The sequence below is a fragment of the Plantibacter sp. MCCC 1A11337 genome (assembly GCF_013349365.1).
GTDB lineage: Bacteria > Actinomycetota > Actinomycetes > Actinomycetales > Microbacteriaceae > Plantibacter > Plantibacter flavus_A.
This window is the reverse complement of sequence record NZ_JABJWX010000002.1, coordinates 840,940-924,360: the sequence shown is the minus strand read 5'-3', so window position 1 is coordinate 924,360 and position 83,421 is coordinate 840,940. Positions and strand designations below refer to the sequence as shown.

Sequence of the window (83,421 nt, the reverse complement as noted above, 5' to 3'; positions counted from 1 at the left end):
AAGCACCTGCGATGACGTTCGTGTGGAGCCCACGGACACCCCAGGCGGCGGGTTCGGTGGTGACGGTCGGTGCGGCGGGGGCAAAGCTGGCGACGTCGCGGATCGTGACGGGCTGCGCGGCTGGTGCTGCCCCCAGGTCGGTGCCGAGGTCCCCGGGCGTGAAGGTGTAGCACTCGTCCGGCCGCATGAGGCTGCAGACCGTCCGCTCACCGTTGGGGCCGTCGGTCACCCCGGGTGGCAACTCGGCCGACCCGCCGCCGCCCCCTCCGCCCGTCCCGCCGCCGGAACCACCGCCGGTGCCAGGGCGTTCGACGCTGCCACCGATGTCGACCGAACCGTTGCCGATGCAAGCGCCCGAAATGGCCCCGCCAGCATCGCAGCTGGCGGCGACGGCGGCGGATGCTAACCCGACGCCGCCCACAAGCATGAGCCCGACGGCCAGCGCAGTACCTACTCTCCGCATGAGGACCCCTCCTTGATGACTTCGTGCTTCGCCAGCACGTAGGGCGCTTGATCAGCAGCACCCGGAGCAATATGAACTGCCCAGGTGCGCTTCGCTGGGCGTTCAGGCTTGATGACCGACTCTCCTGCCCCATCCATTGCGTGCAGGCCAGTCATGTCCACGCAGGCGGATCCAACGATGATGACGCCCGCTGCGTCAGGTTTCGAGTACCAGTCGCTGATCGTGAACACCTCCAGCGAAGCCGCGCCGGAGAACGTCCATCCGAGCTCCTTGAGCTTGGACAGGCTCTCGTTCTCGAATGTTCGGAGCTCTCCGGTCGTCACCTCATCGATGCGAGCAGCATCGACTCCGCCATCTGCGACGACCCGGTTCCACACACCCAAGTAGCTCTCGTAAGCCTCGGTGCCGGCCGCCAGCGCCTGCTCCTCGTTCTCGAAGACCGGCGGCGAGCTCTTCGGGGGCGGCGCAGGTTCAGGTCCGGTGCACCCGGTGAGGGCGAGCAGTCCCGCGGTGAGGACGATCGGGGATAGAGATAGCGAGCGAGAGCGCGAGGTCCGTGGCATCCCTCGACGCTAAGCGCGCCCAGACTCCAGCCCAGGGTTATCCACAGAGCAGATATGCCTACACGGACATATGTTGCACAAACTGGTCCGCGTGCGAGCGCGGTGCGCTGATGTGAGCGCACCCCGGGGGACGTGACCGCGGGTCTCCGGAGGGGCGCGCTCGCGTCAGTGGCCCGCGCTCACGTCAGCGCACCGCGCTGGCCCAAGCACAAGCGTTACCGGGACGTGACTTGGGAAGCTTAGGCTTACCTCAAACCCCACGTCTTCAACGGAAAGCAGAACATGCGCCGCATGCCCCGCACCCTCACCGCCGTCGCCGCCCTCGCGGTCGCCGGCCTCGCCCTCGCCGGCTGCACCGCCGGGTCCTCCACCGACGACGCCTCCACCGGCACGCTCGGCACCGTCGACACCATGTTCGGTGAGGTGACCGTCCCGGAGCCCGCCGGCGACCTCACCGTCGTCGCCCTCGGCTGGTCCGACGCGGAGATGGCGCTCTCCCTCGGCGTGGTGCCCGTCGGTGTGTACGACTGGCAGTCCTTCGGCGCCGACAACAAGGCCGTCGGCCCGTGGGCCACCGACCTGTTCGGCGACGTCACCCCCGAGATCATCGAGGACAGCGGTGACACCGTCAACTACGAGCAGATCCAGGCGCTCGAACCCGACCTCATCCTCAACACCCGATCCGCCGGCGACGAGAAGCAGTACGAGCGGCTCTCGGAGATCGCACCGACCGTCTTCGCACCCAAGGGGACCGCCGCGTTCGCGACCCCGTGGGACGTCCAGCTCGAGCAGGTCGCCGCCGCGCTCGGGAAGACCCAGGAGGGCGACGCCCTCGTCTCGGCCACGAAGCAGTCGATCAACGAGGCCGCCGACCTCCACCAGGAGTTCGCCGGGCTCACCACCGTCGCCGCGACGAAGTTCGGCGACGCCTACGGCGCCTACCTCGAGGGTGACGGTCGCTTCGACATCCTCGCCGACCTCGGCTTCCAGCAGAACCCGGCCGTCCTCGACCTCGAGGCCTCCGGCTTCTACGCGGCGGTCTCCGCCGAGCAGGTGTCCGCGTTCGACGCCGACGTCGCCGTCCTCCTCCCGATCGGGTTCAGCGCAGCGGACACCACCGCCGACCCGCTCCTCGCGAGCCTCCCCGTGGTGCAGGACGGTCGCGCGATCGTCCTCGACCCCGCCGACGAGCTCACGCAGGCCTACAGCGCGGCGTCCGTGCTGAGCATCCCCGTCGTCCTCGAGCAGCTCGTCCCGAAGCTCGCCGAGGCCGCCGCCAAGGTCGCGAAGTAGGGTCCAGCCCACCGGCACCACAGCAGGAGATCCGCGCGAGAGCCGGACGGAATCGCGTCTTCCGTCCGGCTCTCGCGCTGTTCTCCGGCTCTCACGCTGAGCGCATCAGCTCAGGCCGGCCGGGACAACTTCAGCAACCGCGCGAACCCCAGCGCCCCGACGATGACGAGCACTCCCACCAGTAGGACGACCGCCGCACCCGGCGCCACCGGTGCCAGTGCCGTCAACCCACCGCCGACGAGGAGCGCCAGCAGGATGGCGTCCGACTGCCAGAGCAGGACGTTCAGCGACGACGCATCGCCGAACGGTGTCGGGACGGGCATGAGCAGCAGGATCGGCAGTGGTCCCTTCGCGGCGTCGAACGTGCGGAGCACGACGATCCAGACCGCGAGCAGCAGCCACCACCCGAGCGGCTGGAGGAGGGTCATCCCGCCCGGTGCCGCAGAGGCGAGCACCCCGAGCAGGGCACCGACCCCACCGATCACGACCGCGGCCAGCAGCGGGGCGACGGCTCCGGCGAAGACGAGCGACCGCGGGCTCCGGCCGTAGAGCGTCGGCGTCCCGGCGCTCTCCACCCCGTGCCGCACGGCGTCGCACCAGACGCCCACGGCGAGGTAGGCGAGGAACGCCGCGGGGACGGCGAGCATCCACCGCACACCGTCCGGGAGCCCGAAGGACAGACCGACCGCCGCACCGGACACCGCCAGGATGAGGGAACCGAGGGCGACCCGCCCGGGTGTCCGCCGAGCTCCGACGATCGACCGCCGGAGGACGACGAGCCAGAACGGCCCGGTCATCCGCAGCGGGACACGGCGACCGCTCGTCGGGGAGACCCGCAGCCCGCCGACGGCACCCGAGGCGTCACCGCTCTGCAGCATCATCCCGACCCGCTGCCAGCGCAGCGCCTGGTCGAGGAGGGGTCCGCTCCGCAGTCCGTCCAGTGCCCTCGGGACGAGCAGGAGGGAGACCGCCCCGAGCACGACGAGCGCGACCGCCGGCCACCACGACACCGGCACCCCCACCGACGCGAACCAGCCACCGCCGCCACCCCAGGTGAAGAGCCCCGCCCAGTCCCCCGTCGCGAGTGCGCCACCGAGCACCATGCTCTCGACACCGCCCGCGACCGGCGACCAGAGGAGCCCCAGCCAACCCCACGGGGAGACGAGCAGCATGCCGGGGACGAGGAGACCGAGCACTCCGCCCACACCGGCGACGATGACCACGGCGGAGACCGTCCGTCGCGAACCGTGCTGACCGAGCAGCCACGCCACCGCGAGGAGCAGGGAGAACCCCACGGCACCGATCACGAACGCCACCACGGCGGCGGGCACGGTCGGTCCGGTCAAGCCGATCACCGAGGCCGTGTCGGCGGCCGCTCCGATCGAGACGGCGGCTCGCTCCCCCGGCACCAGGAGTCGCGATAAGCCGACCACCCCGGCCACCAGGACCGAGAGCCCTGCGAGTGCGAGCGCGGAGACGACGAAGGGACGACGCAGCGTGAGCCGACGCGGCAGTGGCGAATCGGCGAGGAACTGCACCGCCGCAGGCCTCGGCACGACCGGTCCCCTCGTCCGGCCTGCGAGCACGACCACGATCGTCGCGATCGCCGAGAGCAGCGCGACCACCCCGGGCCGGACGGCAGCCACGACGCCCGCGGCATCCGGCTCGATCAGTCCGAGGACCGCGAACCGCACGAGCGGAGCGCCCACGATGAGTGCGACGAGCAGCCCGGCGTAGACGACGAACGCGACATCGGTGACCCGCGGACGCCCGTCGCGCGCGGCGAGCACCGCCCGGCCGGCGCGGAGGATCCGACGGTCGTCGCGCGTGATGTGCCCGGAGTCGGTGCTCACGGGGCTTCGACCGTGATCGCCTCGTCCGCGACCCGTTCGACGAGCCCGGCGTCGTGGCTCGCGAAGACGATCGCCGCCCCGCGCTCCTTCGCGAGCAGGATGCGGTCGGCGACGAGGCCACGCCGCTCGGCGTCGAGGCGCTGCTCAGGTTCGTCGAGCACGAGGACGTCGAAGGGCCGGACGAGCGCCGTCGCCAGGGCGAACAGCTGCGACTGACCCGAAGACAGCTCGGTGGCGAAGCGGCGCGCGAGCGTGTCGATGCGCAGGGCCGCGAGCAGCTCGTCGGCCGCGTCGTCCGCCGCCTGCCCGGTCACACCCCACGTCGTCGAGATGTAGCGCAGGTGTTCACGCAGCGTCAGGTCCGGCGCGTAGGCCGGGGTGCCGATGAGGGCTGAGACGGAGCGACGCACCGTGCGGTCGCGGTCGTCGATGGTCCGGCCGCCGATCGTCGCCGTCCCGCTCGACGGACGCAGCCGTCCGCTGAGGATCCGCAACAGGGTCGTCTTGCCCGATCCGTTCCGCCCCCGGACGGCGAGCGCCATCCCCGGCTCGACCCGGATGTCGGTGGGCGCCAGCAGGGTCTCCCCGTCGATCACCGCTCCGACGCCGTCCGCCTCGATCAGCGGCTGCAGCGCGGCAACCGACTCCCCCTCGTGTCCCGACATCGTCCCATCCTCGCAGGCGCCCGCCGAGGTGTCCTCCGCCGCGCGACTGATCGTGCGGTCGGCTGTCGGGGCTCAGCATGCCGGCCGAGGGTGCAGAATGCAGAGCATGGGAATCGTCACCGGGCGCCGGAACGCGCGTCCGCCGAAGCAGCGCCGCGCAGGCGGACCACCCGAGGGCGACGCCTACGACGAGGTCGTGCGGGAGATCCGCGCCGGACGCCTCGACGCCGACGCAGGCGCCGAACGACTGATCGAGCGGCTGACCGACGCGGAACTCCTGGGGCTGCTCGACGGCGACTCCCCGCGCCGACTCCTCCCGCTGATCCCCGTGCTGCTCCACCGGCGTCCGTTCGTGGCCGGAGCCGTCCCGCGGCTCGGAATCCCGGGGATCCGGTTCAGTGACGGCGCCCGCGGTGTCGTCATCGGCGAGTCGACCGCGTTCCCAGTGACGATGGCGCGGGCGGCCACCTGGGACCCGGTGCTCGAGGAGCAGGTGGGTGAGGCGATCGGTGCGGAGACGCGGATCCGCGGGGCGAACTACTCGGCGTCCGTCTGCGTCAACCTCCTCCGCCATCCCGCGTGGGGCCGCGCCCAGGAGTGCTACGGCGAGGATCCGGTGCTGACCGGCCGGATGGGGTCGGCCATGACCCGCGGCGTCCGCGTCCACACGATGGCGTGCGTGAAGCACTTCGCGCTCAACTCCATGGAGGACGAGCGGTTCGAGGTCGACGTCTCCGTGGACGACCACGCACTGCACGAGGTCTACCTGCCGCACTTCAAGGCCGTGATCGACGCCGGCGCGGACTCGGTCATGAGCGCCTACAACCGGGTGCGGGGCGAGTACATGGACGTCAACCGTCCGCTGCTCACGGACGTGCTGCGGGAGGAGTGGGGCTTCACCGGCTTCGTCACGAGCGACTGGGTCTTCGGCACGCACGACGCCGTCGGCAGCCTGGAGGCCGGGATGGACGTGGAGATGCCGCTCCGCCTGCGACGGGCGCACGAGTTGCCCGCCGCCCTGCGGGACGGCACCCTCGAGCACGCGACCGTCCTGCGCTCGGCTCGGCGCATCCTGCGGACGACCCTCCTGCACGCCGCGACCCGCGCCGAACCGCAGCCCTCGGCGGACGTCGTCGCCGGCTCGGCCCACCGCGCGCTCGCCCGGCACGTCGCCGAGGAGTCGATCGTGCTCCTCGCCAACCGCCCGGTCGACGACGGCGCACCGCTCCTCCCCCTGTCGGCGACGACCCGTCGGATCGCGGTGGTCGGCCGTCTCGCGGACCGGGCGAACCTCGGCGACCACGGCTCGTCGCGCGTCCGTCCGCCGACCACCGTCTCGCCGCTGCAGGGGCTCCGTGAGGCACTCCCCGACACGCAGATCACGAGCACCCCGGCCGGGAACATGCGGGCCGCGGTCACTGCGGCGGCGGCCGCCGACACGGCCGTCGTCGTCGTCGGCTTCGACCAGCACGACGAGGGCGAGTCGGTCGTCACCGGCGGCGTCGACGTCGGTGTCCTCGGAGCGGCCCTGGACTCGGGTCGACTCCGCAGCGCCATCACGGGCGTCGCGCACCTGGCGTCGCGGTTCGTGCGCGGCGGCGACCGCACCTCGCTCTGCCTCCGACCCTCGGACGAACGCCTCATCCTGGCCGTCGCCGCAGCCAACCCGCGCACGGTCGTCGTACTCGTCGGCGGGAGCGCCATCCTGACCGAGGCCTGGCGCGACCGCGTCCCGGCCCTCGTCCTCGCCTGGTACGGCGGGATGGAGGGCGGTCGAGCGCTCGCCGACGTCCTGACCGGTGTGGTCGAGCCCGGCGGGCGACTGCCCTTCGTGATCCCGACCGATCCCGCACACCTGCCGCCGTTCGACCGCGAGGCGAAGGCCGTCGTGTACGACGACCGCTGGGGTCAGCGGCGGTTGGACGATGAGGGTCACACGCCGGCCTTCCCGTTCGGCTTCGGCCTCGGGTATACGACGATCGACCACCGCCTGCTCGGGCACCGGTTCGAGGACACCGGCGGGACCGCCGAGGTCCTCGTGACGAACACCGGTCCGCGCGAGGGGTCGACCGTCGTCCAGCTCTACGCCGCCGACACCGCGCTCGATCGACCGGTCGCCCAGCTCCTCGGGTTCCGGAAGGTGACCCTGCAGGCGGGCGAGGAACGCGTCGTCCGGGTCGTCCTCGATCCGACACCGACGCTCGAACGCGACCCGGTCACCCGCCGCTGGTCGGCCCGCGCCGGCGACTGGGCCCTGCAGGCCGCCCAGCACAGCCCCTCGACCTGGGCGACCGCCGTCCCGCTGCGGGCCGGCGACAGCGACCTCGACGACGACCCAGCCAGACTGCCGGACACCGTCGGCTGATCCGATCCGATCAGCTCGGGCCGGCCGGTTCGAGGTCGGCGAGGCCCTCGACTCGCACGGCGAGCTCGTCGTCCCGTCCGAGGACGGCGCGGAGCAGACGCTGCGTGTCGCGCCGGACGGAGAGCACGGCGTCGTCGCGTCGCAGTACGAGGGTGCCGTCCGGCCCGGTGTAGCGCTGCTGCAGGTCGTCCAGCTCACCGGCCCGGAGCAACGCCACCGTGCTGGACGCCGCCGGGTCGACGAGGCGCACGAGGGCCGACTCACCCACGAGCTCGCTCGCGACCACCCGCCGCGCGCTCGCGTCGAAGATCGTCTTCTGCGCTGCCCGGGTCACGACGAACGGTCGCGCCGGACCATCGAGCAGCCGGTCGACGACGTCGCGAGCCGCGTCGGGGCGACCGACCCGTCGGGCTGCGGCCTGCATCCGCTCCAGTCGCCCCGGCTCGCCGAGGATCCCGTCGATCTTCCACCCGATCGTCGTCGCGGTGTTGCACCGAACGGCAGCGCCCTGCTCCATGAGGTAGTCGCCGTTGCGGACCTCCTGCCCGGGGATGGGGTTCACGAGCACCATCGGCAGACCGGCGGCCATGCACTCCGACGCCGACAGTCCTCCGGGCTTGCCGATGAACAGGTCGGCTCGGCGCAGGAGCTGCGGCATCTCGTCGGTGAAGCCGAGCACGGTGTAGCGGTCGTCGCCGGGCGCGATGAGGTCCTCGACGCTCCGCCGCAGCGCCTCGTTCCGCCCGCACACGATCGTCGCGGTGAACGGCGACCGGAGGTGCAGTGTCTGTCGGACGACCGCGAGCGCGTAGTCACCGCCGGACGCACCGGCCGAGATGAGCAACATGGGGGGTGCCGCCGGGTCGCGCTCGGCCGGGCGGCTCGGCTGGGCGGCGATGGGGATCCCCGAAGCCACGACCCGGTCGGGCGGGAGCCCCAGGGCCGTCAGCTGGACCCGTCCCTCCTCCCGCGCGAGGAAGAGCGCGTGGAAGGCGCTCGTCAGCCACAGCCCCTGGAAGTCGTAGTCCGTGGTGACGACCGCGGTCCTGGCGTCGACGGCGCCTCGCAGGATGAGGGAGGCCAGCAACTGGGCCGGGAGGAAGTGGGTGCAGATGATCGCCGTGGGCCTGAAGCGTTTGATCGCGCTCACCACCGGCATCGCGTTCGCCCGCGTCCAGGGGTCGAGCGGACCGCGACGACGGAACGGTGCGTCGCTGAGGTCGTAGCCCCACTCCACGAGCCAGGGCGTCTCCTCGACGAGCACGAAGTACCCCTTGCCGAGGACGTCGCGGTACAGGGAGGTACTCGCCTGCAGGACGTCCAGGACCTCGACCTCGGTGACGTCGGGACGCCCGGCGCACGCCTGTTCCACGGCGGCGGCGGCGCTGTTGTGTCCGGACCCGACCCCGGCGGAGAGGATCAGGACGCGTTCCACGCCGTCCGGCCCGGGCTGCTGCTTCGATGTCCTGCGCATGAGCCGATGCTAGCGCGCGGCCTCCGGCGCCAGGGCTGCCTCGTACAGGGCGATGAGGCGGGTGGTCTGCGTCGACTGGCGCAGGGTGCGGGCGAGGCCCGGTGCGACGACGGGCGCGGTACCCGCCTCGACGTCGGCGACGGCGCGGCGGATCGCTTCGGCGAGCGCCTCGACCCCACCGTCCGTCGGCTGCCACATCGAGTCGGCGGGGAGCTCCGCCGCGATGTTCGGGTCGCTGATGATCGACGGAGTGCCGAGTGCGGCCGCCTCGAACACGGTCATGCCCTGCGTCTCGAACCCGATCGACGTCTGCACCAGCGCATCGGCGTCGGCGATGGCGCGCAGCGAGTCGGGGTAGGAGACACGTCCGGCGAAGACGACGTGGTCGGCGAGGTCGTGTTCGGCGACGAACGCCTGGGCCTTCGCGAGCAGGAGTCCGGCCCCGTAGAGGCGGAACACCGCGTCGACGTCCGCGAGCCGGACCGCCGCGAGGAACTCCATGAGCCGCTTCTCCTGGCTGAAGCGGCCGATCCACACGAACGACGGCAGCCGGTGCGGCACGTGGAGCGTGGTCGCGCGTTCGTCGAGTATCTCGTCGAGCACCGCGTCGTCGACGCCCGTCGACAGGACCTCGGCGTGGGCGGTCACGCCCTGCTCGCGGAGGACGCGTGCGAAGTGGTGCGACGGCGCGATGACGACGGCAGCACGTTTGGCGAACTCCTGCAGGTAGGACCAGACGCCCGTGGGCAGGGTCGAGAGCCGCGGCCGGAGGACTCTGCGCTGCCACCAGGACAGGGCTCCGACGACGAGGCCCGGCGCCGGCATGGTCTGCTCGATGCCGACGTCCATGCGGTTGTGCATGGTGTGGAGCGCCGGGATCCCGTGCCGTTCGGCGTAGCGGTAGGCCGTGAGCGCCTGCCAGAAGTCGGCCTGCACGTGCACGACGTCGACCGGGGGCAGCTCGGCCAGGCGTGCGTCGAGCCAGCGGTCGGTGAGCCGGCCGGGCACGGTCATCGAGTACTCGCGGTCGAGCGTGATGGGGATCGAGGGGGTGTCGAGGTAGTGCGGGTCGTCGTCGTGCGCCTGGTGCATCCGCGGTGAGCACACCGTGACGGTGTGCCCCGCGGCCTCCAGGAAGCGCCGCTGCAGTCGGATCGAGACCTGGGCCCCGCCGGACGACTCGGGGTGCTGGTCGCTGAAGACGAGGATGTGCATGGTCACCAAGGCTACCCGTGGCACCAGGGTCCGAGGTGTCCGGCGCCGCGACTCAGGCTTCGTCGAGGACGGCGACGATCGACTCCTGCAGGTACCCGAGCCAGGCGTAGATCGCCATCATGAGCTGCGGATCCTGCTCGTCGTCCGACGTCGTCGGGGACGGGTCGAACGGCTCCGCGTCGTCCTCCTCGATGCCGAGTCGAGCCGCGATGGTGAGCCGGGTGTCGTTGAGGAACCGCAGCCAGGTCCAGGCCGTCTCACCCTCGAGGGTCACGGCTGCACCGTCCTCGTGCCCCGCCGGGACCTCGGTCGGCTGAGCCGCATCGGACGCGTCGGTGGTGAGCGCCGCCAGGACGGTCCGCGCCGCGGTCACCTTGCCGCCGACGAGGTCGTCGGCGGTGAAGCGTCGGAACTCCGCGGCGGCCTCGGGATCGTCGCGGTACCCCTCCGGCACCAGTCGCGCCATGGCGGGGTCGAGCTCCACGGCGGTAGCCAGCCCGGCGCGCGTCGCGTCCTCGAGCATGTCGACGAGCTGGCTCGCCAGTTGCTCGAGGATCGAGGTCTCCTGCTCGTCGAGGCGGAGCACGACGGGTCCGACGGGCGGACGGACGAAGGCGCTCATGCGTCGGCCTTCGCGAGCGAGGCCCAGAGCCCGTACCCGTGCATGGCCTCGACGTGGCGCTCCATCTCCTCGCGGTTGCCGGTCGCGACGACCGCGCGGCCCTCGTGGTGCACGGCGAGCATGAGTCGCTCCGCCTCCTCGTGGGTGTAACCGAAGTAGCTGCGGAACACGAGCGAGACATAGGACATGAGGTTCACCGGGTCGTTCCACACGATGGTGACCCACGGCTGCATGGTGAGGGTCGCCTCGTCGACGATCGGCTGGTCGAGGATCTGCGCCATCCTCCAAGCCTCCCACGATGTGTGCCGAAGCGCCTCCCTGCCTGGGTCCGACTCAGGAAGCGGACGGTGCGCCGGCGCGCGGCTGGCGGAGCGGCAGGGTCACGGTGAAGGTGGAGCCGCGGCCCGGGCGGCTGGACACGGTGATCCAGCCATGATGCGCCTCGGTGATGGACTTCACGATCGACAGCCCGAGGCCGACGCCTGGCCGCGCGTCGTCGCGGACCTCCCTGGCCCGGAAGAAGCGATCGAAGAGCTGCCGCTGGTCGTCCGGCGAGATGCCGATGCCGGTGTCCGCGACGTTGACGGTGCAGGTCTCGCCGTCCACCGCGACGGTCACCGCGACCCGTCCACCCCGCGGGGTGTACTTCACCGCGTTCGACAGCAGGTTGTCGAGGACCTGGCGGAGCCGGCCGCCGTCGCCCTCCAGTTCCACGTGGGGAGGGATCTCGGCCCGAACGGCGACACCGGCCTCCGACGCCTGCGGCAGGATCGCGGCCGCGCTCGCCCGGGCGATGTCGGCGACGTCGGTGAGGGCGATGCGCACCCGCATCTCGGCGTCCCCCGCCGCGAGCAGGTCGCCGATGATCGCGTACAGCTGCTCCGCGTTGCGCTGGATCGTCGAGACCTCGCGCTCCAGTCCGAGCTGCCGGAGGTCATGTCCCTCGGTGAGGAGGTCGAGGTAGCCGATGATCGACGTCAACGGGGTGCGGAGCTCGTGCGAGACGTCGATGAGGAACGCTTCGCGCAGCGCCACCGCATTGGCGAGGTCGGTGACGTCGTGCCCGACCGTGATGGTGCCCACGAACGCGCCGTCGTCGGTGTGCACCTGTCGCGCGTTGCCGATGATGGCGCGCTGGTCTCCCGGCTCGCCGATCCAATACAGTTCGCCGCGGAAGCTCTCCCCGCGCAGCGCCCGGTTGATGACCTGCTTCTCGGGCGACACCCGAGTCTTCCGGTCCGGTCCGTACACGTGGACACCGGCGCGGGTCTTCCGGTCGAACCCGGCCAATTCGGCTTGCTCGTACGTCGCCGCGTTGCGGAGCGCCGCCGTGCCGTCGGGCCGGAAGAAGGCGACGGCGGCGTCGACGGATTCCGAGACCGTCGTCGCGATGGCCGCCGCCTCCGTCGCCGCGGCGAGGGCGATTCGCGCCCGTCCCTCATGGGCGCGGAGCTGACGCGCGGCCAGATGCACGGTGACGGTCATGATGAGGACGAGGGCCGGCAGGATGCAGATCGCACCCCACCCGCCAGGCGTCGTCGGCCATGCACCGGCGCGCGCCACCGGGATGAGGGAGACGAAGATCGCTCCGAAGACCGGGACGGGCAGGGCCGAGACCCCGAACCCACCCGCGAGCCAGAGGACCGGGATCACGATGAGGAGACCCGACGTCGGCAGGTTCGGCAGGGTGTCGCGGAAGAAGCCGACGGCGAGGATGTCGATGGTCGGCACCAGCACGAGCAGGCCACGGAGCGCGCCGGACGGTGGCACGGCGAAGAGCAGGGACGTGGCCGCGGCCGTCAGGGAGAGCCCGATGAGGAAGTCGGGCTCCAGCAGGGTCCAGGTCGAGGTCAGGCCGATGTACAGCCCGAGCATCAGGATCGAGGCGATGAACGCGAACTGCGCTCCGGCGAAGAGGTGGTTCGTCCGCGGGAGGGGTGCGGCGGCCGCCGCCGGGACGGAGATGCCGACGGCTGGCGACGCGGGTCGTGGAGCGGCGGCAGGTCGAGCCGGGGCGGGCCGGGCCGGGCCGGCTTGAACGTGACCCGCCTGCATGGGGGCTGGCCGGGCGCCGCCACGATCACGGAATCGTGGATCCTGGGGCTGACGCTGGGCCATGGCTGCTCTCCGGAAGGGGACGAGCGATCACCGGGCTCGGGCCGCTCACTCCCGAACCCTACCCGGTGTGCGGACCGCGCTCCGAAACCGTTGACAGCAGGCGGCTCAGGTCGGCACGTGATCGGGCCGCCTGGGCGGGTACACCCAGGTGACCATCACCACCGAGATCATCATGAGGAGGAACCACGAAACCAGCTTGGTGAGCGGGACGAGCTGCCAGCCGTCCTCCTGATTCGGGTACAGCCAGGCGCCCGTGATCGTCCCGATGTTCTCCGCGATCCAGATGAAGCAGGCCACGAGCAGGAACGCCAGCAGCACGGGCATGCGGTGCGTCCGACGGAACACGCGGAAGTGCATCATCGTCCGTGCGAACACGAGGAGGACGGCAGCGAGCAGCACCCATCGCAGATCGACGACGTAGTGCTGGCTGAAGAAGTTGACGTAGATGCCGGCGGCGATGATCGTCGTGAGCCACACCCGTGGATAGCGGTCGAACCGCAAGTCGAAGAGCCGGTACACGCGGACCATGTACGACCCGACGGCCGCGTACATGAACCCGGTGTACAACGGCACGGAGCCGAGGTGCAGGACCCCGCCGCCGTCGTACTCCCACGACCCGATCCCGGTCTTGAACAGCTCCATACCCGTCCCGACGATGTGGAACAGGACGATCACCCAGAGTTCGCGACCGGTCTCCAGCCTCGTGGCGATCATGACCACCTGGATCACGATCGCAGCGATGACGAGCGCGTCGTTCCGGGCGAGCCAGACGTCGTCGGGGTACCAGAGGCGGGCGGCGACGATCACGGTGAGCATCGCTGCGCCGAAGATGCACGCCCACGCCTGTTTCGCCCCGAAGACGAGGAACTCGACGGCTTTCGCCCGCGCACCACCGTCGGGGGCGTCGCGCAGGAGCCGGTTGGCCCGGTCGTCGATGCAGCGCTCGACCGCGGTCAGTTCGTGCTGGTCCGCCCGGCGTGCGTCGCGACCCGCTCCGTCTGCGGGGGTGGGCGGCTCGGACATCGGGCCAGCATACGGGCACATTCGGCGCCGCACCTGGGACGTCGGGACCACCCCGACGCGGGCTGCGACGTCGCGCATCGAGCGCCTCTGGAACGCCGCCTGACGCACATGACTCCTGCAACGCCCGTCCGGACTGTCGACGATGCCGGCGCTCGAGCGGCCGGTGCTCGTCGAGCGGTCCAAGCAGCAGGAGTTACGGACGCGGCTCGCCGGCGGCCCGGGGGCGCGAGATCGTCACCGTGAACTTCTGGTTGCGCGCGAGCTGCGTCGTCGGGCCGACGAGCCGCTCGAGCGCCGCCCGGTAGCCGAGGTGCGAGTTCCACACGACGGCGAGGGTGCCACCCGGCTGCAGGACACGCGCGGCCTCGGCGAACAGGTCGTGCGCGACGCCCGTGTGCACGGTGGTCCCGCTGTGGAAGGGCGGGTTCAGGACGATGAGGTCGGCTGACGCGTCCGGCTGCATCGACAGGCCGTCGTCGCGGAGCACCGTGATGCGCTCGGCCAGTCGGCGGTCGGTGTCGTCGTTGGCGGCGATGGTCGCGGTGGTCGAGGCGACCGCTGCGGCGGACTGGTCGGTCGCGATGACCGCGAGCTCGGGTCGGGCGATGGCGAGCGACACCGCGAGGACGCCGGTGCCGCAGCCGAGGTCGATGGCCGTCCGGGCGTCGGACGCGATCTCCGGCAGCGCCTCGAGCAGGAAGCGGGTGCCGATGTCGAGCTTCGTCCCCGCGAACGCCGCGCCGGTGGCGGCGATGGTCAGGCCGATGTCGGCGTGGTGTTCGGCCCGCAGCGTGGTCGAGACCGTGGTGTCGGCCTCGTCACGCTCTCCCTCGACGGCGGGGGTCACCGGGTCGCTGGCGCGGAGCACCCGGGACTTCTGCCGGGCGAGGCTCGCGGTGACGGTCGAGAAGCTCCGACCGAGGACCTTGTTCATCGCGGGCGTCAGGTGCTTCACCCGGCCACCGGCCAGGAGACGGACGTCCGCAGCGCTCCAGCGGGCCACGGCGGCGGCGATCTCGTGCAGTGCCTCGAGGTGCTTGGGCAACTGGAGGAGGACGAGCGATGCGCCGGAGAACAGCCCCTCGCCGAGCGGCAGGTTGCGGAAGCCGCCGTCGACGCCGAGCCGTTCGGCGTTGGCCGCGAGGGCACGTTCTCCGACGGCGGCGTCCTGGTGGACCCGGACGTCCGTCGCCCCGAGGAGCGCGATGGCACCGAGGGTGAGCGCCCCGTAGGCGTCGCCGACGACGACGATCTCGCCGGGCGTCGGCACCCGCCCGGCCAGGGCCTCGGCCGCTTCGTCGAGCAGGAGCCGATCGGTCGCGTCGACGGCGAAGAGGTTGGGTGCCTCGTGATCGGGGAACCGGCGCAGCGCGTCGAAGGAGAACTCGGGCATCCCCTCAGCGTAACCGGCCACGCGATACGAGGAACGGCGTCACCGTCGGCGGACGCGTCGAGCCGGCTTCTCCGCCTTCACGGCCCGGAGGACGGCCGGGAAGACGAGGACACCGAGCCCGGCGGAGACGAGGAGGTTGACGACCGTGGCGATGGCGACGCCTTGTCCGAAGGCTCGCACGGTCTCGAGGCCACTGGCGTCCTCGGCGCGGACGGACGCGATCGCACCGAACACGATCACGAGGCTGATCACCGCGAAGATGAGCTGCAGCGGGACGGTGGCCCACATGCCCCAGTGCGTGACGGCTCCTGCGCGACGCACGCCGTGACGCCGCAGGATCCGCAGGCTGAGCGCGATGCCACCGAGGAAGGCGACGACCCCGAGCGCGACGTACCCCCACACCCAGGCACCGAACGGCGGTGTGAGGAAGAGCAGGATGAACCCGAACACGCGCGAGAAGCCGTCGACCCATTCGGCTTCGCCCGCACCGAGCAGGACGCCGACGAGGATCGGGGCGCCGATCACGACGAGCGTCAGCAGCGGAAGCACGCCGGCGACGACACCGAAGTACATGAGCGGGTAGGCGGTCAGTCCGGTCAGCCGGGCGCCGCGCCGCCTCCGGGCCGTCGCGGGTGCGGTCTGCGCCGGGTCCGGCTTCGTCACCACGGGCTGCGCGCTCATGCCCCAACCCTACGCTCACACGAAAGCGCACTCGTGGTCGTCATCCATGTGGGATGACGACCACGAGTGCGCTTTCGTCGGTCACTCGGAGAGCGACGGCCGCCAGACGACGACCTCGGTCCGGCGGCGGGTGCGGGTACCGCTCCGCATCGGGACGACGCTCCCCTCCATACCTGCGGCGAACACCCGGTTGCCGGGGGTCCGCAACAGGGCGTTGGCGAGCGCGTGCTCGAGCTCCCGCACCCGACCCTGGAGCGAGCTGACCTCGTTCTCCAGGGTCAGGATGCGGGAGATGCCCTCGAGGCTGACGCCCTCCGCACTGAGCCTGGACACCTCACGCAGCTGGGCGATGTCGCGCATCGAGTACCTGCGCGACTTCCCGGCGGTCCGCGTCGGCGACACGAGACCGAGCCGGTCGTACTGCCGGAGGGTCTGCGGGTGCATGCCGGCGAGCTCGGCAGCCATCGCGATCGCGAAGACCGGCGAATGCTCGTCCATGCTCTCTGCCCTTCCGTGTGCTGCTGGTTACTAGCCCCGAGCCCGAGCGATGAGTTCGTCGCGGGGGTTGTCCTTCGGCTCCAGCTCGTGGAACCGTTCGAGTGCTTCCTTGGCCTCGCCGCCGAGGTGCGCCGGGACGACGATCTGCACGACGGCCAGGAGGTCGCCGGTGCCCTTCGTCGTCGCGACACCGCGGCCCTTGACGCGGAGGACGCGACCGCTCGGCGTACCGGGGGCGACCCGCAGCTTGACGGGGTCGCCGCCGAGCGTCGGGACCTCGATCGTGGCGCCGAGCGCGGCCTCCACGAAGGTGACCGGTACGGTGACGCGGAGGTTCAGGCCGTCGCGTTCGAACACGGGATGCTTGCGGACACTCACGGTGACCACGATATCGCCGGGTTCGCCGCCGTCCGGACTCGGCTGCCCCTTGCCGCGCAGGCGGATCTTCTGTCCGTCCGACACGCCCGCCGGGATCTTCACCTTGATGGTGCGTCCCTCGGAGGTCTGCAGGGAGATGGTGTCGCCCTGCGTGGCCGTGATGAAGTCGATCGTCGTGTGCGCGGTGATGTCGCGGCCGGGCGTGGGTCCGCCGTAGCCCCGGAAGCCACCGGTGGTCTGGCCGAAGCCACCCTGGCCGAACATGCCGCCGAGGATGTCCTCGTACCCCTGCGGGGCCTGCTGGTAGCTGTAGCTCTGGCGACCACCGCCACCACCACCGAACATCGACCCGAAGACGTCCTCGAAGCCGCCCTGGCCGCCGCCGGCACCCGGAGCGGTGAAGCGTGCTCCACCGCCCATGGCGCGGACGGCGTCGTACTCCTTGCGCTGCTCGGGGTCGCCGAGGACCGAGTGGGCCTCGCTGATCTCCTTGAACTTCGCCTCGGCCTTCGCATCACCCGGATTGGAGTCCGGGTGGTACTGCCGGGCGAGCTTCCGGTAGACCTTCTTCAGTTCCGCCGGCGTCACGTCCTTCTTGACGCCGAGGACCTTGTAGAAGTCCTTGTCGAACCAGTCCTGACTCGCCATGGCTAGCTCGCCGGGACCGCGACGACCACCTTCGCGGCGCGCAGCAGGGTGGAGCCCAGGTGGTACCCGGTCTCCACGACGTCGAGGACGGTCTCGCCCTCGGCGCCCGGCGTGGGCTGCTGGAAGATGGCCTCGTGCACGTTGGGGTCGAAGGTCTCGCCGACCACTCCGAACGGCTTCAGCCCGAGCTTCTCGGCAGCACCGCGGAGCTTGGCCGCGATCTGCGTGAAGGGGGCGTCGCCCTCGAGGTCGCCGTGCTTCTCAGCGCGGTCGAGGTCGTCGAGCACCGGGAGCAGGACCTTGGCGACCTCGCCGGTGGTGCGCTCGCGCTCCACCTCACGGCCGGCCTCGGTGCGCTTCCGGTAGTTCGCGTACTCGGCCGTGACGCGCTGCAGGTCGCCGAGGCGTTCTGCAGCGAGCTGCTCGGCCGGGGAGAGGTCGCCGCCCTGAACGGGCTCCTCGGGAGCCGCGTTGAGGATGTCCTCGACGGTCAGCTCGTCGTCGGCGGCCGGTGCGTCGGCGTCGGCGGATTCGGCAGGTGCGCCCGAGGGGGCCGACGCGTCGGCGTCAACCCCCTCGGTGCCAGGCTGACGAACCTCGCCGGTCTCCGGGTCGATCCGTCGCTTGTCACGAATGATGGGATCGTCCTGGTTCTGGTTCTGGTTCTCGTCAGTCATGGTTACTTCTTGTCCTTGTCGTCTTCGTCCTCGACGACCTCGGCGTCGACGACGTCCTCGTCCGAGGTCGCCTCCTCAGCCGGGGCCTCGGTTCCTGCGGCGGACTCGGAGGCCTGCGCCTGGGCGTAGATCGCCTCGCCGAGCTTGACCTGGCTCTCGTTGAGCTTGTCGAACGCGGTCTTCACCGCGTCCTCGTCCTCACCGGCGAGCGCGCTCTTCAGGGCGTCGACATCAGCCTGGACGTCGGTCTTGACGTCCTCGGGCAGCTTGTCGTCGTTCTCCTTGATGAGCTTGTCGATCGAGTAGGCGAGCTGCTCGGCGCTGTTGCGGACCTCGGCCTGCTCGCGGCGGGCCTTGTCGTCCGCAGCGTGCTCCTCGGCCTCGCGGACCATGCGCTCGATGTCCTCCTTGCCGAGGGACGAACCACCGGTGATGGTCATCGACTGCTCCTTGCCGGTGCCCTTGTCCTTGGCGGACACGTGCACGATGCCGTTGGCGTCGATGTCGAAGGTGACCTCGACCTGCGGCACACCGCGCGGAGCCGGCGCGATGCCGGTCAACTCGAAGGTGCCGAGGTTCTTGTTGTCGCGGGTGAACTCGCGCTCGCCCTGGAAGACCTGGATCGCGACGGACGGCTGGTTGTCGTCGGCCGTGGTGAAGGTCTCGCTCCGCTTCGTGGGGATCGCGGTGTTGCGCTCGATGAGCTTCGTCATGATGCCACCCTTGGTCTCGATACCGAGCGACAGGGGGGTGACGTCGATGAGCAGCACGTCCTTGCGCTCACCCTTCAGCACGCCGGCCTGGAGGGCTGCGCCGACGGCGACGACCTCGTCAGGGTTGACGCCCTTGTTGGGCTCCTGACCACCGGTGAGCTTCTTGACGAGCTCCGCGACGGCGGGCATGCGGGTCGATCCACCGACGAGCACGACGTGTGCGATGTCGGAGACCTTCACGCCGGCCTCGGCGATGACGTCGTTGAACGGCTTGCGGGTGCGCTCGAGCAGGTCCTGCGTGAGCTCCTCGAACTTGGCGCGGGAGAGCGTCTCGTCGAGGTTGGCCGGGCCGTTCTCCGTGAGGGAGAGGTACGGGAGCTGGATCGAGGTCGACATCGAGGAGCTGAGCTCCTTCTTCGCCTGCTCGGCGGCTTCCTTGAGGCGCTGCTTCGCGATCTTGTCGCCCGAGACGTCGACACCGGTCGAGTCCTTGAAGCGCTTGATCAGGTAGTCGACGACGCGCTGGTCCCAGTCGTCTCCACCGAGGCGGTTGTCACCGGAGGTGGAGCGGACCTGGATGGTGGAGAAGTCGTCGTCCTTGCCCACTTCGAGCAGCGAGACGTCGAAGGTACCGCCACCGAGGTCGAAGACGAGGATGAGCTCGTCCTCCTTGCCGCGGTCGAGACCGTAGGCGAGGGCTGCGGCGGTCGGCTCGTTGATGATGCGGAGCACGTTGAGGCCTGCGACCTCACCGGCCTCCTTCGTGGCCTGACGCTCGGCGTCGTTGAAGTAGGCGGGGACGGTGATGACCGCGTCGGTCACGGTGTCGCCCAGGTACTGCTCGGCGTCGCGCTTCAGCTTCGCGAGGATGCGGGCGGAGAGCTCCTGCGGCGTGTACTTCTTGCCGTCGACGTCGAACTTCCAGTCGGTGCCCATGTGGCGCTTGACGCTCGCGATGGTGCGGTCGACGTTGGTGACGGCCTGGCGCTTCGCGGTCTCGCCGACGAGCACCTCGCCGTCCTTGGTGAATGCGACGACGGAGGGGGTGGTGCGGAAGCCCTCGGCGTTGGCGATGACGGTGGGTTCTCCACCTTCGAGGACGGCGACCACCGAGTTGGTGGTACCGAGGTCGATGCCTACTGCACGTGCCATGTGTTGGTTCTCCTTGTGTTGACTGCCGGTTCAGAACTCGTCGACTCGGGCGGCATGCGGATGGCGTCCGGCCGACTCGACGAGCTCGGCACCGAGCTGATTGATGGGGTGATGCTGGTGTGACGTCGAGACTTGAGCCTCGATGACTCAATGCTACCGAGGCCTGGTTTCAACGTCAAGAAAGTTGAGTCCGCCTGGCTCAACTCCCAGCGGATGGCCAGGGTGACCAGCACCGAGGTGCCCTTCGACGAGCTCAGGGACCGAGATGGGGAACGGTCCGGGAGTGACGACAGGCCCAGGGTCCGGAGGTCCGGTCCCTGAGCCTGTCGATCCATCTCCCGCTCAGGCGGCTTCCGCCACCACCACGGAGCGCTCGGTGACGACGATCTTCCCGCCGACCGCGTCGACGTGCACGGTCGAGCCGTCGCCGACCCCGCCGCCCACGACGAGCTCGGCGATGCGGTCGTCGACCTCACGCTGGATGAGGCGACGCAGGGGGCGCGCACCGTACTCCGGCTCGTAGCCGAGCTCCGCGAGGAGCGCGAGCGCCTCAGGCGTCGTCTCGAGTGACGCACCGCGCGCGGCCAACCGTTCGGTCGTGCGGCCGAGCATCAGCCCGACGATCTCCTGCAGCTGCTGCTGGTCGAGCTTGCGGAACAGGACGATCTCATCGATGCGGTTGAGGAACTCCGGACGCATGGCCTCGCGCAGCTTGCCCATGACCCGGGCCCGCAGCGCCTCCTCGGAGCCGAAGCCCGTCGGGTCGTCGGCGCCACCGGCCACGAAGCCCATCGCACCGGACCGCGAGGCCAGGAACTCGGAGCCGAGGTTCGAGGTCATGACGACGACCGTGTTGCGGAAGTCGATCGTCCGCCCCTGACCGTCGGTCAGGCGACCGTCGTCGAGCACCTGCAGGAGCAGGTTGAAGACGTCCGGGTGCGCCTTCTCGATCTCGTCGAACAGCACGATCGAGTAGGGGTTCCGGCGCACGCGTTCGGTGAGCTGGCCCGCCTCGTCGAACCCGACGTACCCGGGAGGGGCACCGACGAGTCGTGACACCGTGTGGCGTTCGCCGAACTCGCTCATGTCGAAGCGGATCACGGAGTGCTCGTCCGCGAAGAGGGATCCGGCGAGCGCCTTCGCGAGTTCCGTCTTGCCGACGCCGGTGGGGCCGAGGAACAGGAAGCTGCCGACAGGGCGGTTCGCGTCCCCCATGCCCGTGCGGTTGCGACGGACGGCCTTCGACACCGCGGTCACGGCGTCGTGCTGGCCGATGACGCGAGCGTGCAGTTCGTCCTCGAGGCCGGCGAGACGTTCCTGCTCACCCTCCGTGAGCCGACTGACCGGGATGCCGGTGGCACGGGACACGACGCCGGCGATCTGGGCCTCGTCGACGATCGCGTCACGGTCGGTGCGGGCACCGGGTCCGTTGGAGGCGGCGTCGAGCTTCGCCTGGACGGCGGTGATCTCGTCGCGGATGCGCGAGGCCTCCTCGTAGTGCTCGGCCGACACGGCGGCGTTCTTCGACGCCTCGAGTGTCGCGAGCTCCTCGACGAGGGCGCTCACGTCGACCGCCTTCCCGAGCCGCAACCGCAGCCGGGCTCCGGCCTGGTCGACGAGGTCGATGGCCTTGTCGGGCAGGACGCGGTCGGGCAGGTAGCGGGCCGAGAGCTCGACGGCTGCGCGGAGGGCGTCGTCGGTGAAGCGGACGTCGTGGTGCTCCTCGTACGCCGGACGGAGACCTCCGAGAATGAGGACGGCGTCCTCGATCGACGGCTCGCCGACGCGCACGGGCTGGAAGCGGCGTTCGAGCGCCGGGTCCTTCTCGATCCCGCGGTACTCACGGAGCGTGGTCGCACCGATGAGGTGCAGCTCACCGCGAGCGAGACGCGGCTTGAGCATGTTCCCGGCGTCCATGCCACCCTCGCCGGAACCTCCGGCGCCGACGACGGTGTGGACCTCGTCGATGAAGACGATCAACTCGGAGCGGTTGGCTGCGATCTCGTCAAGCAGGCCGGTGAGGCGCTCTTCGAAGTCACCGCGGTAGCGGGTTCCGGCGACCATGGCCGGCAGGTCGAGTGAGACGACGCGCTTGCCGCGCAACTGCTCCGGGACGCCGCCGTCGACGATCGCCTGGGCGAGCCCCTCGACGACCGCGGTCTTGCCGACGCCGGCCTCGCCGACGAGCACGGGGTTGTTCTTCGTGCGGCGGGAGAGGATCTCGATGGTCTGCTCGATCTCCTCGGAACGTCCGATGACGGGATCGAGCGACCCGCCGGCGGCGAGCGCCGTGAGGTCGGTGCCGAAGCGGTCGAGCATCGGGGTGTCCGAGTCGAGGTCGTCCGCATCGCGGTCGTCCTGGTCGTCGGTGGCGACGCCGGGGTCGCCGACGGTCTGGCGCATGCCCTGGGTCAGCGCCTCCGCCGTGACGCCGGCGCGGGCGAGGACCTCACCGGCGGGCGAGTCCTGGTTGATGACGAGCGCGAAGAAGAGGTGTTCGGGGTCGACGTACGTCGATCCGGCGGCGCGGGCCACCTGGTAGGCGTGGAACAGCGCGCGCTGGGCCGACGGCGTGATGGCCGGGTCCTTGACGCTCGGCGAGGACGCCTGCGGCAGGCGCTGCTCGGCGGCCTTGGCGATGGCCTTCGGGTCGACGCCGAGGCGCGCGACGGCGTCCTTCGCGGGCTCCTCGCTCACGATGACGCGCAGGATGTGCAGCGCGTCGAGCTCGTTCTGGCCGCGCTCGAGCGCGAATCGGCCGGCGCGCTGCAGGATCTCCTGCGTCCGCGCGGTGAGGAAGCGGCTGAGGTCGATGGTCCGCGCCGAACGCGCCCGCTCGCCCTCGAGGTATCGGGCGAGGAAGTCGTCGAACGACGACGATCCGCCGTCTGCTGCTGCGCCGCCCTGGGTGAAGTCTTCGGGCACGTGAACCTCCTGGATTCAAACTTGAGTGTCGTACGCTCAAGTCCAACGCGGGGTGGCCAAAGCTATTCCCGGTAACGTTCCGCGTCCCAGCGAACCCCCAGCCATCGCGCTGCGGGACGCGCGCTACCGCCCGTTCACCACGCGGCACTAGCCTCAGTGCATGAGCACGACTCCCCCAGGTGGCACCGACGACACCGGCCGGACAGGCGGGCCCGGCGACGAGGCCCCGCGTCTCGGATCCCGGCCCCGCAACTTCCCTCCACCACCGCTCGTCACCCCCGACGCCGCAGCAGCCACCGTCGACCTCGACACCTCGCAGGTCGCCGCTGTGAAAGCACAGGCGGGTCGCAAGGGTCGCATCTTCGCGTGGAGCCTGTGGGACTGGGGTTCGGCGTCGTTCAACGCGGTCGTCACCACCTTCGTGTTCACCGTCTACCTGACGAGCGACTCCTTCGGCGAGGAGGCTGCGGTGTCGGCGTCCCTCGGCTGGGCGCTCGCGGCCGCCGGACTGCTGATCGCGATCCTCGCGCCGGTCGTCGGCCAACGGTCGGACTCGGCCGGGCGACGGAAGTTCTGGCTCGGCTTCAACACCTACGTCGTCGTCGCGGTCACCGCGCTCCTCTTCTTCGTCGCGCCCGATCCGAACTTCCTCTGGCTGGGCCTCGTCCTCCTCGCCGTCGGCAACATCGTGTTCGAGTTCGCCGGCGTCAACTACAACGCGATGCTCGCCCAGGTGTCGACACCCACCTCCATCGGCAAGGTCTCCGGTCTCGGCTGGGGCATGGGGTACATCGGCGGCATCGTGCTGCTGCTCATCGTGTACTTCGGCTTCATCTCCCCCGAGGTCGGACTCTTCGGCGTCACCGGCGAGGACGGCATGGACGTCCGCGTCGCGATGCTCGTGTCCGCGGCGTGGTTCGGGATCTTCGCCCTGCCCGTATTGCTCGCCGTGCCCGAGTACCACGCACCCCAGGCCGTCGCCCGGCCGCACGTCGGGTTCTTCGCCTCCTACGGGGTGCTCGCCAAGAGCATCGCGGAACTCTGGCGCGACAGCCGACAGACGCTGTACTTCCTGCTCGCGAGCGCCGTGTTCCGCGACGGGCTCGCCGGTGTCTTCACCTTCGGTGGCGTCCTGGCCGCCGGGACCTTCGGCTTCTCACCCGGCGAGGTGATCATCTTCGCGATCGCCGCCAACGTCGTCGCCGGGATCGCGACGATCACGATCGGCCTGCTCGACGACAAGGTGGGCCCGAAACCCGTCATCGTCGCGTCGCTCATCGGCCTCGTCATCGCGGGAAGCGCCGTGTTCCTCCTCCACGAGGGCGGCGCGACGATCTTCTGGATCTTCGGCCTCATGCTGTGCCTGTTCGTCGGTCCCGCCCAGTCGGCGAGCCGCTCGTTCCTGGCGCGCATCATCCCGGAGGGCCGCGAGGGTGAGGTCTTCGGCCTCTACGCCACGACCGGCCGCGCCGTGTCCTTCCTCGCACCGACGGCCTTCGCACTGTTCGTCACGCTCGGTGGGGCGCAGTTCTGGGGGATCCTCGGGATCGTGCTCGTGCTGCTCATCGGCCTCGGACTCCTGATCCCGGTGCATGCGAAGCAGGGGCGGCTCAACTCGCGGGCCTGATGCGCGGCTCCGGTGAGCCGACCGAAGGGTCCATCAGCTTGATTTCGTAATTACGATATTTGTACACTTGGGTCATGACGACCATCGACCCCGGCGATCTCGAGGCACGTCTCGCGCGCCTCGAAGCCGCCGTGTTCGCCCGACCGGCCGACGACGACACGACCACCGAGCGACCGGATGACGTTCCGTCCGCAGCCGCGACAGGCGATGCCGATGACACCTTCTGGGCGCTCCGCGGGCTCGAACAGCGCACGGCCGAGCTCGAGCACGGGGCGGTCCTCTTCACCGGCTCGGTCGTCGCCAGCGGCGGACCCGTGCAGTGGCAGTACGCCAGAGCGACCGACGACCTCCTCGCGCTCGGCGACGACCCCGACGCCGTGGAATCAGCAGGTTCCGGTCCACTCGCAATCGCGGCATCGCGGCTCGCAGCCATCGGCTCCCCGGTCCGGCTGCAGCTGCTCCTGGCCGTCGCCAACGGCACCTCCGCACTCGCGGACCTCGGCGAACTCGACGGCATCGGGACGACCGGCCAGGTCTACCACCACGTCCGCGTCCTGACGGCCGCCGGCTGGCTGCAACCCGCCGGCCGCGGACGGGTCGCGGTCCCACCCATGCGACTCGTCCCGCTGCTCGTCGCCGTCGCCGCCATGGAATGACCACCGACCCCAGGAAGGACCCCGCATGACCGCCACACCACGCAGCACGTCCCGACCCAGACGGGTCTGGGTCATCGCCGCCATCAGCACCGCTGTCGCCCTCGCGGCCGGACTCGTATTCCGACCAGGACCCTCGATGCTTCCCGCCGAGGCCGCCGGCGACGCCGAACTCGCGGCGACCGTCCGCGAACTCGCCGGCCCCGACCGCAAGGCCGTGCTGGCCGTCGTCGTCACCCCGGACGGGACCCGCACCGCGACGATCGGCGCCCAGCCGGACACCCGGTTCGAGATCGGGTCGGTGAGCAAGGCCTTCACGGGACTGTTGCTCGCCGACGCGATCGAGCGTGGCGAGGTCACCCCGGACACCAGGCTCGGTGACCTCCTCGAACTGGGCGACGCACCCGCGGCGGACGTCACCCTCGAGCAGCTCGCCACCCACACCTCCGGTCTGCCACGCCTGCCGATGGATCTCTCGACGATCCTCTCCTCAGCGTGGTTCGCACTCACGACGGCGAACCCGTACGGAGAGGACCTCGAGAAGCTGCTCGAACAGGCGCGGTCCGCGTCCCTCGACACCCCGAAGGGCACCTACTCCAACCTCGCCTTTGAACTCCTCGGCGCCGCCCTCGGCTCGGCCGCCGGCACCAGCTACGCCGACCTGCTCGAGGAGCGGATCACCGGTCCGATGGGACTCGACTCGACCGGCCCCGTGAGCGATGCCGCAGAGCTCGGCGACCGCGACCTCCTCGGTGAGACCGCCGGCGGACGGACCGCCGCCGCATGGACCGGCACGGCGATCGGGCCCGCCGGTGGCATTCGCTCGGACACGGCGGATCTCGCCCGCTTCGCGGAACGACTGGCCGACGGCAGCGCGCCGGGTATCGAGGCGCTCGCCCCACAGACGGCGTTCGGCGATCGCGAGATCGGCTGGGCCTGGATCACCGATCGGGAGGCGATCGACGGTGAGGACCTCGTCTGGCACAACGGTGCCACGGGCGGCTTCGCCTCCTTCGTCGGCGTCGTCCCGGCGACCGGCACCACGGTGGTCCTCGTCTCGGCGACCCAGGAGTCGGTCGATGCGGCCGGTGTCGCCCTCCTCGAGCAGATCGGAGCAGCACGATGATCGAGATCCTCATCCCCGCCGTCGTCGCCCTCGTCATCGCCTGGTTCCTCGCCCTCCAGGTCGCGCATGCGTGGAGTACGGGACGCTGGGCGGCGACCGAGCGCTACCGGCTGGTCGCCGACGCGGTCGACAGCATCGTGATCCTCGCCCTCGTGCGCGCCCTCGCCGCGCCGGTCGGCGTCTGGTCCTGGGCGTGGGTCATCGCCGTCGCGATCGTCGGCTTCGGACTCGCCGGAGCCGCCCTGCGCTGGCGGTCACTCCCGTGGCACGCACCCAAACCGAAGCGCTCACTCGACGAGCACGGGGCGACGGTCGAGACCGCGGTCGCGCCGAAGGACCGCCGGCGGCAGGTCCAGGCCGGTGTCTACGGTGTGGTCGGCGTCGCGATCGTCGCGCTCTGCTGGTGACCGTTTCCCGTCAGCCGACCGTGCGGGCCGCCCGCATCCGCACCGCGATGTACTGCTTGGCGGGAAGCTCGATGCGGAACCGGCCGGAGTAGGTGCCTGGGAGGCGTTGGATCGTCATCTCCCAGGTATCGATGATGTCGATCTCCCAGGTGACCGCAGGGTCGAGCAGGAATCGGCGATAGCCCGGCTGATCGAATCCGAAGTAGTACAGGAGGTACTCCCCCTCGACGCCGGCGCGTGGGACATCCCAGTCGAGCGGGATCGGTTCGAGCCCTCTGGCCGGGCCAGCGGCTAGGATCTCGTCGAGGAACCGGATGCGCGAAGGGCTCGTCCCGCGCAGCACCCCGCCTTTCGACCACCACAACACGTCGTCGGGGTGCCGGTAGGTCTCGCCGTGCCCGACGTACCCCCCTCGCATCGCACCCTCCCAGAACCGCCGCACCATCTCCTCGCCGGTGATGTTTCCCCAACCCTGATCGATATCGCCCTCATACGCGCACTCGTCGATCACGACCGGCTTGCCCCAGCGCTCGCGCCATTCCGAGGTCATCTCCGCGGTCTTGTAGATGTCCTGCCGCTGGATGCTCGCGTGCGTGATCCACGGACGGGAGTGGTCGTAGAAGGCGCGGCAGTTGTGGATGGACAGGAGGTGGCTGCTCGGGTCGTTCTCCCGGACGATCCCGGCGAGCCGTTCCCAGTCGGTCTCCGTCTTCGAGAACAGCAGGTCGTATTCGTTCGCGAGCGACCACCAGACGTTTGCGAACGAGGCGAGACGCGCCACGGCATACCGGACGTAGCGATCGTCGGCGACCGGATCCATGGTCGCGAAGCCCCACCGGTCGTAACCGTGGAACAGGATGAGGTCGGCTTGGACGCCGAGTTCCGCGAGCTGGTCGATCCGCCGTTCGAGGTGCGCCCAGTACGCGGGGTCGGGCCGCTGCAGGTCGAAGCCGTGCACGGGATCGCCGACGAACGGGTAGCGCTCCGGTTCGTTCTCGTTGAACAGATACGACTTGGGGAAGACGCACATGCGCATCTTCGTGAACGGGCCATCGGCGAGCGAAGCGAGCGTCTGCTCCTCGAGCAGATCGCCCTGGTGCGTCCAGACGTAAGCGGTGGTCCCGAGCGGGCGGTGCCTCGTGCCGTCGGCGTGGGCGAAGTGGAAGGTGTCGGCGACCCGCACCGGCCCGTGCGCATGCGGGCGCGCGGGGGCGACCGTGAACCCCCCGGCGATACCGTCGAGCGACCGGGCGTTGCTCGAGGTGCGATAGGAGTACTCGCCGACGCGCTCGGGGAGGTACCGGAGGCGGTAGACGCCGGAGCCGTCGTAGAAGCCTGGGACCGTGACGCTGCCATCCGGGCCGTCGACCCGGGCCTCGAGACGGACGTCGATGAACGGGTTGCCCTGCGAAGGGCCGTGCAGTTCGACTTCGAAGCGACCGAATCGTGTCACCGTTGCCGACTGCCGGACCGTCGCGGAGCCGGGTGGGACGTCCACGTCCTCATATGCCTTCGATGGTTCCACGAATCGTTCGGGGGCCGGCCGCTCCGGCTCCGCGGAGCGGTCGATCTCGGCGATCTCGGCGAGGAGCGCCGCACCCGCGGCCGGATCACCGGCGAGCGCCGGCTCGGTGTCGACCACCAGGCCGATCGGATACCCGTGCAGCGTGTGCAGGATCGACGAGGAGACCAGGTCTGGCAGCACTCGACCGACGGCGGCACGACCGCGCGGATCCGCAAGGACGTGCATGAGTGGTGTTGCGGCGGTGAACGCCTCCGGCTCGGTGGTGATCGACACGGATCAGCCTTTCACAGCGCCGGCGAAGGCGCCCTCGACAAAATAGCGCTGGAACATCAGGTAGACGATCAGCACCGGGAACACGGACATGATGGTGAAGGCGTTGAGGGGCCCGTACGAACTCGTGAACTGCGACTGGAACCCCTGCAGCGCGAGCGGGATCGTCCAGGACTCCTGACTCTGCAGCAGGGCGAGCGCGATGGAGTACTCGTTCCAGGTGGAGACGAAATCGAGGATGAACAGCGCAGCGAGTGCCGGTTTCGACAGCGGCAGGATGATCTGGAAGAACAGTCGCCAGTTTCCGGCACCGTCCATCCTGGCGCTCTCATCGATCTCCTCGGGGATCTGCCGGAAGAACCCGTAGAGGATGAACGTCTGATAGGGCAGGCCGAACGCAATGTACGGCAGGATGATGCCGAGATGGGTGCTCAACAGGTTCAACCCCATGATGACCTGGAAGAGCGGCGCGATCGCGACCTGGATCGGCACCATCGCGCCGAGGGCGATGATTCCCATGAGCAGGCGCTGCCGCTTGAACCGCAGTCGGGAGAGCGCGAACGCCGCAGCGGCGGAGATGAACAGGCCGATGGGCACCTTGAACATGGCGATGATCAGGCTGTTTGCACCCGCGCCGAGGAGGTTCCCACGATCGATCGCCTCGACGTAGTTGCCCCATTTAGGCGACCACGGCGGGACGAAGGCGGGCGTGCCGAAGATGTCCGCCTCGCTCTTGAGCGAGGTGAAAATCATGAACACGAGCGGCACCGACCAGATGAGGACGGCGAGGAGGAGTGCGATCCAGAGGCCGATTCGCACGTAGTCCTTGGATCCTCCGCGGCTGCGGCGAAGGCCCGGGCGCCCGGGCTCCAGAGCGACGGCTGCCGCCGGCGGAACGGTCGAGAGGCTCACGAGTTCTTCTCCTGTCTGGCGGTCCAGACCATGTAGGGCACGACGATGAGCAGGGTGATGACGAGCAGGACGGTCGCGATCGCGTTGCCCATGCCGTATTCGTGGTTGGTGAACGATTGCTGGAACGACCAGAGCGCGAGCACCTGGGTGCCCTGGGCGGGTCCGCCGCCCGTCATGCCGACGATGAGGTCGAACACCTTGATCGAATTGATGATGGTGAGCACCAGCACGACCACCGTGGTCGGCCGTAGTGCCGGGAACGTCACGTTCCAGAACACCTGCCAGGCGTTGGCACCGTCCAGTCGCGCGGCCTCGACGTGCTCCGGAGACACGGACTGCAAGCCGGCCAGGAAGAGCACCATGTTCGTGCCGGCGATCTGCCAAACGAATGCCGCGAAGATGGAGTACAGCGCGAGGTTCTTGTCGCCCAACCATTGGATCTCGGCAAGCCAGGGCAGATTGAACAGCTCGGCGAGTGTCACGCCGACCCCGTAGTTCGGGTTGTACATCCATCGCCACATGTTGGCGATCGCGATCGGCGCCAGGACGCCCGGGATGTAGAACATCGAGCGGAACACGTTCCGCCCGAACAGCGGTCGGTTGAGCGCGAGTGCGAGGCCGAGGCCGAGGCCGAGCGGTATGAACAGCGACAGCACGACCCAGACGAGTGTGTTCGAGAACGCCGTCCAGAACACGGGATCCTGCGTGAAGATGCGGACGTAGTTCTTGACGCCGACGAATTCCTGGGGCGCCCCTTGGAACCCGGACCACTCGAAGAAGCTCAGGCGGATGGACTCGACGGTGGGGCCGACGACGAAGACGAGGTAGGCGGCGAGCGCCGGCGCGAGGAATGGGAGGGCGGCGATGAAGCCGGTACGGGCGAGCCGACGGGTGCGCCGGCCGGCAACCGCTGGGCGAGATGCACGCCGCGGGGGCGCTGTGGTGGAGGTCATGGGGTTCCTTCGACGGCGGGGTCAGGGATCGGATGATCGGGGTCGATGCGAGCACACCGACCCCGATCGGCCCGCCTACTCCTGGTCGATGAACTTCTGGAACTCGGACCCAGCGTCGGCGGGGTCGAGTTCCCCGGTCGCGACGAGGTTCTGGATCCGCCAGTACTCGGTGGTCTCGGCGAGCGAAAGGTTCTGGTCGTTGTTCATGTAGACGCCCTTCGCCGCTTCGACGATGGGGTTCCACTGCGCGTCGAAATCGCTCTGCCCCTCGGGCAGGACATCGACGTTGACCGATCGGCTGCCGAAGGTCGCGATGAACTTCTGCTGGGCCTCGTCGGAGGTGAGGTAGTCGAGGAACTTCGCAGCCGCGTCAGGGTGCTTCGAGTTCGCAGAGATGTAGTTGTTCTCGTTGAAGCCGTAGATGCGGTCGGTCCCGGTGGGGAAGGCGAAGATGCCGACGGTACTCTCGTCCATCCCGTTGTCGCGGACGACCTGGTTGAACCAGTCGCCCTCGATGGCCATGGCCGCCTTGCCCGAGTAGAACAGCGAGCTCGACTCGTCGTTGTTGATCGAGATGAACCCGGGGTTCAGGTATTCGGAGGTCCAGGTCGCGAACTCCGTGTAGGTGTCCGTGACACAGGACTCATCGGCCCAGCTGGCCTCCTTGGTCACGAGGTCCTGATAGGTGTCCGCACCGCACTCGGTCTCGAGCAGGCTGTCGAGGAGCCGCATGACGTGCCAGTTGACCGTGCCACCGAACTCGATCGGGGTGATGCCGGCGGCCTTCAGAGCCTTGGCGTCGGCGACGAGCTCATCGTATGAGGTGGGCGCAGCAGTGATGCCGGCCTGCGCGAACAGGTCCTTGTTGTAGAAGACGGCCTCGGTGCGCTGGGTGTAAGGCACCCCGTCGTAGCCGCCGTACTGGGTGACGGTCGACATAGTGGTCTCGGAGAACCGCTTGGACCAGTCGTACTGCTCGTAGTACTTCTCGAGGTCGAGGCTCGCTCCCGCGTCGATGAACTCGCCGCCGAGGCCGGGTCCCGCCCAGGAGAAGAAGACGTCCGGCGCGCCGCTCGTCCCGAGCGTCGTCCGCAGCGCGTCCTTGTGGGCGTCGACAGCGCGCTCCTCGACCTTCACGCTGATGTCGGGGTTCGCCTGCTCGAAGTCAGCGACGATCTCGTCGATCGTGGCGTTCGCCGAGTCGGCCGTCTCGGTCAGCTTGAACCAGGTGACCGTCGTCTTGCCGTCGGCGTCTCCTGACGAGGCGCACCCGCCGAGCGTGGCGACGAGGAGGCCGGCCGTCGAGAGAGCGACGACCTTGGGCAGTGCACGCATCATTGCGTCCTTTCGGTGGTCGGCGCGCGAGGATCGACGCCGATGTCCTGTGCTCCGGAGGCGGGGGCGACCGGAAATCCCGAGTCCGCGACCTGAGATGACGATACGTTATCGATAACACATTCGAGGGTCAAGCGGTCAACCGGTTCGCCAAAGTAACGATTCGGCATCGGCCCTCCGTCACCCGGATAGGCTCGGGGGTAACACATGGAGGTACGCAGTGACGGATCGAGGGGCGGGTCCGAGAGCGCGCCCGAGCATGGCCGACGTCGGGAAGTCGGCCCAGGTCTCCGCGCAGACGGTCTCGCGCTACTTCACCGGCGGGTACGTCGGCGTCGAGACGAGGCAGCGCATCCAGCGCGCCATCGACGACCTCGGCTACCGCCACAACCGCATCGCCCGCAACCTCCGCGCGAGTCGCACTGACACCGTCGGCGTCCTCTCGATGGGCCCCGTGAACTACGGCAACTCGTCCATCCTCACCGGGTTCAGCTCCGCGGCGAGAAACGCCGGCATCTCGCTCATCACGACCCACCTCGACATCGATACGAGTCAACCGAGTTCGATCGACGAGATCCGTCACGCGCTCGACGCCTTCCTTTCGTTCCAGGTGGACGGCGTCATCGTCGGCACCCCGTACCTCGGTACCGAAAAACTGCTCGACTACATCGGCGAAGCGGTACCGGTCGTCACCCTGTCCGACCTGCCGAACCGCACCGCCGACTCGGCCAGTGCCGACTCCTACGGCGCGGGATTCGGCGCGACCGAACATCTCATCGGCCTCGGCCACCGGGCGATCCTGCACGTGGCGGGACCGGCTAACCGGAACGAGTCAGCCGGTCGTCTCCGGGGGTACCAGGACGCCCTCGCGGCCGCCGGTCTGGCTGCGCTCCCCCCGCTCGTCAGCGAAGAGTGGACCGCCGCCGCCGGAGCCGCGCAGGGTCGACTCGCCGATCCGACGACCTTCACGGCGGTGTTCGCCGCGGACGACCTCCTCGCGCTCGGGTTCCTGCGCGCCATGGAGGAGCGGGGCTTGAGCGCCCCCCGCGATTTCTCGATCATCGGGGTCGACGACATGCCCGAGGTCGCCTTCTACTCGCCACCGCTCACCACGATGCGTCTCGACTTCGTGGAGCTCGGCAGGACCGCCCTGGAGATGATCGTCGCCCGCGTGCACAGCGGCGAACGGCAGCAGCGGCGCGTCATCACCGCCGAGCTGCAGGTGCGTGCGTCGACCGGGCCGGTCACATCGGACAGCTGATCACCCCAGCGGCGTCACGCTCCCGGGAGGACGAGGCCTTTGCGGAGGGTGACATTGCCGTACTTGCGAGTCTCGCCCGTGCGGATGATCAGGAAGGCTGTGGCGGCCTCGTCGTAGTAGGCGAACCGGTCGACGAAACGCACGGCGTCCTCGGTCGTGCCGGCGGCGGCGATGAGTTCCCGCTGGACGTCGAGCACCGTGCCGTCGGCACTCGTCATGAGGTCGAGCACGGGTTCGTCGTCGAGCGGGATCACCGTGCGCACCGCCCGGAGGACCTCTGGCGTCGACAGCGTCGGGAGCACGACGACGCGTTCGCCGAGTCGAGCGGCCGGGAAGTGCGCATCGGCGATCACCACCGTGTCCGAATGCCCCATCGCGTCCAGGTGCAGCAGCAGTTCGCCGCTCAGCACCGGGTCGATCCCTGTCAGCATGGTGACCTCCTCGTCATGATTCCGTGTCCATCCGTCTGCCCGATCATGTCAGTCCGTCGTCGCCGACGGCCCGCGGGGGTCGAGCCGGTAGACGCGCGTCGCCGTCCCGCCACGGAGTGCATCGCGTTCCGACGGCGACAACTCGTCGACGAGACCGGACAGCTCATGCCAGACCGCACCGTACCCGCCGCTCGTGACGGTCATCGGCCAGTCACCGCCGAGCATCAACCGCTCGGGCCCGAAGCAGGCGAGCGCGGTGTCCCAGGCCCGACGCACGTCGGCCGCCACGAACGGCCGACCGGCACGGTTGAGGCCGGACACCTTCGCGACCACGTTCGGTGACTCCGCCGCCGCGGCCAGCTCGGTCGCCCAGCGTTCGAAGGCCTCGTCGTCGCGCGGCGGCTTCGCGAGGTGGTCGACGACGAGCGTCAGCCCCTCCTCCAGCCGCGCGAGTCCGGTGGCGTCGCTGAGCAGGCGCGGGAAGGCGTTCGGGAGGTCGAGCGGAAGCCCAAGGTCCGCGAGGACCGCCGCCAACCGGCGGGCGGGGGCGGCCAGGAGCAGGCCGTCCCGGGGATCGTCGTGCAGCAGCTGACGAACGCCGCGGAACCGTGGATGCGCGCCCCAACGGTCGAGCAGGGACTCGGCCCGCTTCGTGTCGTCGATCGGCACCCAGCCGACGACGCCGGCCACCCAGCTGCAGGTGTCCGATGCGCTGAGCATGGACATCGTGTCGAGCTCCGTGTCGTCGGCCTGGACGAGGATCGCCGCATCGACGCCGGCCGCCTGCAGCTCTGCGGCCGCACGCTCCGGCGTGAAGTCCTCGCGAAGCGACTCGTCGGCCGAAGCGAGCCAGTGATACCCGTCGGCGCGATTCCACAGATGGAGGTGCGCGTCGATCGTCCGCATCAGCCGAGCAGCCCTCTGGTGCGCAGCTCCGTCCAGAAGGTCTCGGGGATCGGCGCCTCGAAGCGCTCCACGTTCTGCATGATCTGCTCCGGCCGCGAGGCGCCCACCGCGACCGTCCGCACGGCAGGGTGGCGGAGCGGGAACTGGAGTGCGGCTGCAGGCAGTTCGACGCCGAACCGACGGCAGATCTCGGCGATGTCGACGGCGCGGTCGAAGACCTCCGGCGGGACGGCACCGTACTCGTAGCGGCCATCCGCGTCCGGCACGGCGCGGGCCAGCAGGCCCGAGTTGAACACCGAGGCGGCTACCACCCCGACGCCGTGTTCCAGACAGGCGGGCAGCAGCTCGTCGGCCGCCGGTTGCTCGGCGAGCGTGTACCGTCCGGCGATCATGATGAGGTCGGTCAGGCCCGTGCGCACCGCGGCGAGCAGAGCGGCGACGTCCATCGATCCGATCCCGACCGCCCCGACGAGTCCTTCGTCGCGGAGTGCGGCGAGCGCCGGTATCCCCTCGGAGATCCCGGACTCCGGATCGTTGCGTTCGGGGTCGTGGAGGTAGAGCACGTCGACGTGGTCGAGTCCGAGTCGCTCGAGGGACTCGTCGAGCGAGCGCCGCACGCCGGCCTCGCTCGCATCCCACTCGCGCCGCACGGTCGCCGGGACGACGAAGTCGTTGTCCGTGTCGAGCGCCCCCTCCCCCGCGGGGTTCGGCACGAGGAGACGGCCGACCTTGGTGGACAGGACGTACTCGTCGCGGGGCTTCGTCCGCAGGAAGGCGCCGAGCCGACGCTCGGAGAGACCGAGGCCGTAGTGCGGAGCCGTGTCGTAGAAGCGGACGCCGTGTTCCCAGGCCGCATCGAGGATCGCCCAGGCCTCCTCATCGCTGAGCTCGCGGTAGAGGTTGCCGAGATTGGCGGCGCCGTACGCGAGCCGCGGGACGAGCAGGTCAGGCACCGGCGCCCCGGAAGGTGAACTCGGCGATCGACGTCGCGAGCATCTCCGAACCGCCGCCGGGGGCGAGCGGCGCGCGGTACCGCCCGGCGACGATCTCGACGGGCTCGACGAAGTGCTCGTGCAGGTGGTCGACGAATTCGATCATGCGTCCATCCTCGCTCCCCGACACGGCGATGAAGTCGAACATCGAGAGGTGCTGCACCGCTTCGCACAGCCCGACGCCACCGGCGTGCGGGCAGACCGGGACACCGAACTTCGCGGCCAGGAGCAGGATCGTGATGTTCTCGTTCACGCCGGCGACCCGCGTGGAGTCGATCTGGAGCACCTGGAGGGCGTCGGCCTGCAGGAACTGCTTGAACATGATGCGGTTGGCCATGTGCTCGCCGGTCGCGACCGGGATCGGGGCGACGCCGCGCGCGATCGCCGCGTGGCCGAGGATGTCGTCGGGGCTCGTCGGCTCCTCGATCCAGGCGATGTCGTAGGGGGCAAGTCGGGACATCCAGTCGATCGCCTCCGCGACGTCCCACCGCTGGTTGGCGTCGACGGCGATCCGGATGTCGGGTCCCACCGCGTTCCGGGCGATGGCGAGGCGACGGACGTCGTCTTCCACGTGCCCGCCGACCTTGAGTTTGACCTGCGCGAACCCGTCCGCGACCGCCTCGCGACACAGACGGTCGAGCTTCTCGTCGGAGTAGCCGAGCCACCCGGGCGTGGTCGTGTAGGCGGGGTACCCGGCTGCGAGCAGGGCCTCGATCCTGGCCTCCCGTCCCGGTTCGGCGCGACGGAGGATCGCGAGGGCGTCGTCCGGGGTGAGGACGTCGCTCAGGTAGCGGAAGTCGACGAGCTCGACGAGCTCCTCCGGCGTCATCGTGGCGAGCAGCCGCCAGAGCGGCAGGCCGGCACGTTTGGCCTTGAGGTCCCAGAGCGCGTTGACGACGGCGCCGATCGCCATGTGCATGACGCCCTTCTCGGGACCGAGCCACCGGAGCTGGGAGTCGTAGACGAGTTCACGCCAGAAGGCTCCGAGGGCGTCGAGCACGGGCTCGACCTCGCGACCGAGGAGGTGCTCTCGGAGGGCGTGGATGGCTGCGACCTCGACGTCGTTGCCGCGTCCGATGGTGAAGACGAAGCCGTGGCCCTCGTGGCCGTCGTCCGCGTCCGTCACCAGCCGCAGGTAGGCGGCGGAGTAGTCGGGGTCGGGGTTCATGGCGTCCGAGCCGTCGAGGGTGGTGGAGGTCGGGAACCGGACGTCGTGCGTCTCGAATCCGATGATGGTACTCACGTCGGCATGCTCCTTCGGGCTGGTGCCACTGAGCTTAGACATCCGATGTCTGTGCTGTCAATGCGCTCAGCGTGGACGAAATCACCTGTTGCGACGGCCTGATCGGGCGGTAGAGTTCAGACGTTATCGGCTACGGAGCCGGGTCCGCACGCGGGCACCGGCGGAACCGGAAGGACCAGCATGCGCTTCGCCAGACTCGGCCCCGTGGACGGGGAGACCCCCGTCGTGTTCATGGGCGACACCGCCTACGACCTCCGATCGATCACCCCCGACATCGACGGAGCGTTCCTCACCGGCGGCGGCATCGATCAGGTTCGCGCCGCCCTCGAGTCGGGTGCGCTCCCCGTCCTCGACGGCGCCGACGAGCTCCGGATCGGCGCGCCGATCGCCCGGCCGAGCGCGGTCGTCTGCATCGGGATGAACTACGCGGCGCATGCGGCGGAGTCCGGATCCGCTCCGCCCGAGATCCCGATCATGTTCCTGAAGACGCCCAACACGGTCGTCGGCCCGAACGACGACGTCCGCATCCCGCGAGGCAGCACGAAGACCGACTGGGAGGTCGAGCTGGGCGTCGTCATCGGCGAGCGCACCTCCTACCTCGACAGCCCCGAGGACGCTCTCGGCCGCATCGCCGGCTTCGTCACCGCGAACGACGTGTCGGAGCGCGACTTCCAGATGGCGGCGAGCGGCGGGCAGTGGTCGAAGGGCAAGTGCGCTCCGGGCTTCAACCCGACCGGCCCGTGGCTCGTGACGCCGGACGAGGTCGACGCCGGTGCCCTGCGACTCCGCAGCTGGGTCAACGGCGAACCGCGTCAGGACTCGAGCACGGCCGACCTCATCTTCGACGTCGCCACGGTCATCTGGCACCTGAGCCAATACCTGCAGCTCGAAGCCGGCGACCTCGTCCTGACCGGCACACCCGAGGGCGTCGCGCTCTCCGGCCGGTTCCCCTACCTCGCACCGGGCGATGTCTGCGAGGTCGAGATCGAGGGCCTCGGCCGCCAGCGACAGCGGTTCGTCGACCCGGTCCCTGGAATCGCGCCGTCGGCCAAGCCGGCCGAGGCACTCGGAGCCCGCGCATGAGCGCCGGGGAGACCGGCGAGTTCGACGGACTCGTCGCGATCGTCACCGGCGGCGCTTCGGGGATCGGCGCCGCCATCGTCGAACGCCTCGCCGCCGACGGTGCGAGCGTCGCGATCCTCGACCTGAACCCGTCGACCGAGGAAGACTCCGCCACCCGCCTGTCGGTGCGCGCGAACGTCGCCGACGACGCCTCCGTCCGTGCCGCGATCGACGCCGTCGTCGCACGGTTCGGCCGCCTCGACATCGTCGTGAACAACGCCGGCATCGGTGCGCAGGGCACCGTCGAGTCGAACGACGACGACGAGTGGCACCGCGTCTTCGACATCAACGTCGTCGGCATGGCTCGCGTGACGCGCGCGGCCCTCCCACACCTGCGCGAGTCGCCGTCGGCGGCGATCGTGAACACCGCGTCGATCGCCGCGACGGCGGGACTCCCCCAGCGCGCGCTCTACACGGCGACGAAGGGGGCCGTGCTGTCCTTGACGCGCGCGATGGCCGCCGACCACCTGCGCGAAGGCGTCCGGGTCAACTGTGTGAACCCGGGCACGGCCGACACCCCGTGGGTGGGCCGACTGCTCGACAGCGCGCCAGACCCGGCCGCCGAGCGTGCCGCGCTCGAGGCACGCCAGCCGCATGGCCGACTCGTCGCCGCGACCGAGGTCGCCGGCGCCGTCGCCTACCTGGCGAGCCCGCGATCAGGCTCGACGACCGGCACCTCGATCGCCGTCGACGGCGGGATGCAGGAGCTCCGTCTCCGCCCCGAGTAGCGAGGGCGGGGTCCCGATGCCGCCTCCCGGTTCACAACTCAGGAGCGCCCCGGCGGTTCTGCCCCGAGACCGCCGTCCCCAAGGTCGACACGCCTGACTCCTCCTGAATTGCGAACCGCGTGGACCGGACGGGTCCGATTGTGCAGAACTCAGGCGCACGCCGGCGCGTCCGGCCACCGAGGGGATGATCCAGCTCGACTCACCGGGACGCTCCTGAATTGCGAACCCGGAGTCGAGGATCAGGCGGACGAGCTACCGGTCGGTGTCGGGGCGCGGCCACGCGGCGACGAAGCGCTCGAGGAAGGCGGCGAACTGCGCCGCCTCCTCGGGCGTGAACCCAGAGAGCGCGGTCGTGACCGCGTCGCGTCGACCCCGGCGCGCCTCCTGCAGGACCGAGCGGCCGGCGGCGCTCAGCTGCACCACACTGCGTCGACCGTCGTTCGGGTCGACCGCGCGAGCGACCTCGCCGCACTTCGTCGCTTCGGCCACGAGCCGACTCGCCCGCGGCTGGTCGACGCCGATCGACTCCGCGAGCGCACTGATCCCCATGCCACCGGCCGCGTCGTCACGAGCGAGCGCGTCCAGCATCCGGAACCGAGCCGCCTGGGCGATCGCCTGCTCGCGCGGGTGACGGGCACCACCGCCAGGACCCCAGGGCCCGCCGAAGCCGGGCCCGAAGCCCGGACCGCGCCCACGTCCGCGTTCGTCCTCAGCGCCGCCGTCGGCGGCGTGCCGATGACCGTCCCCGTGCTCATCGTGGTGGTGATGACCGGGCCCTCCGCGCCCACCGCGTCCGCCGAAGCGACGGCCTGACTGGTCCCGTCGGATCTGGACGAGGGCCCGCTCGATCATCTCCACCGGGTCGGTTGCTGTGGGTTCGCTGGGCTGCGCTTGACGATCATCGGACATACATGTCATTATACATTTACATGTAACAGAGCATGCAAATAAGGAGACCACCCATGAACACCCACACGACTTCCCCAGAGCAGTCCACCAGCCCGTCCGCCGAGCGCCCGCTCGGCTTCTGGCTCCGCACCGTCGACCACGCGGTCAAGCACTCGATGCACGAGGTGCTCGCTGAGGACGGCCTCGGCCGCCGCAGCTGGCGCACCCTCGAGCTCATCGCCTCCGGCGCCTCGAGCGTCGAGGAGATCGACGCCGCGCTCCCGCCACACCGCCGCGGACCGCGCGGTCCCGAACGGTTCGGCCGCCGCAGCGGGTTCGGCCCCGGTCACGGCTTCGGTCACCCCGAGCGCACCGCCGAGACGACCGCGGACACCGTGTCCGCCGAGCGTCCGGGCGGCCACGAGCACGGCCACCCCGCTCGCGATCGGGCCTTCGGGCGCGGCCACGAGTCCGGCCACGGCTTCGGTCGTGATCACCGACCCGGCGGCGCACCGTTCGGTCCTGGCCACGGCCACCACCGCGGTCCTCGTCGCTCGACCGCGGACTTCGTCATGGACTTCGCCGCTCGCGGCTGGGTCATCGTCGACGCCGACGGCATCACCCTGACCGACACCGGTCGCGAGGCGCACGACGCGCTCCGCACCAAGGTCGACGCGGTCCGCCAGACCGTCGCCGACGCCGTCTCACCCGAGGACCTCACGACGACGCTCGCCAGCCTCGAGAGCATCGCCCGAGCCTTCGGCCGGGACGAGCACACGGCGCACGAGCACGGCCCGCGTGGTCGCTTCGGTCGCGGCCCTCGCAGCGAGCGCTGACCGGCCGCCGGCATCTTCCGCCCATGCGGACCCCAGCCGACCACCATGCACAGAGCCCCGGGCAGCAATCGCCACCCGGGGCTCTCTCCGTTCGACCAACCGTCCCGTTCTCAGGACTCCGTCGCGTGTCGCCACCCACACGAGCCCGACACACCGGACATCTCCTGAGTCGGGGACGAACGGACCACACCCGACCCCTGCGCCCCTCTCTCAGGACTCCGTCGCGTGTCGCCCTCCCGCGACACCCGACACGCCGGACATCTCCTGAGTTGGGGACGGCACCGGGGGCTTCAACTACTCCGTGAGGCCGTTCGCCTTCGCGACATTCCCGAGCCACGCGAGGCTCGGCTTCGGCGTGCGTACGAAGGTCTCGCGGTCGACGGCGATGAGGCCGAAGGTCGGCCGGAAGCCGCTCGCCCACTCGTAGTTGTCGAGCGCGCTCCAGTGGAGGTACCCCTCGAGCTGGATCCCGTCCTGGATGCAGGCGTGCAGCTCGCGCAGGGCGCCGTCCGTGTAGTCGATCCGACGCGTGTCGTCCGAGGTCGCGATGCCGTTCTCGGTGATCATGATCGGCACCCCGCCCGACAGCTCCCAGGCGCTCCGCACACCCTCGGCTGCAGCCGGCGGGTAGAACTCCCAACCGGTGAGCGTCGTCTCGACGCCGTCCTCGACGGGCAGCGGACCCTTCGGCCCGATGAACGTGCGTGTGTACGCCTGGACACCGAGGAAGTCATCGCCGGCGGACTGCTCGAGGTACCAGTCGTCACGCGGGTAGCCGTACTCGCGCAGCATGTCGTCGGAGCCGGGCTCACCGTTCGACCGGAACGCCTGCGTCGCGATGGTCCAGCCCGATTTCAGGCCGGACACCTGCGAGAGCACCTCGCGCGAACGCTTGTGGGACTCGAGGAGCGCGTCGGCCACGAAGAGGTCCGGGTTCGGCAGGCCGTACGCGACGAGGTTGGCCGCGTCCTCACCACCGGCGAGCATCGCGGCGATGTTCGGCTCGTTGATGGTGCAGACGTGTTCGACGCCCTCGCCGACGATCGGCAGGGTGAGCTCGGTGTACCGCGCGAAGAGGTCGGCGGCGTCCTTCGCCCGCCAGAACCCGTCGCGCTCGAACCAGCGCGGCACCGTGAAGTGCATGAGCGTGACGACCGGGTTGAGTCCCAGCTCGTGCGCGGTGTCGACCATGCGACGGTAGTGGTCGACCTCGGCACGCGAGACGATGCCGCGCTCGGGCTCGATCCGCGCCCACTCGATGCTGAACCGGTAGGTGTTGAGCCCGGCGTCGGCGAGCAGCTGCATGTCCTCGCGGTAGCGGTGGTAGCTGTCCATCGCGTCACCCGAGGGCTCGACGATATTCGTCTCGGCTTCGTGCTCGTGCACCCACCAGTTGCTGTTGATGTTGTTGCCCTCGATCTGGTGGGCAGCGGTGGCGGCACCCCAGAGGAAGCCGTCGGGGAAGGTCAGCACGGGTGTTGCTCCTGTTTCATGTTGGGGTGTGGCCCTTCGACAAGCTCAGGGACCGGGCGGGTTGGGCTCAGGGACCGGGAGGGTTGGGCTCAGGGACCGGGGAGAACGCGGAAGGGTCCGCGTCAGCGCTTGGCGCGGGCCGGGTTGGGGACGGCGTCGAGCAGCTGGATCGTGTACGGATCCTGCGGGTGCTGCAGGACATGCGCGGTCTCGCCACGTTCGACGACACGACCCTGGTTGAGGACCATGATGTTGTCGGTCACGAGTCGCGCCGACAGCAGGTCGTGCGTGATGTACAGCATCGAGACGCCCCACTGCTCACGCAGGTCCTCGAGCAGCGCGAGCACACCGGCACGCAGCGACACGTCGAGCATCGACACGGGCTCGTCGGCGATGAGCACCTGCGGGTCGCTCGCGAGCGCCCGGGCGATCACGACGCGCTGCCGCTGTCCACCGGAGAGCTGGTGGGGCAGCTTCGCCGCGAACTGCTCGACGGGCGAGAGGCCCACCGTTTCGAGGAGTTCGAGCACGCGCTTGCGCACCGCGTCACCCTTCAGCCCGGTGAAGTTCACCACCGGACGGGTGAGGGTGTACTCGACCGTGTGCAGCGGGTTGAGCGCCGCATACGGGTCCTGGAAGATCATCTGCACGTTCTTGTGCAGGTTCCGGATGCCCTTGCGGTTCAGCTGGGCGACGTCGAGCTCGCCGAAGCGGACCGCACCGGACGTCGGCTTCTCGATGCCCGTGATGAGCTTCGCGATGGTCGACTTGCCGGAGCCCGACGCCCCGACGAGCGCGAGCGACTGACCGGGTTCGAGCGTGAACGACACGTCGTCGACGGCCGTCACCGCGGACTCACCGCGACGCGGCGGCGGGTAGACCTTCGAGACGGCGTCGACGATGACCGCCGACTCCGCCGAGCGACCGGCACGCGACGACGCCTTCCCCGACTCGGAGCTCGCGCTCGTCGCAGTCGGGACGCTCGTGGTCGTGCCGGAGACGGGAGCCGTCCCGCGGTTCGCCCGCGACGGGAAACCGGGCAGCTCGACGACCGCGGCGCGCGGGTCGGCGTAGTGGCTGAGCAGCATCCGCGTGTACGGGTCCTGTGGACGCTCGAGGATGTCGCGGCTCGGTGCGTCCTCGACGATGCGGCCCTCGTGCATGACGAGCACGCGCTGCGTCGCCTCGAGCACGACGCCGAGGTCGTGGCTGATGAGGATGGCGGTGAACCCCTCGGCCTGCTGCAGCTCGGTGATCGTGTCCATGATCGCGTGCTGCACGAGGACGTCGAGCGCGGTGGTTGGCTCGTCGAACACCATGAGGCGGGGCTCGAGCGACAGGGCCAGCGCGATGGACACGCGCTGGCGCATACCGCCGGACAGCTCACCGGGGAAGCGGGCGAGCACCTGCGGCGTCAGCCCGACCTTGCCGACCAGCTCGGCCATCCGGGCGTCCCAGCGGTCGCGGGAGACGTGCCCGTGCGCCTTGAAGATGTCGACGAAGTGGTTGCGGATCGTGCGGACCGGGTTGAGCGCGTTCATGCCCGACTGCAGCACCATGGCGAACCCGCCCTGCCGCTGCTCACGGAGCGCCTCGTCGCCGAGCTCGCGGATGTCCTTGCCGCCGAAGAGGATCTGCCCGCCGTTGATGCGGGCCGGCGGCTTCTGCAAGCGGGTGGCCGCGAAGCCGAGCGTCGACTTCCCGGAGCCGGACTCGCCGACGAGCCCGATGAACTCACCGGCACCGACGGAGAACGACACGTGGTCGACCGCCTGTACCGGCGCGGCGCCGACGGACTCGTAGACGACGGACAGGTCGCGGACCTCGAGGAGCGCTCCGGTCCCGGCTGCCGGCGCGGATGCGCTCTCGGCCTGGAGGTTGACGGCGTTCATCGTGACTTCCCTTCACGGAGGCGCGGGTTGCTGATCGCGTCGACACCGAAGTTGATGAGGGTGAGGCTCATCGCGAGGAGCGCGATGCAGAGACCGGGGGCGAAGAGGAGGATCCACTGACCGGTGAGCAGGGCGTTGGAGTTCTGCGCCCAGTAGAGGATGGTGCCCCAGCTGACGATCGACGAGTCGCCCAGGCCGAGGAACTCGAGGCCGGCCTCCGCGAGGATCGCGCTCGTCGCGGCACCGAAGAAGCCGCCGGCGATGAGGGACGTCATGTTCGGGAGGATCTCGTTGAACACGATGCGGAACGGTCGGTCGCCGGAGAATCGGGCCGCGGTCACGAAGTCACGCGAACGCAGCGACTGCGTCTGGCTGCGGAGCACGCGGGCACCCCACGCCCACCCGGTGATCACGATGACCGCGACGATCATCACGAGCCCTCCGTTCTGGAGGTACGCGGCGATGACGATCATGAGCGGCAGGCCGGGCACCACGAGGAACAGGTTGACGATGAAGTTCACGACCTCGGCGCCGAAGCCCTTGATGTAGCCCCAACTGAGGCCGATCAGCACGGCGACGATCGTCGACAGGATGCCGGCGATGAAACCGACCGTGACGCTGATCTGCGAACCGTAGATGAGCTGGCTGAGGACGTCCTCGCCCGCCGCCGTCGTCCCGAACCAGTGCTCGGGGCTCGAGTCGGCGTTCCGGGGGAACCCGTCCTGGCTCGCGCCGTAGGGTGCGAGCACCGGGGCGAAGATCGCGACGAGGATGAAGAACGCGAGGATGATGAGTCCGAGGCGGGACTTCCAGTTGGCCCAGAGCGTCGCCGCCGATCGACCGATGAAGGCGAACTTCCGCGGCGGACGCACGGCCTTGTCGGACTGCAGTGTCTTGACGTGCTGTGTGGTGGTCATCGGCGGGTCCTTGGGTCGAGTACGCCGTACAGGATGTCGACGAGGAAGTTGGCGACGAGCACGCTCACCGTGATGAGCAGGAAGAGCGCCTGCATGAGCGGGTAGTCCTGTCCGATCACCGCGTTGAACAGGAGGAAGCCGATGCCCGGGTAGCCGAAGACCTGCTCCACGAGGATCGAGCCGCCGACCACACCGCCGAGCGCGAGCCCGAAGCCGGTGAGGTTCGGGAGGATCGCGTTGCGGGCCGCGTACTTGATGGCGACCGTGCGACCACGGAGGCCGTTGGCCTCGGCGAAGGTCACGTAGTCGTCACCGAGGGTGTTGATCATCGCGTTGCGCATGCCGATGATCCAGCCTCCGAGGCTCGTCACGAGGATCGTCAGCGCCGGCAGCACCGCGTGGTACGCGACGTCGACGATGAAGTCCCAGGTGAAGGCGGGCGTCGCCGTCGGCCCGAAGGCACCCGAGGTCGGGAACCAGTGGAGGACGTAGCCGGCGAAGAACAGCAGGAGCAGCGCGGTCCAGAAGTACGGGAACGTGCTGGCGAAGGTGCCGCTCAGCGTCGGCAGCGCGTCGAGCCAGGTGTTCCGCCGCCAGGCCGCGAGTACGCCGATGAGCGTGCCGAGGATGAAGGCGACGATCGTCACGATCCCGAGCAGGATGATCGTGTACGGGAACGCCTGCCAGATGAGCTCGCCGACCGACTGCGGGAAGAAGGTGTACGACACCCCGAAGTCGAGCGTGACGACCTGGTGGAGGTACGTGACGTACTGCTCCCAGAGGTTACCGCCGGGGACACCGAGTTGGGCCTCGATCGCCGCACGCGTGGCCGCGGAGACCGGACCGTTCTGGGCGAGCTTCGCGATCGCGGCGTCCGTCGGTGAGCCGGGCATGAGCCGCGGCAGGAGGAAGTTCAGCGTGACCGCCGCCCACAGGGTGAGGACGAAGAGGCCGAGTTTGCGCACCATGTACACGGTCACTCACCGTCCTTCCGGAGCTTGAGGTGCGTGAACACGAGGAGCGGGGTCTGGTCGTAGGTCTGGAGCGGTGCGTACGGATTGTCCGCATCGGGCCAGCCGGTGAACTTCTTGTCGTTGTAGAGACCCCAGAGTCCGCCGTAGTACATGCCGATGACCGGGAAGTCGCTGTAGACGATCTGCTGCATCTGGTGACTCAGCCCGAGACGGGTCGCCTCGTCGGTGGTCTCCTTGTACTGGGCGAGCAGCTGGTCCATCTGCGGGTTGCGGTAGCGACCGAAGTTGCTGGACGTCGTCTCGCCGATGGGCTTCGCGAACTCGCTGTTGAAGCTGTTGTTGAACCCCTGGAACATGATGCCGTTGCCCATTCCGCCCATCGCGACCTGGAAGTCACCGCTCTGGATGGCCTGCTGGTACCCCGGCGGCTGCGGCTGCTTGATCTGCACGTCGATGCCGAGGGCGCCGAGCTCCTTGCGCACCTCCTGGACCGCGCGGAGCCAGTCCGCGTAGCCGTTGGCGGTCGTGATCGAGAAGCTGAACTGCTTGCCCGCCGCGTCGACGAGCTTGCCACCCTGCTGGGTGTACCCGGCGGCCGCGAAGGCCTCGAGGGCGCCGGCGGTGTCCTGCGTGATCATGCCCTGGTTCGGCAGGGTCGGGTCGAGTTCGTCCTCCTGGTTGGGGAGCATGAGGCTCGACTGGCCGGCGGCACCGAGGTAGCCCTCGGTCGCCGCATCGGCGATCTTGTCGCGGTCGAGCGCCAGGGCGATGCCGCGACGGACGTCGACGTTGTCGAAGGGGGCGACGTCCATGTTGGGCACGAGCCCGATCACGCCTCCCGGCGGGAACCAGAACTTGTTGTGGTCGTTGGCCGCACCCCAGGTGCCTTCGACGTTCGACAGGAACGAGTACGCCCAGTCGAAGCCCTTCGTGACGATGTCGAGTTCACCGGTGGCCGCGGGGATCACGAGGTGGTTGACCTCGATCTTGTCGGCCTGCCAGTACGTCTCGTTCTTGTCCATCGTGTACTGCTGCGAGGTGTAGTTGCCGAGGACGTACGGACCGGTACCGACCGGGTTCGGGTTCCGCCAGGTGTCGGGGCTCTTGACGTCCTTCCAGATGTGCTCCGGGACGATGAGCGTCTGCGAGACGATGTCGGCCGCGGGAGCGTCGTCGTCGAGCAGGTGCATGATGACGTGCTGGCCCTTCACCTCGATCGTGTCGATGTGCTGCCAGGCGCCCTTCTGATCGAGCGTCGGGTACTGCTTGATGAGGTCGAAGGTGAACTTGACGTCCTCAGGGGTGAAGGCCTCACCGTCGGACCAGGTGGCGCCGTCGCGGATCGTGTAGTCGATCGTGCGGGCGTCCGGGAGGTCGACCTTCTCGGCGAGCCACGGCGTCTCCTTGCCGTCGAGCACGTTGATGATCACGAGCGGCTCGTAGATGTAGCTCGAGGCCGAGCGCTTGTTCACGAGGTAGGGGTTGAAGTTCCGCTCGAGCATCGGGGTGCCCTTGTCGGAGGCCAGCAGCATCGTGTCGGCGGGGATCGAGGGATCCGGCTCGCTCTTGATCTGGATGCTGCAGCCGGAGACGAGCAGGGCCGCCGCGGCGATCATCGCCGCCGCTCCGAGTCGTCTGCGCCTGCGGACCTTGGTCCGCTCGTGCGTCGTGTGCGTCATCGCCACCGTCCTTGCTGAAGTCTGTACCGGTTGAGTGTAAGCGCATACATTGCCCGACGCAACCCGTGTCGGACATCCGCTCCTGTTCGCAATCCAGGAGAGCCTCGGCGTGGCGGCCTCGCGACGGACGGACGCGTCCGCGGCACGCCGCGGGCTTCCTGAATGGTGAATGCGAGGGGAGGCGATGATCAGGACGTGATCGACTCGGAGCTCTCGCGGAGGACGACCTCGACGGGGAGTCGGACGGACATCGCGGGCAGCTTCGGCTCGGCGAGGCGACGGGCGAGCGCCTGCACGGAGACCCGGCCGAGCGTCTCCATCGGCTGCCGGACCGTCGTGAGCCGCGGAGCGGACAGGCGGCCGGCGTCGATGCCGTCGAAGCCGGTGACGATGAGCTCGTCCGGGACCGCGACCCCGGCGATCCTGGCGGCGTCGATCACGCCGAGCGCCATCTGGTCGTTGGCGCATACGACGGCCCGCGGCAGTCCGTCTCGTCGGAACAGCTCCCGACCGACCCGTCGCCCACCCTCCCGCGTGAAGTCGCCGCGGAGGGTCGGCTCCTCCGGCGCCTCGAGCGACCGGTCCGCGAGGGCCGCGCGGAACCCGCTCCAGCGCTCGGCATCATCGGGCGAGCCGAGGCTTCCGGCCACGTATTCGAGCTCTCGGGCACCGAGGTCGTCGATGAGGTGCGCCGTGAGCGTGCGCATCCCCTCGGCGTTGCTCACGGAGACGTGGTCGAGGTCGTCGCCGCGCCGGGGCCCCGCCATCACGACGATCGGGACGTGCCGCGACAGGCGCGCGAGCTCCTCCTCGCTGGCGCTCCCGGCCAGCACCATGAGGCCGTCCACCCGACCCGCCATGTCGCGCACGGTCTGCGTCGCCGTGGACCCGCGTCCGACGCCGACGAGCAGCGCGAACCCGCTCCGCCAGGACTCCAGCTCGCAGCCGCGCAGCACCTCGTCGAAGTAGAGGTTGAGCGTCCGTGTGTCGGTCCGCTCCGGGATGTCGCGGACGATGCGCGCTCCCCCGGCAGCCGCCTCGTCGCCCTCGAGGGCGATGTCCCCGAGGTCGTCCATCGCGTCGAGCCCCTGGAAGAACAGGCCGATGACGCCGGTGCGGCGCGCGGCGAGCCCTCGTGCGGCTCCACTCGGGACGTACCCGAGTTCACCGACCGAGGCGAGCACGCGGTCTCGGGTGGCCGGTTTCACGTCGTCGGGGCGGCTGAGCACCCGCGAGACCGTGGCGATGGAGACGCCGGCGTGGTGCGCGACGTCGTAGACCGTCGGCGGTTTCGTCATGGGAGCGCCTTCCTTCGGCCACCAATGATACGCACGGCATCCTGCCCGCCCGGTTCACCGGCGGCGTGGGATGACGCACGAAGCGCCCACGTCTTGCGTCACGGGAGCGCCCCACAGGAGCCGGCAACCGCATCGAACCCGAACGTTCCCTGAATTCTCGACGCTTGTCGGCTGGGCGGCCGACGTCCGCTGGCAGACTGCGGACATGACTGATCAGCATGCCAAAGCCGTCCTCCTCAACTCCCTCCACGAGCCGGGTTCCCCGCTCATCGTCACCAACGTCTGGGACGCCATCACCGCGAAGGTCGTCTCCGAGGCCCCCGGCGTCGTCGCCCTCGCTTCGGCGAGCCACTCGGTGTCGAACGTCCGTGGGCTCGAAGACGGCGGTGGCCTCGACGTCGACGAGGCGATCGCCGCCGCGAAGATCATCGTGGGCGCCGTCGACCTGCCGGTGACGATCGACTTCGAGAAGGGCTACGCGTCCGACGCGGCCGGTGTTCGCGAGAACGTCCGCCGCCTCATCGTCGAGTCGGGTGCCGTCGGCATCAACCTCGAGGACTCCGTCGGTGCCGCGAAGGCCCCGCAGTTCCCGATCGAGGAGGCCGCGGCACGCGTCGCCGCCGCTCGCGCCGGAGCCGAGGACGCCGGCATCCCGCTCGTCATCAACGCCCGGGTCGACACCCTCGCCGGTGCCCCTGAGGCGTGGGACGAGGCCGTCGCTCGCGCCAACGCCTACCTCGAGGCCGGTGCGGACGTCGTCTTCTTCCTCGGACTCGGTACGGAGGAACTCGTCGCCAAGGCCATCGAGCAGGTGCACGGACGCATCTCCGTCATCGGCTACCCCGGCGCAGTGCCACTCAAGCGCCTCGCCGAACTCGGCGTCTCGCGCGTCAGCTTCGGCCCCGGCACCCTCGGCCTGACCCTCGCCGCCCTCCAGCGCGCTGCGACCGGCCTCACCGAGCTCGGCGAGTACCCCGAGGACCTCGGCTTCTCCTTCGAGCTCTGATCCTCGACTGACGACCCGTTCTCAGGAGAACCCGGGCGTGGCGCGGTGCATCGCCTGCGGCACGCCCGGGGACTCCTGAGACAGGGTCGCGGGTTCCCGTCAGGACGTCAGGAACCAGTACCAGATGATGAGCATCGTGACGAGGAAGCCCGTCAGGAAGTTGAGGCGGAGGAACCGCTTCCAGCCCGCGTTGGCCCGCTCGGCGTCCTCCTCGCGGAGGTTCCAGAACGGCAGCACACTCGCGGCGTAGGGCAGCGCGAGCAGGCCCGCCAACGGGATGGGCCACGGCGTCACGAGCATCAGTGCTCCACCGGCCAGGTAGGCGACGAAGGCGAACCGGACGGTCGCCGCCGCACCGATGACCGTCGCGATCGAACCGATCCCGCCCTCCCGGTCGGCGATGATGTCCTGCACCGCACCGAAGGCGTGGCTGGCGATCCCCCAGAGGAAGTAGCCGACGAGCAGCGCCCAGAGCGCCGGCGTGAAGACCGCACCGGCGAGGACGAGGCCGTAGACCGCCGGGCTCACGAAGTGCGTGCTCGAGGTGAGCGAGTCGATGAACGGCCGCTCCTTGAACCGCAGGCCGGGCGCGCTGTACGCGATGAGCGCGAACACGCTGATCGCGAGGACGAGCCACGACAGCGGCGACCCGATGACGACGAGGTAGACGAGGAACGGGACGTTCGTCACGATCGCCGCGAAGATCGTCAACCGGTGCATCCGACGGTCCAGGACCGCGCCCTCGACGCCGCCCTTGCGCGGGTTCCGCAGGTCGGACTCGTAGTCGAAGACGTCGTTGATGCCGTACATCGCGAGGTTGTACGGGATGAGGAAGTACAGCGTCCCGAGCCAGAAGGTGAGGTCGAGCTCGCGCGTGGTCAGCAAATACGCCGCTGCGAACGGGTAGGCGGTGTTGATCCACGACAGCGGTCGGGAGGACAGCACGAGCTGGCCGAGTCGGTTCATGCCGGGTCCTCCTGGGACGGGGATGGGGAGACGGGAGCAGGGATTCGGCGCTCGAGGAGCACCCAGAGGGACGGGAGCAGGACGGCCGCGGCGATGGCGTAGGCGAAGTCCTCGAGGGGCGCGATGCCGACGAAGGCGCCGGAGATGAGTGCCGGGTCGTAGCCGACGAGCCCGATGCCGATCATGACGTTGTCGAACAGCGCGGTCATCAGCAGGAGGACGACGAGCCCACCGCCCACCGCGAGCAGCCAGGTGCCCGCCGTCAGGCCGGCGGACCGCGATCCGTTCGCACGGCGTCGATCGAGCCGTACGACCGCGAGCAGGGCGAAGACCGCCACGACGGCGAGGAACCATGCGTTGAGGGCCCAGTAGGTCATCGTCCGCTCACCTCGGCGGCGCCGGTCGTCCGGCGGGCCACCCGGCCGAGCGTGTGTCGCGCCGCACCGAACAGGTTCATCGTGAGGTAGCAGAGCAGCGTCAGGAAGAAGACCTCCTCGATCGGCAGCTCGGGCGCGACCTGGAGCCCGGTCATGAACGCGGTCTCACCACGGAAGAAGATGCCGGCACCGATGCCGAGCAGGTCCCACACGAGGAAGAACACGACGCCGATCGGCAGGATGATCGCGGCCCGCCGTCGATCGGCCCAGAAGAACAGCCGGAACCGCCGGTCGAGCATGATCATCCCGGTGATCGAGACGAGCAGCGCCAGCAGGTACAGCAGACCCATCAGCCGGTCGCCTCGGCGCGCGCGAGCAACGGCTCCGCCATTGGTCCGGTGGTGAGGTCGCCGCGCATGCGCTTCACGACGAGCTCCGCGCTGATGAGGCACATCGGCAGGCCGATGCCCGGGATGGTGGAGCCACCGGTGTAGAACAGGCCGTCGACCTTCTTGCTGACGTTGCCGCTCCGGAACATCGCGCTCTGCGAGAGGATGTGCGCCGGCCCGAGGGCGGTGCCCTTCCAGACGTTGAGGTCGGTCGCGAAGTCGGCTGGTCCGACGTCGCGACGCACCACGATGCGCTCGGCGAGGTCGGGGACGCCGGCCCACTCGGCGATCTGCGCGATGGCGGCGTCGCCGATCTCCGCGACCCGGGCGTCTCCCCCGCCACCGATGGACGGGTCGGCCGGGACCGGGACCAGGATGAACAGGTTCTCGTGGCCGTCGGGTGCGACGCCCGCATCGGTCGCGCTCGGACGGCAGACGTAGAGCGACGCGGGGTCGGGCACGCTCGTCTCCTCGCCGAAGATGCGGCCGAAGTTGTCGCGCCAGTCGGCCGTGAAGAACAGGCTGTGGTGCAGGAGCTCCGGGAGCTCCCCGCGGACGCCGAGCATCACGAGGACGGCTCCGGGACCGGCGGTGCGCTTCTCCCAGTACTCGGCCGGGTAGGTCTGGAGCTCGCGGGGCAGCAGCGTCGTCTCGGTGTGGTGCAGGTCGGCGGCGGACACGACCCGGTCGGCGCGGAGCAGCTGCCGACGACCGTCGGCGTCGAGGTAGTTGACGCCGTCGACCCTGGCGCGGCGGCCGGCGGGAATCGTGTTGATGCCGGTGACCTCGGCGCCCAGGATGATCTCCACACCCTCGGCGCGGGCGAGCTCGGCGATCGTGTCGATGATCCGCGAGAAGCCGCCCTGCGGGTAGAGCACGCCGTCCTCGAGGTCGAGGTAGCTCATGAGGTGGTACATGCTCGGCGCCTCGAAGGGCGAGGAGCCGAGGAACACGGCCGGGTAGCCGAGGATCTGCTGCAACCGGACGTCGGAGACGGTGCGCGCGGCCAGGGTGTCGAGGTCCTCCGTGAGGAGCTTCGCGAGCTTCGGCATCCGGGCGAGGACCTCACGGCTCGCGAGCGTCCGGTACGACTCGAACGTCGTGTACAGGAAGCTCCGGATGGCGATCTCGTACGTCTCCTTCGCGCTGCGGAGGTACTCGTCCATCTTCGCGCCGGCACCGGGCTCGACCGACTCGAACAGGGCGAGGTTGCCGGCCCGGTCGGCGGCGAGGTCGAGGTGCCCGTCGCGGCCCTCCGAGTAGACGCGGTAGGCCGGGTCGAGTCGCCCGAGGTCGAGCTGCTCGGCCGCGGAGGTGCCGAGGAGCCGGTAGAAGTGGTCGAAGACCTCCGGCATGAGGTACCAGCTCGGGCCGGTGTCGAAGGTGAAGCCGTCCTGCTCCCAGGTGCCGGCGCGGCCGCCGAGCACCTCGCGTCGTTCGAGCAGGGTGACCCGCTGGCCGTCGCGGGCGAGGAGGGCTGCGGTGGCGAGACCGCTGATGCCGCCGCCGATGACGACGGTGCGGTTGTGGGAGGGGGTCATGACTGCGAACTCTCGTCGATCGTCGGGATGGAGGCGGTGGTGCCGGTCGTGGCTGGTGTGCGACCGGCGAGCGCGCCGGCGGCGATGCGGAGCTTGACCGGGTCGGGCACCCGGACACGCGTGCGGACGAGGGCCGAGGCAGGCGTCGTCCGGATGCGTCGGGCGAGTTCCGAGAAGAGCTCCTGGGCGAGGGCGACCGCTCGACGGCTCGACTTCGGCAGTCGCCCCAGGACGGCTGCCGAACGGTCGAGATCGGCTTCGATGTCGTCGAGCAGGCTGTGCTTCTGCGCCTCGGTGAGCTCGTCGACGGCGACACCCGGGAAGTAGCTGCGGCCGAGCTCGTCGTGGTCGGCCGAGAGGTCGCGCAGGAAGTTGACCTTCTGGAAGGCGGCACCGAGACTCCTGGCGCCGACGACGAACGCGGCGCGCTGGGCGTCGTCGACGTCGTGGCCGCGCAGGAAGATCCGCAGGCACATGAGCCCGACGACCTCGGCGGAGCCGTACACGTAGTCGCGGAACGTCTCCGGGGTGTGGACGGTGCGCGAGAGGTCCGCACGCATGGACGCGAAGAACGGACGGGTGAGGTCGGTCTCGATGCCCGCGGACCGAGCCGAGATGGCGAAGGCGTGGACGACGAGGTTGCTGCTGTATCCCGTCTCCATCGCATCCTCGGTGTCCTGCTCGAGGGCGTCGAGCATGCGGAGGACCCGCTCGGGGCCGAGCCCGGCCGCCGCGGCCACGCCGTCGACGATCTCGTCGGCGATCCGCACGAGCGCGTACACGTTCTCGACGTCCTGGCGGATGTCGCCACCCAGCAGCCTGGCCGCCAGACCGAAGGACGTGGAGTACCGACGGATGACGATGCTGGCGGTCTCCTGCGCGACCCGGTCGTAGAGCTGTCGTGCGTCGCCGACCGCCGAGGCGTCGTCCGCGGGTCGCCCGGTCCCGTCCCCTGCTGCGGTCATCGCGACCGCTCGAGCACGGTGGCGACGATGGGGCGGAGCTCGTCGCGGAGCTGCGCCGGGATGCTCGGCGAGGCGAGCTGTTCCCAGGCGCGGTTGGCGTAGTCACCGGCCAGCAGGGTCGCGTGCTGGCGGGCGCCCGTCGTCGTGAGGACGTCGCGCAGGACGGCGGCACCCTCCTCGTCGAGGTCCGGGTCGCCGAAGAGGTGCTCGACGGCGTGCCACTCGGGCTGCTCCGCCGCGAACGCGACCATGACCGTCAGCTTGCCCTCGCGGAGGTCGCCGATCGTCGTCTTGCCGGTCGTCTTCGAGTCGCCGAAGACGCCGAGGACGTCGTCGATGATCTGGTAGGCGATGCCGATCTGCTGTCCGAAGGCCCCGAGCGCGTCGATCGTCGCCTCCGGAGCACCGGCCAGGACGCCACCCGACTGCAATGGCGCCTCGAACGAGTAGTAGGCGGTCTTCAGGCGCTCCATGCGGATGATGTCGTCGACCGTCGGGACGACGCCACCGACCGTGAAGTCGACGTCGGCGAGCTCACCGGCTGCCGAAGCGGAGATGGCGTCGTCGAGGATCTCGCGGAGGCGGGTGCGGACCGAGTCGGCGCTCCCGGCGCGGTCGATCAGACGGTAGGACGCGGACAGGGCGAGGTCGCCCGCGATGACGGCGACGGACATGCCGCGGTGCTCGGCGAGCGGCAGCGGGATGCCCGCGGTCTGCGCGATGTCGCGGTAGCTGCCGGAGACGTTGGGGCTGCCGCGCCGGACGAAGTCGCGGTCGATCACGTCGTCGTGGACGATCAGCGCGGTGTGCAGGAGTTCGTAGGCTGCGGCGACGTGGGCGGCCGCGACGATGTCCTCGCCACCCAGCGCCTCGTACGCCGTCATGACCATCCGGGGACGGAACCGCTTGCCGCCGGCCATGCTGCGCTCGATGGTCTCCCAGAGCCGCAGGTAGCCGGCGCCGCCGAACGACACCGCCTGCGTCTTCGCCAGTTCGAGGAAACGCTCGAGGGCATCCTCGACCTGATGCTGTTGTCGATAGGGCACGTCGACGACGTGGTGGGTCTCCATATCACGAGGCTACTTCACGGAGCGGTGAGATTAGTACGCTAGCTGTCCATTCGCGTTCGCCCCGATCGTCGGGGAGAATGGACGTATGTCGGTACCCGAAGAACTCGTCGTCCTGCTCGCCGAGGACGGCACCCGCATCGGCACCACGCCGAAGGCGACCGTCCACACGCTGGAGACGCCACTCCACCTCGCGTTCTCCTGTCACGTCATCGGGCCCGACGGACGCATCCTCGTGACCCGGCGCGCGCTCTCGAAGCTCACGTGGCCGGGCGTCTGGACGAACTCGTTCTGCGGACACCCCGGCCCGGACGAGGACAGCGTGGACGCCGTGCTGCGTCGGGCGAGTGCCGAACTGGGCCTGCCGATCTCCGCGCCGGAACTGGTGCTGCCCGACTTCCGGTATCGCGCCGTCGACGCCTCGGGCGTGGTCGAGTACGAGATCTGCCCGGTCTACGTCGCCTACACGGACGCGACGCCCGAGCCGAACCCCGACGAGGTCATGGAGTGGGCCTGGGCCGAGCCCGAATCGCTCTTGGCGTCCGTCGAGCAGGCGCCCTTCGCGTTCAGCCCGTGGCTGACGCTCCAGCTGCCGCTCGTCGTGCCGCTGCTCGCGGAGTCCACGGCCCGCTGAGGTGCCCGGATCTGCACGGATCGTCCCGGATCTCGAGCAGATTCGGCGACTGAGCGAGGTCAGGCGCCGCGGAGTGCGTCGACGGCCGCGGCGATCCGCTTGTCGCGCGTCGCATCCGTCTTCGCCAGCGCGACCGGCTCGGCCAGCGCGCGCTGGCGGCTGAACGACAGGGCTCCGTAGGCGGCGAGCGCCTGCTCGTCTCCCGCGAGTGCCGTCTCGAGCTCGGGCGGCAACGGGAACACGCGCGGTGCCTCGTCGAGCTCGAGGTCCACCTCGACCTCGTCCCCTCCCGCGACCCCGGCGGCGGCGCGGTTGGCGGCGCTCAGCGCGATCAGGTACCGGCCGCCCATCGGCGTGATGGTGCTGCGGTAGGTGGTCGCACCGACGGTGACGACGACGGGCACGCGCTTGCCTCGATCCAGGCCCTCGACGACGGCGTCGGGGACGAGGATGCCGGTGTTGTTGCCCTGGAGTTCGATGACGGTGCGGAATCTCATGCGCTCAGTATGGCTCGGGGCCGTCTCGCGGTGAAGACCAGGATGAGGGAGCCGGCGACGACCGCGATCCCGAGCACTTGTCCGAGGCTCAGTGCCTCGCCGAGGACCACGAGGCCTGCCAGCACGGCGACGACGGGACTCAGGAGACCGAGGAACGACACGGACGACACGGGGAGCGCGGCGATGCCACGGAACCACAGGGCGTACGCCAGGGCCGTGCCGATGAGGGAGAGGTAGGCGTACCCGCCGATCGCAGCTGCGTCCGGGGCGGCCGATGGGAGCCCCTCGACGACGAGCAGCACCGGCGCGAGCACGATGCCGCCGGCGACGAGCTGCCAGGCGGTCGATGCGAGGCCGGAGACCGGTGCGCCGCTGCCGGCGTTCGGGTCGAGGTCCGGGCTCGTGCGCCGGCGCGTGCCGATCCGGCGACCGACCTCCGGTCTCCCCCACCGCTTGCTCAGCACCGATCCGAGCGACATCGACGCAGCACCGGCGAGTGCGGCGACGACGCCGACCGCGTCGAGGCGGGCGTCGGCCTGCAGCACGATGAGCGCGACGCCGGCCACTCCGGCGAACCCCGCGACGACCCGGCGCACGGTCAACGTCTCCCCCACCAGCAGGCTCGCGAGCACGGCGACGAGCACCGGGCCGATCGCCCCCATGGTCGCGGCGACCCCGCCGGGCAGTCGGTAGGCGGCGAGGAAGAGGAACGCGAAGAAGGCACCGATGTTGAGCGTGCCGAGCACGAGCGATCGCCACCACCAGCCACCGACCGGGAGGGTTCGTGTGATCGCGAGGAGCAGGAGTCCGGCGGGCAACGCACGGAGCACTGCTGCCAGCAGCGGTCGTCCGGGCGGGAGCAGTTCGCTCGTGACGAGGTAGGTCGTCCCCCAGCTGATCGGGGCGATGGCGGTGACGGCGGCGATGCGGAGTTGATTGCTAAGCACTGAGTAATAATAGCTTAGCGCTGAGCAAATCGCTATGCTGGCCGGATGAGCACGCGCGTCGACGACATCCTGGGCCAGTGGCGGACCGAGCGACCCGATCTCGACGTCTCGCCCATGGCCGTCATCGGACGCCTGTCACGGGCCGCGACGGCGGTGGACACACGGCTGTCCACGACCTTCGCCGAGCACGGGCTCGACAGCGCGTCGTTCGACGTGCTCGCGACCCTCCTCCGCTCGGGCTCACCGCACGAACTCGCGCCGAAGGACCTCGCCCACTGGTCGATGGTGACGTCGAGCGCGATCGCCCAGCGCGTGAACAAGCTCGTCGAGCGCGGTCTCGTGACGCGCCGTCCGAGCGAGCAGGACGGGCGCGGCACGGTCGTCGCCCTCACCCCGGCCGGCAAGCGCCTCGTCGAAGTGGCCCTGCCCGATCACCTCGCCGCCGAGGAGCGCATCCTCGACGGCTTCTCCACGGCCGAGCGCGAGCAGCTGGCGTCGTTCCTGGAGCGCCTGGCGCGCACCGACACCTGAGTGTCGCGGTGGAGACGGAGCCACTCAGGCGATGCGGCGACCCTCGTTGTGCTCCTGCAGCCACCAGGTCGCGCCCTCGTCGTCGGACACCCAGCTCTCCCAGGTGTACGAGTCCTCGGTGATGCCGCTGAAGTTCCACCGGATGAGCTTGTCGTCGTTCCGCGTGCCGTCCTGGCGGATACCGTCGGAGCGGTGCGGCGTCGCGACGAGCTGGCAGAACTCGCCGCGCCGTGGCTCGACGTAGTTCACGCGCCAGGCGCCCATCAACCGGTCGTACACGCGGAGAGCCGTGCTGACCGTCTCCCAGCCAGACGGTTCGGCGTCGTTCGCGACGAGCTGGACGTCCTGCACGGCACGCCCCTCGAGGATGTACGACACGATCCAGCGGAAGTCGGACTCGACCCACTCGCCGCTCTCGTCGTCGAGGCGTTTCGAGTGGACGTCCCAGGACCCGACGAACTGGCCGAACCGGACCATGCGACGCGGGTAGAGCGGCGTCGGCCCGTCGGCGGTGATCGCGCGGGCGAAGTCGGGTCGCTCTGACGTGCTCATGGCGGGGCCTTTCTGCTGGTCCACCTGTTCGTCCGTCGTCGGGACGCCCGCCTCAATCCGACGTCAGCGTTGCGTCTCGCCGACGTCGGTCCGGTGGAAGTTCTGGAAGGAACGGGAGGCGGTGGGTCCACGCTGTCCCTGATACCTGGAACTGTACTCGCTCGACCCGTACGGGCGCTCGGCCGGTGACGTGAGCCGGAAGAAGCACATCTGACCGATCTTCATCCCCGGCCAGAGCTTGATCGGCAGCGTCGCGACGTTGCTGAGCTCGAGGGTGACATGGCCCGTGAAGCCCGGGTCGATGAAGCCGGCGGTCGAGTGCGTGAGGAGACCGAGACGACCGAGCGAACTCTTGCCCTCGAGGCGTGCGGCGACGTCGTCCGGGAGGGACACCCGCTCGTACGTGGACCCCAGGACGAACTCGCCGGGGTGCAGGATGAACGGCTCGTTCGGCAGCGTCTCGATGAGGCGCGTCAGCTCCGGCTGATCCTCCGCGGGATCGATGAAGGGGTACTTGTGGTTGTCGAAGAGGCGGAAGAAGCGATCGAGGCGCACGTCGATGGACGACGGCTGGATCATCTCCGGCGAGTAGGGGTCGAGCGCGATGCGGGAGGCGTCGAGTTCGGCTTTGATGTCACGGTCCGAGAGCAGCACGGTGACAGTGTATCGGCCGGGAGGCTGAAGCCTCGGGCCGGTGGCGGCGCCCGGATTCGCTACGATGCTCCCACGGTGACGACCTCCGCGACCCGGCGGAGACCGGTCGCGCCGCCCCAGCGACCTGGAGGCCTCCGATGACCAGACCGCACGTCCTCATCCTGCAGCACGTCCCCTGGGAGCGACCGGCGGTGCTCGGCGAGGTGCTGACGGCGTCGGGGATCGACTGGACGCTGGACACGGTCGTCGAGCGGCGTGAGCTGCCGCCGGCGCGCGAGATCACCGGATTCGACGGGCTCGTCCTCCTCGGTGGCCCGATGGGCGCGCTCGACGTGGAGGAGCACCCTGGTCTCGGGCTCGAAGCGCAGCTCGTGCGCGATGCGGCGGTACTCGGCATCCCGGTGTTCGGGATCTGCCTCGGGCACCAGCTCATCGCGACGGCCCTCGGCGCCACCCTCCACTCGGCGGCGGCGCATGAAGTGGGTGTCGGCGACGTCGAACTCCTGACCGAGAGCGAACTCGGCATGCGCGGAGAGCGGCTACCGGTGCTGCACTGGCATGGCGACGTCGTCGAGGCGCCGCATGGGGCGACGGTCCTCGCGTCGTCGCCGTCGACGCCGAACCAGGCGTTCCGGATCGAGGACCGGGTCTTCGCGACGCAGTTCCATCTCGAGGTCGACCCGCCGATGCTCGACCGATGGCTCGCGGAACCGCTCATGCTCCGCGACCTGCCGTTCATCGCCGGGACCGCGGAGGAGGCGGCCGACCGGCTGCGGTCCGAGGTCGCCGCCGTGGCGGGGCCGATGCGCGAAGCCGGCGAGCGGTTGTTCGGGGCCTTCGCCGACGCGGTGCTCCGACGGACGAGCGTCGATCCGTCATTGCGGTAGGGCTCGGATCCCGCCCGGACACAGCGAAGCGGCCGGCCCCGGAGGGACCGACCGCTTCGTGGACTCGAATTCGAGTTAGAGCGCCTTACGACCCGTGATCGTCCTGATCAGGAACGCGATGATCGCGATCGCGAGCAGCACGAGGCCGACCCACAGCAGGAAGTTGAGGGACTGGACGAACCCACCGGTGATGGCGAGAACGATGGCAACGACGATGACGATGATGAGCAGGATGTTCATGGTGAAGCTCCTTTCGCAGAACTCCGTCCACCGTATGGGGGCATGACCATTCCGTCGCGGGGGTTGACATCGTCCGAAGTCGTTCCGCTACGCGCGCGGAGCGCCCCCGCGTTGCACACCTCCGCGCTCCACCGTGTCGGTGTGTGCCAGCGCGGTGCGCTGACGCGAGCGCGGACCGCACGCGTGAGCGCGGGTCTCCGGAGGGTCGCGCTCACGCGTATGGGCCGCGCTCAGGCCTGATCCCGGGTGTTCGGACGAGCGCACCGCGCTGACACCGGTTCACCACAGCTCGGTCGACAGCACCGCGCTGACCAGGGATTCCCGAGCCGAAGACCGTCCCGGGCGAGCCGCGCTAGAGGAGGCCCGGCTGGTCGGCGGGGTCACCGTCACCGGGCTCGGAGCCCGGCTCGTCGACCGTCGGTGCCGCCATCGGATCGTCGCTCTCGGGAGCGTTGTCGGGCAGCGATCGGGAGATCGCCTCCTGCGCGTCGCCGATCGGGTCGTCCATCTCGTCTCGTGGGTCGCTCATGCTGATTCCTTTCCTCGTGTCCCGACGGTAACGCGGGACGCCTCACAGCCACACCCCCTGGCAGAACGGTCCGATTCGTCCTACGAGCCGGGTGCCCAGGTCCGTCAGGACGGTGTCGATGCCGCTTCCGCGAGTCGCTTCGCCGCTGCGAGGACGCGCGCACTCGCGAACGGTTCGACCGTCGGTGCCCCGGCCGCGTCGAACACCTCGATCCCGGAGGCGTCGCGGTCGGACCTCGACCAGCCCGGTGACCCGTCTCGGACGAACGCCACGACGGCACCGTGGACCCGATCAGCCAGCTCCTGCGGCGCATTCGGGCCCGCCACCCGGGTGACGTCCGGGTCGTCGAGCACGTCGAAGATGAACGGGACGTCGAGGCAGTGCTCCGCGATCCCGCTCACCGCCGAGCGCCACACGAAGTCGGAGACCCAGGTCTCGGCGTCGTCCCGCAGCGCCAGCCAGCGGATGACGCGCTCCCGGAACATGACGTCGCTCACGAAGCGACCCGCGACGAGTCCCGTGCGTTCGCCGGGCTGGGTCGCGACGTACGCCTCGGCGAGCGGCTCCGGCACACCCATGAGCTCGAGGGCACGCGTCGGCGTCACGGCGTCGAACTCGTCGAGCCGACCGGTGAAGAACCCGGCGAACTCCTCTCGGGTCGCGCTGACGAGCAACGGCTTGTCAGCGCCTCGTCCCGCGATCATGCCGGCTTCGACGGTGTCGACGACCAGCTCGCCGTCGACCACCGGCCCGAGCCCGAGGCGGCCGTTCATCGTCGTCATCCCTCGGAGCACGGACTCCGGATCGGTCGCCCCACCGGGCACGACCTCGAAGCCCTGGGCCTCGATCAGCGTCGCCTCCGAGACGCTCGCGAAGCCGGCCAGGGTCGCGGGCACCCCGAGGTGCTCGGCGAGTCGCGCGGTCAGGGCCTGCGCCTCGGCGAGCGGGACGTCGCCGGGCACTCCGGACACCGAGATCGCCCGCTCGAACAGGTGCCTGGCTGACGGGACCGTGAGCAGGGTCATGACGGACCCGCCGCCGGCGGACTGGCCGGCGATCGTGACCCGCTGCGGGTCACCACCGAACGCCGCGATGTTGTCGCGCACCCACTCGAGCGCGAGGATCCAGTCGAGCACGCCGCGGTTGGCGGGGGCGTCGGGCAGCCAGCCGAACCCGTCGAAGCCGAGGCGGTAGGACACCGAGACCGTGACGACGCCGTCGCGGTTGAAGGCCCGGCCGTCGTACCAGGGGCTCGCGGGCGACCCGGCGATGAAGCCGCCGCCGTGGATCCACACGAGGACGGGCAGGCCGGCGCCCTCGTCGGTCGGAGTCGGGTCGGGTGTGGAGACGTTGACGTTGAGCGTCGAGTCGCCGGGGATCGACGGTTCCGGGATCGTCGTGATCTCGGCCATGGCCTTCCGCTGCGGTGTCGCACCGTAGGCGGTCGCGTCGAGGACACCGTGCCAGGGCGCCTTGGGCTCCGGGGCCTGGAACCGTCTCGCTCCGATCGGCGGCTCGGCGAACGGGATGCCGAGGAAGGCGACCGACCCGTCGGCGCGGCGCGCGCCGCGAACCGCTCCCGAGGTCGTCTGTGCGATGGGTTGCTCTGGGCTGGAATCGGTCGTCATCGGCGGATCCTCCGGGTACTCGGCTGCGCGCTCATCCGACGAGCGTCGCGTGGTGATCCGCCTAGTATGCCGCGTCGCACCCGAATCCCGTCCGATGTTCGGACTTCACCCGGCCGACCCACCCGAGACGCCAGCGCGGTGCGCTGACCCGAGCGCGCCCCGGAGCCGTGAGCGCGGGTCTCTGGAGACCCGCGCTCACGTCCGATGCACCGCGCTCACGTCAGCGCACCGCGCTGGCCAACCCGACGTGCGGGGTTGGCGAGCGGGGTTAGGCGACGATTGCCGCGCGGAGCGCCGCCGCGGACGCCGCCGGGTCGTCGGCCGAGTAGATCGCACCACCGGCGACCGCGACCTGCGCGCCCGCCTGCTGCACCGACGCGATCGTCGACACGTTCACGCCACCGGCGACCGAGAACGGCACCGCGGCCGCTTCACCGTCGGACAGGAGCGTCTGGAAGGTGAAGCCCTCCTCCGCCTGCTCGTCGAGACCGGCGTGCATCTCGACGAACGCGGCGCCGAGAGCAGTGACCTCCTTGGCGCGCTGCACCTTGTCGGCGACCCCGATGAGGTCGACGACGACGGACTTGCCGTGCGCCTTCGCGGCCTTCACGGCGCCGACGATCGTGCTGTCACCGGCGGTCCCGAGGACGGTGACGATGTCCGCACCGGCCGAGAAGGCGATGTCGGCTTCGAGCTCACCGGCGTCCATGGTCTTGAGGTCGGCGAACACGATCTTGTCGGGGTGGGCGTCCTTGACCGCGGTGACGGCACGCAGGCCCTCGCTCTTGATGAGGGGTGTGCCGAGCTCGAGGATGTCGACGTAGGGCGCGACCTTCCCGGCGAGTTCGAGGGCTGCCTCGGTGGTGAGGACGTCCATGGCTACCTGGAGCTTCATGTGGTGCTGCTTTCTGTCGTGATGGGAGGCGTCCGACGTCTGCCGGGCGCGTTGAAAGGGATCGGGTGACTACTCGAGATTCGCGTGGCGCGGCCACAGCTGCTCAGCGCTGACGCCCGCTGACCGCCAGAGCGCATGGAAGAACGCGTCGCCGAGCAGCATGACCGCCTGCTCGAAGAGGCTGCCCGAGTACTGCACGGAACGCGTGCCGCCGTGGTCGGTCTTCTGCGCGGCGGGGACGACGATCGTCTCGGCGGCCAGCTCGGCGAGCGGAGACGCGGTGTCGGTCGTGATGGCGATCACCTGGGCCCCGACGGAGACGGCCGTTTCCGCGGCGCGGACCACACCCGTCGTCGTGCCGGAGCCGCTGGCGACGAGGATGACGTCACCCGCGACGATGGCGGGGGTGGTCGTCTCGCCGACGACGTGGACGGTGAGCCCGAGGTGCATGAGCCGCATCGCGGTCATCCGGAGCGCGAGACCGGAACGCCCGGCACCGGACACGAACACGCGGTCCGCCGTTCGCAGGCGGTCGAGTGCACCGGCGAACGACGCCGGATCGGCCTCCAGCAGGCTCGACACGGTGCGATGCAGCTCGGCGTCGATCGCGGCGAGCGCCCCTTGGACTGTCGAGGTCGGAGGCGTCACCGACGTGGATGGAGGGACGGTGGGGTTCGACATCCCTCCATCCTGGGCGTGATCGGGTAGGTGCACCGCTGCTCGCCCGAACGGTTCGACCTACCCGAACGGGTGGGAGTGGACCGATGGGATAGGGTGCGGACATGACCGAACGCACTGTCACCTACCCGGTCGAGCTGCTCGACGGCCTGGCCTCCGTCGCATCCAGCTCACTGCTGCGCATCGCCGGTGCGTTCCGGGAGGTCCTCGAGCCGGTCGTCGCCCATTCCGCGCTCGTGATCTTCACCGAGGACTGCACCGGCCGCCCCCGGAAGAAGGCCGGCGACCCCGCGATCGTCGAGGGCGTCACGATCGCCGAGCTCGACGCGGTCCGGCAGCGCACCCCGCGCGGCCCGGTCACCACGGCGACCGCTGATGCCGGACCGCACACCGACCGGCCGACGTCGGCGGTGATCGCGGGCGCGGACCGTCCGATCGCAGCCTGGCTGGCCGATACCGGCGCCCTCCTCGTCCTGACCGACCCGCAGGGTCCGATCGACGACCGGCTCATCGGCGCCCTGTGGGAGGTCGTCGCGGCCGGTATCCGGCAGCAGGTCGCGACGGCGGCCCCCGACTACCTCCGTGACTCGCGGGCGGCGTCGAGCGAGCGGGCCGGCGCCATCGCGGAACTCACCGACGCCCATGCGACGACACTGGAGTCGATCCTCGCCGTCACCCGGTCACGGCAGACGTCGGCGGACGACGCCCGAACGGCGGTGACCGAGATCGCCTCGGCCGCGATGGTCGAGCTGCGGGCGGTGTCCGACCGCGACCGCCAGCTGGCCGAGGAACCGGTCGCGCGCGCCTTCGCCAGACTCCGCGAGGATCTCCGTCCGCTGGCCCGCTTCGGCGGTCCCGAGGTCCAGTTCATCGAGCCGCCCGTCGACGGTCGGGCACTCCCCGGTGAAGTGGCGCACGCCGGCCGGGCGATCGTCCGCGGCACGGTCCTCGCGCTCGTCGAGCAGTCCTCGGTCGGGCGGGTCCGGGTGCAGTGGGACTGCGACGGCAGCAACCTGCTGATCGGCATCCGCGACGACGGCCCAGGCGAGTTGACGGTCGACACCCCGAGCGTGCAGCAGCTCGGCGCTCGCGTCGCCGCACTCCGCGGCAGTCTCGACGTCCAGGCGACGCCCGGGTGGGGCTCGGAACTGCACGTGACGCTTCCGCTCGACCCACCGCCCGCAGCCCAGACACGTTCCGACTCGGCGGCCGCCGCGTTGACCGAGCGCGAGTGGAGCGTGGCCGAGCTGGCCGCCGGCGGAGCACGGAACCGGGCGATCGCCGAGACCCTCACCATCAGCGAGAACACCGTCAAGTTCCACATCGCGAACGTCCTGCGGAAGCTCGGCGTGGCGAGCCGCGTCGAGCTGGCAGCCGCCTTGGCCGCCGGCCGCTGATTCCGTCCGGGCTCCGTCGCCGCCTACCCCTTCGTGCGCTTGCCGCCTCGCTCGCGATCCCGGTCGCCGAACCGTCGCGTGATGAGCGCCCAGCCGAGGATCCAGCTCCCGAGCGCCGTGACCAGCCACACCACCAGCGGGGCGAGCACCCAGGCCAGGACACCGCGGATGTGGAGGCCGCCGGGGAGGATCGACGCGACGAACAACGACACGAGCGTCGTCACGAGTCCGATGCCACCGAGGATCGCCGAGGCGTAGCGCTGCGCGAGGCGGAGAATGAAGGGCCCGAGGACGCCCTGCGCGATCGTGAAGACGACGACGGCGATGATGAAGCCGCCGAGCGACAGGCGGACGCCGGGCACGACCCAGTCGGCGACGAGCAGCCCTATGGCCGAGGACAGCAGACTGACGGCGATGCTCAGCAGGAAGCGGGTCATGTGCCGACCCTAGCGCTGGGTGTCGGCCGCGTCGAGAGCGCGACTGAGGGGAGGCGAGTCGTCGCTCAGCACGCGGCTGGACGACGACATGCCTCCCCTCGGGAGTGCCGGGACGGCTCAGTCGAGCGCGAGCACCCGACCGGTGCCGACACCCTCCACGGCACGCACGAACGCCAGGCCGACCACGTCGGAGGCGACGGGCGGGAAGCCCGGGAACGCGTCGTGGTAGCCGGTGGCCTCGGCGAGCACCGTGGGGCTGACGGCGTTGATGCGGATGCCGCGCGGGAGTTCCGGGGCGGCACCGATCACGAAGGACTCGACCGCTCCGTTGGCCATCGAGGCCGCCGCACCGGTCGCGATCGGCTCGCGGGCGAGGATGCCCGTCGTGAGCGTGAAGGAGCCGCCGTCGCGGACGAACGGCGTCCCGATCCGCACGACGTCGAGCTGGCTGAGCACCTTGCCGAGGAAGGCCGCGCGGTAGTCGTCGCGCGTCAGCTCCCCCACCGGCTTGAACGGGACCGATCCGACGGCGACGATCACCGCGTCGACCTCGCCCACCTCGGCGAACAGCGCCTCGATCGACGCCTCGTCGGTGGTGTCGACGGCCGGCGCCGTCGAGCGCGACACCGCGATCACCTCGTGACGCTCCGCGAGGGCGTCCTGCGCCGCTCGTCCGACATGTCCACTCGCACCGATCAACAGGATTCTCATGCGGGCGACGCTAGCACCGGCGTCGGACGCCGGCTCCGTCAGTGGGCGTCGTCCATCCCGGTGACGTGGACGGCGTAGCCGTGGCAGCCGGCGAGCTTCCAGTCGTACGGTTGATCGTCGGGGTTCGTCCCCCACCGGGCCAGGAACGCCGCATCGGACGACTCCGACATGACCATGCCGAAGAGTGGATCGAGGATCTTGGAGCGGTCATTCGTCCAGGCATACCAGAACCCCTGATCAGCCATGCACTTCGCGATGATCTGCTGTTGTGCCTCCCAAATCCCGTCGCTGAAGGTCGGGTCGGTACTCGGCACGATGTCGGCCGGGTCGGTCGTGGCGTCGTACCAGCCCTCCGGCGTCTGCGAGTAGTCGACGCCCGCCGCGGGCGAGACGGATTCGTCGGCGTCCGGGTCCGCGGGGACGACGGGTTCGACGGGTGGGAGTTCGTCCAGCGACGCCGCAGCCTGGGCCACCGCCTCGATCGAGCGCGCATCGTCGGCCGCCGCCTGGGCGTTCGACACCCCGATGAACACCCCGCCTGCCGCCACCGCGAGCACCCCGCTCATCGCGATGCCGAGCCCGATCCGTCGTCGGAGCGTTCCACGACTCCGGCGAACGGGTGCCGCCTCCTGCGCCGCGTCCGGCCCGTCGTGGATCTCGCTGCCGCTCATACCGTCTCCCCCTGCACCGACGCCGGTGCGTCCCATTCCGTCGTTCGGCGACCCCCCGGCCACCACCACACCGCGGCTCCGACGAACCCGAGTGCCGCCCCGACACCGATCGCCACGCTCATCACCCACCACGGTTCGGGTCCGGCGCCGTGCGAGCTCAACCGGGACACGATGAGCACGCCGGTCGCGCTGACGCGGTACATGATGTCGCCCGCGAGCACGCCGATGAAGACCGCTGCGGGCGCCAGGAGCCCCGCGCCGAGCCATCGACTGCGTCGCCGCAGCGACAGCACGAGCCCCACGATGCCCAGGACCGCGGCGATCGCCACACCGAGCGCGCCCATCGGCACCTCGACGACGTCGCCGATGACGAGAGCACGCAAGATCCGGACGAGGAGGAACAGTGCCGCTCCCGTGACCAGGACGCCGCCGGTCACCACGAGCGCTGCGAGGACATCACCGGCCCGCCGCATGCCGAGCGGCATCGGATCGACGCCGTGGCCCGCGCGCAACTGCCCGGAGCGCCACGAGAGGTCGTGCGGGATCCCGCGGATGGCCCGCAGCATGATGTCGCGCCGGAGCCGCTGTGGCGTGACGCCCGTCTCCTGGGCCCAGACGGCGTGCTCGTGCAGGTCGGAGGCGATCTCGTCGCGGCGCTCCCCGGCGACGTCGGGCGAGAGGTCTCGGGTGTACCACCCGCACCAGTTCAGGACGCGGTGGGCGGCCGTGCGGTATTCAGGCGTCCGGATGGCGGTCATGCGATCGCCCCCTGCGTCCACGCCGCACCCGCCGGCCTCGCCGCGGAGGCCTGCTCACCGGCAATCCTCGCGTGCTCACGATCCCGGGCCGTCGCGCCTTCGCCCGTGATCCGATACAGCCGTCGACGGGGGCGGCCCTCCGCCTCGGCGACCTCCGGAGCCTCCCACGTCGCCTCGATCAGGCCGGCGTCCGCCATCCGCGACAGGGCCTTGTAGAGCGTGCCGTGCGCAGTGAGGGCGGTATCCCCGGCTTCGGCGAGCTGTTTGGCGAGGGCGAACCCGTAGAAACTCCCATCGGTCGCCTGCAACACGGTGCCGACGTCGAGGATGTCGAGCTCGAGCGGGAAGAGCGTGCCGGGTCGTCTGCGTGCCATGGAGCCACTATAGGAAGATAGGTTCCGATACGTCAACTCCGGATCCGCGGTCGCACCGGTCGAGGACGACTAGCTCCCGTCGCGGAGGTCCGTCGGGGGTTCCACACCGAAGGCGATCTCGTCGAACCGCGCCTCGCAGGGCGGACCGACCGGCGCCTGCGAAAGGAAGCCGACGCGCACCGGGGCGTCGCTGTGCAGACGGAAGACCCGGACGAAGTCCCACGTGACACCGTCGGTCGAGCTGTGGAACGCCCATGCCTCGCCGAGACGACTGACGCGCATCCACACGTGGTCGGCCGCGACGTGCGTCGAGTTCACGTCGTCCGACCAGGTGTTCGTCACGACGCTCACCACCATCGCCTGCCCCTGCGGCGACTGCTCGAAGCAGAGCTTGGCCCAGTGCTCGTCGTCGATCCAGAGTGCGAGGGCACCGGCGTCGAAGGTGCTGCGCTCGCTCACGACCGCGATCCGCGCCGAGAGCGTGAAGTGTTCGGGTGCGTCGAAGGCGAGCGCCGTGGCACGCAACTCACGCGGCCCACCGAGCGAGCTGTTGCTCCAGTCGACGCCGGCGGCGGAGGTGAGAGTGAGCGCTCCGGCATCGGCGTCGAACGATGCGATTCCGCGGGTCGAGGTCCAGGCGAGGTCGGGAAGCCCGTCGATGCGGGTCACGTCGGTGTGCATGGTCCGACCCTATCGGGATCGCCCGTTCCTGCGAGTCGCCCGGATCTGTTCAGAATCCGGCGGATTTCGCGCAGATCCGGGCGACTCAGCGAGGTCAGCCGGCGGGGACGACGCGCTCCTCCCCGACGGCCACGGCGAGCGAACCGTTGGAGGCCGAAGCGACGTCCGCTCGGAGCCGCTCGAGCTCCGCCGGCGGCACCCACAGTTCCAGCTCCGCCTGCGCCCCGTAGACCGGCTCACCGAGCGTCGCACCGTGGGTAGCGGACCAATCGCGCAGCAGGTTGTCGTACCGCCCGGCGTCGGCGTGGGGGACGACGAGGGTCGCACGGGTCAGGGTCTCACGGCGCACGAGCGAGGCGAGGTCGAGCGTCTCGGAGGCCGCCGAGGAGTACGCGCGGACGAGCCCACCGGCCCCGAGTTTGACGCCGCCGAAGTACCGCGTGACGACGACGACCACGTCGGTCAGCTCGCGCCGCCGGATGACCTCGAGGATCGGCATCCCCGCCGTGCCGGACGGTTCACCGTCGTCGGACGAGCGGGCCTGGTCGCCGAGCAGCCCGGTGACCATCGCGACGCAGTGGTGTCGTGCGTCCCACGCCTGCTTCTTCACCCGCGCGATGACCGCTTCGGCGTCCTCCGGCGACGCGACCGGGTGGGCGAGGCCGAGGAAGCGCGACTTCTTGATCACGAGTTCGTGCTCGACCGGCGCGGCGATCGTCGCCGGGTACTGCCGCGCGGTGGTCATCCGTCCGAGCGTACTCGCGGCCGGTCGACGAGACCCGTTCGGCCTACGGCCGCAGCACGTCGTCGGCCGGGTGGGCTTGCACGTGCCCACGGACGAAGATCAAGCCGATCACGGCCACGAGCATGATGAGCAGGTTGGCCGGACCGGCGATCGCCAGGAACATGCTCTGACCGGCGGCGGCTCCCGCGTGGTCGATCCCACCGGTCGAGAGGAAGAGCGTCGGGTCGTAGAGGCCGTGGACAAGGATCGGCCAGATGAGGTTGCCGGTCACCCGGAGCGTCAGGTACATGCACACGCCGAACCCGAAGGTGTAGACGACGGTCACGAGCACCGTCACGAGCGGTTGGCCCGAGAGCAGGTTGGAGGCGTGCAGCAGCGCGAAGATCAGCGAGGAGACCACCATGACGATCCACTCCGAACTCCCGGCGTCGCGCAGCATCTTCACGACCAGTCCGCGGGTCAGGATCTCCTCGGCGAACCCGATGAACACGCCGGACAGCATCGCGACCACGACCACGGAACCCTCGTAGCTCCCGTAGTCGATGCCGAGCAACCGCAGGACGACCGCGGCGAGGATCACGATCGGAGCGGCCCACATCCACCAGCGTCCGCGGATCGGCTGCTTCGCGAAGAGCTCCCGGAACCAGCCGACCGAGAGCACGAACCCGGCGAGGATGAGGGAACCGACGATGAGCGGCAGCATGAGCCCGAAGAACACGCTCTGCGGGGTCGCGAAGAGGTCCTCGCCGATCTGCGATGTGAAGAGCTGCCCGACGACCCAGCCGGCCCCGAGGTACAGGGCGAGATAGATGATGGCCAACAGGAACGTCCGGCCGATACCGCCCTTCGCCCAGAAGTCGTGCCATCCGCTGGTGGTGAGCGTCCGCTGACGTCGGTGCTCGTGACCCCTGTGCTCGCCCATGCATCGATCCAACCACGGAGCACCAGACCGAGTCGCCCGAATCTGCGCGGAGCCGGCCGCAATTCGTGCAGATCCGGGCGACTCAGTGGGTCAACCGACGCCGTTCAGGACCGAGGAGGCGAAGGAGGCGGCACGGACGCCGAGCGTCGCGATGCGCTCCTGGCGGGCCGCCTCGGCGTCGAAACCGACGTAGGCGAGCGGTGGCAGCTTCCGAACGTTGGCCGAGCACTGGAAGTCGGCGCAGACGAGCGTGCCGACGGTGTCACCGTTCTTGCCGGCCTGCCCGGCCCGCTTCGCGCTGTAGAACACGACGTCGTTGCTGAGCGTGATGTCCTGGCACCACGCGCACTGCGGCCGGGTGCGGGGTGTCGCGTCGGCCTGTCGGAGGAGGATGCCGACGGGTTCGCCGTCGACGATCGTGACCACGTACGCGCGTCGCGGCAGCTTCTTGTCGCGCCAGCCGAGGAAGTCACGCACCTCGAAGTCGATCGCGTCGAGGTCGACGGGAAGGCTCACGTCACTGACCTCCTTGCGCGATGCGTTGACGAAGGAGGCACGGATCTGGGATTCGTTCAGGGGGATCATGGGTTCACCGGTTTCGGCTGGGCCGTCGGGGAGACGGCGGGAGGCCCTCCGCGCGTCGATGCGCTGCGGCGGGTACGTCAGGGTGCGCGGCCCCGTCGTCGCTCGGACGAGCGCGATCGACGAAGCCGACGTCCTCACCGGGTGGGCGAGGTGGTCGACCGGGTGCGCTGCTCTCTCGGGCCGGCGTTGCGGACGCCGACGACCTCCAGACGCCCGACACGGGGCGGAGCGATGAGCATGGACACACCGGCACTGTATCAAGCGATGGCGCGCTCGCTCCCCCGATCCGCACGTTCTGGCTCCCGGCGCGGCAGGATGGACGTATGACCCTCGACGTCGCCCTCCTCCGCACCGCGTTCCCGTCCCTCGCCTCGGGCATCGCCCACTTCGACGGCCCCGGCGGCACCCAGACGCCGCTCGCCGTCGGTCAGGCCATCCTCGACACCCTCACCGGGCCACTGTCCAACCGGGGTTCGTCGGTCGCGTCCGAGCGCCGGGCGGACGACGCCGTGACCGCCTTCCGCGCCGCGTGCGCCGACCTGCTCGCCGCAGAGGAGCGGGGCATCGTCTACGGTCGCAGCGCGACCCAGCTCACGTACGACTTCTCCAGGCATCTGTCGCGCGGCTGGATCGCCGGCGACGAGATCGTCCTGTCCCGACTCGACCACGACGCGAACGTGCGCCCGTGGGTGCAGGCGGCGGACCGCACGGGCGCGACCGTCCGCTGGATCGACCTGGACCCGGCGACGGGCGAGCTCGACCTCGCCGACCTCGACGACCTCGTCACCGAACGCACGAGGCTCGTCGCCGTGACCGCTGCGTCGAACCTCCTCGGCACCATCCCGCCGGTGCGGACGATCGCCGATCGGGCGCACGCGGTCGGCGCACTCGTCTGGGTCGACGGCGTCCATTACACGGCCCACCACGTCGTCGACGTCGAGGCCCTCGGCGCGGACTTCTTCGTCTGCTCGCCGTACAAGTTCTTCGGGCCGCACTGCGGTGTCCTCGCCGCGTCGCCGGCGCTGCTCGAGTCGATCCACCCGGACAAGCTGCTGCCGTCGACGAACGTGGTGCCGGAGCGCTTCGAGTTCGGCACGCTGCCCTACGAGCTCATGGCCGGCGTGACGGCGGCCATCGGCGTGCTCGCGTCGATCGACCCCGGTGACGCCACGACGAGGCGCGACCGGCTGGTGGCCTCCGCCGCAGCCGTCCACGAACGGGAACTCGCGCTGCGCACCCGCATCGAGGATGCCCTCGCGGAGCTCGGCCCGCTCGTCGAGCTGCACTCGCGCGCCGCCGAGCGCACGGCGACGCTGTTCATGACGTTCCCGGGCAGGCGTGCAGCCGATGCGGCCGCCTTCCTCGCCGCACGCGACGTCCTCGCACCGGCAGGCTCGTTCTACGCGGTCGAGCCGTTCGCGGCGCTGGGCCTCGACGACGTCGGAGGCCTCCGCGTCGGCGTCGCCCCGTACACCTCGGACGAGGACGTCGACCGCCTGCTCGACGGCATCAGGGCCTTCCTCGCCGATTGAACGGCCCGCCGATTGAGCGGTTGGCGGACCGACCCGGCGTCAGCGCCCTCAGGACCGCTTGCCGCTCTCGCGTCGCAGCACGACGAACCCGGCGACCATGACGACCGCCCCGAGGACGAGGGTGATGATCCGGAAGAATCCGAAGTCGTCGACACCGAAGATCAGGGGCCCGGCGAAGAGGAACGTCGCACCGACGAAGTACCAGACCGAGGTCGTCCCACCGTTGAGTGACGTGGGCGGAGGCGTCGATTCGGGCTCCGCCGCGGCGGGACCGTCCTGGGGCGCCTCGTCCCCGTATGATGCAGGTTCGGGCTGCGTCGATCCGGTCATCATCCGCTCCGATCCGCGTCGCGCTCGGTGGTGTCCGCGACGTCGAGCCCCACGCTACGCAGCCCTCGGGCGCCGCGAATCCCCCAGGTGACGGAGATCAGGCCTCGCTGGCGAACATCCGTCCGTCTGGGTCGAGCTTCGTCAGGAGGGCGGCGGAGATCTCGCCGAGCTGCTCGATCTGCGCCGGCGTCAGCGCGTCGAGGACCAGGGATCGCACGTGCTCGACGTGGCCCGGTGCGGCCTGGACGACCTTGTCCCACCCCGTATCGGTGAGCGTCACGTTCGTCGCCCGTCGATCCTCCGGGCACGGCGTGCGCGCCACGAAGCCGGCCTCCTCCAAGCGCGTCAGCACCCGCGACAAGCGGGGCAGCGTCGCGTTCGTCCGAGCGGCGAGCGCCGAGGTGCGGAGCGTGCGGCCCGGGGTCTCGGACAGCATCGCGAGCGTGAAGTAGTCGAAGTGCGTCAGGTGTTGGTCCCGCGTGAGCTGGAGGTCGAGGGCGGCCGGCAGGAGTTCGAGCACCGCGGCGAAGCGCACCCAGGAGCGTTGCTCGTCGTCGCTCAGCCATCGCGTCTCGGTCATGACTCCAGCGTAGCAATAGTTGCGCCTACAACTAACCGGTGCTACGTTAGTTGTACCAACAACCAATTGACCCGTGACCAGGCGGCCACGAGAAGGAGCATCGTCATGACGAACGTCACCATCTTCGGAACCGGCAACATGGGCACCGCCATCGCCGGTGTCCTCGCAGCGGGCGGCGCCTCCGTCGACCACCTCGGGTCGGCCGAGACCGGCACGATCACCGGCGACGTCGTCGTCCTCGCCGTCCCCCACCCGGCCCTCGCGTCGATCGTCGAGCAGTACGCCGACCAGCTCGCGGGCAAGGTCGTCGTCGACATCACCAACCCCCTGGACTTCTCGACCTTCGACGCCCTCACCGTCCCCGCGGGCAGCTCGGCTGCAGCGGAACTGCAGGCGAAGCTCCCGAGCTCCCACGTCCTCAAGGCCTTCAACACGAACTTCGCCGCGACCCTCGCATCGAAGCAGGTCGGCGACGTGGCCACCACGGTCCTCATCGCCGGGGACGACGCCGACGCCAAGGCCGCCCTCCAGCAGCTCGTGACCGCCGGTGGTCTCGAGGCCGTCGACGCCGGGTCGCTGAAGCGCGCCCACGAACTCGAGGCGATCGGCTTCCTGCAGCTCACGCTGGCGGCCTCGGAGAAGATCTCCTGGACCGCGGGGTTCGCGCTCGTCAAGTAGTCGTCGGATCCTGATCCGGGAGGAACGATCCTCCCGGATCACGACGGACTAGAGGACGATGGGCGCATGACCTTCCGCGCCCTCGCCCCCGGCCAGCGTTCCAGCATCCTGCTCGGCGGGCCGCACGATGATGCGCCCGTGCTCCTCTTCGAGACCGACGAGCTCCTCGTCGAAGCACCGAACTGGTCGCTCGACGGCCGGACGCTGCTCCTCAACGGCAACGGGCGGCTCTGGGCGCTCCCGGTCGACGATCCGGCCGCCGGGCTCGCGCCGATCGAGTTCCTCGGCCTCCCCGAACTCAACAACGACCACGTCCTCGACCCCGACGGCGAGCACATCCTCCTCTCAGCGATGGACGGTCACATCTACCGCGGCGCCATCACCGGCGGGCCGGTCACGAAGCTCACCGCCGACGACGACCGGTGGCACTTCCTCCACGGCGTCTCCCCGGACGGCACGCGGATCGCGTACGTCGAGCTCGAAGGCTTCGAGCACCCCGGTCGACTCGCGATCGCTCCGGCGGTCGAGGGCGGCGGCCCCGTCACCGTCCTCGACACGGGCGACGGCCACCTCGACGGCCCGGAGTGGTCGCCCGACGGCCGGTGGCTGCTCTGCAACACGGAACACTTCGGCACCGGCCCCGGCCATGCGCAACTCGCACGGATCCCCGACGCCGGCGGCGAGCTCGAGCAGCTCGTCGTGAGCGACACCGTCGACTGGTTCCCGCACCTCTCCCCCGACGCCCGACTGGCCTCGTACATCGCCTTCCCCGCCGGCACGATCGGGCACCCGGCCGACCTCGACGTCGAGGTCCGGCTCGTCTCGACCGACGACTGGGCGACCCCGCTCCGTCGCTACCCGCTGTTCGGCGGGCAGGGCACCCTCAACGTGAACAGCTGGTCCCCCGACAGCTCTCGGTTCGCCTTCGTCGCCTACCCGATCGACGACTGAGGCACCGGAACTCCGGGCGCGCGAGCCGTCAGTCGGTACTGTCGGAGCGTGACCGATGCCAGCAGCGCCCACTCCCAGACGCTCTCGCGCGGCATCCGGATCCTCGAGGTCCTGGCCGACGCGCGCACCCCGCTCACGATCGACACCCTGAGCGCGACGCTCGGCCTGCACCGCAGTGTCACCTACCGGCTGCTGCGCACGCTCGAAGACCACCGCCTGGTCGTCCGCGACGGCGCGGGACGGATCGCACTCGGATCGCGCCTGGCAGCCCTCGCCGCCGGCGTCTCCCACGATCTGCAGGCCGCCGCCCTACCCGAGCTGACGGCCGTCGCGAACGAGCTCGGCATGACCTGCTTCCTCACCGTGCTGGACGGCGACGAGATCGTCACGCTCGTCAGCGTCGAGCCACGGCACACGATGGGGTCGATCGCGCAGCGACCCGGCACCCGGCACCCGGTCGGTGTCGGCGCGCCCGGCAAGGCGATCGCGTCCCACCTCTCCGAGGCGCAGTGGCCGGACACCCTCGACGACGACCACCGCGGCGAGCTGGCAGCGGTCCGCGAACACGGCTGGGCGTCGAGCCACGACGAGGTCATCACCGGTCTCCGCGCCGTCGCGGTCCCACTCGCTGTGCACGGCTCGCCGGCAGGCGCCCTCGCGGTCGTCTACGTCTCCAGCAGCCGCCCCGAAGCCGACATCGCGGCCCGCCTCATCGAGGGGGCCGCGACCATCGCGTCGTCGGTCTGACCGCGCCTACCTCCGCGCGCCGTAGACCTGACCCCGGCTTTGCTCGTCCTCCGCTTCGCCACCGAGCGGGATGCCCGTGCGGTCGCGCAGGAGGAGGGTCGCCGCGAAGGCGATGACGATCATGCCGGCGATGTAGAACGCGACACTCGTCGACGACCCCGTGACCTGCACCAGCCAGGTCGCGATCGTCGGGGCGAACGCTCCGCCGAGGATGGCGCCGATCGCGTAGGTGACCGAGACGCCCGTGTAGCGGATCGACGCGGGGAACAGCTCGGCGAAGTACGCCGCCTGCGGCCCGTAGGTGAAGCCGTTGCCGATCGTGAACAGCGCGAGCCCGAGGAACAACAGCCACGGGTCACCGGTGTTCACGAGCGGGAAGAGCACGAAGACGGTGGCCAGGAACGCGACCCAGCCGATGATGTAGGTGTTGCGTCGGCCGATCCGGTCGGAGAGCGAACCCGCGAACCACGTGACGATCAGCCAGACGATGGCCGACCCGGTCACCGCGAGCAGCACCGGCGTCCGCTCCATGCCAACCAGGCCACCGTCGGCGAGCGGCGTCGTCGCGTAGTTCTGGATATAGCCGCCCGTCGTCATGTAGCCGGCGGCGTTGTTGCCGGCGAAGGTGAGCGCCGCGAGCAGCACGAGCAGCCAGTGGTGCCGGAAGAGCTCGACGATCGGGACCCGGCGACGCTCCTTGTTGCGGGCGAGGGCGACGAAGACGGGGCTCTCGTCGACCTTCCGGCGCACGACGTAGCCGACGATGATCAGGACGAAGCTCAGCAGGAACGGGATCCGCCAGCCCCACTCGAGGAACGCCGCGCCGGGCGAGATCACGCCCGTCATGAGGGCGAGCATGCCGGAGGCGAGGAGGAGTCCGATCGGGACGCCGATCTGCGGGAACGCCCCGAACCGTCCGCGGCGGCCGGTGGGCGCGTGCTCGACAGCCATGAGGACGGCGCCGCCCCACTCCCCGCCGGTCGACAGCCCCTGCAGGATTCGGAGGAACACGAGCAGGGCGGGGGCGATGATCCCGATCTGGTCGTAGGTCGGCAGCAGACCGATGAGCGTCGTGGCAGCTCCCATGAGGAAGAGCGTGATGACGAGCATCTTCTTCCGGCCGATGCGATCGCCGAAGTGCCCGGCGACGAACGCGCCGAGCGGCCGGAACAGGAAGCTCACACCGACGGTCGCGAACGACAGCAACAGCGCGGCCTGCGGTCCTGCCGGCTGGAAGAAGAGCTGCGAGAAGACGAGTCCGGCGGCGCTCGCGTAGAGGAAGAAGTCGTACCACTCGACCGTGGTGCCGATGACGGTGGCGAAGGCCACGCGCCGGAGTTCCGCGGGCGTCGTCGCTCGCGCCAGTGATGCGGTTGTCATTGTCTCGAGACCCCTTTGTCCGTCGCGGCCCGCCATTGGACCGCCAGAATGTACACCACATCGTATACAATCATGCTCACCGCGCAAGAGGCAGTCGACGACGACGCACCGTATCGTGATCGCAGGCCGCAGTCGACGCAGATGAGGACGGGACGCGATGCAGGATCACGAACGACAGGCGATCGCCGACGAACTGGCGGTGGCGCACGAGGAGCGGAGCGTCATCCCCCTCCTCACCACCCGGCACCCGGACATGACCGTCGAGGACTCCTACGCCGTGCAGGCGCTGTGGGCCGAACGCCGCATCGCCGCCGGTCGGCGCGTCGTCGGCCACAAGATCGGCCTCACCTCGAAGGCGATGCAGCAGGCCACCGGGATCACCGAACCCGACTACGGCGTCATCCTCGACGACCAGGTCTTCGACTCGGGCGCGACGCTCGACTTCGACGCCTACTCCAACGTCCGCGTGGAGGTCGAGCTGGCGTTCGTCCTCGGACGCCCGCTGCAGGGCCCGCACTGCACGATCTTCGAGGTGCTCGACGCAACCGACCACATCGTCCCCGCGCTCGAGGTCCTCAACTCCCACATCGAACTCGACGGTCGCACGATCGTCGACACCATCGCCGACAACGCGGCACTCGGCGCCATGGTGCTCGGCGGAACACCCGTCCGCCCCGACGCGATCGACCCGCGATGGGTCTCGGCCCTGCTCTACCGCAACGAGACCATCGAGGAGTCGGGCGTCGCCGGCGCCGTCCTCGGACACCCGGCACTCGGCGTCGCGTGGCTCACCGGCAAGCTCGCCCAGCACGGCGGGAGCCTCGCCGCCGGGGAGATCATCCTGTCGGGGTCGTTCACGAGACCGATGTGGGTCGAACGGGGCGACACCGTCCACGCCGAATACCAGGGACTGGGAGCCGTGACATGCCGATTCGAATGACCCTGCCGCCGACCTTCGGCGAGCGCCTGCGCACCGCGGACCGACCCCTCGTCGGGATGTGGGTGGTGTCGGGGAGCCCGATCGCGGCGGAGATCGCTGCGGGTAGCGGCCTCGACCTGCTCCTCATCGACGGCGAGCACTCGGCGAACACCCTGGAGAGCATCCAACTGCAGCTGCAGGTGGTCGCCGCCTTCCCGGTGTGTCCACTGGTGCGGGTGCCGTTCGGCGACGCGGTCGTCATCAAGCAGGTGCTCGACCTCGGGGCGCAGAACCTCATCGTGCCCATGGTGTCGTCGGCCGAGCAGGCGGCGGCGCTCGTGCAGGCCGTGCGCTACCCGCCTCAGGGCGTCCGTGGGGTCGGCAGCGCGCTCGCGAGGTCCTCCCGCTGGAACCGGATCGACGACTACCTCGCGCAGGCGAACGATTCGGTGTCGCTCACGGTGCAGATCGAGTCGGCGGAGGCGGTCGAGCAGGTCGAGGACATCCTCGCGGTCGACGGCGTGGACGCGGTGTTCGTCGGTCCGGCCGACCTCTCGGCGTCGCTCGGACTGCTCGGTCAGCAGGGGCACCCCACCGTGGTCAGCGCCGTCGAGCGGGTGCTCGATGCCGCCGCCGCCGCCGAGAAGCCGGCCGGGGTGAACGCCTTCGACCCCGGCATGGCCGAGCACTACCTCGACCGCGGGGCGTCCTTCGTCCTCGTCGGTGCGGACGTGTCGCTCCTCGCCCGCGCATCCGAGCAGTTGGCGGAGCGTTTCATCGACGGCCGGAGTGACACGAGCCGCGGCGACGGGTACTGACCCTTTCCCACTGCGTCCAGATCGTATACGATTCTGAATACCGACGACGAGGACGTGTGATGAGCAGCCACCAGGGCATCGAAGGTCTCCCGAACAGCGGGGGCGGCAAGATCATCGCCGTCCACCTCAACTACCCGTCACGGGCGGCCCAGCGCGGCCGCACGCCGGAGCACCCCTCGTACTTCCTCAAGCCGTGGTCCTCCGTCTCAGGCACGGGCGGCACCGTCGAGCGCCCGGCCGGCGCGGAACTGCTCGCCTTCGAGGGCGAGATCGCGATCATCATCGGGACCGCGGCCCGCCGCGTCCGCGTCGAGGACGCCTGGCAACACGTCTCGGGCGTCACCGCGGCGAACGACTTCGGGCTCTACGACCTCCGCAGCGCCGACAAGGGGTCGAATCTCCGCTCGAAGGGCGGCGACGGCTACACGCCCCTCGGCCCGTCCGTCATCCCCGCCGAGCAGATCGATCCGGCCGCCCTCCGCGTGCGCACCTGGGTCAACGGTGTCGTGGTCCAGGACGATACGAGCGACACGCTGCTCTTCCCCTTCGCCCAGCTCATCGCCGACCTCTCGCAGCTCTCGACGCTCGAGCCCGGCGACGTCATCCTCACCGGCACACCCGCCGGCTCCTCCGTCGTCGTGCCCGGCGACGTCGTCGAGGTCGAGGTCGACGCACCGACCGCACCAGGCACCCCGACGAGCGGTCGACTCGTGACGACGGTCGTCGAGGGCACCGAGCCCTTCGGCGGGTGCGGCGCGAAGCCGGCCGTCGACGACCATCAGCGCATCGAGGCCTGGGGAGACGCTGCGGCGGCGGGTCTGCCCTTCGACGAGCGGATCCTGAGCCTGTCGAAGGGCAGGGACCGGGACGATCTCCCTGAGCGGGTCGCCGAACCGCTCGACCCCACGGTCGCCGAAGAGCTCGCCTCGGTCTCGACGGCGACGCTCAGCGCCAAGCTGCGGGCCCGCGGGTACACCGAGGTCTTCATCGAGGGCGTCCACGCCTCGCGACCGGGCACGCGCATGGTCGGCGTGGCCCGCACCCTCCGCTTCGTCGCCTACCGGCCCGACCTCTTCGCCGAGCGCGGCAACGGCTTCAACGCGCAGAAGCGTGTCTTCGACACCGTCGAGGCCGGAGAGGTCATCGTGATCGAGGCACGCGGCGAGCGCGGCACGGGCACCGTCGGCGACGTCCTCGCACTTCGGGCGCAGCAGCGCGGAGCGGCGGGGGTCGTCACCGACGGCGGCATCCGCGACGCCGAGCAGGTCGCGGCGTTCGACCTGCCGACCTTCTCGCAGGGCCCGCACCCGTCCGTCCTCGGGCGCCGCCATGTGCCGTGGGAGACCGACGTCGCGGTCACCTGCGGCGGGGCGACCGTCCTACCCGGCGATGTGATCGTCGGAGACGGTGACGGCGTCATCGCGATACCCCGAGCGCTCGCCGCCGAGGTCGCCGCGGAGGCGGTCGTGCAGGAGGCGGAGGACGCCTGGATCGCCGAGCAGGTCCGTGGTGGTGCCGCGGTCGACGGCCTCTTCCCCTTGAACGCCGACTGGCGGGCGCGATATGAGAGCGAGCAGGGACGATGAGCGGACCGCACCCGACGACCGGGCAGGAGGCGTCGCTCAGCAAGTCCGAGCGCGCCTACCGGTTCATCCGCGAGGGCATCGACGAGGGGCGCTTCGTCCCCGGGTACCGGCTGGTGCTCGGCCAGATCGCCGGCGAGCTCGACATCAGCGTGGTCCCGGTGCGCGAGGCGATCCGTCGGCTGGAGGCCGAGGGGCTCGTGACGTTCGAGCGCAACGTCGGCGCGCAGGTCGCGATGCTGCACGAGACCGAGTACCTCTTCACGATGCAGACGCTCGCCCTCGTCGAGGGCGCAGCGACCTCGATGAGCGCCGCCTACCTCACCGACGACCACCTGGCCCGCGCCCGCGAGATCAACGAGCGGATGCGCCGCACGCTCGACGACTTCGACCCGCACGCGTTCACGGCGCTGAACCTGGAGTTCCACACCGTCCTCTTCGAAAAGTGCCCGAACCCGCACGTCCTCGACCTCGTCCACCGCGGCTGGCGGCGGCTGAACGCGCTCCGCGACTCCACGTTCAGCTTCGTGCCCGGCCGCGCGCGGGAGTCGGTCGCAGAGCACGACGGCATCCTCGAACTCATCGCCGCCGGCGCGCAGCCGCTCGAGATCGAGATCGCCGCCCGCGACCACCGCACCGCGACGCTCGACGCCATGCTCGCGTACCAGGCGGAGCACCAGCCGCCCACCACGGCCCGCCCGCCGTCGTCACCGCCGTCCACCACCGACCGGAGGAACCACCCATGACCCAGCACGTTCCGGCAGCGTTGCCCGACCGTATCCGGCACTACATCGACGGCGCGTTCGTCGACTCGGTCGACGGCGACACCTTCGACGTCCTCGACCCGGTGTCGAACGAGACCTACGTCCAAGCCGCCGCCGGCAAGCAGGCGGACATCGACCTCGCCGTCGCCGCCGCCAAGCGCGCCTTCGACGAGGGTCCGTGGCCGCGGCTCCTCCCCCGCGAGCGCAGCCGGATCCTGCACCGGGTCGCCGACGCCGTCGAAGCGCAGGACGCCCGCCTCGCGGAGCTGGAGAGCTTCGACACCGGGCTGCCGATCACCCAGGCGCTCGGTCAGGCGAAGCGCGCCGCCGAGAACTTCCGGTTCTTCGCCGATCTGATCGTCGCCCAGCACGACGACACCTACAAGGTCCCGGGGCGGCAGGTCAACTACGTCAACCGCAAGCCCATCGGTGTCGCGGGGCTCATCACGCCGTGGAACACGCCGTTCATGCTCGAGAGCTGGAAGCTCGCTCCGGCCCTCGCGACCGGCAACACGGTCGTCCTGAAGCCGGCGGAGTTCACCCCGCTCTCGGCGAGCCTGTGGGCGGACATCTTCCGCGACGCCGGCGTGCCCGACGGCGTGTTCAACCTCGTGAACGGGCTCGGTGAAGACGCAGGCGACGCCCTCGTGAAGCACCCGGACGTGCCGCTCATCTCGTTCACCGGCGAGAGCAGCACCGGTCAGCTCATCTTCGCGAACGCCGCGCCGTTCCTGAAGGGGCTCTCGATGGAGCTCGGCGGCAAGTCTCCGGCCGTCGTGTTCGCCGACGCCGACCTCGACGACGCCCTCGACGCGACGGTGTTCGGGGTGTTCTCGTTGAACGGTGAGCGCTGCACCGCCGGCAGCCGCATCCTCGTCGAGCGGAGCGTCTACGACGACTTCGTCGAGCGCTACGCCGAGCGGGCCCGCAACATCATCGTCGGGCACCCGAACGATCCGGCCACCGAGGTCGGCGCGCTCGTGCACCCGGAGCACTACGAGAAGGTCATGGGCTACGTCGAGATCGGCAAGACCGAGGGCCGCCTCGTCGCCGGTGGTGGTCGCCCCGAGGGGTTGCCGACCGGCAACTACGTCGCGCCGACGGTCTTCGCCGACGTCCCGCCGAGCGCCCGCATCTTCCAGGAGGAGATCTTCGGGCCGGTCGTCGCCATCACCCCGTTCGACTCCGATGAGGAGGCGCTCGCCCTCGCGAACGACACGAAGTACGGGCTCGCCGCGTACATCTGGACGAACGACCTCAAGCGCGCACACACCTTCTCCCAGAACGTGCAGGCCGGGATGGTGTGGCTGAACTCGAACAACGTGCGCGACCTCCGTACCCCGTTCGGCGGCGTGAAGGCCTCGGGGCTGGGTCACGAGGGCGGCTACCGCTCGATCGACTTCTACACCGACCAGCAGGCGGTGCACATCACACTGAACCAGGCGCACTCCCCGCGTTTCGGCACGGGCGGGCCGCTGCAGGCCGCGCACTGACCGCTCCCGGTCGACCTCCACCCAGCAACCGAGATCAGCAAGGACGCAGATCATGTCGAACCCCATCACCCCGTCGTCGGCCGAGCCCGTCGTGACCGCCACCGACCCCATCCCCGTGCCGGTGAACCGCATCCCGACACCCGCCGCCACCCCGCCGGACATCCTCCGCTGTGCGTACATGGAGATCGTCGTCACGGATCTCGCCGCGAGCCGGAAATTCTACGTCGACGTGCTCGACCTCGTGGTCACGGAGGAGGATGAGCACACCGTCTACCTGCGGAGCTTCGAGGAGTTCATCCACCACAACCTCGTGCTGCGGCAGGGGCCGGTGGCGGCGGTCGCGGCGTTCAGCTACCGGGTGCGGAGTCCTGAGGACCTCGATCGCGCGGTCGCCTTCTACACGGAGCTCGGGTGCCGGGTGGAGCGTCGTGCCGAGGGGTATGTGCAGGGCATCGGCGACTCGGTGCGCGTCGAGGATCCGCTCGGATTCCCCTACGAGTTCTTCTACGACGTGGAGCACGTCGAGCGGTTGGCCTGGCGCTACGACCTGTACACGCCGGGCGCGCTCGTGCGGCTCGACCACTTCAACCAGGTGACGCCGGACGTGCCGCGGGCGGTCGCGTACATGGAGGACCTCGGGTTCCGCGTCACGGAGGACATCCAGGACGACGCCGGGACGACGTACGCGGCGTGGATGCGGCGGAAACCGACCGTCCACGACACCGCGATGACGGGCGGTGACGGACCGCGCATGCACCACGTGGCGTTCGCGACGCATGAGAAGCACAACATCATCGCGATCTGCGACAAGCTCGGCGCGCTGCGGATGTCGGACGTCATCGAGCGCGGCCCCGGCCGGCACGGCGTCTCGAACGCGTTCTACCTGTACATCCGGGACCCCGACGGCCACCGGATCGAGATCTACACCCAGGACTACTACACGGGCGACCCCGACAACCCGGTGGTCACGTGGGACGTGCACGACAACCAGCGTCGCGACTGGTGGGGCAACGCCGTCGTGCCGAGTTGGTACACGGACGCGTCGCTCGTGCTCGACCTCGACGGCGAGCCGAAGCCCGTGGTCTCCAGGACCGACGACTCCGAACTCGAGATCACCATCGGTGCCGACGGCTTCTCCTACACCCGCAAGGGCGACGAGGCGCAGGGCTTCAAGCTCGGCAACACCCTTTAGGCCGCGGTTCATTCGCCCATTTT

At 69.9% G+C, this 83,421-nt stretch carries 83 protein-coding genes and 1 pseudogene; 25 read left to right on the top strand and 59 right to left on the bottom strand.

Annotated features, from left to right (window positions below; genetic code table 11):
• Together HOW07_RS11775 and HOW07_RS11770 are read right to left on the bottom strand one after the other, a co-directional pair.
• Positions 1-463, bottom strand: a pseudogene (locus HOW07_RS11775) (hypothetical protein); the annotation flags it as partial.
• On the bottom strand, positions 451-1,026 hold the full coding sequence (locus tag HOW07_RS11770) for a hypothetical protein (protein ID WP_175117132.1): 576 nt from the start codon (positions 1,024-1,026) through the stop codon (positions 451-453). The gene HOW07_RS11770 and the pseudogene HOW07_RS11775, both read right to left, overlap by 13 nt.
• Before the next feature lie 291 nt (positions 1,027-1,317).
• On the opposite strand from HOW07_RS11770, the gene HOW07_RS11765 reads away from it, so the two are divergent.
• Entirely contained in the window at positions 1,318-2,319 is a 1,002-nt protein-coding gene (locus tag HOW07_RS11765) for an ABC transporter substrate-binding protein (RefSeq protein ID WP_197977379.1), read from the top strand.
• Positions 2,320-2,429: 110 nt separating this feature from the next.
• Here the strand turns inward: HOW07_RS11765 and HOW07_RS11760 are convergent, their stop codons facing one another.
• Both HOW07_RS11760 and HOW07_RS11755 read right to left on the bottom strand, forming a co-directional pair.
• Positions 2,430-4,172, bottom strand: coding sequence for a hypothetical protein (locus HOW07_RS11760; protein WP_175117130.1), 1,743 nt, complete (start codon positions 4,170-4,172; stop codon positions 2,430-2,432).
• Positions 4,169-4,837: an ABC transporter ATP-binding protein gene (locus tag HOW07_RS11755; protein ID WP_064297164.1), complete on the bottom strand. Its 669-nt coding sequence runs from the start codon at positions 4,835-4,837 to the stop codon at positions 4,169-4,171. The genes HOW07_RS11760 and HOW07_RS11755 overlap by 4 nt, the downstream gene beginning before the upstream one ends.
• Positions 4,838-4,943: 106 nt before the next feature.
• On the opposite strand from HOW07_RS11755, the gene HOW07_RS11750 reads away from it, so the two are divergent.
• Positions 4,944-7,202 (top strand): beta-glucosidase, encoded by a 2,259-nt coding sequence (locus HOW07_RS11750; protein ID WP_175117128.1) that lies wholly within the window; start codon positions 4,944-4,946, stop codon positions 7,200-7,202.
• Positions 7,203-7,212: 10 nt separating this feature from the next.
• Here the strand turns inward: HOW07_RS11750 and HOW07_RS11745 are convergent, their stop codons facing one another.
• From HOW07_RS11745 to HOW07_RS11685, 13 genes are all read right to left on the bottom strand, one after another.
• The gene (locus HOW07_RS11745; RefSeq protein ID WP_175117126.1) at positions 7,213-8,676 is read right to left on the bottom strand and encodes a glycosyltransferase; all 1,464 of its coding nucleotides are present in this window, start codon (positions 8,674-8,676) and stop codon (positions 7,213-7,215) included.
• A 9-nt stretch (positions 8,677-8,685) separates the two neighbouring features.
• Positions 8,686-9,891 (bottom strand): glycosyltransferase, encoded by a 1,206-nt coding sequence (locus HOW07_RS11740; protein ID WP_175117124.1) that lies wholly within the window; start codon positions 9,889-9,891, stop codon positions 8,686-8,688.
• Between the two features lie 52 nt (positions 9,892-9,943).
• Complete coding sequence (locus tag HOW07_RS11735; RefSeq protein ID WP_121291519.1) at positions 9,944-10,513, bottom strand: DUF2017 family protein; 570 nt, start codon at positions 10,511-10,513, stop codon at positions 9,944-9,946.
• The gene (gene clpS, locus HOW07_RS11730; protein WP_056009029.1) at positions 10,510-10,794 is read right to left on the bottom strand and encodes an ATP-dependent Clp protease adapter ClpS; all 285 of its coding nucleotides are present in this window, start codon (positions 10,792-10,794) and stop codon (positions 10,510-10,512) included. Before clpS ends, HOW07_RS11735 begins: the two co-directional genes overlap by 4 nt.
• A gap of 52 nt (positions 10,795-10,846) precedes the next feature.
• The gene (locus HOW07_RS11725; RefSeq protein WP_175117122.1) at positions 10,847-12,631 is read right to left on the bottom strand and encodes a cell wall metabolism sensor histidine kinase WalK; all 1,785 of its coding nucleotides are present in this window, start codon (positions 12,629-12,631) and stop codon (positions 10,847-10,849) included.
• Between the two features lie 105 nt (positions 12,632-12,736).
• Positions 12,737-13,654: a DUF817 domain-containing protein gene (locus HOW07_RS11720; RefSeq protein ID WP_175117120.1), complete on the bottom strand. Its 918-nt coding sequence runs from the start codon at positions 13,652-13,654 to the stop codon at positions 12,737-12,739.
• A 193-nt stretch (positions 13,655-13,847) separates the two neighbouring features.
• Positions 13,848-15,047 (bottom strand): methyltransferase, encoded by a 1,200-nt coding sequence (locus tag HOW07_RS11715; protein WP_175117118.1) that lies wholly within the window; start codon positions 15,045-15,047, stop codon positions 13,848-13,850.
• 39 nt (positions 15,048-15,086) lie between these two features.
• The gene (locus HOW07_RS11710) at positions 15,087-15,728 is read right to left on the bottom strand and encodes a hypothetical protein (RefSeq protein ID WP_064297157.1); all 642 of its coding nucleotides are present in this window, start codon (positions 15,726-15,728) and stop codon (positions 15,087-15,089) included.
• Between the two features lie 81 nt (positions 15,729-15,809).
• Positions 15,810-16,226, bottom strand: a complete 417-nt coding sequence (locus tag HOW07_RS11705) for a heat shock protein transcriptional repressor HspR (RefSeq protein ID WP_064297156.1) — start codon at positions 16,224-16,226, stop codon at positions 15,810-15,812.
• A gap of 30 nt (positions 16,227-16,256) precedes the next feature.
• On the bottom strand, positions 16,257-17,252 hold the full coding sequence (locus HOW07_RS11700) for a DnaJ C-terminal domain-containing protein (RefSeq protein WP_071262201.1): 996 nt from the start codon (positions 17,250-17,252) through the stop codon (positions 16,257-16,259).
• Positions 17,253-17,254: 2 nt separating this feature from the next.
• The gene (locus HOW07_RS11695; RefSeq protein ID WP_175117116.1) at positions 17,255-17,929 is read right to left on the bottom strand and encodes a nucleotide exchange factor GrpE; all 675 of its coding nucleotides are present in this window, start codon (positions 17,927-17,929) and stop codon (positions 17,255-17,257) included.
• 2 nt (positions 17,930-17,931) lie between these two features.
• Positions 17,932-19,794, bottom strand: coding sequence for a molecular chaperone DnaK (gene dnaK / locus HOW07_RS11690; protein ID WP_064297153.1), 1,863 nt, complete (start codon positions 19,792-19,794; stop codon positions 17,932-17,934).
• 342 nt (positions 19,795-20,136) lie between these two features.
• Complete coding sequence (locus HOW07_RS11685; protein WP_175117114.1) at positions 20,137-22,719, bottom strand: ATP-dependent Clp protease ATP-binding subunit; 2,583 nt, start codon at positions 22,717-22,719, stop codon at positions 20,137-20,139.
• A 160-nt stretch (positions 22,720-22,879) separates the two neighbouring features.
• Between HOW07_RS11685 and HOW07_RS11680 the strand changes: the two genes are divergently transcribed.
• The 4 genes from HOW07_RS11680 to HOW07_RS11665 all read left to right on the top strand — a co-directional run bounded on the left by HOW07_RS11680 (position 22,880) and on the right by HOW07_RS11665 (position 26,532).
• Positions 22,880-24,346, top strand: a complete 1,467-nt coding sequence (locus HOW07_RS11680; protein ID WP_175117112.1) for an MFS transporter — start codon at positions 22,880-22,882, stop codon at positions 24,344-24,346.
• A 74-nt stretch (positions 24,347-24,420) separates the two neighbouring features.
• Positions 24,421-25,002 (top strand): ArsR family transcriptional regulator, encoded by a 582-nt coding sequence (locus HOW07_RS11675; protein WP_121291512.1) that lies wholly within the window; start codon positions 24,421-24,423, stop codon positions 25,000-25,002.
• Between the two features lie 25 nt (positions 25,003-25,027).
• Positions 25,028-26,125 carry a serine hydrolase gene (locus HOW07_RS11670; RefSeq protein WP_217485257.1) on the top strand — a complete coding sequence of 366 codons (1,098 nt, stop codon included), beginning with the start codon at positions 25,028-25,030 and terminating at the stop codon, positions 26,123-26,125.
• On the top strand, positions 26,122-26,532 hold the full coding sequence (locus HOW07_RS11665; RefSeq protein WP_064297149.1) for a hypothetical protein: 411 nt from the start codon (positions 26,122-26,124) through the stop codon (positions 26,530-26,532). The genes HOW07_RS11670 and HOW07_RS11665 overlap by 4 nt, the downstream gene beginning before the upstream one ends.
• Before the next feature lie 10 nt (positions 26,533-26,542).
• Here HOW07_RS11665 and HOW07_RS11660 read toward each other — a convergent pair whose 3' ends face one another.
• The 4 genes from HOW07_RS11660 to HOW07_RS11645 all read right to left on the bottom strand — a co-directional run bounded on the left by HOW07_RS11660 (position 26,543) and on the right by HOW07_RS11645 (position 31,527).
• Positions 26,543-28,330, bottom strand: coding sequence for a DUF5605 domain-containing protein (locus HOW07_RS11660; RefSeq protein ID WP_371743660.1), 1,788 nt, complete (start codon positions 28,328-28,330; stop codon positions 26,543-26,545).
• 3 nt (positions 28,331-28,333) lie between these two features.
• Complete coding sequence (locus tag HOW07_RS11655) at positions 28,334-29,239, bottom strand: carbohydrate ABC transporter permease (protein WP_371743659.1); 906 nt, start codon at positions 29,237-29,239, stop codon at positions 28,334-28,336.
• On the bottom strand, positions 29,236-30,192 hold the full coding sequence (locus HOW07_RS11650; RefSeq protein WP_121291509.1) for a carbohydrate ABC transporter permease: 957 nt from the start codon (positions 30,190-30,192) through the stop codon (positions 29,236-29,238). The genes HOW07_RS11655 and HOW07_RS11650 overlap by 4 nt, the downstream gene beginning before the upstream one ends.
• Before the next feature lie 75 nt (positions 30,193-30,267).
• Positions 30,268-31,527, bottom strand: coding sequence for an ABC transporter substrate-binding protein (locus tag HOW07_RS11645; protein WP_217485256.1), 1,260 nt, complete (start codon positions 31,525-31,527; stop codon positions 30,268-30,270).
• 259 nt (positions 31,528-31,786) lie between these two features.
• On the opposite strand from HOW07_RS11645, the gene HOW07_RS11640 reads away from it, so the two are divergent.
• On the top strand, positions 31,787-32,788 hold the full coding sequence (locus tag HOW07_RS11640) for a LacI family DNA-binding transcriptional regulator (protein WP_121291507.1): 1,002 nt from the start codon (positions 31,787-31,789) through the stop codon (positions 32,786-32,788).
• 14 nt (positions 32,789-32,802) lie between these two features.
• On the opposite strand, the gene HOW07_RS11635 is transcribed toward HOW07_RS11640, so the two are convergent.
• From HOW07_RS11635 to HOW07_RS11620, 4 genes are read right to left on the bottom strand one after another with little or no spacing between them, the layout of a single operon-like run.
• Entirely contained in the window at positions 32,803-33,219 is a 417-nt protein-coding gene (locus HOW07_RS11635) for an RbsD/FucU family protein (RefSeq protein WP_175117101.1), read from the bottom strand.
• 48 nt (positions 33,220-33,267) lie between these two features.
• Positions 33,268-34,125, bottom strand: coding sequence for an amidohydrolase (locus HOW07_RS11630; RefSeq protein WP_175117100.1), 858 nt, complete (start codon positions 34,123-34,125; stop codon positions 33,268-33,270).
• The gene (locus HOW07_RS11625; protein ID WP_175117098.1) at positions 34,125-35,078 is read right to left on the bottom strand and encodes an aldo/keto reductase; all 954 of its coding nucleotides are present in this window, start codon (positions 35,076-35,078) and stop codon (positions 34,125-34,127) included. Before HOW07_RS11625 ends, HOW07_RS11630 begins: the two co-directional genes overlap by 1 nt.
• Positions 35,071-36,360 carry an L-fuconate dehydratase gene (locus HOW07_RS11620; protein WP_175117096.1) on the bottom strand — a complete coding sequence of 430 codons (1,290 nt, stop codon included), beginning with the start codon at positions 36,358-36,360 and terminating at the stop codon, positions 35,071-35,073. Before HOW07_RS11620 ends, HOW07_RS11625 begins: the two co-directional genes overlap by 8 nt.
• Positions 36,361-36,540: 180 nt before the next feature.
• On the opposite strand from HOW07_RS11620, the gene HOW07_RS11615 reads away from it, so the two are divergent.
• Together HOW07_RS11615 and HOW07_RS11610 are read left to right on the top strand one after the other, a co-directional pair.
• A complete protein-coding gene (locus HOW07_RS11615; protein WP_175117095.1) occupies positions 36,541-37,443 on the top strand; it encodes a fumarylacetoacetate hydrolase family protein in 903 nt (300 codons plus the stop codon).
• Complete coding sequence (locus HOW07_RS11610; protein WP_121291498.1) at positions 37,440-38,210, top strand: SDR family NAD(P)-dependent oxidoreductase; 771 nt, start codon at positions 37,440-37,442, stop codon at positions 38,208-38,210. Before HOW07_RS11615 ends, HOW07_RS11610 begins: the two co-directional genes overlap by 4 nt.
• Before the next feature lie 252 nt (positions 38,211-38,462).
• Here HOW07_RS11610 and HOW07_RS11605 read toward each other — a convergent pair whose 3' ends face one another.
• Positions 38,463-39,119, bottom strand: coding sequence for a MarR family winged helix-turn-helix transcriptional regulator (locus tag HOW07_RS11605; protein ID WP_254628280.1), 657 nt, complete (start codon positions 39,117-39,119; stop codon positions 38,463-38,465).
• Positions 39,120-39,172: 53 nt separating this feature from the next.
• Here HOW07_RS11605 and HOW07_RS11600 point away from each other — a divergent pair, with 53 nt between their 5' ends.
• On the top strand, positions 39,173-39,934 hold the full coding sequence (locus HOW07_RS11600; protein WP_175117093.1) for a hypothetical protein: 762 nt from the start codon (positions 39,173-39,175) through the stop codon (positions 39,932-39,934).
• A gap of 294 nt (positions 39,935-40,228) precedes the next feature.
• Here the strand turns inward: HOW07_RS11600 and HOW07_RS11595 are convergent, their stop codons facing one another.
• From HOW07_RS11595 to HOW07_RS11570, 6 genes are all read right to left on the bottom strand, one after another.
• Positions 40,229-41,407 carry a family 1 glycosylhydrolase gene (locus HOW07_RS11595; RefSeq protein ID WP_175117091.1) on the bottom strand — a complete coding sequence of 393 codons (1,179 nt, stop codon included), beginning with the start codon at positions 41,405-41,407 and terminating at the stop codon, positions 40,229-40,231.
• A 122-nt stretch (positions 41,408-41,529) separates the two neighbouring features.
• Positions 41,530-43,299 (bottom strand): ABC transporter ATP-binding protein, encoded by a 1,770-nt coding sequence (locus HOW07_RS11590; RefSeq protein WP_175117089.1) that lies wholly within the window; start codon positions 43,297-43,299, stop codon positions 41,530-41,532.
• The gene (locus HOW07_RS11585) at positions 43,296-44,216 is read right to left on the bottom strand and encodes an ABC transporter permease (RefSeq protein ID WP_175117087.1); all 921 of its coding nucleotides are present in this window, start codon (positions 44,214-44,216) and stop codon (positions 43,296-43,298) included. Before HOW07_RS11585 ends, HOW07_RS11590 begins: the two co-directional genes overlap by 4 nt.
• The gene (locus HOW07_RS11580) at positions 44,213-45,184 is read right to left on the bottom strand and encodes an ABC transporter permease (protein WP_079003821.1); all 972 of its coding nucleotides are present in this window, start codon (positions 45,182-45,184) and stop codon (positions 44,213-44,215) included. The genes HOW07_RS11585 and HOW07_RS11580 overlap by 4 nt, the downstream gene beginning before the upstream one ends.
• 8 nt (positions 45,185-45,192) lie before the next feature.
• Positions 45,193-46,869: an ABC transporter substrate-binding protein gene (locus HOW07_RS11575; protein WP_175117085.1), complete on the bottom strand. Its 1,677-nt coding sequence runs from the start codon at positions 46,867-46,869 to the stop codon at positions 45,193-45,195.
• 188 nt (positions 46,870-47,057) lie between these two features.
• On the bottom strand, positions 47,058-48,167 hold the full coding sequence (locus tag HOW07_RS11570; RefSeq protein WP_079001239.1) for a LacI family DNA-binding transcriptional regulator: 1,110 nt from the start codon (positions 48,165-48,167) through the stop codon (positions 47,058-47,060).
• A gap of 205 nt (positions 48,168-48,372) precedes the next feature.
• Between HOW07_RS11570 and HOW07_RS11565 the strand changes: the two genes are divergently transcribed.
• A complete protein-coding gene (locus HOW07_RS11565; RefSeq protein ID WP_175117084.1) occupies positions 48,373-49,173 on the top strand; it encodes an isocitrate lyase/phosphoenolpyruvate mutase family protein in 801 nt (266 codons plus the stop codon).
• A 99-nt stretch (positions 49,174-49,272) separates the two neighbouring features.
• Here HOW07_RS11565 and HOW07_RS11560 read toward each other — a convergent pair whose 3' ends face one another.
• The 6 genes from HOW07_RS11560 to HOW07_RS11535 are packed head-to-tail and all read right to left on the bottom strand — an operon-like array spanning position 49,273 to position 54,481.
• Positions 49,273-50,139, bottom strand: a complete 867-nt coding sequence (locus HOW07_RS11560; RefSeq protein ID WP_137242420.1) for a prenyltransferase — start codon at positions 50,137-50,139, stop codon at positions 49,273-49,275.
• Entirely contained in the window at positions 50,136-50,516 is a 381-nt protein-coding gene (locus tag HOW07_RS11555) for a lycopene cyclase (protein ID WP_175117082.1), read from the bottom strand. Before HOW07_RS11555 ends, HOW07_RS11560 begins: the two co-directional genes overlap by 4 nt.
• Positions 50,513-50,866 (bottom strand): lycopene cyclase domain-containing protein, encoded by a 354-nt coding sequence (locus HOW07_RS11550; RefSeq protein WP_175117080.1) that lies wholly within the window; start codon positions 50,864-50,866, stop codon positions 50,513-50,515. Before HOW07_RS11550 ends, HOW07_RS11555 begins: the two co-directional genes overlap by 4 nt.
• Entirely contained in the window at positions 50,866-52,446 is a 1,581-nt protein-coding gene (gene crtI, locus HOW07_RS11545; RefSeq protein ID WP_175117078.1) for a phytoene desaturase family protein, read from the bottom strand. The genes HOW07_RS11550 and crtI overlap by 1 nt, the downstream gene beginning before the upstream one ends.
• The gene (locus HOW07_RS11540; RefSeq protein ID WP_175117076.1) at positions 52,443-53,411 is read right to left on the bottom strand and encodes a squalene/phytoene synthase family protein; all 969 of its coding nucleotides are present in this window, start codon (positions 53,409-53,411) and stop codon (positions 52,443-52,445) included. Before HOW07_RS11540 ends, crtI begins: the two co-directional genes overlap by 4 nt.
• On the bottom strand, positions 53,408-54,481 hold the full coding sequence (locus HOW07_RS11535) for a polyprenyl synthetase family protein (RefSeq protein WP_079001229.1): 1,074 nt from the start codon (positions 54,479-54,481) through the stop codon (positions 53,408-53,410). The genes HOW07_RS11540 and HOW07_RS11535 overlap by 4 nt, the downstream gene beginning before the upstream one ends.
• Before the next feature lie 85 nt (positions 54,482-54,566).
• On the opposite strand from HOW07_RS11535, the gene idi reads away from it, so the two are divergent.
• A complete protein-coding gene (gene idi, locus HOW07_RS11530; protein ID WP_121291471.1) occupies positions 54,567-55,112 on the top strand; it encodes an isopentenyl-diphosphate Delta-isomerase in 546 nt (181 codons plus the stop codon).
• Between the two features lie 59 nt (positions 55,113-55,171).
• Here the strand turns inward: idi and HOW07_RS11525 are convergent, their stop codons facing one another.
• On the bottom strand, positions 55,172-55,609 hold the full coding sequence (locus tag HOW07_RS11525; RefSeq protein WP_071261816.1) for a YdeI/OmpD-associated family protein: 438 nt from the start codon (positions 55,607-55,609) through the stop codon (positions 55,172-55,174).
• Entirely contained in the window at positions 55,606-56,556 is a 951-nt protein-coding gene (locus HOW07_RS11520) for an EamA family transporter (protein WP_175117074.1), read from the bottom strand. The genes HOW07_RS11525 and HOW07_RS11520 overlap by 4 nt, the downstream gene beginning before the upstream one ends.
• Before the next feature lie 45 nt (positions 56,557-56,601).
• Between HOW07_RS11520 and HOW07_RS11515 the strand changes: the two genes are divergently transcribed.
• Positions 56,602-57,087 carry a MarR family winged helix-turn-helix transcriptional regulator gene (locus HOW07_RS11515; RefSeq protein WP_175117073.1) on the top strand — a complete coding sequence of 162 codons (486 nt, stop codon included), beginning with the start codon at positions 56,602-56,604 and terminating at the stop codon, positions 57,085-57,087.
• A gap of 24 nt (positions 57,088-57,111) precedes the next feature.
• On the opposite strand, the gene HOW07_RS11510 is transcribed toward HOW07_RS11515, so the two are convergent.
• Together HOW07_RS11510 and dcd are read right to left on the bottom strand one after the other, a co-directional pair.
• The gene (locus tag HOW07_RS11510) at positions 57,112-57,639 is read right to left on the bottom strand and encodes a hypothetical protein (protein WP_064297128.1); all 528 of its coding nucleotides are present in this window, start codon (positions 57,637-57,639) and stop codon (positions 57,112-57,114) included.
• A gap of 63 nt (positions 57,640-57,702) precedes the next feature.
• On the bottom strand, positions 57,703-58,293 hold the full coding sequence (gene dcd, locus HOW07_RS11505) for a dCTP deaminase (protein ID WP_056009122.1): 591 nt from the start codon (positions 58,291-58,293) through the stop codon (positions 57,703-57,705).
• Positions 58,294-58,430: 137 nt separating this feature from the next.
• On the opposite strand from dcd, the gene HOW07_RS11500 reads away from it, so the two are divergent.
• Entirely contained in the window at positions 58,431-59,180 is a 750-nt protein-coding gene (locus tag HOW07_RS11500) for a type 1 glutamine amidotransferase (RefSeq protein ID WP_071261812.1), read from the top strand.
• Positions 59,181-59,255: 75 nt separating this feature from the next.
• Here HOW07_RS11500 and HOW07_RS11495 read toward each other — a convergent pair whose 3' ends face one another.
• The 5 genes from HOW07_RS11495 to hxlB form a co-directional block, all read right to left on the bottom strand.
• Entirely contained in the window at positions 59,256-59,420 is a 165-nt protein-coding gene (locus tag HOW07_RS11495) for a hypothetical protein (RefSeq protein WP_162852292.1), read from the bottom strand.
• A gap of 352 nt (positions 59,421-59,772) precedes the next feature.
• Positions 59,773-59,949 carry a hypothetical protein gene (locus HOW07_RS11490; RefSeq protein ID WP_157583609.1) on the bottom strand — a complete coding sequence of 59 codons (177 nt, stop codon included), beginning with the start codon at positions 59,947-59,949 and terminating at the stop codon, positions 59,773-59,775.
• A gap of 104 nt (positions 59,950-60,053) precedes the next feature.
• Positions 60,054-61,577 (bottom strand): carboxylesterase/lipase family protein, encoded by a 1,524-nt coding sequence (locus HOW07_RS11485; protein WP_175117071.1) that lies wholly within the window; start codon positions 61,575-61,577, stop codon positions 60,054-60,056.
• A gap of 268 nt (positions 61,578-61,845) precedes the next feature.
• A complete protein-coding gene (hxlA, locus tag HOW07_RS11480) occupies positions 61,846-62,472 on the bottom strand; it encodes a 3-hexulose-6-phosphate synthase (RefSeq protein ID WP_064297125.1) in 627 nt (208 codons plus the stop codon).
• A 69-nt stretch (positions 62,473-62,541) separates the two neighbouring features.
• Positions 62,542-63,153, bottom strand: coding sequence for a 6-phospho-3-hexuloisomerase (hxlB, locus tag HOW07_RS11475; RefSeq protein WP_121291461.1), 612 nt, complete (start codon positions 63,151-63,153; stop codon positions 62,542-62,544).
• Positions 63,154-63,254: 101 nt separating this feature from the next.
• On the opposite strand from hxlB, the gene HOW07_RS11470 reads away from it, so the two are divergent.
• Positions 63,255-64,547 (top strand): LuxR C-terminal-related transcriptional regulator, encoded by a 1,293-nt coding sequence (locus HOW07_RS11470; protein WP_175117069.1) that lies wholly within the window; start codon positions 63,255-63,257, stop codon positions 64,545-64,547.
• Between the two features lie 23 nt (positions 64,548-64,570).
• On the opposite strand, the gene HOW07_RS11465 is transcribed toward HOW07_RS11470, so the two are convergent.
• The 9 genes from HOW07_RS11465 to HOW07_RS11425 all read right to left on the bottom strand — a co-directional run bounded on the left by HOW07_RS11465 (position 64,571) and on the right by HOW07_RS11425 (position 70,431).
• Positions 64,571-64,984, bottom strand: coding sequence for a phage holin family protein (locus tag HOW07_RS11465; protein ID WP_121291457.1), 414 nt, complete (start codon positions 64,982-64,984; stop codon positions 64,571-64,573).
• Positions 64,985-65,101: 117 nt separating this feature from the next.
• Positions 65,102-65,695, bottom strand: a complete 594-nt coding sequence (locus HOW07_RS11460; protein WP_175117067.1) for a short chain dehydrogenase — start codon at positions 65,693-65,695, stop codon at positions 65,102-65,104.
• A gap of 38 nt (positions 65,696-65,733) precedes the next feature.
• Positions 65,734-66,366 carry a hypothetical protein gene (locus HOW07_RS11455; RefSeq protein WP_175117065.1) on the bottom strand — a complete coding sequence of 211 codons (633 nt, stop codon included), beginning with the start codon at positions 66,364-66,366 and terminating at the stop codon, positions 65,734-65,736.
• Positions 66,363-67,124, bottom strand: coding sequence for a hypothetical protein (locus HOW07_RS11450; protein ID WP_175117063.1), 762 nt, complete (start codon positions 67,122-67,124; stop codon positions 66,363-66,365). The genes HOW07_RS11455 and HOW07_RS11450 overlap by 4 nt, the downstream gene beginning before the upstream one ends.
• Positions 67,121-67,498, bottom strand: coding sequence for a PadR family transcriptional regulator (locus HOW07_RS11445; protein WP_121291427.1), 378 nt, complete (start codon positions 67,496-67,498; stop codon positions 67,121-67,123). The genes HOW07_RS11450 and HOW07_RS11445 overlap by 4 nt, the downstream gene beginning before the upstream one ends.
• A gap of 69 nt (positions 67,499-67,567) precedes the next feature.
• A complete protein-coding gene (locus tag HOW07_RS11440; RefSeq protein ID WP_121291425.1) occupies positions 67,568-68,179 on the bottom strand; it encodes a DUF1349 domain-containing protein in 612 nt (203 codons plus the stop codon).
• 94 nt (positions 68,180-68,273) lie between these two features.
• Entirely contained in the window at positions 68,274-68,924 is a 651-nt protein-coding gene (locus HOW07_RS11435; RefSeq protein WP_175117061.1) for a YigZ family protein, read from the bottom strand.
• Between the two features lie 43 nt (positions 68,925-68,967).
• Entirely contained in the window at positions 68,968-69,846 is an 879-nt protein-coding gene (locus tag HOW07_RS11430) for a CPBP family intramembrane glutamic endopeptidase (RefSeq protein WP_175117059.1), read from the bottom strand.
• A 90-nt stretch (positions 69,847-69,936) separates the two neighbouring features.
• Positions 69,937-70,431 (bottom strand): FBP domain-containing protein, encoded by a 495-nt coding sequence (locus HOW07_RS11425; protein WP_079003820.1) that lies wholly within the window; start codon positions 70,429-70,431, stop codon positions 69,937-69,939.
• A 323-nt stretch (positions 70,432-70,754) separates the two neighbouring features.
• Between HOW07_RS11425 and HOW07_RS11420 the strand changes: the two genes are divergently transcribed.
• On the top strand, positions 70,755-71,963 hold the full coding sequence (locus HOW07_RS11420) for a cysteine desulfurase-like protein (protein WP_175117057.1): 1,209 nt from the start codon (positions 70,755-70,757) through the stop codon (positions 71,961-71,963).
• A 48-nt stretch (positions 71,964-72,011) separates the two neighbouring features.
• Here the strand turns inward: HOW07_RS11420 and HOW07_RS11415 are convergent, their stop codons facing one another.
• Positions 72,012-72,293, bottom strand: coding sequence for a hypothetical protein (locus tag HOW07_RS11415; protein ID WP_175117055.1), 282 nt, complete (start codon positions 72,291-72,293; stop codon positions 72,012-72,014).
• A gap of 97 nt (positions 72,294-72,390) precedes the next feature.
• Positions 72,391-72,873: a MarR family winged helix-turn-helix transcriptional regulator gene (locus tag HOW07_RS11410; RefSeq protein WP_175117053.1), complete on the bottom strand. Its 483-nt coding sequence runs from the start codon at positions 72,871-72,873 to the stop codon at positions 72,391-72,393.
• Positions 72,874-72,978: 105 nt separating this feature from the next.
• Here HOW07_RS11410 and HOW07_RS11405 point away from each other — a divergent pair, with 105 nt between their 5' ends.
• The 3 genes from HOW07_RS11405 (at position 72,979) to HOW07_RS11395 (ending at position 75,249) form a co-directional block, all read left to right on the top strand.
• The gene (locus HOW07_RS11405; RefSeq protein ID WP_121291415.1) at positions 72,979-73,551 is read left to right on the top strand and encodes an NADPH-dependent F420 reductase; all 573 of its coding nucleotides are present in this window, start codon (positions 72,979-72,981) and stop codon (positions 73,549-73,551) included.
• Between the two features lie 66 nt (positions 73,552-73,617).
• Positions 73,618-74,502 (top strand): PD40 domain-containing protein, encoded by an 885-nt coding sequence (locus HOW07_RS11400; protein ID WP_121291413.1) that lies wholly within the window; start codon positions 73,618-73,620, stop codon positions 74,500-74,502.
• 48 nt (positions 74,503-74,550) lie between these two features.
• The gene (locus HOW07_RS11395) at positions 74,551-75,249 is read left to right on the top strand and encodes an IclR family transcriptional regulator (protein WP_175117051.1); all 699 of its coding nucleotides are present in this window, start codon (positions 74,551-74,553) and stop codon (positions 75,247-75,249) included.
• A 6-nt stretch (positions 75,250-75,255) separates the two neighbouring features.
• Here the strand turns inward: HOW07_RS11395 and HOW07_RS11390 are convergent, their stop codons facing one another.
• The gene (locus HOW07_RS11390; protein WP_175117050.1) at positions 75,256-76,629 is read right to left on the bottom strand and encodes an MFS transporter; all 1,374 of its coding nucleotides are present in this window, start codon (positions 76,627-76,629) and stop codon (positions 75,256-75,258) included.
• 157 nt (positions 76,630-76,786) lie between these two features.
• On the opposite strand from HOW07_RS11390, the gene HOW07_RS11385 reads away from it, so the two are divergent.
• From HOW07_RS11385 to hpaD, 6 genes are read left to right on the top strand one after another with little or no spacing between them, the layout of a single operon-like run.
• Positions 76,787-77,569: a 2-keto-4-pentenoate hydratase gene (locus tag HOW07_RS11385; protein ID WP_175117048.1), complete on the top strand. Its 783-nt coding sequence runs from the start codon at positions 76,787-76,789 to the stop codon at positions 77,567-77,569.
• Complete coding sequence (locus HOW07_RS11380) at positions 77,554-78,366, top strand: HpcH/HpaI aldolase/citrate lyase family protein (protein WP_175117040.1); 813 nt, start codon at positions 77,554-77,556, stop codon at positions 78,364-78,366. Before HOW07_RS11385 ends, HOW07_RS11380 begins: the two co-directional genes overlap by 16 nt.
• A 59-nt stretch (positions 78,367-78,425) precedes the next feature.
• Positions 78,426-79,952, top strand: coding sequence for a fumarylacetoacetate hydrolase family protein (locus HOW07_RS11375; RefSeq protein ID WP_121291403.1), 1,527 nt, complete (start codon positions 78,426-78,428; stop codon positions 79,950-79,952).
• Entirely contained in the window at positions 79,949-80,695 is a 747-nt protein-coding gene (locus tag HOW07_RS11370) for a GntR family transcriptional regulator (protein WP_121291401.1), read from the top strand. The genes HOW07_RS11375 and HOW07_RS11370 overlap by 4 nt, the downstream gene beginning before the upstream one ends.
• Positions 80,692-82,206, top strand: coding sequence for a 5-carboxymethyl-2-hydroxymuconate semialdehyde dehydrogenase (gene hpaE, locus HOW07_RS11365; RefSeq protein ID WP_175117039.1), 1,515 nt, complete (start codon positions 80,692-80,694; stop codon positions 82,204-82,206). Before HOW07_RS11370 ends, hpaE begins: the two co-directional genes overlap by 4 nt.
• A gap of 52 nt (positions 82,207-82,258) precedes the next feature.
• The gene (gene hpaD, locus HOW07_RS11360) at positions 82,259-83,398 is read left to right on the top strand and encodes a 3,4-dihydroxyphenylacetate 2,3-dioxygenase (protein WP_175117037.1); all 1,140 of its coding nucleotides are present in this window, start codon (positions 82,259-82,261) and stop codon (positions 83,396-83,398) included.
• Positions 83,399-83,421 lie beyond the last annotated feature (23 nt).

Excerpts from the sequence above, each read along its gene's own strand:
- HOW07_RS11770 (WP_175117132.1), bottom strand. The coding sequence starts at position 1,026 with ATGCCACGGACCTCGCGCTCTCGCTCGCTATCTCTATCCCCGATCGTC.
- HOW07_RS11765 (WP_197977379.1), top strand. The coding sequence starts at position 1,318 with ATGCCCCGCACCCTCACCGCCGTCGCCGCCCTCGCGGTCGCCGGCCTC.
- HOW07_RS11755 (WP_064297164.1), bottom strand. The coding sequence starts at position 4,837 with ATGTCGGGACACGAGGGGGAGTCGGTTGCCGCGCTGCAGCCGCTGATC.
- HOW07_RS11750 (WP_175117128.1), top strand. The coding sequence starts at position 4,944 with ATGGGAATCGTCACCGGGCGCCGGAACGCGCGTCCGCCGAAGCAGCGC.
- HOW07_RS11745 (WP_175117126.1), bottom strand. The coding sequence starts at position 8,676 with ATGCGCAGGACATCGAAGCAGCAGCCCGGGCCGGACGGCGTGGAACGC.
- HOW07_RS11740 (WP_175117124.1), bottom strand. The coding sequence starts at position 9,891 with ATGCACATCCTCGTCTTCAGCGACCAGCACCCCGAGTCGTCCGGCGGG.
- HOW07_RS11735 (WP_121291519.1), bottom strand. The coding sequence starts at position 10,513 with ATGAGCGCCTTCGTCCGTCCGCCCGTCGGACCCGTCGTGCTCCGCCTC.
- clpS (WP_056009029.1), bottom strand. The coding sequence starts at position 10,794 with ATGGCGCAGATCCTCGACCAGCCGATCGTCGACGAGGCGACCCTCACC.
- HOW07_RS11725 (WP_175117122.1), bottom strand. The coding sequence starts at position 12,631 with ATGGCCCAGCGTCAGCCCCAGGATCCACGATTCCGTGATCGTGGCGGC.
- HOW07_RS11720 (WP_175117120.1), bottom strand. The coding sequence starts at position 13,654 with ATGTCCGAGCCGCCCACCCCCGCAGACGGAGCGGGTCGCGACGCACGC.
- HOW07_RS11715 (WP_175117118.1), bottom strand. The coding sequence starts at position 15,047 with ATGCCCGAGTTCTCCTTCGACGCGCTGCGCCGGTTCCCCGATCACGAG.
- HOW07_RS11710 (WP_064297157.1), bottom strand. The coding sequence starts at position 15,728 with ATGAGCGCGCAGCCCGTGGTGACGAAGCCGGACCCGGCGCAGACCGCA.
- HOW07_RS11705 (WP_064297156.1), bottom strand. The coding sequence starts at position 16,226 with ATGGACGAGCATTCGCCGGTCTTCGCGATCGCGATGGCTGCCGAGCTC.
- HOW07_RS11700 (WP_071262201.1), bottom strand. The coding sequence starts at position 17,252 with ATGGCGAGTCAGGACTGGTTCGACAAGGACTTCTACAAGGTCCTCGGC.
- HOW07_RS11695 (WP_175117116.1), bottom strand. The coding sequence starts at position 17,929 with ATGACTGACGAGAACCAGAACCAGAACCAGGACGATCCCATCATTCGT.
- dnaK (WP_064297153.1), bottom strand. The coding sequence starts at position 19,794 with ATGGCACGTGCAGTAGGCATCGACCTCGGTACCACCAACTCGGTGGTC.
- HOW07_RS11680 (WP_175117112.1), top strand. The coding sequence starts at position 22,880 with ATGAGCACGACTCCCCCAGGTGGCACCGACGACACCGGCCGGACAGGC.
- HOW07_RS11675 (WP_121291512.1), top strand. The coding sequence starts at position 24,421 with ATGACGACCATCGACCCCGGCGATCTCGAGGCACGTCTCGCGCGCCTC.
- HOW07_RS11670 (WP_217485257.1), top strand. The coding sequence starts at position 25,028 with ATGACCGCCACACCACGCAGCACGTCCCGACCCAGACGGGTCTGGGTC.
- HOW07_RS11665 (WP_064297149.1), top strand. The coding sequence starts at position 26,122 with ATGATCGAGATCCTCATCCCCGCCGTCGTCGCCCTCGTCATCGCCTGG.
- HOW07_RS11650 (WP_121291509.1), bottom strand. The coding sequence starts at position 30,192 with ATGACCTCCACCACAGCGCCCCCGCGGCGTGCATCTCGCCCAGCGGTT.
- HOW07_RS11645 (WP_217485256.1), bottom strand. The coding sequence starts at position 31,527 with ATGCGTGCACTGCCCAAGGTCGTCGCTCTCTCGACGGCCGGCCTCCTC.
- HOW07_RS11640 (WP_121291507.1), top strand. The coding sequence starts at position 31,787 with ATGGCCGACGTCGGGAAGTCGGCCCAGGTCTCCGCGCAGACGGTCTCG.
- HOW07_RS11635 (WP_175117101.1), bottom strand. The coding sequence starts at position 33,219 with ATGCTGACAGGGATCGACCCGGTGCTGAGCGGCGAACTGCTGCTGCAC.
- HOW07_RS11630 (WP_175117100.1), bottom strand. The coding sequence starts at position 34,125 with ATGCGGACGATCGACGCGCACCTCCATCTGTGGAATCGCGCCGACGGG.
- HOW07_RS11615 (WP_175117095.1), top strand. The coding sequence starts at position 36,541 with ATGCGCTTCGCCAGACTCGGCCCCGTGGACGGGGAGACCCCCGTCGTG.
- HOW07_RS11610 (WP_121291498.1), top strand. The coding sequence starts at position 37,440 with ATGAGCGCCGGGGAGACCGGCGAGTTCGACGGACTCGTCGCGATCGTC.
- HOW07_RS11605 (WP_254628280.1), bottom strand. The coding sequence starts at position 39,119 with ATGTCCGATGATCGTCAAGCGCAGCCCAGCGAACCCACAGCAACCGAC.
- HOW07_RS11600 (WP_175117093.1), top strand. The coding sequence starts at position 39,173 with ATGAACACCCACACGACTTCCCCAGAGCAGTCCACCAGCCCGTCCGCC.
- HOW07_RS11590 (WP_175117089.1), bottom strand. The coding sequence starts at position 43,299 with ATGAACGCCGTCAACCTCCAGGCCGAGAGCGCATCCGCGCCGGCAGCC.
- HOW07_RS11585 (WP_175117087.1), bottom strand. The coding sequence starts at position 44,216 with ATGACCACCACACAGCACGTCAAGACACTGCAGTCCGACAAGGCCGTG.
- HOW07_RS11580 (WP_079003821.1), bottom strand. The coding sequence starts at position 45,184 with ATGGTGCGCAAACTCGGCCTCTTCGTCCTCACCCTGTGGGCGGCGGTC.
- HOW07_RS11575 (WP_175117085.1), bottom strand. The coding sequence starts at position 46,869 with ATGACGCACACGACGCACGAGCGGACCAAGGTCCGCAGGCGCAGACGA.
- HOW07_RS11570 (WP_079001239.1), bottom strand. The coding sequence starts at position 48,167 with ATGACGAAACCGCCGACGGTCTACGACGTCGCGCACCACGCCGGCGTC.
- HOW07_RS11565 (WP_175117084.1), top strand. The coding sequence starts at position 48,373 with ATGACTGATCAGCATGCCAAAGCCGTCCTCCTCAACTCCCTCCACGAG.
- HOW07_RS11560 (WP_137242420.1), bottom strand. The coding sequence starts at position 50,139 with ATGAACCGACTCGGCCAGCTCGTGCTGTCCTCCCGACCGCTGTCGTGG.
- HOW07_RS11555 (WP_175117082.1), bottom strand. The coding sequence starts at position 50,516 with ATGACCTACTGGGCCCTCAACGCATGGTTCCTCGCCGTCGTGGCGGTC.
- HOW07_RS11550 (WP_175117080.1), bottom strand. The coding sequence starts at position 50,866 with ATGGGTCTGCTGTACCTGCTGGCGCTGCTCGTCTCGATCACCGGGATG.
- crtI (WP_175117078.1), bottom strand. The coding sequence starts at position 52,446 with ATGACCCCCTCCCACAACCGCACCGTCGTCATCGGCGGCGGCATCAGC.
- HOW07_RS11540 (WP_175117076.1), bottom strand. The coding sequence starts at position 53,411 with ATGACCGCAGCAGGGGACGGGACCGGGCGACCCGCGGACGACGCCTCG.
- HOW07_RS11535 (WP_079001229.1), bottom strand. The coding sequence starts at position 54,481 with ATGGAGACCCACCACGTCGTCGACGTGCCCTATCGACAACAGCATCAG.
- idi (WP_121291471.1), top strand. The coding sequence starts at position 54,567 with ATGTCGGTACCCGAAGAACTCGTCGTCCTGCTCGCCGAGGACGGCACC.
- HOW07_RS11525 (WP_071261816.1), bottom strand. The coding sequence starts at position 55,609 with ATGAGATTCCGCACCGTCATCGAACTCCAGGGCAACAACACCGGCATC.
- HOW07_RS11515 (WP_175117073.1), top strand. The coding sequence starts at position 56,602 with ATGAGCACGCGCGTCGACGACATCCTGGGCCAGTGGCGGACCGAGCGA.
- HOW07_RS11510 (WP_064297128.1), bottom strand. The coding sequence starts at position 57,639 with ATGAGCACGTCAGAGCGACCCGACTTCGCCCGCGCGATCACCGCCGAC.
- HOW07_RS11500 (WP_071261812.1), top strand. The coding sequence starts at position 58,431 with ATGACCAGACCGCACGTCCTCATCCTGCAGCACGTCCCCTGGGAGCGA.
- HOW07_RS11495 (WP_162852292.1), bottom strand. The coding sequence starts at position 59,420 with ATGAACATCCTGCTCATCATCGTCATCGTCGTTGCCATCGTTCTCGCC.
- HOW07_RS11490 (WP_157583609.1), bottom strand. The coding sequence starts at position 59,949 with ATGAGCGACCCACGAGACGAGATGGACGACCCGATCGGCGACGCGCAG.
- HOW07_RS11485 (WP_175117071.1), bottom strand. The coding sequence starts at position 61,577 with ATGACGACCGATTCCAGCCCAGAGCAACCCATCGCACAGACGACCTCG.
- hxlA (WP_064297125.1), bottom strand. The coding sequence starts at position 62,472 with ATGAAGCTCCAGGTAGCCATGGACGTCCTCACCACCGAGGCAGCCCTC.
- hxlB (WP_121291461.1), bottom strand. The coding sequence starts at position 63,153 with ATGTCGAACCCCACCGTCCCTCCATCCACGTCGGTGACGCCTCCGACC.
- HOW07_RS11470 (WP_175117069.1), top strand. The coding sequence starts at position 63,255 with ATGACCGAACGCACTGTCACCTACCCGGTCGAGCTGCTCGACGGCCTG.
- HOW07_RS11465 (WP_121291457.1), bottom strand. The coding sequence starts at position 64,984 with ATGACCCGCTTCCTGCTGAGCATCGCCGTCAGTCTGCTGTCCTCGGCC.
- HOW07_RS11460 (WP_175117067.1), bottom strand. The coding sequence starts at position 65,695 with ATGAGAATCCTGTTGATCGGTGCGAGTGGACATGTCGGACGAGCGGCG.
- HOW07_RS11455 (WP_175117065.1), bottom strand. The coding sequence starts at position 66,366 with ATGAGCGGCAGCGAGATCCACGACGGGCCGGACGCGGCGCAGGAGGCG.
- HOW07_RS11450 (WP_175117063.1), bottom strand. The coding sequence starts at position 67,124 with ATGACCGCCATCCGGACGCCTGAATACCGCACGGCCGCCCACCGCGTC.
- HOW07_RS11445 (WP_121291427.1), bottom strand. The coding sequence starts at position 67,498 with ATGGCACGCAGACGACCCGGCACGCTCTTCCCGCTCGAGCTCGACATC.
- HOW07_RS11440 (WP_121291425.1), bottom strand. The coding sequence starts at position 68,179 with ATGCACACCGACGTGACCCGCATCGACGGGCTTCCCGACCTCGCCTGG.
- HOW07_RS11435 (WP_175117061.1), bottom strand. The coding sequence starts at position 68,924 with ATGACCACCGCGCGGCAGTACCCGGCGACGATCGCCGCGCCGGTCGAG.
- HOW07_RS11430 (WP_175117059.1), bottom strand. The coding sequence starts at position 69,846 with ATGGGCGAGCACAGGGGTCACGAGCACCGACGTCAGCGGACGCTCACC.
- HOW07_RS11425 (WP_079003820.1), bottom strand. The coding sequence starts at position 70,431 with ATGATCCCCCTGAACGAATCCCAGATCCGTGCCTCCTTCGTCAACGCA.
- HOW07_RS11420 (WP_175117057.1), top strand. The coding sequence starts at position 70,755 with ATGACCCTCGACGTCGCCCTCCTCCGCACCGCGTTCCCGTCCCTCGCC.
- HOW07_RS11415 (WP_175117055.1), bottom strand. The coding sequence starts at position 72,293 with ATGACCGGATCGACGCAGCCCGAACCTGCATCATACGGGGACGAGGCG.
- HOW07_RS11410 (WP_175117053.1), bottom strand. The coding sequence starts at position 72,873 with ATGACCGAGACGCGATGGCTGAGCGACGACGAGCAACGCTCCTGGGTG.
- HOW07_RS11405 (WP_121291415.1), top strand. The coding sequence starts at position 72,979 with ATGACGAACGTCACCATCTTCGGAACCGGCAACATGGGCACCGCCATC.
- HOW07_RS11400 (WP_121291413.1), top strand. The coding sequence starts at position 73,618 with ATGACCTTCCGCGCCCTCGCCCCCGGCCAGCGTTCCAGCATCCTGCTC.
- HOW07_RS11390 (WP_175117050.1), bottom strand. The coding sequence starts at position 76,629 with ATGACAACCGCATCACTGGCGCGAGCGACGACGCCCGCGGAACTCCGG.
- HOW07_RS11385 (WP_175117048.1), top strand. The coding sequence starts at position 76,787 with ATGCAGGATCACGAACGACAGGCGATCGCCGACGAACTGGCGGTGGCG.
- HOW07_RS11380 (WP_175117040.1), top strand. The coding sequence starts at position 77,554 with ATGCCGATTCGAATGACCCTGCCGCCGACCTTCGGCGAGCGCCTGCGC.
- HOW07_RS11375 (WP_121291403.1), top strand. The coding sequence starts at position 78,426 with ATGAGCAGCCACCAGGGCATCGAAGGTCTCCCGAACAGCGGGGGCGGC.
- HOW07_RS11370 (WP_121291401.1), top strand. The coding sequence starts at position 79,949 with ATGAGCGGACCGCACCCGACGACCGGGCAGGAGGCGTCGCTCAGCAAG.
- hpaE (WP_175117039.1), top strand. The coding sequence starts at position 80,692 with ATGACCCAGCACGTTCCGGCAGCGTTGCCCGACCGTATCCGGCACTAC.
- hpaD (WP_175117037.1), top strand. The coding sequence starts at position 82,259 with ATGTCGAACCCCATCACCCCGTCGTCGGCCGAGCCCGTCGTGACCGCC.